This is a genomic window from Neorhizobium sp. NCHU2750 (assembly GCF_003597675.1).
GTDB lineage: Bacteria > Pseudomonadota > Alphaproteobacteria > Rhizobiales > Rhizobiaceae > Neorhizobium.
In genome coordinates this window covers 113,767-229,109 of the sequence record NZ_CP030829.1, presented here as the reverse complement: position 1 = coordinate 229,109, position 115,343 = coordinate 113,767, and the positions used below count along the sequence as shown (strand labels likewise).

Below are 115,343 nucleotides of genomic sequence, written 5' to 3'. Positions count from 1 at the left end.
TGGGTCAAGCAGCGGATAGAGAAGATCGGCGATCAGGTTGACGAGTACGAAGACCACGGCGCCCAGCGAGACCACGGCCTGCAGCACAGGCAGGTCCTGTGTGCTGACCGAGCGCTGCACGAGACTGCCGACGCCCGTTCGTCCGAAAACGGTTTCGGTGATCAGCGAGCCGCCGAGAAGCTCGCCAATGGTAAGTGCCACCACTGTGACGACGGGCAGCGATGCCGGCTTCAATAGATGCGTTGCAAAGAGCCTTGCCGGACCGATACCGCGGCTACGGGCAACCGCGGCATATTCCTGTTCCGCCTCGCGATCGAGATTGGCGATCAGAACCTCGGCAATCTGGGCCGATACGGGAATGCCGAGCGCAATCGCTGCGAATAACGTCGCCCAGAAACTGTCCGGATTGATGACGCGAAACAGGCCGATCTGGAAACCGAAGACATGGATCAGAACGAGGCCGATGACAAAATTCGGTACGGAGAGGAACAGGGACGGGAAGCCGCGCAGCAATCCCTGGCCGTAACGCTTCGGCACGAAGCGCGTGCCATAGGCGACGACCATGGCGAGCACGAGGGCAACGGCAAGGCCCGCCGAGGCGAGGATGAGTGTCGAGGGCAGGACCTCGGCAATCAGGGTCACCACCGGTCGGCCTGAGCGCATCGAGATTCCGAGATCACCGGTCAGAAATCCGGACAGCGCATTCCACAATTGCACCACGATCGGCTTGTCCAGCCCCTGGGCGGCAATGATTTCGGCGATCTCTTGCTCGGAAAAGCCGTTCTGCGGATTGCGCAGAACGCTGGTTATCGGGTCGCCGGGCAGAATGCTGACGACCACGAAGGTGAAGACATAGGCCAGCAGTATCACGACGACCGCTTGGCCGAGCCGCTTGGCGGCATAGGTCAGGTAGGCATTGTTCACGCCGATACCCCTCTCACGTTGAACGGTTGCGATGGGTCTCAATCGACGATGTGGGCCGTGTAATAGCTTGCGTAGGCAACGCCGTTGTAGACTTCGCCCCTGAGCGTCGGTGATTGCACATAGATGCGCTGGACGATCTGGGTGCGGGGGATGAAATAGCCCTGCTCGAGAACGTAATGCTGCAACTCGTCCAGAAGCGGGTTTCGCTCATCGAAGGACGCCGCGCCGGCAATCCGGTCACGCAGGCCGTTCAGGGTCGCATCGCGATCGTCAAGGGCAAACCAGTTCTCGCCATTGTTGGCATTGGTGAGAATGCTCGCGACGGTTCCCGCGTCGATGAAACTGCGGGTCACTTCGTAAGCCGGAACGGCCGCGCCGCCGAACCTGACCTTTTCGCCGAAGGTCACGACGTCATAGGCCCGAATGGTGACCTTCCAGCCGATCTTGCCGAGTTGCTGGGCAATGAGTTCGTCGACAGACTTGGAGGTCGCCAGATAGGGATTGGAGTGAATGGTGAGAGACAGCTGCTTGCCATCCTTGGTGCGGATGCCATCCGCACCCTTTGCCCAGCCCGCTTCGTCGAGCAGCTTTTCCGCCTTTTGCGGGTCGTAGGCCAGAAGGCCGCTCTGGTCGGTGGCGCCGGGGACGTTGCTCTGGATGAAAGACGTCGCGAGTTTCCAGTCCGGTGTGTAGACCGTATCGATGATTTCCTGGCGATTGATGCCGGCCTGCAGGGCCTGGCGAACCTTCACGTCGTCATAGGGGGCAAGCTTGGTATTCACCGCCCAGCCGTTGACGAAACCGAGATAGCGCGGTGTCGCGATCGTAAAGCCCTCATCCTTCAGCGATTTCAGCTCCTGGGGTGAGGCGTTGTAGGCAATGTCCGCCTGATTTGACTGGACTGACGCCACGCGCAGCGAGGGCTCTGAAACCAGCTTGTAGGTGATGGAATCGAGGAAAGCGGGGCCGGTATGGCCGACGGCGGCCGGGCCCCACTTATAATCCTTGCGTTTCACCAGCTTGACGAAGTCGCCTTCCTTCCAGCTGTCGACGACATAAGGCCCGCTGCCGGAGGTCTTGCTGAGGTCTGCCTGCTGCGAAGCGGGCTGGGCGATGCTTTTCGGCGAGATCAGGATCGAGCCGTGATAGCCGAGCGTCGGGATGAAACCGAGTGTCGGCTTCTTGAAGTGAACCTTCACCGTCGAAGCGTCGATCGCTTCTGCATGATCATAGGTCTTGGGGAAAAGGCCGATGGGGTTGATACCCTCGTTCTTGCGGCCGGCATACCAGATGTCGAGATTGGCAACGACGGCTGAGGCATCGAGGGGGGAACCGTCGGAGAAGGTCACGCCGTTCTTCAGGTAGAGGGTGAATTCGGTGGCCTGGTCATTCTGCTCCCAGCGTTCCGCCAGCCATGGGCTGACCTTGCCGTCGGCATCGACATAGAGCAGCTTGTCGGTGACGTGGCCCCAGATATGCCCCTGGAAGCTTGAGATCGCGCTGTTGTTCGGGATCCATGTATCGCCGAGCGAGTCGATCAGAAAGGTAATATCGCCACCGTCTCGCGGCGTGTCGGCTGCGAGGGCAGGATTGAATCCGGTTGCCGTCGCAATGGCGCCCGCTGCTGCAGCCACGGATGTGGTGATGAGCAGGCGGCGACGGGAGAGGGAAAATAGGGAGGAGCGTTCGGTCATGATTTTTCCTGAAAAAATGGGATTGTTGTGCCTGAAACCCGATTTTCAGCCGTCGCTTTCCGGCTTGGTCCAACGGGGATCTCCGGGAATTGCGCGCACAGGGCCTCGTCGTCCGCAGCGGTCCGCCGTGCGGTCGAAGCGATTGTCCGATAATCGAGGTTTTGTTGGCTTAGGCGGTTCGCTTGGGCAGGCGCCGCATACAGCGGCCGATTAACGGCATGCGTTGAGGCGCGCGCTTGCCAGAGCGCTTTCCGCTACACTTTCCGGTCATGACGCGACCCTCCCTTTCTTGATAAATATCACGGCGACCAGCCTAGCAGCTGAGCGCGTCGGAGAAAGATCGAGTGTTCTTTTTCTATAGAATTTATGGATTATTTTACTGCGATCCACGGCGGGCGGTAGCACTCGCTTTCCGCCGAGCCCTTCTCCCGGTGCGGCCTATTGCCGGAAGGTCATCTGTTCGAAGATCCGTACCGGCGGAAGTTCGCCTTCAAATCGCTCGACCTCGACTCTGGTGATCTGGCCGGTGCAGCCCTGCGCCAGCTTGGATGTGCCCAGATCGCGGGTAAGGATGTTGGGGTTGCCGTGAATGCACATGGCCGTCTCCGCCACGGGATCCTGTGGCTCGAACCATGCGCCGGTGGAAAGCTGCATTACGCCCTGCCGGACATCGTGGCTCAGCACTGCTGCGGCAAGGCAGCTGCCGCGACTGTTGAACAGGCGGACGATCTCGCCATCGCAAATGCCGCGGGCGTGCGCGTCTGCCGGGTTGATACGGACCGGTTCGCGATCCTTGATCTTCGTCGATCTGCTGAAATCGCCGTAGTCGAGCTGGCTGTGAAGCCGCTGATGAGGCTGGTTACAAACGAGATGCAGAGGGTAGGCGTTGCTGTCAGGCGCGGCTTCGGCGCGTGGCGGATACCACTGCGGATGGCCGCCGCAGTCGTCGTAATCGAAGGCAGCGATCGTCTCGGAAAAGATCTCGATCTTGCCGGATGGCGTCGGCAGCGTCGATACGGCCGGATCCTGACGAAATGCGCGTGCCGGCCCGCCTTCGTCCGGCCTGAGCGGCAGGCGCAATTCCCCCCGCTGCCAGAAATCGTTGAAATCCGGCGCATCATGCCCGCCCTCGGCCAGCGCCTTGCGCGTCGTCTCGAACAGGAATGCCAGCCATTCGCCACTGGTTCGGTTTTCGGTGAAAGCTTCGAACTTGCCGAGATGGGCGGCGATCTCGGCAAAGATATCGTAATCGTCCTTCGCCTCTCCAACAGGCTCGATCAGCTTCTTCATCGCGATCACGAGATCATCGCGGTCAGCCGCACCGATATCGTCGCGTTCGATTGTCGTCGTCGCGGGCAGCACGATATCGGCGTGGCGGGCTGTCGATGTCCAGGCGGTTTCGTGGACGATGATCGTCTCCGGCTGCCTGAAGGCCGTCCGCAGCCTGTTGAGGTCCTGGTGATGATGAAACGGATTGCCGCCGCCCCAATAGACGAGGCGAATATCGGGATAGTACAGGTTCTCGCCGTTATATTGGAACGCAGCTCCCGGATTGAGCAACATGTCGGCGATGCGCGCGACTGGAATGAAGTTAGAAACCGGGTTTTTGAACTGGTTGAGCGTCGGCAGCGGAACGGCAAGCAGATTCTTGCCGATATTGCCCAGTGCTCCGAGCGAATAGGAATAGCCGCCGCCATCAAGGCCGATCTGGCCGAGCATCGCGGCAAGAACAATCCCCATCCACACCGGCTGTTCGCCAAAGTCGGCGCGTTGCAGCGAATGGCTGACGGTAACGAGCGTGCGTGCCTTGGCCATGGCGCGGGCGAGGTCGCGAATGGTATCGACATCAATGCCGCAGATCGCCGCTGCCCATTCCGCGGTTTTGGAGTGGCCATCGGCCCGACCGAGGAGATAATCCTCGAAACGGTCGTAGCCGACCGTATAGCGCTCGAGAAACTCACGATCGTGCAGATCTTCGCTGACGAGGACATGAGCAAGGCCGAGCATCAGCGCCACGTCGGTGCCGGGCGTGATGGGCAACCATTCGGCTTCGAGGGAGGCCGGAAAATCGTCCTTCAACGGGCTCACCGAAACAAAACGTGCGCCCCGTGCCTTGGCACCGGACAGTTTCGGCAGAACGACATGCTTGCTGATACCGCCGCCGTGGACATCGGCATTCTTGATTGCCATCCCGCCGAAGGCGACGACCAGTTCAGTACTCCGCTCGATCGCATCCCAGGTGACGCTCTTGCGGTCGAACGTATCGTAAGGGCCGAGCACATGGGGGATGATGACCGAAGCAGCACCGGAGCTGTAGGTGTTGACCGACCGTACATAACCGCCCAGCACATTCAGGAACCGGTGGATCTGGCTCTGGGCATGATGGAAGCGCCCGGCGCTCGACCATCCATAGGAACCGCCGAAAACCGCCGTCGGGCCGAAATCTGCGTAGACGCGCTGCAGCTCGTTTGCCACCAGCCGTGTAGCCTCTTCCCAGCTGACTTCCACATAGTCATCGAAGCCGCGCTGCAGCGCGTGACCGGGCGAACGTTCAAGCCAGCCTCGGCGGACCGCCGGACGCCGGATGCGTGCCGGACTGTCGGCGATCGCAGGAATATTTCCAAGCAGGGGTGAAGGATGCGGATCGCCGGGATGTGGCATGACTTCAAGTTTGCCACCTTCAAGGCGGCCCGAAAAAGCACCCCAGTGAGAGCTGTGAGGCTTAAACGAATTCATGCAGCATTCCCCGGCGATTCAACTGTTCGCTATAAGGCTTCATGAAGCCGGATTGGGCAAGACCTTTCCGGGATTCATGATGCCGTTCGGGTCGATAGCGTTCTTGATCACGATCATCAGGTCCACGGCGTCTCCATGTTCCTGGCGCAGATAGGCGATCTTGCCCGTACCGACGCCGTGTTCGCCGGTCGAGGTGCCGCCGACGGAGATCGCATACTGGACCATCTTCTTGTTGATCGCGGCGACCTCATCGAGTTCCGCCTGATTCGACGGATCGACGGCAAAGACGACGTGATAGTTGCCATCGCCGACATGGCCGAGAATGGCCGCCGGCACGCTGCACCCCTTAAGAAGTTCGCGTGTCTTCAAGATGCAGCCGCTCAGTTCTGAAACGGGTACGCAGACATCGGAGGACCAGCCCTTGGCATTCTCGCGCTGGGACACGACGGCGTAGAATGCGCTGTGCCGGGCCTTCCAAAGGCGGTTGCGTTCCTCCGGAGCGTTGGCCCATTCGAAATCCCGGCCGCCGTTTTCTTCCACGATTGCGGCCACCATCTCGACCTGTTCCTGTACGCCGGCGGGAGATCCGTGGAACTCAAAGGCAAGCGTATCCTCGATCTTCAGCGACAGGCCGGAATAGGCGTTGACCGCCTTGATCAGGCCGCGGTCCATCAGTTCCATGCGGGCGACAGGAATGCCGAGTTGAACCACCTGAATGGCTGCGGCCACAGCCTGTTCGACGCTTTCGAACGAGCAGAGTGCAGCGGAAACCGTTTCCGGAATTCCGTAGAGACGCAGCGTGACTTCGGTGATGATCCCGAGCGTGCCCTCGGCGCCGACGAAAAGCCGGGTCAGGTCGTAGCCTGCCGACGACTTGCGTGCCCGACCACCGGTATGGATGATCTGACCGTTCGGCAACACGACCGTCAGCCCCAGCACGTTCTCGCGCATCGTGCCGTAACGCACGGCATTGGTGCCTGACGCGCGGGTGGAGGCCATTCCGCCGATCGATGCATTGGCGCCTGGATCGATCGGGAAGAACAGGCCCATGTCGCGCAGATGGGTGTTGAGCTGTTCGCGCGTCACGCCAGCCTCGACCGTGCAGTCGAGATCCTCGGGGCTGACGCGAGTGACCTGCGCCATGCGCGACAGATCGATGGACACACCGCCGCGCACCGCCGTCAGGTGGCCTTCCAGCGAGGTGCCGGCACCGAAGGCGATGACCGGCACACCTTCAGCCGCGCAAAGGCGCACGATCTCGGACACTTCCTCCGTCGTTTCGGCAAAGACGACCGCATCCGGGATCGCCGGCGTGTGATGGGATTCACCGCGGCCATGTTGCTCGCGAAGGGCCTGGGAGGTGGAAAAACGGTCGCCGAAACGGTTGCTCAACGTGCCGGAAAGAGAGGTCGAAAACCCGTTCATTTCGGTTCTCCATGAAAGGCCGGGCCTGTATCGACGGGGGTGTCACCCGGCTGGCCCCATTCGGTCCAGGCTCCGTCATAGATGGCGACGTCATCCTTGCCGGCGAGATGGAGTCCGAAGGCCAGTGCAGCAGCCGTGACACCCGAGCCGCAACTGGCGATCACGGGCTTCGACAGGTCGAGGCCGGCTGTTTCGAAGGCAGCACGGATCTTTGCCGTATCGAGGATCTCGCCGGTCTGAGGGTTGGTCAGCGCATTGAACGGCAGGTTCAGGCTGCCGGGAATATGGCCCGAACGAAGGCCGGGCCGGGCTTCCTTCTCTTCCGCGGTGAAGCGGGCAGCCGAACGGGCGTCGATGACCTGTTCGGCCTGTGTACCGATATTGCCGAGGACCTGGGCCTTGGAGCGGACGGATCCGGCATTGAAGCTTGCGTTGAAATGGCCGGGCGATACGGGAGGCAGCGCATCGGTGACGGGGCGTCCCTCCGCCAGCCATTTGCGCAGGCCGCCATCGAGGACGGCAACCTTGTCGTGACCGAAGGTTCGCAGCGTCCACCAGACGCGGCCAGCCGACATCAGGCCGGGCGTGTCGTAGACGACGACGGTACTGTCGTTGGAGATGCCGAGATCCGCCGCATAGCGCTCGAATGCCTCCGCCGATGGCAGCATGTGCGGCAATGTGGTCTCGTGATCGGCGATGGCGTCGATATCGAAGAAACGCGCTCCGGGAATGTGGCGGGCAGCGAAATCGTCCGCGGCAATTGGCGTGACGCCCGGCAATTTGAAGGATCCATCGAGAATGACGAGACCGGCATCATCAAGATGAGTTGCCAGCCATTCGGTGGAAACGAGGGAACCCGGAAGGGAAATAGACATGAAAGAACTCCGGAAATAAAGCGGCTGTTACCGACCGCCCGGCTCAGGCCGTGCGATCGACAGCCCGCGAGTACATCAGGCGACCAGTTTTTCGCCCTTCAGGTGACGTTCAAGGAAGGGCAGGCTGTCCTGGCCCCAATAGAGTTCGTCTTCGTACAGGAAGGTCGGAAGGCCGAAGACGCCGGCCGCCTTGGCCTTCTCGTGGCTCGCCTTGCGGATTGCCTGCACGGCATCGCTCTGGCCTTTTTCGTCCAACGACGCGCTATCGAAACCGGCGGCCGTGGCAATTGCCCGGCGAACATCTTCCTTGCCGATATCCTCGCCGCGGCCCCAGAATGCCTCCTGAAGTGCCTTGGTCAGCCTGAGCCAGTCTTGGCCACTCTCGGCGGCCGCGATTACCATGAAGCCGGCCGGCGAGGGGTCGGACAACGCTGCACGGTTTTCGAAGTTAAGCACCTTGCCCCGCACCGCAGCCCAGCGCTTGAGATCTTTCGTCCAGTAGGCACGGCGGGGCTCCGGGCGATTGCGGGCGTAGATGCCACCATTGTCCTCGATCACCGGGATCACATGAGGATGGATCGTGGCCTGATACTGCGAGGCGAGCGCTTCGAAAGCGTCCAGTCCGATATAGGACCACGGTGAGCCGACGCTGAAGAAGTAGTCGATGATCTTTGTCATGTCATGTCCTCTGGATATGTCTTGGCGGGTCTTCTCCGGCCGATCACTTCGGCAGGGCGAGGCCCGCGTCGCGGATCAGGATGCCGAACTGTTCGTAATCGTCCTGGGCGCGCTTGCGCACCTGCTCCAGTGTCTCGATGCCGGGAATGAGGCCGAAAGTGACGATGCGTTCGCGGACATCCGGTTGTTCGAGAATGCTGTTGAGCAGGCTGTTGAGCTTCGCCTTGACCTCATCTGGGGCTTTCGCCTGGATCGACACGGTATGCCAGCTGCGCGGCGCCCAGCCTGTAATGCCGCCTTCGACGGTCGTCGGCAGATCCGGCAGCTGTTGCCAGCGGGTATCGCCAAGCACCGCGATGCCCTTCAATGCGCCGGCCTTGATATGCTCGGCGGCTTCCGGGCCGATGAAGATCTGTGCTTCGTTGGCAAGTGTGGCCTGAAGGGCGGCGGGGGCGCCGTTATAGGGGATATGCAGGAGGTCGACACCACCCTTGTTGGCCAGCCACAGGCCGCTCAGATGACCGACGGTTCCCTTGCCGGACGTGCCGTATGCAAGAGCGCCCGGATTTGCCTTGGCATAGGCGATCAGTTCCGAGAGATTGCTGGCCGCTACGGACGGATTGACCGCGATGACCATCGGCGCGTCGCCGACGAGAACAAGCGGAACGAGATCCTCGATCGGCTTGTACTGAACCTTGGTCACCTGCGGAATGACGCCGTAGAAGCTGTTGGTCGACTGCAGCAATGTGTAGCCGTCGGCCGGCGTCGTCATGAAGTAGTTCGCGCCGATCGCACCGCCTGCGCCCGGCCGGTAGTCGTTGATCATCTGCTGGCCGGTCAAGGCCGTGAACTTCTCCCCGAGAAGACGGGAAATGTTGTCGCTCATGCCACCGGCATTGTAGGGCACGATATAATCGATCTTCTTCGACGGATAATCCTGGCCGAAGGCCGGCAGGCCGGAAAGCGCCGTGGCCGACAGGAGCGAAGCGGCAGAGAGAAAGCCGCGGCGGGTCATGTTGAAGGTCATTTCGGTGTCCTCTTGGCTCTTACTCGGCGAAGGCTTTCTGCCGCATTTTCTGGATGAACGGGAAGCAGATGCTCGAAAGCAGCAGCAGGGTCATGACAAGCATCGTCAGGCTGATCGGGTGGTTGATGAAGATCATCGGATCGCCGCGAGCAACCAGCATCGACCTGCGGAAATATTCCTCCATCATCGGCCCCAGAACGAAGGCGAGGATGAGTGGCGCGGGCTCGCAACGCCATTTGTGCAGGAAGTAGCCCAGAAGCCCGAAGATCGCGGTGAGATAGACGTCGAACGTGGTGAAGTCGACGCCATAAATGCCGACGATGCTGACGGTGAGGATCGTCGGAAACAGGAACTGGTAGCGAATCTTCAGCAGCTGCACCCAGATGCCGACCAGCGGCAGGTTGATAACCAGCAGCATCAGGTTGCCCACCCACATGCTGGCGATCAAGCCCCAGAAAAGCTCGGGCTGGCTGCTGATGATGCGCGGCCCCGGTACGATGCCGTGGACCATCATCGCGCCCACCATCAATGCCATGATGGCGTTCGAAGGGATGCCCAGCGTAAGCAGTGGCAGGAAGGCGGTCTGGGCCCCGGAATTGTTGGCGGCTTCGGGAGATGCAACACCTTCCACCATGCCGTTGCCGAATTCCTGCGGGGTCTTGGATACGCGCTTTTCCGCCGTATAGGCCATGAAGGAAGACAAGAGTGCGCCGCCGCCGGGAAGCAGGCCGAGGAAGAGCCCGATCAGGGTACCGCGGATGGCTGCGGGCGTTGCCCGGCGCGCTTCCTGTCTGGTCGGCCAAAGGCTGCTGATCGGATTAAGCGTTGGCGGCTTTTCGTCACGAACGGCATTTTCCAGCGTTACGAGAATATCGGCTACACCGAAGAGACCAACGACCAGCGGCACGAAGGGCACGCCGTTCAGCATTTCCATGAAGCCGAAGTCGTAGCGATACTGGCCCGAATTGACGTCCGTCCCGGCAAGGCCCAGCAGCAGGCCAAGGAAGATCATCGCGACGGCCCGCAGCACCGAACCCTGGGCAAGCACGACGGAGGTGATCAGGCCGAGGAACATCAGCATGAAATATTCGGGCGCACCGAATTTCAGGACCGCTGCCGACAGGATCGGCGCGAATGCCGCCATGAAAAAGGTGGCAACCGTCCCTGCGAGGAAGGAGGCGAGGGCCGCGACCGTCAGCGCTGCTCCACCGCGGCCGTTGCGCGTCATCGCGTGGCCATCCAGTGCGGTCACCACCGAGGATGCCTCGCCGGGAAGCCGCAACAGGATGGAGGTGGTCGACCCGCCATATTGCGCGCCGTAATAGATTCCGGCGAGCGTGATCAGGCCGGTTTCGGGCGGAAGCCCGAAAGTCATCGGCAGAAGGATGGCGATGGTAGCCGTCGGGCCGAGGCCGGGGAGTACGCCGACCAGCGTGCCGATCAGGCAGCCCGCAAGGCAGAAGAAAATGTTGGTTGGGGTCAGCGCGACACCGAGGCCGAGCGCAATGCCGCCGAAAACGTCTACGCCACCGATCATTGCAGCGCCTCCGGAAGCACGGGGATCTGCAGCCCAAGCAATGACGCAAATAGGAGCGTGGCGAGAACTGCGAGTATCAGGGCCGTCGCCAGGATCGTCAGCGGGCGCGATGTCTCATGTCCGAAACCGGCAATGACCACCATCAGGAATGTCGCAACCGGCAGGCCGAGCGGAACCAGCGTCGCCGCAAAGACGATATTGGAGGCGGTGATGCAGCCGATGATCCGCAGCCGGGCCGCGGTCTTGATCGGTTCGACATCGCTCGCTTCTGCCGGCGGCAGGTCCCTGCCGCGAAACAGGATGATGAGCGCTCCCAACAAGATCAGGCAGCCGGATACAGTCTTCGGAAAGAAGCCCGGCCCCATGCTGATGAAGGTTCCAGTCTCGTAGCCTCGCGCCACCCAAAGGGCGGCGAGACCTATGACGATCAGGAACGTGCCGAGTGGCACGTTGGTCTTGTCGCCAACGCTGTTATCGTCGATTTGCACGTTTTCCTCCACGCCTGCCGGCTCAGTATCCGCGGCCGGGCACAACCACGTCGATGAGTGGCTCGCCGGCAAGAAAACGATCGAGATTGCCATGCAGCTTTGCGGCGATCCGATCGGCATTGTCCTCCGATGACCATGAAATATGGGGCGTCAACCGGATTTTGGGATCGGTATAAAAGGCATGGCCTTCAGGAAGCGGCTCCGGTGCGGTTACATCGAGCGTTGCCGCCGAGACCTTTCCGCTGGACAGCGCTTCAATCAGGGCCGCGTCATCCAGCACTTCGCCGCGGCAGATGTTGACGACGTGAAGGCCGGGCTTGGCCGCGGCGAAAATTTCGGCATCAACCGACAGCCGGGTAGCCTCGGTCAACGGAACTGCGAGAACGAGATGATCGACCGAGCCCACCATGTCCTTCAGCGATGCGAAGAACTGGACATCGCCGGTATTTTCGCCAGCGGCATCACGCCGGACCGCACTGACCTTCATCCCCAGCGCCTTGAGCTTTTCCGCCGTGCGGCGTCCTATCGCGCCATATCCATAGATGCCGACCGACTTGCCGGACACAAGGCCAAGCGTCCGCTTGACCCACCGGTCGGCGGAATGGACGAGCAGGTCATCGAACATCTGCTTCTCGTGACCGAAAATGGCAGCCACGACATATTCGGCGATCGCTTCTGCCGAAATACCGCGGCCGGTAGTAACGACCGGGGCTTCGAAAACCCAGTCCGGGAACGCGTCGATGCCGGCCGAGGCGATCTGAACCCATTTGAGATTGAACGGCCAGCCGTCAGGCTTCGTTCTGGGGGCCGCCGCCCAGCCTCGGAAAAAGGTGAAGAGGATGTCCGCGTCCCTGGGGACGTCCCAGGCTGGTGAGCCGTCGCTATAGTTCAGGACAGTTGGCCGACTGCTGTGAGCCTCCAGTTTCTCCACCTGTTGGGCATCGAGGTTACAGGCGATGACAGGTGATCTGCTGTCAGTCCAGCCGGTGTGTCTTGACATGATATGGAGCCCCATTTTGAAATTGCCCGGTCGCTCCGCCTATTGGGCGGGATGACCTTTTCCCTTGGGCTACTTAAGGCAGCGGGCGGGGAGAGCCAAAGAAACAGTTTTTCAATTGTTGCAAGCAAATTGGAATATTCGACGGGCAATACCGTGCTTAACTACGACGACTAAGTGGTTGTTTATGCGTCGATTCACCTCATGGGTGTAATTGACTACTCAGGAGAGTTACGAATGCGCCTTGTGGCTGGTGGTGACGCACTGTTTTCCGGCGGGAACCTTGCCGAACGTCTTGACGAGAAATTGCTGGAATACCTGAACGATTGCGATGCGGCATTCGTCAATGCGGAGTTCATCTGCCCGGCAAGGACGACAGCACCTGCGCCCCGGCGCTTCATTACTGCTGTCGGGATCGAGGCCGTTGATGAGCTGACCTCCATAGGGATCAATCTCCTTTCGTTTGCCAATAACCATACGGGCGATTTCGGGCCGCAGGGCGTGATCGATACGATCGAAGGATGCGAAGCACGCGGTGTCATTCATAGCGGCATCGGCCGCAGCCTCGAGGAAGCGCGCCTGCCGCATTTTCTCGACACCGATGACGCCCGCATAGCTTTGATCTCCACGGGGACGACCCGCTCAACGGAATTTGCCGCGAGCACTGCGGGTACCGGCATTCCTGCACGCGCCGGTCTCAATCCCCTTCGCTGGGGCCGCGCCTATGTCCTGCCGGAGGCCGAGTTCCAGCAGCTTCGCCGGATCGACGAGATGCTCGGCATTGCCGCCGGCCGCAAGGAAGTCATGGACATCGAGGTGATGGCGGATCCAGGCGAGAACCGCCTGCCTTTCGGCTCCGTCTTCGAAGGTTCGCTGCAGTTCGAGCGGGGAGAGACGGCTCATATTCGCTACTACGCCAACGAGAAGGACGCGACGGCCATTCTCGAAAATATCCGCGATGCCGCCAACCGGGCTGAGATCGTACTCCTGAGCCTGCATGCGCATGAGGGAACGGAAGAGAACTGGTATTCGCCGAGGCCTGCGCCTTTCATCGAGGATTTCGCCCGCCGTGCCATCGATGCCGGAGCGACGGCCGTGATCGGCCACGGGCCGCACATGCTGCGCGGGATCGAGTTCTACAAGGGTAAGCCGATCTTCTATTCGCTCGGCAGCCTGATGATGGAATTCGAGGCGGGCATGCAGAAGATGACACCGGAAATGTATGAGACCTACGGTTTCACCAAGGACTCTCTGCCGTCGCATCTGCATATGTCGCGCGCCAAAGATGCGGCCGGCAAGCCGATCGGCTTTTATGCCGACAACCGGTTCTCAAGATCCTGCATCGCCTTGATCGACATCGAGGATGGCGATCCGAAGGTAAGGCTCGTCGCTCTTGATCTCGATCTCAACCGGCAACGCCCCTCCGAACGTGGCCTTCCCGCCTGCGCAACACCTGAACTCGCCCGAGAGATCGCTGCGGACATGGCAACCATGAGCGAGGCCTATGGCACGACCATCCGCTACAACGAGACCGATGGCCTGATCGATGTCCTGCCGACCTGATATTGTGGCTTGAACCGAGGACGGGGCTGCGATCGCTCTTCGCTGGCAGCCCCGCTCAGATTGCGAGGATTGTTCCAAGGCCAGCCGGGAACTGTGGTTCCATATGCCCAAGGTCGTGGCCTCCGCCGCTACGCCGTCAAAATATCGGCAGGCTGCCGCGCTCGGTGTCATCGCCAATCCTGGAGGCCATTCCGGTTTTGATGACGTTGGCGTCAGACGGTTGCCGTGCCTCGGTTAGCATGCACGCCCCGAACGAAGACCTCTATGCATCGGCGCAGGTGGCGGCGGCGATCCTGTCTGGTTTGCCAGTCACGGTTTGCAGGGCCCATGCCGCCGAACAACATGTCCATCAGCATGCGGGCGCCGCTCATCCTGTCTTCAAGAACGAGCTTCTGTTGCGCCACCTGCAAATCCAGCCAGTCGGCAAGAAGTTGGCGTGACCGTTCCACGCCCTCGCGGCGAAGGACCTCGCCGAGCTCCGGTGCCTGAGAGGATTCTTCGATGACAAAGGAAATGAAGGCCTCGCGTTCTCTCTCATCCGTCTCGTCAATATCGATCATGAAGATGTCTTCAAGTACATCTTCCACCGGCCGATCTTCCCCGGCAGGCCTTGGAAGAGCCAGCATCATCTGCCGATGGGATGCGACAACGGCGAGGAAGAGGTCCGCCTTGCTCGAGAATACGTTGTAGATCGTCTGCTTGGATATACGACATCGGGCAGCAACGATATCCGTCGTGGTGCCACGATAGCCCAACTCGACAAAGGTGCGCCGCGCTTCATCGACGATAGCCTTGCGGCGGTCTTCGTCGCTGAACGTCTTCGGTCGCCCTCTGGGGCGTTTGTCCGCCGAAATATCGCTCACATCGTGTCCCCCTTTCGATGGCGCGTCCGTTGAGGCTAGGCGAGTGCCGCCACTGGATCGAGACGCGAGGCGTTGCGTGCAGGTAGGTAGCCGAAAACGATGCCGATGAGGCAAGACGATACCACCGCGAGCACGATTGGCGCGGCCGTGAACACGAGGCTGAAATTTGACCCGAGCTGGCTGAACGCGACGCCGAAAAGGAGTGCCGCCGCGATACCCAGTACGCCGCCGATCAGGCAGACGAGCACGGCCTCGATCAGAAATTGCTGCAGGATATCCTGGCGCCTTGCACCGACAGCCATGCGTACGCCGATCTCGCTCACGCGCTCCGAAACGGAAACCAGCATGATATTCATCACCCCGATACCGCCCACGATCAGCGAGATCACGGCAATTGCCCCGATGAGCAGGGTCATGGTCTGGGTCGTGCTGGTGATGGTCTGACGGATGTCATCGGTATTGAGGATGAAGAAGTCCTTGGTTCCGTGGCGGCCCGTCAGAAATGTTGTGACTGCCTGTTCGGCTGCATTCGTATCCGCGTCGTCGCTGATCCTCAGGGTGATGCTGCGCAGCGAGCGGTCACCGGTAAAACGGGTCTGGACGCTGGTATAGGGCATATAGATCGAGAGATTGTCGCTGGATCCGAAGCCGCCTTGTTGAGAGGATATGACGCCGATCACCCGCGACGGCACGGTGCCGGCCAAAAAAACCTCGCCGATGGCTCCCCTGATATTATTGCCGAAAAGCGTCTTGGCGGTGTTCTCGTCGATCACCGCATCCTGTTCCATGGCGGAGACGCCAGCATCGTCGAAGAAACGGCCGGCAAGAAGTTTGGAACCCTTCACCTCGAAATATTGGCTTCCGACACCGTTCACCAGAGCCGTTGCTTCCGTGGCTCCGAACCTCGCCGTGGTGCTGGTCGAGACCGTCGGCGTGGCCGCGTCCACATAGGAAAGTTTGGCCAGTGCTTCCGCATCCGAGACAACGAGGGTCTTGACCCGCCCAGACCGCATGTCACCGAAGCCGGTGCCGGGAAAGAGCTCCAGCGTGTTGGTGCCGAGGCTGCTGATATTGGCCAGGACGCGCTGCTGGCTGCCGGTGCCGAGTGCGACGACCGAGATCACGGACGCGATGCCGATGATGATCCCGAGCATGGTAAGAAAGCTGCGCATGCGGTGCGCTTTCAGAGCCTTGCAGGCCATCAGAAACGCTTCGCGAAAACGGTCTATCCCCGCTCCGACCCGATTGGTCGGCAGAGCCTGACGGGCATCCGGCTTTTCAACCGACGTTCTTCTGGCCGCCGGACGCGTATCGGAAATGATCCGACCGTCGGAGATCTCGATAATGCGTTCTGCCCGCGCCGCGACGTTCGCATCATGGGTAACGATGATGATGGTTCGGCCTTCGGAATGCAGTTCGTCGAGGATGCGGAGAACTTCTTCACCGCTCGCCTTGTCGAGCGCGCCGGTCGGTTCGTCGGCGAGAATCACGTCGGCGTTGTTCATCAGCGCGCGCGCGATCGAGACGCGCTGCTGCTGGCCACCGGAAAGATGTCCTGGGCGGTGGTCGGTACGGTCCGCCATGCCGAGGCGCCCCAGCAGTGCGGCTGCCCGCTCGCGCCTCTGGTTGCGGTCACGGCCGGCATAGACTGCCGGAATTTCCACATTCGAAAGTGCCGAGATTTCTTCAAGCAGATGATAGCGCTGGAAGATGAAGCCGAAATGTTCGCGCCTCAATGCGGAGCGCGCATCGTTGTCAAGCGCCGACGTCTCGCGGCCGGAGATCTTGTAGGTGCCTGCAGTCGGCCGGTCGAGCAGGCCGAGAATATTCATCAGCGTCGACTTGCCCGAGCCGGATGCGCCGATGATGGCAACCATTTCTCCGCGCTCGATCGTCAGGTCGACATCCTTAAGCACCGTGATCGTCCCATCACCGGAGGCATAGTCACGTCGCAGGCCCGTCAATGAAATAAGCGGTTCGCTCATGGGTGCCCCTCAGAAGCCCATCGGCCCGCGACGGCCCGGGCCTTGGGGTGTTTTTGCTGAAGCTTCGCTGATGACGACCCTTTCTCCCTCGCTCAACCCCGACTTCACCTCTGCGGTGATCTTGTTGTTGAGACCGATCTCCACCTTGCGTGTTTCGATCTTGCCGTCTTTTTCGACACGCACCCGTGATGGTCCGGTTGCCGCCATTTCCGGCAAGGCGGAGGAGGGAATGGTCAGGGCATCCTTGGCTGCGCCGAGGATGATGTTGACCTCGGCGGTCATATAGGTGCGGAAACGGCCATCGTCATTGGCGACGTCGAAGACGCCGATATAATAGATCGCTGAGGAGGAGGAGGACGACGACGAGGACGACGAGGAGGTCGTGGTGGATGTTGTCACACTGCTGTCGCTGGTGATCGATTCCGGTGCCGGCTCGATGGCAGCAAGCGTTGTGTCGTAGGTCTTCGTTCTGTCGCCGATGACATCGAACCGAACCTTCTGCCCGACCTTGACGCGGGTAATATCCGCTTCGGAAATTTCCGCCCGTACCGTCATGCGGGTGAGGTCGCCCAGTATGACGATTGTCGGTGCCGATTGGGTCGCGTTGACCGTCCGTCCTTCCTGGCTGACGACAGCAAGGACGGTGCCGTCCATCGGAGCGTTGATGCGCGTATAGCCGACATCCGCGTTCGCGGTTTCGACAGCCACCTGGGCTTCGGCAATCTGCGCGTCCAGCGCTTCGATCTGGGCTGCATAGACCTTGACCTGTGCGGCCGCCGTTTCGAGATCGGCACGCGAACCGGCCTGTTTGTCATAGATGGCCTGTTGGCGCGCGAGTGTCAGCTTCGCATTTTCCAGGTTGGCGACGCCTTCATTGCGTTGCGCCTGAACATTGGCGAGCGAAGCCTTGGCAGTCTTCAATGCGTTGTCCTGCGTCGTCGAATCGATCAGCGCAATCAGATCGCCGCTTTTCACCGTGTCGCCCACCGCGACTTTCAGTGATGTAATGCGTCCGGAGGCCTGGGAGCCGACCGCGACAAGCCGCGAGGGTTTCAGCGTACCGGTAGCGAGTACGGTGGATTCCACGTCGCCTCTGGTCACCGGGGCAGTCAGCGTGGTCGGGGTGGAGGCCGAAAATGACAGGGTGGAGGCCGCAACGCCGCCAATGGCGACCACAGCCAGGATAAGGAGCGGCAGGGCCGTCTTGAAGCGCATGAAGAAAACCTGAAGTTTATGATACTGTTTGGTACCGATATTGTTCGGTCCGCCTGTCCTGTCAATCAAATGAATGTTAAATTGTGGTTAGGTGGCTCGGCAAGGAATAGGCGAGCAACTCGTTGGCTGATTTGGCAGGGTTTCTACTCGGCTACAAAGGCTGAGCTTTATCGCGGCCGGGCGTCGAGCAGCGATCGCACAGGGGCCTGACGGTGTGCCTGGAATTCACATCTTCGGCAGCGGCTGACGGGCAGCCATCATGCCAATCACTGCACGAAGGCTGCTCGATATGTCTTACAATTTTTGATCTCCAATTGAGGCGGTGCCGCCTCAAAAAACCAGCTGCACCTTGAGCGTCTGTTCGGGATGCTTCTCGATAAGGTCGAATGCCGCACGCGCATCGCGGGCATCGAAACTCTGGGTGATCATCCCCTCCGGCTTGAGCGCGCCCGATTCCAGCCAGCTGACGACTTCGGGGATGAAGCGACGGTTGAGCCGTGAGCCGACGAGCGTCAGTTCCTTGCTGACGATTTTCTGCTGGCTGATGTTGCAGGGGGCGGGCGAGAAGCCGAGCAGGCCGATGCGCCCGGCAGGTGCCGCAACCTGGCATGCCTCTTCGAGCAAGCTTGGAATGCCGGCGCCGTCGATGACGACGGACGGACCAAGGCCATCGAGTTCCGAGGCGACGACCTCGGCAACCGACTGCTCACGGGAGTTGATGACGACATCCGCGCCGAATTCCTTGGCGCGGACCAGCCGGTCGGCATCGATATCGGCGATAATGCAGCGGGCGCCGCGCATCTTGGCAACCTGAAGAACGGTGATGCCGACCGTGCCAGCGCCATAGATCAATACGACATCTTCGCTGGTGCATTCGGTGCGCCACAGGACGTTTGCGGCAACGGCCAGCGGTTCGGCCAGCGCTGCGACGTCCAGTCCGAGCTTGGGTGATACTTTCACCGCATTGGCTTCCGGAACGACGGCTACCGAACGGAAGCCACCCTCGCGATGCACGCCGATCACCTGAAGCTTGGCGCAGACATTCGAGCGCCCGATGCGGCAGGGATAGCAGTGGCCGCAGGAAATGACCGGATCGGCAACCACGTGATCACCGATCGCAAGCCCCGAAACGCCGGCTCCGAGTGCTTCGATGACACCCGCAAATTCGTGACCGATCACACGCGGATATACAACGAAGGGATTGGAACCGTGCAGGATATGCATGTCGGAGCCGCAGATGCCGGCGCGCTGCACGCGGATCGCCACTTCGCCCGGGCCCGGTTTTGGGGCCTCCCGCTCATCGACGACGAGGCTGTGCGGCTCGCGAACGGAAATCGTCACCATGGTTTTTGTCCTTCCAGAAAATTCGGGCCTAGTTGTTTCAAGCGGGGCATAGCCGCCGAAGATGCGCATCGACGAACTGGCGCCAGGTTGCATTGTCCTTCAATTCCGGCGGGAACAGCCCGGGAATACCGAAGAACGGCGCGGAAGATACCGAGGTTGAAGCAAGCGCCGCTGCGACCTTCAATTCTGCGGCCCTCGGGTCGTCGAGATGCTTGGCTGTGATGACATACGCGAGCCAGAACGCCACGACTTCTGCGAAATCCGCCGCATCACCACCGGCTGCCAAACGCTCTGCGGCTGGTGCGAAAATGCGCTGCGGCATCTTCTGCGTTCCGTCCATGGCGATCTGGCCGGTTCGATGCGCGATTGCTGGGTTGGAAAACCGTGCGACGAGTTCCTCACGATAGGCGGAAAGGTCGATCTCAGGCACGGGGTCGAGCGTCGGCAGGACTGCTTCCATGTGCTGGCGCACGCGCCCGGCATGAACCGGAACACCCATTACGTCACGCACATATTCCAGCCCATTGAGCTGGCCGAGATACGCAATCAGCGAATGCGAACCATTGAGAAGCCGAAGCTTCATCTTTTCATAGGCATGCACATCGGAGACGAAGATCGCGCCCCCGGCCTCCCAGGCCGGACGGCCCGCCGCAAAGTCATCCTCGATCACCCATTGGGAAAAGGGCTCCGTTTCCAGCGCAAGGTGGTCTTCTGCACCGATCAGGGAGGCGGCGAGAGTCCGGGTCTGATCCGTTGCAGCCGGCACGATGCGATCGACCATGCTGGAAGGGAAGCGGATCTCGCGTTCGATCCAAGCTGCCAGACCGGCATCTCGTCGATCAGCCATCTCCAAGACCAGACGGCGGACAATATTGCCGTTGCCGGGAAGGTTGTCGCAGCAGAGCACGGTCAGAGGATCGCGGCCAAGGTGCATGCGCCGGGCCAGTGCTTCGACAACCATGCCGATGACGCCGATCGGTGCGGTTGGATGCGCAAGATCATGCGAGATCGCCGGATGCGACAGGTCAAGACCGCCGGAAACAGGATCGATCCCGTAGGCCTTCTCGCTTACCGTCAGCGTTACGACGCGTGTCGGATTGTCTGTGAGCCGCTGGAGCAATCGTTCACGCTCCTCGCTCGCGGCGATGGCGTCGATGATCGAGCCCACAATGCGTGCCTTGTCGCCGCTCCCGCTGCGGGTGACGACGCTGTAGCGATAATCCTGTGCCTTGAGATCGGCCACGATGTCCACCGAACGGAGGCTGGCACTTGCAATGCCCCAGTCACCGGAACGGGCCTCGATGGCCTTGTCGGTATAAATGGCCTGGTGGGCGCGATGAAACGCGCCCAAACCGAGATGCACGATCCCGACCTTCAGATTGCCCGGATCAAAGGACGGGCGTTCGACGCCTTGCGGAAGAGGGGTGCTTCTGCTGAGACGCGTCATGTTTCAGTTCATTCCGAATGCGGGATGCGAGAGGGTTTGCTCAATGCCGCGCAACTCCGCGAGGCCCTTGAGCCGCCCGATCGCAGGGTAGCCGGGCTGGGCACCGCGGGTAATGTCGTCGAGGATTTCCTGGCCGTGATCCGGGCGCATGAAGATCTGCTGGTCGGCGCGTCCTTCCGATTTGCGGCGGCGCTCCTCGCTGACCAGTGCCGCAATAACCGCTACCATGTCGGTGTTGCCGGTGAGGTGCTGGTCTTCGAAGAAGGAGCAGGGGAAACCCTCCGTCTCGCGCCGGACATTGCGCAGATGCGCGAAGTGAATGCGGGGCGCAAGACGCTTGACCATGGCCGGCAGATCGTTGTCCGGGCGGGCGCCGAGAGAGCCTGTGCAGAAGGTTACGCCATTGGCATTGCGATCAACCGCATCGAGAACCTTCACGTAATCCTGTTCCGTCGACAGGATGCGCGGCAGGCCGAGCAGCGGCCACGGCGGATCGTCACCATGAGCGCAGAGGCGCATGTCGAGTTTTTCTGCAGTCGGGACGACTTCCGAGAGGAAATCGATGAGGTTGTCGCGCAGTCTGTCGGCGCCGATGCCGTTGTAGCGGGAAAGGGCGGCGTTGAGTTCGGCTATGCTGTAACCATCTGCAGAGCCTGGAAGGCCTGCCCCGATATTGCGGGAGAGAGCGGCGATCTTCTCATCCGGCATTGTCGCGAAACGCTCCTTCGCGGCCTCGATCAGCTCCGCGGGGTAGTCATCGCTTGCGCCCTGACGCTTCAGGATATGCAGGTCGAAGGCGACGAAATCGACGAGGTCGAAGCGCATGGCGCGCGCGCCGTCGGATGCTTCCCAGCGAAGATCGGTGCGGGTCCAGTCCAACACAGGCATGAAGTTGTAGCAAACCGTCGAAATACCGGCCTTGGCCAGTTGCTCCAGGCTTTCCTTCCAGGCAGCGACATGGGCCTTCCAGTCGCCGGTCATGGTCTTGATGCTTTCGGAGACCGGAATGCTCTCCACCAATTCCCATTCGAGGCCGCCGGTGCGGACCTCGTCCTGCCGTTTGCGGATTTCCTCAATGGTCCATGCGGTTCCCGTCGGAACATGGTGCAAGGCACTGACGATGCCCTGCGCGCCGGCCTGAGCCGCATCGCGCACGCTAACCTTGTCGATCGGGCCAAACCAGCGCCATATATGTCTCATGAAATATTCCTTCTTTGGCGGCGGACTTATGCCTTGGCCGCAATGGTGTTCGACTGGCCGGCGGAAGCAAAGACCGCAACGGCGCGAAGAGGGGAGCCAGAGCCGCCTGCAATCGGCAGCGGTAGCGTGACTAGAAAGGAGAATGCCGGTAGCTCACCGAGACGGGCGAAATTTTCACCGATGAGAACACCGGCGCCGAGCAACAGATTGTGTGCCGGAAAGTCAGAACTTCCAAAACAGTCGAGTGACAGGCAGTCTGAGCCCGCAATGCGTATGCCGCGTTCAAGCAGGTACTCGCATGCCGGTCGCGACAGGCCTGGCCAATCATTCAGGAAACGAGGATGATCCTGCGGGTCATCCCAGAAACGATCCCAGCCGAAATGGAAGAACACCGCATCGCCAGCCTGGATTGGACCGTGTTGTATCTCGAACGCCTTGATCCGCTCGATGCTCACGGCTTCCCCGGATGCGCAGTCTCGGGCATCGATCGTTGCCATGCGGCCGAAGAAGGTTTGGAGACTTATCGCATCGATGCCTGCGGCGCCGCGAATAAAATGCAGCGGCGCGTCGAAATGGGTGCCCGTATGCTCACTCATCCCGAGCGAATGATTACAGGCGCGATCGCCCTGGTCATAGCTCTCGATCACTTCCTGGCAGAAATAGGGATGTGTTGGCCATACCGGCATGTTCGGTGTCAGCGGGTGGGTGAGATCGACCATCACCGCATCACCGCCAAATGTTTTCATCAGTGCCGCGATATCCATGTCACGCAACCTTCGGCCGCGGCACGATCGCAACGATCAGGATGATCAGTGCACCGGTGAGGACAAACCGAACGCCGGCCTGCATCTGGAAGGTGTTGAGCATGGTCGCCATCAGGTTGAAGAACAGGGCCGCTCCCCATATGCCGATGGCATTCGCTTGTCCGCCCGCCACGCTTGTGCCCCCGAGGACCACGACGGCAATGGCTTCCAGGAGATAGGAATCACCCATATTGAGCGCAGCCCCACCGGAAAAGCCAGCAAGCAGGAAGCCGGTCAGTGCTGCCGCCACGCCGCAGAACAGATAGGCGAGCAGCCGCACCCGCGTGGCAGGAACGCCCGCCAGGCGCGCGGCTCTCTCACTTTGCCCCACCGCAAGCAACTGCCGACCCCAGACACTTCTGGCCAGAATGAAGGCGACGCCAATTGTCAGCATGATGACCACGATCGGCATCACGCGTATGCCGCCGACCGACCAGAAGGTGAAAGCCGAAAGCGCGGCAGGTGGCTTCAGCGTTGCCTCGCCCCCGAGATTGAAAGCCAAGGACTGGAAGACAAAGCTCCAGGCGAGCGTCGCGATGATAGGCGGAAGCCGCAGCAGGGTAATCGCCAGGAAGTTCGCAATCCCTGCAAGGGCGCCGACCGCCAGAGCAACGGCGAGGCCGGGGAGGATCATGTCGTTGCTGCCCGCCATGATCGACATCGACAGATAGGCCGCTAATGTCAGCACTGACGGCATAGACAGGTCTATATTGCCGGGGCCGGAGGAAATCACCAGCATCTGCCCGGTGCCGACGACTACGCTGAAAGCTGCAAATACCAGCGCTGAGGAGAGGGTAGGAACCGCGCTCGCAAAGCCGGAATAGGCAATGGTTGCGACCCACATCACAAGTGCGACGATGAAGCCGTAAGTCCATGGCTTGAGAGAAAAGCTGCTCATGATGTCTTCTCCGCAAGCAGGATCCGGCCGGCCAGAACAAGGAAAAGAATGCCGCCCTGGGCGCCGATCTGCCAGGTCGGAGGTACTTGCAGGAAGCTGAGAAGCGATCCGGCAAGCGCGAGTGTGAGTGCGCCAATCACCGTACCGATTGGCGAGACAATACCGCCGGTAAACGCGCCACCGCCGAGAATGACGGCGCCCACGCCGAGCAAGGTATAGGCTGGAGCGACATTGGGATCGCCCGAGGTCGTCAGGCCCGTCAGGGTCAAGCCGGCGATAACACCGAGAGCACCGGCTGCGGCGTAAATTGCAGCACGTATCAACGTTACCGACCATCCAGCACGTTCGATGGCACGAGGATTGCCCCCTGCACCACGCAGGACGGCGCCAAAGGACGAACGGCTGATCACGAAATGGCCGATCAGTGCTGCGACAATGGAAAGCAGGATCGGGAGGGGCAACAGCGGCGGGCGCCAGCCCATGAAGCCTGAAAGCCACGAGGGTGCTGCGCCACCTGGCGCAGGGAGGAGGATGATCGCGACGCCCAGCCAGATGAACGACATGCCGAGCGTGACGATAATCGATGGCAGTTGCCGGATATGGATCAGCAACCCGACCGCAGCATAGACAAGAATGCTGAGAGCGTAGATCGCTACCGCCAGCATCGGCGAACTATCGAGATAGAGGGCCGTCACGCAGGTTATGAAACCGACGAAGGAGCCGACCGACAGGTCGATGTCGCCAAGCATAATGACGAGCATCTGCGCCAACGATGCAAACATCACCGGCACGGCCAGCTTGAAAAGTAGCGTGAAGCCGAAATAGCTCATTGCGGCGGGTCTGATCCAGAAGATCACGGCCAGCATGGCGACGAGCGCGATAGCCGGGAGGCCGAGCTGCAATGTTGGGGCGAGCCGTTTGCCGAGGCCCTGGTTCTGTCGAGCAATGAGGGTGTCAGCCATTGGCGCCTCCAAACGAAGCTTCCAGGATACGGTTGTGATCGATGTCTTGGCCCGCCACTTCGGCGACAGCACGTCCTTCTCGGAAGACGTAGAGCCGATCACAGTTCTTCAGTTCCTCGAACTCCGTCGTGTACCAGATGAATATCCTGCCTCGATCGGCCTCCGCGCGGATAAGCTGGTACACTTCCTGCTTGGTTCCGACATCGACGCCTCGCATCGGATCATCGAGCAGAATAACTTCGCCATCGGAGGCGAGCGCGCGGGCAAACAATACCTTCTGCTGGTTGCCACCGCTGAGCGCCAGGATCGGCGTGTCGATCGAGGGTGCCTTCACCTTCAGGCGTTTCGACCATGTTTCCGCCAACGATCGGGCTGCCGAAAGCGAAACGATGCCACCCTTTTGAAGAGCGTTGAGGCTACGGATCGTCAGATTGTCAGCGATCGACCAGAGCGGCATGACGCCCTCTACCCCACGATCACCCGCCACAAACGCAACAGGCACCTTTCGGGTTGCGGCATAGATGGCTCGCAGCCGTTCGCGCTGCCCGTGCCCGTCAAGCCCGGCAAAGCCAATGATCTCTCCGGCTGCCGCACGTATTGGGTAGTCGGCACCGTCAATGCCTTGATGGTCGACGACAAGGTCTTGTGTGCCTCGGCGCTCGACAACCGCCCTGTGTTCACCGGGTGTTTCGATATTCCCCATCATGCCGACCAGATCTGAGCGCGTCAGTCCGGCGGCAGGGTGGTCTCCCACGATCGCTCCATCCATCATCACCACGATGCGGTCGCAGACGGCGAGAATTTCATTCAGCCGATGCGTGATCAGAATGCAGGCGATACCGCGTTTGGATGCCGTGCGGATGTAGGCAAGTAGTTGTTCCGTCGGTTCATGACCGAGCGCTGATGTCGGCTCGTCGAGGATGACGCAGCGGACCTTGCCATCGGTTTCGGTGAACGCGCGGGCGATTTCGACCATCTGCCGCTCACCGATCGACAGATCGGCGATTTTTGCATCGGCATCAATTCCGTGACCAGGGAATACGTCATCCAGAGCCTGGTTTATCAGCGTGCGCGCCCTGCGTCGCCATCCGAAGCCACGCAGGCTGCGATGGATAATTCGCGTGTTTTCCGCCGCCGAAAGATTGGCGCAAAGCGAAAGCTCCTGAAATACGCAGCGCAGGCCATTCGCCTGAGCTTCCGCGGTACCCCATCGGTCAACGTCCTGGCCATTGTAGATAAAGGTGCCTTCGGTTCTCTGGATGGCACCGGAAAGGACGTTCATGAGCGTCGATTTGCCGGCGCCATTGTGGCCAACAAGTCCGAGTACTTCGCCGGAAGCCAGCTTGAAGTCGACTCCGACGAGCGCATGGACCGCGCCGAAGCTCTTGCGCAGTCCACGGGCCTCGACAAGGAGGCCCGTGGCGGCGCTGGAGGCTGCTTGGGAGGACAGCATGATGGCCCCCTTACTTGGGAGCCGGAACCATGGGCAATGGCTCCTTCTTGACGTTCGCGTCAATTATCTTGGCGACGAGATCCTGAGGATAGTCTGCATTGACAACGCCGCCGTCCGGAACCGTCTTCAACCAGGCATCAAGGTCGGACTGCTGGATCTGCAGGAGGGGCACCTCGACGAATTTAGGCACTTTCTTGCCAGCCAGGATCTGTTGTGCCACCCAGAAGGCGACCTGGGATACCGAAGGTGTGGCGCCAAGCGAAAACGTCTCGTAGCCGTTGGCGTCGTGCTCCTGCTTCCAAAGAGCAAGCTCATCCTGCCTGTTGCCCATGATGATGATCGGCAGCTTGCGACCGGCGGCCTTGAAGGCTTGGGCCGCACCATATCCGTCACCGCCCTGCGTGAGCACGCCATCGACCTGCGGCAGCGATGGCAGCACGCCGGACACTTCCTTCTGGGCTACCGTGGCCGTCCACTGGCCATAAACTTCACCGACCTTCTTGTAGTTCGGGTGCGCGGCGAAAGCCTTCTTGACGCCCTCGTTCAGGCGCTTGTCGAAGCCGTCGCCGGCCATGCCGCGGATTTCCAGGATGTTGGCCGGCTTGTCGCCCAGCTTGCTGGAAATGTAGTCAAGTTCCGCCTTGGCATAAGAATCGAGATTGTAGTCGACGACATAGGCGCAGGGTTCGGTGACGCCGCTGGCAAAGGCCACGACCACGATTCCGGCATCACAGGCGTCCTTGATCGCGCCGTTCAGTGCCGTATCCGAACCGGCCAGAACGATGATGGCGTCATATCCCTGCAGGATGAGGTTCTGGATCTGCGACGCCTGCTCGGTCACCGAATTGTTGGAACTTACGACGGCGGTGTCGCCGATCATCTTGTCGGCCTTTGCCTTCGCGCCCATCGACTCGAAGCTCTTGATCATCACCTGGCGAAATGAATTGCCGGCATAGGAATTGCTGAAGGCGATTTTCTTACTGCTCGTATCGCCGGTGGCGACGCCTTCCTGCGCGGCGGCTGCACTTGCCAGCATCACGCCGGCCATCAGCGACAAGGTGAGTGTTTTGAAAGCTCTGGATCTCATGATTCTTAAATCCTCCTTGAATCAGATCAAATCGCTGTCTGCGCCGGCCGGACACTGCCTCCTACCTAGGTTGACTGCAGCCCTCTCCATCCTCCGTGCGTGGACATCAGATAAATACTACCATGGCAGTGTGTCAATCCGGCTTATAGATTATCGTCGAAATATGTGTCATCCAGATATGACAAGACAGGGAAGGCGAAGTGGAGGGGCCATGACGGAAAGACGACCCATTCAAATGGCAGACGATATGTCGGTTGCTCCGGGACCGGCGCAGCCTCCGCTTCAGATGATCAACCCGCGCCAGCCCATCGCAGCCCAGGTTTACGAAAGGTTGCGTCGAGCTATCACGACCCTGTCCATGATGCCATCAGAAGCGCTGAGCGAGAAAGAGCTCTCCTTGCAGCTGGGTGTCAGCAGGACCCCTGTGCGCGAGGCGCTCATTCGGCTTGCCGACGAGGGGCTGATCGACATCTTCCCGCAACGGGGAAGTTTTGTTGCGCCCATTCGCCTGCGCGATGTCGAGGAGGCCCAGTTTATAAGGGAATCGCTTGAGGTTGCGGTGGCGCGGCGACTGTCGGCGGGCTGTTCGAGGCAATTTCTCACAGAGATCAAGAGCAATCTCTACGATCAGGAAAAGGCTGTAAACGCTGAGGCGCTGGAGGTTTTTCTCGATCTCGATGAAGCTTTCCACAGAAGTTTCTGCGAAGAGGCCGGCCTATCCAAAAGCTGGCGGGTCATTCAAGCGGTCAAGCTTCAGATGGATCGGGTGCGTTATTTGAGCCTCCCGGATCTCAGTCATCTTCGCGTTCTCCTTGCACAGCATCGGGCAATTGTCGACGCGGTGGAGGCTGGTGATGCAGACCGCGCCGGTGCAGCAATGGCCGCTCATCTAAAGGAGGTTCTGCGCACGGCGCAGAAATTGAGCGAACAGCGCAGGGACTTGCTGGAGCGCTGATCATACTTGCGTAATGTACCATGGTGTTGACATTCTACCATGGTAGCATTACGGAGATTGCAATCGAGGTGCCGTGGAGGTCGGTTGCAATGGGCAGGGAAAGCCAGTTTGGCGTTCGTGATGCATGCTTGCCCTGGAGACTTGTTGCTGGGGCTGAAAATGCACAAGGATCGTCCGGCGACATGGCGCGGCTTCAGCATTGAACGTTCGATTGAACCCCAACAATACGACTGACTGTTGAACTCCGGAGACCCGTCCGGTTCTGGCCGTGACCCGTCGAAGTCGCTTTCAATATCGCCATCATTCCAAAGGGAGGAATTCATGAAAATTTCGCGCAGAACATTCGGTGGTCTGGCACTAGGCGCAACTGCCGGCCTGCTCGCGGCGCCTGGCCTGTCATCTGCAGCTCCGAAGGTCAGGCTCAGATATGGTACCGCCTTTCCGTCGAGCCATCCGGGTGTCGTCCGCATAACCGAGGCCGCAAAGGCAATCGCCGAGCGGTCCAACGGCGCGGTCGACTTGCAGGTCTATCCGAACAGCCAGCTTGGTGGCGAAGCCGATATGTTCACCCAGGTTCGCGGCGGCGCGCTCGACCTGATGTCGACCTCGGGTGTCAACCAGACGGTCGTACCCGTCGCCAGCATCAATGCGGTGGCCTTCGCCTTCCCGACCTATGATCATATCTGGAAGGCCATGGACGGCGAGCTCGGCGATTATGTTCGCAAGGCGTTTCTCGACGCCGGCCTGTTCGTCTTCCCGAAAATGCTCGACAACGGCTATCGCAACATCACCACCGGTGCCAAGCCGATCCTCGGTCCGCAGGATCTCAATGGCCTGAAGATCCGCGTTCCGGGCAACCAGCTTTGGGTGACGCTGTTCCAGACGCTGGGCGCTGCCCCGACGCCGCTGAACTTCGGCGAACTCTACGCGGCTTTGCAGACCCATGTCGTCGATGGTCAGGAAAATCCGCTCGCGCTGATCGAGAGCTCCAAGCTCTACGAGGTGCAGAAATACGTCGCCATGACCGGTCACATCTGGGACGGTCACCACATCTTCTGCAACAGCCGGCGCTGGCAGGCCATTCCGGCAGATGCGCGGACGATCATCGAGGAAGAGTTCACCAAGGCAGCGGTCAACGAGCGCGCAGACGTCAAGTCGCTGAATGAAAAGGCGATGGAGACGATCAAGGCCAAGGGCGTAGAATTCAACACCGTCGACCCGGCTCCGTTCCGCGAAGTGCTCGCCAAGGCCGGTTTCTACGCAAAGTGGAAGGAAACATTCGGTGCCGAGGCCTGGGGCCTGCTGGAGAAGGATGTCGGCACACTGTAACGCCGAAATCTAGAGAGGCGCATGCGTTCAGGCAACGCGTGCGCCTTTTGCCAGAAGCAGCAATGTGAACACCGGGTCGATCGCGAATTTGCCGTCGACCAGCGAGCGTCGCCATTCGGGCCGGCGAAGTTTGGGAGCTACATCATGGACATTACGGTCAACCCACAGCCTCTTGCTTCGGGCGGAGTGCTTCAACGTATCGACAGGTTGCTTGGTCACGCGATCGAAGCCTGCGCGGCTGCGCTTGTCCTGGCGGAAGTAATCCTACTCGGTTGGGCGACGACCGCACGATACGCGCTCCATGCTCCTCTCGTCTGGTCCGACGAAGTTGCGACCATCATCTTCGTCTGGTTGTCGATGCTGGGCTCTGTCGTCGCGTTGCGTCGCGGCCAGCATATGCGCCTGACGGCCTTCGTGATGCAATTTTCGCCGGCTTGGCAGGTGCGTGTCAACGCTCTTGCCATGATGATCGTCACCGCGCTGCTGCTGCTTCTGGTCGTGCCGTCATGGCAACATGTCGAAGAGCGCATCATCAGCGTCACGCCGGTACTGCAGATCAGCGAGGCATGGCGCGAGGCGGCGATGCTGGTTGGTGTCGTGCTGATGTTCCTGACTGCACTCGACAGGATGCTGCGGTCCAGCAAGCCTCTCCATATGCTGGCGAGCCTTGTTTTCCTCGCAATCGTCTTCGGCATATTCCAGCTTGCTGCGCCGTGGTTTGACGAGATCGGCAATTACAGCCTGCTGATCTTCTTCCTTGGTATCGTACTCCTGTCGATTATTCTTGGCGTGCCGATCGCGTTCGCCTTCATGCTGGCAACCGCCGCCTACCTGAATTTTGCCAGCTGGGTGCCGCTCTCTATCGTGCCTGGCCGTATGAGCGAAGGCATGTCGCACATCATCCTGCTCGCCGTACCGATGTTCGTGTTTCTCGGAGCGATCATCGAGATGGCCGGTCTGGCACAAGCGATGATCAACTTCCTCGTCTCTTTGATCGGCCATTTGCGTGGTGGTCTGCAATATGTCCTGCTCGGCGCTGTGTATCTGGTTTCCGGCATTTCCGGTGCCAAGGCTGCCGACATGGCGGCCGTCGCACCGGCCCTGTTCCCGGAGATGAAGAAGCGCGGTAACCGCGACAGCGATCTCGTGTCACTGCTTTCAGCATCTGCCGTCATGTCGGAAACCATTCCGCCGTCGATCGTGCTCATCACCGTGGGGTCGGTAACGGGCGTCTCCATCGCGGCACTGTTTACCGCCGGCCTGTTGCCCGCCTTTGTCGGCTTGCTGGCACTCTGCGTCGTGGTCTTCATCCAGACGCGCGGCGAAGACATGAGTACGGCGCGCAAGGTCGGCAACAGGGTCAAGCTCAAGCTGCTTGTAGCTGCAATTCCGGGGCTTGGCCTGCCGATCGTCATCCGCACGGCCGTCGTTGAAGGCGTTGCAACGGCAACCGAAGTGGCAACGATCGGCATCATCTATTCGCTGATCGTCGGCGCCGTCTTCTATCGCAAGATGGAGTGGCGCAGGCTCTATCCCATGCTCGTCGATGCCGCCTCGCTTTCGGGCTCGATCCTGCTCGTCGTCGGTGCGGCAACGGCCATGGGTTGGGCACTGACCCAGTCCGGTTTCTCGCAATATCTGGTCGAGCTGATGCAGGGCGTTCCGGGCGGCAAGATAAGCTTCCTTTTGATCTCGGCGCTCAGCTTCATCATCCTGGGCAGTGTTCTGGAAGGGGTGCCGGCCATCGTTCTCTTCGGCCCGCTGCTTTTCCCTATCGCGAAAATGCTGGGGATTGACGAAGTGCATTATGCCATCGTCGCGGTCTTTGCGATGGGCTTTGGCCTGTTCGCGCCGCCATTCGGTGTAGGCTTCTATCTTGCATGTGCGATTGGCCGCGTTTCTCCGGACGATGTCATCGGCAAGGTCTGGCCGCACCTTCTGGCGCTCTTCTGCGCGCTCCTGCTGATCATCTTTATCCCATGGATCTCGATCGGCTTCCTCTGAGTTTGAAATTAGCAGAACGGATAATGACTGGATGAAGATCGGAGTATTGAAGGAGCTTGCGGCTCGCGAGGCACGCGTTGGGATGACGCCGGACAGTGCTCTGGCCTTGCAGAAGCTTGGCTATGACTGTTTGATCGAGACAGGAGCCGGCAAGGCGGCAGGCTTTGCCGATGAGGCCTATCGTGCCGCAGGCGTCACGGTGGTCGAGACCGCCGATGCGTTGATCGCAGGCTCCGACGTGATCGCCAAGGTGCGGCCGCCGGAAGTTGCCGAAGTCGACAAGCTCGGCCCCGGCAAGACGCTGATTTCCTTCTTCTACCCGGCGCAGAACAAGGACCTGCTGGAACGAGCAAAGGCCAGGGGCGCCAATGTCATCGCCATGGACATGGTGCCGCGCATCTCGCGTGCCCAGAAGATGGACGCGCTGTCGTCGATGGCCAACATCGCCGGCTACCGCGCCGTCATCGAGGCCGGCAACAATTTCGGCCGCTTCTTCACCGGCCAGGTCACGGCTGCAGGCAAGGTGCCGCCGGCCAAGGTCCTGGTCATCGGTGCCGGCGTTGCAGGCCTTGCCGCGATCGGCACCGCCACCTCGCTCGGTGCCATCACCTATGCCTTCGACGTTCGCCCGGAAGTGGCCGAACAGATCGAATCCATGGGCGCCGAATTCGTCTTCCTCGACTTCAAGGAACAGCAGCAGGATGGCGCCGCCACCGGTGGCTATGCCGCTCCTTCCTCTCCCGAGTTCCGCGAGAAGCAGCTGGAAAAATTCCGCGAACTGGCGCCGCAGATCGATATCGTCATCACCACGGCACTGATCCCCGGTCGTGATGCACCAAAGCTCTGGACCGCCGACATGGTGGCCCTGATGAAGCCGGGTTCGGTCATCATCGACCTTGCCGCCGAACGCGGCGGCAATTGCGATCTCACCGTCGCCGACGAACGCGTGGTGTCGGAGAACGGCGTCATCGTTATCGGTTACACCGACTTCCCGAGCCGCATGGCCGCCCAGTCCTCGACGCTCTATTCGACCAATATCCGTCACATGATGACGGACCTGACGCCGGCAAAGGACGGTGTTGTCGTCCACAACATGGAAGACGACGTCATCCGCGGCGCGACCGTGACCAAGGATGGCGAGATTACCTTCCCGCCGCCGCCGCCAAAAATCCAGGCGATTGCCGCCCAGAAGCCGAAGGAGAAGGCCAGGGAGCTGACGCCTGAGGAAAAGCGGGCGAAGGAAGTCACAGCCTTCAAGGCGCAGACCAAGAACCAGGCCATTCTTCTGGCCGTCGCCACCGTGCTTTTGCTCGTCGTTGGCGCCTATGCGCCATCGAGCTTCATGAGCCATTTCGTCGTCTTCGTGCTCTCCTGTTTCATCGGCTTCCAGGTCATCTGGAACGTCTCGCATTCGCTGCATACGCCGCTGATGGCCGTCACCAACGCCATTTCCGGCATCGTCATCCTCGGTGCACTGCTGCAGATCGGCTCGGGCAACTGGCTGGTCGTCATCCTCGGCGCTCTGTCGGTTCTGGTCGCGACGATCAACATCGTCGGCGGTTTTCTCGTGACACGGCGCATGCTCGCCATGTTCCAGAAGTCTTGAGTGCGTAGGGGGTTATTCACATGACGATCGGTATCGTTTCGGCCGCCTATATCTCTTCGGCTGTTCTTTTCATCCTGTCGCTCGGCGGCCTTTCCGGTCAGGAGAGCGCCAAGCGCGCCGTCTGGTACGGCATTATCGGCATGGCGCTCGCCGTCATCGCCACCTTCTTCGGCCCGGGCGTGGCCACCAGTTTCGGTATCGGCCTGATCATCCTGATCATGGTCGCCGCCGGTTCCATCGCCGGCTATTATGTCGCCAACCGCGTGCAGATGACGGAAATGCCGCAGCTTGTCGCTGCCCTCCACTCCTTCGTCGGCCTTGCCGCCGTCTTCATCGGCTACAATGCCCATATCGAAGCCTGGCGTGTCGGCGGGCTGGACGAGGCTGGCCGTGCAGCGCTTGAAGGCTTCTCCGCCATCATCGCCCACAAGGATCCGGTCGAGCTTGCGATCATGAAGGTCGAGGTCTTTCTCGGCGTCTTCATCGGTGCGGTCACCTTCACCGGTTCGGTCGTCGCCTTCGGCAAGCTGGCCGGCAAGGTCGATGGCAAGGCGAAGAAACTGCCCGGCGGCCATGTGCTGAATGCCGGTGCTGCGATCCTCTCCTTCATGCTGCTGCTCTGCTATTTCGGCGGCGGCGGTGCATGGACGCTGATCGCAATGACGTTGCTCGCCTTCTTCATCGGCTATCACCTGATCATGGGCATTGGCGGCGCCGACATGCCGGTCGTCGTCTCGATGCTGAACAGCTATTCCGGCTGGGCCGCGGCAGCGATCGGCTTCACCCTCGGCAACGATCTTCTGATCGTCACCGGCGCATTGGTCGGCTCGTCCGGCGCGATCCTCTCCTACATCATGTGCAAGGCGATGAACCGCTCCTTCGTCTCCGTCATCCTCGGCGGCTTCGGCGGCACGACGGGTCCGGCGATGGAGATCTCGGGCGAGCAGATCGCCATCGATGCCGAAGGTGTGGCCAATGCCTTGAACGATGCCGACAGCGTCATCATCGTCCCGGGCTATGGCATGGCAGTGGCGCAGGCGCAGCAGGCGGTTTCCGAACTGACCCGCAAGCTGCGTGCAGCCGGCAAGGAAGTCCGCTTTGCCATCCACCCGGTCGCCGGCCGTCTGCCGGGCCACATGAACGTGCTGCTCGCAGAAGCCAAGGTGCCCTACGACATCGTCATGGAAATGGACGAGATCAACGACGATTTCCCCAATACCGACGTCGTCATCGTCATCGGCTCCAACGACATCGTCAATCCGGCCGCCCAGGAAGACCCGAACTCGCCGATCGCCGGCATGCCGGTGCTCGAAGTCTGGAAGGCCAAGCAGGTCTTCGTCTCCAAGCGCGGCCAGGGTACGGGCTATTCCGGCATCGAGAACCCGCTCTTCTACAAGGAGAACACCCGCATGTTCTATGGCGACGCCAAGAAGTCGGTCTCCGAACTCCTGCCGATGATCAAGTAAGGCAAGACACCAGAATGCAGAAAGGGCCGGATTTCCGGCCCTTTTTCATGCATGATGTTCTGTTTCAGGCCCCGCATCTATCCAGGATAGCTCTCAGAGCGAAAAACGCGGATCGATGCCCGGATACCGGTCGGCAAGCTCGACAATGCCGGCCCGCACCGCATCCGCCCCGCGACGGGAAAGCACCACGTCGGCAATCAGCACCGCCAGCACCTTGATGCCGTCATCGCGATAGCCCAGCCGGGCGATATCGTTCGCACCGATGCGCAGCGCCGTGCGCGGCTTGCTATTCCAGATCGATTACCACTTGCCCGGGCAGGCACCGGATGTCGTGCGTGGCAATCACCGTGATCCGGTCTTCCAGATGGGTGGCAAGGCGCCGTAGAATTCTGCGGCCCTGTTCAACGCCGAGATGCTCGGTCGGCTCGTCTATCAGGATGATCGGGCTCGGGCTCAGCCATGCTCTCGCCAGGTTCAATCGCTGAGCTTCGCCAAGCGACAGTTGGTCCTGTCTGATCCAGGCATCGAGACCACCGGCCTGCCGGATACGATCATCGAGTTCCACTGCGGAGAGTGCCTTCCAGAGCGTCTCATCTTCGCAGCCGGGGGCAAAGAGATTGGCACGCACTGTGTCTGAAAGTACGGCGGCGTCATGCAGCACGAGCGTCGAAAGTTCGCGACGCGTGGACGCATCGAGTGGACCTGCCGGTACGCGAAAGACGTCGTCACCCAGCCAGCCGGCGATCTGTTTGAGCAGGCTGGTCTTGCCCGTGCCGCTTGCGCCGATCAGCATCACCGGTTTCCCACGACGCAATGCCAGGGATATCGGAGACGCGCCGATGATACGGCCGGCCGGAGACTGGCGTCTCAATCCGTCGATCCGCATCTCCGGCAGGTCGGGGTAGTCTTTTGCGGGTGCTGCCCTCGGAGTAACGGCAAGAGCAAGTGTTGGGTTCGCCGCATCCCGGCGAAACTTCGCAACGATGATCCGCGATGCTGCGCCGAGTGTTTCGCCGAAGGCCAGCCAGCCAAAGGCAAGAAAGACCGGCGGGAAGAGGGCTTCGCCGCGTGAGCCCGCAAACCAGGCCGTGGCAAGAACGAGCGCTCCAGCCCATGGGCCGAGCATCGATACGGCCGCGTCGTAACGGGCCTGTCGACGACGCACTGATGCGGCTCGCGCATCCGCCTCCTGCATTGTGGCAAGCACGTCGTTGCAGGTCGTGTCCCAGCGCCGCTCGGCCTTGAGCGGAACGACTGAACTCATGGCGGCACCGAAGAGCGCACCCGCGTTCAGACGCTGCAGGCGGCCAGCCGACCAGTCCGACGAGCCACCGAAGGCCAGAGCCTTTCCTCGCCAGACAAGCAGCAGGATGCTGGCCACGATCGGCAGGACGGCATAAGGCACGAGCACCAGGCTGGCGCTGATCAGCCCGCAGAGGCCGATCAGCGACGATGCCAGCGGCAGATCGGCGCGCAATTTGGCGAAATCGACATCCTCGACATCATCGAGATAATTCGAGAGCCGGCTTTCGTCGCCCAGTTGCCAACCGGCTTGGCGCGTCTGCGGGGCAGCAGCAACCGAGGCGAAGAGGTGGACACGATGCTCCACCTGGTCGGACAATGCCGCCTTGTGGCCGAAAAGCCGCTCTCCATAACGCGCGGCGGTTCGGCCGATTGCAAACAGGCGGACAAAGGCTGCCGGGACGTGGAAGTTGAATGTTGCGGCGGCCGCGGTGAGCCCGGCTATGGCAACGCTACCGAGGAACCAGGCGGACAGGCCACCAAGCAGGACACCGCAGATCATGGCAACGACGGAGAGACTAAGCGCCCTTCGCCAGTCCTTTGAACGCAGCCCGGTCGCAAGGTCGCTCATGCTGCTTCCTCCTTGTTCTGCTCGGCGAGGTCGATGATCTGTGTTGCGGAGGCCGCCAGCATCGGATCGTGGGTTGCGACCACAACGAGGCGATCATTTGCCATAGCGACAAGCATTGTCCGCACGAGGTCGGCCGAACGGGGATCGAGCTTGGCGGTCGGTTCGTCGGCAACGATCGTATGCCCGGAGATGATTGCCCGCGCCAGGATCAGCCGAAGTCTCTGACCGCCGGAGAGGTTTGTTGCGCCGAGCAGCAAGTGCTCGCTCAGGCCGTTTGGCAAGAGGCTTTCGTCCAGCAGGCCCAGCCGCTTTGCCAAATCCGCTATCGAGCCGTCGGTGTGTCGATCCTGATGGCCGCCGATAACGTCGCGCAAAGTGCCTTCCGGTAGGAATGCGTCGGTCGCGACCCACGCAATCTCGGTCTCGGCCAACGGATTTTGTCGAGCGGCGACGGCGTGTCGGCCATCGGCCCTTTTCCCGTTGGCCGTATCGTCCACCACCTTGCCGGCAGTCCGCTCGATACCGGTCAGTTGTCTCAGCAATGTCGATTTTCCGCAGCCACTCGGACCAGTTATCGCAACGAGCCCATGTTCCGGTAGTGAGATGGCAAGATGGGCAAGTGCCGGCGGCTGTTGTCCAGTCATGTCCTCCTTTTGCAACAGGCCGTCCAGTGCTAGAGCGGCTGCAGCACCTTCGGCCTTGGCGTGATACTGTTCCGAAAAACGGCGGAAGGGTGCGAAATAGTCGGGCGCGACCATCAGGATCAGCAGGCTCTGCCACAGATCAAGATTGGAAAATCCAGGGATTTCAATAAGGTGTAGGTGTCCGAGTCCGAGGAATACGGCAAGCATCGCGATCGACAGCGACGAGAAGAAGTCGATGATGCCGGCGTTGATGAAGGCGATGGACAGGACGCCCATTGTCTTGCGCGCATGGATGGCCAGCCGGTGAGCGAGCTTGGCTTCCTCTGATGCAAGGGCATGGTTGGCGAGGATCGTCGGCAGGGTTCTGATCCGATCGGCGAACTGGCCGGCCAATCGCTGCAAGGCTTCTGCCTGTGCGTCCGCTCTCTCCCGGATTGCTGTTCCCACCAGCACGAAAAAGACGATCATCACCGGCGTCAGACAGAGAACAAGGACTGCTGCCTGCCATGAAACGATGGCCAGCAGCGCGGCGCAGACAAGCGGTCCGAGCCCCATCATCTGCGATGCTGCGCGATGGCCGATCACGAGCGCCGACAGAGCCTCGGGGTACCGTTGCATGGCAACGACCCACGTACCTGTTGCGTCTGAAGTGATTTGTCGGGCCGGGAGATGTCCAAGTCTGTTCAGGAACGCGCTGCGGATGGTGTAAGTGACCTGCGTTTCCGCCCGCGCCTGTTGATCGTCACCGAGCCAGGTTGCCATGCTGGCAGCCAGAAGACAGAGAAGCGTCGAGCCGACGAGCCAGACATCCACGTCCAGCGCCATGACGAGCCGGCCGACGCAGATGGCGGCAAGGACGGAAAATGCCAGTCGAAGACAGAGCCTGACGATCTGCACCGCAATGACCTGCCGCAGCCAGGGTTTTGCGGCGCTCTTTGCTACGTTCAGCGCATCGAAGGCAGGTTCGACACGAGGGGAATTGGGGGTGACTGGCAAATCCGTGCCTTCCATTCTCAATGCGCTGCAATCAGGTGAATGGGTGGACCATCCACGCGACGACAGTGCCGGCGCGTGGATGTCTTATGGGTCAGGAGGCCGTATGGTTTGCCCCTGACGGAACCGATCTCAAGGGGTCGGCAGCTTTGGCGCAGTGTCCGTCGGTTGTTCGCGGACCGTCCGGAGCTCGTACCAGAGGGCGTTCAGAATGCCGACGGTTGCCGCCAGGCCCAGGCCCAATATCCATGCAAAATACCACATGATCCTGTCTCTTTCCTGATCAGTAAACCGAATGGCCGCCCTTCTCGATATCCTTCGCGGATACCTTGCCCCAGAGGACATGGTAGACCCACGCTGTATAGAGAATGATGAGCGGCATGAAGATGACCGTTGCAATCAGCATGGTCCGCAAGGTCGAATGGCTGGACGATGCGTCGAATACGGCAAGCGAGTGGACCGGATGAGTGCTGGACGGCAACAGGATGGGAAACATCGAGAGGCCGACCGTTGCAATGATCATCGCGATTGAAAACTTGGAAGCGATCAGGGTCAGGCCTTCGCTGCGAACCGTGAAGCCAAGGGATACGGCAAGCGGCAGAACCACACCGAGGATCGGCACGATCCAGAGAACCGGGTGAGCGTTGAAATTGGCAAGCCAGGCACCGCTATCGGCAACGACCGTCTTCAATAGCGGATTGGAGGGGCCATCCCAAACGATCGGCGAGGTGACCTTGTAGCCCCCAAATAGGCCGGCCCAGATCAGCAGGCCGCCGCCGGCGAACAGGATGGCAACGACAAGTGCCACCTTTGCGCCAATTGCCCTTGCCCTGTCGGCGACAATGCCTTCAGCCTTGAAGGTCAGCCAGGCGGCACCATGCATAACGAGCATGGCTAGCGAAACAATGCCGCAATAGAGACCCAGTGGATTGAGAAGTCCGATCAGCGTTCCTTCATAGATCGGCCGCAGGTCGGGCGTCAGGTGGTAGGGCACACCCTGCAGAGTATTGCCGATGGCGACGCCGAAGATGAGCGCTGGAACGGCACCACCGATGAACAGTGCCCAATCCCAACGGTTGCGCCATGCCTGATCCGGCCGCTTCGACCGGTATTTGAAACCTACAGGCCGTAGGATCAGCGAGAACAGCACCAGCAGCATGGCGAGATAGAAGCCTGAGAAGCTCAGGGCATAAAGAGCAGGCCAAGCGGCGAAGATGGCGCCGCCTCCGAGGATGAACCAGACCTGGTTGCCTTCCCAGACCGGGCCGATCGTGTTGATGGCCACGCGGCGTTCTATATCCTCCTTGGCGACGAAGGGCAGAAGTGCGCCTACGCCCATGTCGAAACCGTCCATGACGGCAAATCCGATCAGCAGCACACCCAGCAAGATCCACCAGATGATGCGCAGCGTCTCATAGCTGAACAAAAAATCGATCATTGGATTTATCCCGTTTATGGTTTCACTCGCCGGCCTGCGGCATGGAGCTGCGAGCCGCTGGCGGCGTCGGAGCCCAGTCATCGACGACGTCGGCGATTTCCGGCCCCTTGCGGATCGCGGCCAGCATGAGGCGGACCTCGATCACGGCGAGCGTACTGTAGAGGGCGACAAAGCCGGCGATGGAGATGATGAGATTGTAGATACCGAGTTCGGATGTCGCGAGGGCGGTTGGAAGCACGCCATCGATGATCCAGGGCTGCCGGCCGAATTCTGCGACGAACCAGCCGAGTTCGATAGCCACCCATGGCAAAGGAAGGGCCAGAACCGCGATCCTGAACAGCCAGCGGGGAGCAGTCTCTTCCCGCGCCGTGTGCCAGAGCGAGACGGCAAAGACGATGAGGAGCGCGAAACCGCAGGCGACCATGATGCGGAAGCCGAAAAATAGGGCCGGGACTTCCGGAACCGACGACCAGGCGGCTTGCTTGATCTGATCGTCCGTTGCCTGGCGGGGGTCGGCAATGAACTGCTTGAGGAGGAGGGCGTAACCAAGATCCTTGGACTTGGCCTCGAAATCAGCGCGTGCGGCGCTGTCATTGTGGTCGACCTTCAGCTTCTCGAGCGCATCATATGCGCCGATACCATTGCGGATACGAACTTCCGCCTTCTCGACCAGTTGATCAATACCATCGATCTGCTTGTCGACCGAACGGGTCCCGATCAAACCCATCACCCACGGAATGTGGACGCCGAAATAGGTCTTGCGATCCGTCAGGCTCGGAATGCCGATGGCGGTGAAGGACGCCGGAGCAGGCTCCGTCTCCCACATCGCCTCGATGGCTGCGAGCTTCATCTTCTGGTTATCGGTCAGCGCATAGCCGCTTTCGTCGCCCAGCACGATTACCGACAGTGCCGACGCGAGGCCGAAGGCAGCGGCGATGACGAACGAGCGCCGGGCAAGGGCCACGTGACGGTCACGCAGCAGATACCAACCCGAGATACCGAGCACGAAGGTCGCGGCACAGAGATAACCGGCAGAGACGGTATGAACGAACTTGGCCTGGGCCACCGGATTGAAGAGCACGGCCATGAAGTCCGTCACTTCCATGCGCATCGTATCGGGATTGAACGCAGCACCGACCGGGTTCTGCATCCAGCCATTGGCGATCAGGATCCAGAGCGCGGAGAAATTGGTGCCGAGTGCCATCAGCCATGTCACGATCATGTGCGCGCGGGGCGAAAGGCGATCCCAACCGAAGAAGAACAGGCCGACAAAAGTCGCTTCGAGAAAGAAGGCCATCAGGCCCTCGATTGCCAGCGGCGCGCCGAAAATGTCACCGACATAGTGGGAATAGAAAGCCCAGTTCATGCCGAACTGAAATTCCATCGTAATGCCTGTGGCCACACCGAGCGCGAAGTTGATGCCGAACAGGACGCCCCAGAACTTCGTCATGTCGCGCCAGATGGTTCGGCGAGTCATGACAAAAACCGTTTCCATCATGGCAATCATGATGGCGAGGCCGAGCGTCAAGGGAACGAAAAGAAAATGGTATAGCGCCGTAAGGGCAAATTGAAGTCGCGAGAGGTCGACTAGCAACGGGTCGAACATGCAACGTCCTTTCTGGATTGTAAGACGTGTTGGCTGGCGAGCCTTGGAAATGGTCTTGGACTCGTCGCTTTTCGGATGCTGGCAAGTTCTATAATCGCTCTAAGGAAGCGGCTATTTGCGTTTAATCAATCGGTTTTCACAAAAACCGTTTTTTTGAATTTGCCATCCGTCAGCCCCATCGACTTCGCCATGTTGTGGCAAGCGCAGGATGTGGATGCGCCGCCTTGATAAGCGGCGGATACGTTGGTGGTTCGCATGTCAACGCAGGTCGGCGCGATCTGGAAATGGCCCCGAAAATATTGATGGCATTCGAACACAAATAATTGTGATCGCCAATAGATGTATGTCTTCGACGATGACCTTGAGATTGGCGATGTGCTCGCGAATGAAGTTGGCGCCTCAGGTTCGGCCGCTACTATCGAAGCGGCAACCATGGTTGCCGCGCCTTCGACGGCCGCAAAGAGTATTGGGATGCAGCGTGCCGTGCATGACTCGGCACGTTGAAGCCGGTGTGACTACCGGCGCCTTGTAGTGAAGACGCCCGAGCTAACGATCGTCACCGCCAATATTTCGTTCATCCGTGGTTGATCATGACGTGCCGGACGGCCGTGTAATCCTCCAGCGCATAGACGGACATGTCCTTGCCATAGCCGGACTGTTTAAGCCCGCCATGCGGCATCTCGTTGACCAGCATGAAATGGGTGTTGATCCAGGTGCAGCCATAGCGCAGCTGGGCGGCGGTCTTCATCCCGCGGCCGATATCTTTGGTCCAGACGGAGGAGGCGAGGCCGTAATCGCTGTCATTCGCCCAGGTGACGGCATCCTCGACGTTGGAAAAGCGCGTGACCGAAACGACCGGACCGAAGACTTCGCGGCGGACGATCTCGTCCTCCTGGGTGGCACCGGCAATCACCGTCGGGGCGAAGAAGAAACCCTTGTCTCCGGCCTTCTGGCCACCGGTGGTGATCTCCATGTGCTTGTGTTCCGACGCGCGTGCGACAAAGCTTTCGACACGATCACGCTGGCGCTTGGAGATCAGCGGCCCGATCTCGTTTTCCGTATCGTCGCTCAGGTTGAACTTGATGCTGGAGACCGCCGACGTGAGATCGGCGACGAAATTGTCATAGACCTTGGCATGGGCGTAGATGCGGCAAGCAGCGGTGCAGTCCTGCCCGGCATTATAGTAGCCGAAGGTCCGGATGCCGGCCACGACCGCCTCGATATCGGCATCGTCGAAGACGATCACCGGTGCCTTGCCGCCGAGTTCCAGATGCGTGCGCTTCACCGTCTTGGCCGCTGCGGCAAGCACCTTCTTGCCGGTCGCGACATCGCCGGTGATCGACACCATGGAAACCTTCGGGTGGTTGATCAGCGCATTGCCGACAGTTTCGCCCCGCCCGAGCACGATGTTGACGACGCCCTCGGGCAAGATGCCGGCAAGCAGCTTCGCCATCTTCAGCGCCGTCAGCGGCGTCTGTTCGGAGGGTTTGAAGACGATGGCATTGCCGCCGGCGATCGCCGGAGCAAGCTTCCAGGCCATCATCATCATCGGATAGTTCCAGGGCGCGATCGAGCCGACGATGCCGATCGGATCGCGGCGGATCATCGATGTGTGGTTCGGCATGTATTCGCCGGCCACCGGACCGTGGAGATTGCGCACCGCGCCGGCAAAGAAGCGGTAGCAATCGACGATCGCAGGGATTTCGTCATTAAGCACAGAGTTGATCGGCTTGCCGCAATTCAGCGCCTCGAGCGTCGCGAAGCCTTCGGCGTCCCTTTCAATCGCGTCTGCAATCTTCAAAAGATAGGCCGAGCGCTCTCCCGGTGTCGTATGCGCCCATGAAGTGAAAGCCTTCTCCGCCGCGTCGACAGCGGCGTCGATCTGGGACAGCGAGGCCTCCGGCAAATCAAGAACGGTCTCACCGGTTTTCGGGTTGAGAATATGCTCTTCATTCTCCGTGCCGGCTTCAAAGCGCGCGCCGATCAGCATCTCGGTATCCATCGGTATCTCCCTTGTCATTTGCTGGAACCGGCGATCTGGTCGCCGTCACGGGTGAGGTAATAGGCGGCCAGGATCGGCAGGAAGGTGACGAGCACCACGATCATGGCAACGACATTGGTGACCGGCCGCTGGCGTGGCCGGATCAGTTCCTCGAGCATCCAGATCGGCAGCGTCGATTGCTGACCTCCGGTAAAGGTCGTGACGATCACCTCGTCGAAAGAAAGCGCGAAGGCGAGCATTCCACCGGCAAGCAGCGCCGTGCCGATATTGGGCAGGATCACATGGCGAAAAGTCTGGAAGCCATCGGCGCCGAGATCCATCGACGCCTCGATCAGCGAGCCGGAGGTGCGGCGGAAGCGGGCAACCGCATTGTTGTAGACGACTACGACGCAGAAGGTCGCGTGTCCCAGCACGATCGTCCAGACCGAAAAAGGAATATCCATCAGGCTGAAGGCGGAGCGGAGAGCAATACCGGTTATGACGCCCGGCAGCGCAATCGGCAGGATGACGAGAAGCGAGATTGCCTCGCGGCCGAAAAACCGCGTCTGGCTGACGGCAGCCGCACAGAGCGTGCCGAGGATGAGCGCAATTGCCGTTGCGATACAGGCAACCTGGACGGAAAGCCCCAGCGCTGCCCAGACATCCGGCCGGTTCCAGGCAATGCCGAACCATTTCAGCGTGAGGCCCGGCGGCGGCCATTGATAACTCTTCTCCTCCGTCGTGAAGGCGTAGACGAAAATCAGCAGGATCGGCAGATGCAGAAAGAGCAGGCCAAGCCCGGCGCCAATCTTCAGTGTCAACGGCGAGCGGGAGCCGCGGTCAGAGCGCATCGAAAGCCCCCATGCGTTTGGCAAGCCAGAGATAGATCCCCATGATAACGATCGGCACGACGGAGAAGGCGGCTGCCAGCGGCACGTTGCCGGCCGTGCCCTGCTGAGTATAGACGGCCTGGCCGATGAAAAGCCGCGACGAGCCGATGATCTGCGGGATGATGTAATCACCGAGCGTCAGCGAGAAGGTGAAGATCGAGCCGGCGATGATGCCCGGAAGGGCGAGCGGGAAAAGCACGGTGCGAAAGGTCTGGCGCGGTGTGGCGCCGAGATCGGCGGAAGCCTCGACGAGATTGCCGGCAACCCGCTCAAGCGCCGCCTGCGTCGGCAGGATCATATAGGGCAGCCAGATATAGACGAAGACGATAAAGGTGCCGAGATAGCTCACCGACAGCGAGTTGCCGCCGATTACCGGAAGCCCCAGCACCCCGTCGAGTATCCACGCCAGGTGAAACTTGGCGAAGAACCAGGTTACGATGCCTTCCTTGGCAAGGATCAGTTTCCAAGCATAGACCTTGACGAGATAGCTCGACCAGAGCGGCAGCATGACGCCGAGGTAAAAAAGCGCCTTCCATTTTCCCTGTGCATAGCGGGCGGCGTAATAGGCGATCGGAAAAGCAACGAAAGCCGAGGCGATCGTGACCAGTGCTGCCATCAGGACGGTACGGATGATGATGTCGAAATTGGCGGGGTTCAGAAGCTCGGCATAGGTCGCCAGCGTGAACTCGTAGCTGACCATGCCGGAAAAGTCGTCGATCGAGAAGAAGCTCTGCAAAAGCAGCGCGATCAGCGAGCCGATATAGATGATGCCGAGCCAGAGCAGCGGCGGGGTGAGCATCAGCAAGAGCAGGAGTTTCGGATGCCGCCAGAACGTGTCGGAGAGCGCGCCGGCAAATCCGCTGCGCCGTGGCAGGATCGATGTAGCAGTCTCCGCCGTGTTGAGGACCGTCATGCCGCGTCATCCAGGTAATGCAGATCACCCGCCTGCCAGGCGAGCCTGACCCTGGTGCCGAGAGCAGGAACGGTCAGGCCGGCCGGCTGCATGACATGCAGCTTCAACCCGCTCAGGTCGACCGCGAGCCGTGTGGCGGCGCCGAGGAAGCTGGTATTCTCTATGGTCGCTTCAGTGCCGCTGTCGGAAAGTCGGATCGCCTCCGGCCTGAGGCTCGCCCAACGGCCTTCGCCGCCGAGTGCCGCCATTCTGTCCGGCGGGATGACGTTGGACGAGCCGACGAAATCGGCGATAAACCGCGTCTTCGGCCGATTGTAGATATCCTGCGGCGTGCCGTGTTGGACGATGCCACCATTGTTGAAGACGGCCACACGATCGGCCATCGACAGCGCCTCACCCTGATCGTGGGTGACGAAGACGAAAGTGATGCCGAGTGCCCGCTGCAGGGTCTTCAATTCCTCCTGCATCTGTTCGCGCAGCTTGAGGTCCAGCGCGCCGAGCGGTTCGTCGAGCAGCAGGACCTTGGGCCGGTTGACCAGCGCGCGGGCAAGCGCCACGCGCTGCCGTTGGCCGCCCGAAAGCTGGGCGGGGCGGCGAGTGCCATAGCCCGGCAATTTGACCAGTTCCAACGCCTTTTCCGCCTCGCGCAACCGTTCGGCTTTGGCCACCCCCTTGACCATCAACCCGTAGGCAACGTTGTCGAGGATGGAGAGATGCGGGAAGAGGGCATAATCCTGAAAGACGGTGTTGACGTTGCGGCGATAGGGCGGAACGCCATCGGCCCGCTCGCCAAAAATCTCCACATGGCCGGATGTCGGCTGTTCGAAGCCGGCAATCAGTCTCAGGCAGGTCGTCTTGCCGGAGCCGGAAGGCCCCAGCATGGCGAAGAATTCACCGGGCGCGATCTCCAGATCCACTCCGTCGACGGCGCGTACCGGCCCGAAATGGCGGGCAACCTTGGAGAATGAGACGGCGGGGGTCATGACGGCTCCGAGTTTCTGAGATCAATGCACGGGGGCTTACTGAAAGCCCTCCCAACCATGCCTGGGTTGAGACACCGGTCTCAACCCGTCCTGACGGACCCCACAAGGGGAGGGCTTAACCCGGCCGTTCCGCCTTGCCTCAATCGAGGCAAAGTGGGTGCCGCAGCTCTTCTCCCCCTTTGTGGTGGGCTCGAAGGACGCCGGCACGCCGGAGGGGGAGGGGGCGTGCTTTCTGCAGTGCGTGGAGAGAGGATTTCCTCTCCCCTTTGTAACCGACTACCGCCCGCCTATGACGCCGATATAATCGGAGACCCAGCGGTGATAGGGTACGCATTCGCTTTGCGAGCTGCATTTGGCAACCGGCGTGCGCCAGAACTTGATCTTCTCGAAATGATCGTAGCCGTTGGTGTTGCAACCCTCGTCTGTCAGAAGCGCATTGCCCTTGCAGGCTGCCGGAACGGACGGGACCGCGCCGAACCAGGCGGCGGCATCGCCCTGAACCTTGGCCTTCAGCGAATGTTCCATCCACATATAGGCGCAGTTCGGGTGCTTGCTTTCGGCATGCAGCATGGTCGTGTCGGCCCAGCCGGTCACGCCCTCCTCGGGGAAGGTGGAGGCGATCTTCTGCTTGTCCGCCTGCATCAGATTGACCTGGAACGGCCAGGAACCGGAAGCCACGACGCCTTCATTCTTGAAGTCATCGATCTGGATCATGGCGTCGTGCCAGTAGCGGGAGACGAGCTGGCGCTGGCCGCGCAGCAGATCGAGCGCCGCCTTGTACTGGTCTTCGTTCAGTTCGTAAGGGTCCTTGATGCCGAGTTCGGGCTTGTGCGCCATCAGATAGAGGGCTGCATCGGCGATATAGATCGGCCCGTCATAGGCCTGAACGCGGCCCTTGTTGGATTTGCCGTCGGGAAGCGTTTCTTCTTCAAAGACTACCTTCCAGCTCTTCGGCGCCTGATCCTTGAAGACATCGGTATTGTACATCAGCACGTTCGGCCCCCAGAGATAGGGCACACCGTAATGTACACCGTTGACCGTGTGCCAGGGCGCATCCTGCAGGCGCTTGTCGATTGTCTTGAAGCTCGGGATCAGGGCGGTGTTGATCGGCTGTACGCGCTTGCCGGCGACGAGGCGGAGCGACGCGTCGCCTGAGGCGGTGACAAGGTCGAAGCCTCCTTCGTTCATCAGTGCCACCATTTCATCTGATGTGGCGGCGGTTTTGACGGAAACCTTGCAGCCGGTTTCCTTTTCGAAATCGGTGACCCAGTCATAGGCCTTGTCGGTCTCACCGCGCTCGATATAGCCGGCCCATGCGACGATGCTGACTTCGCCTTCGCCCTTTCCGAGTTTCTTCAATGGTTCTGCGGCGACGACTTGTGTGGCAAGGCTGAGGCTCGCCAAAGTAACGGTGCATGCTTTCAGAAGATGCTTCATCGTCCGTCTCCCGGTTCGGTGCCGCTTCGCGGCGTTTTGTTCCCGGACGAAAAGGTGACTTCCAATCTGCGTTTTCGCAAATTCATTTATCAGAAACACGGTATCGGTTTTTCCGATATCAATGATATTGTTTAGGTTGCAAATGTCAGCGAATTCGGCCGGAGCGCATGTTTTCGGCAACCGCGACGAAATCCCTCGCGGATTGCGGCAGGCTGGAGCCTTTCCTCCAGACCATGCCGACCTGTACGACGGGAAGAGCCCCAGACACATCCCGGCTTTCGATCCGGTCGCCTTCCAGCGACCAGGGGCGATAGACGAGATCGGGCAAGAGAGCGATGCCGGCGCCGGTGGCGACGAGACTGCGGACGGCCTCCACGGAACGTGTGCGGAATGCGACATGGGGACGGGCGCCAAGTGCACTCAATAGCTTGCCGGTGTTCTCCTCGATTTCATCGACCGTCAGCATGATCAACGGTTCGCGGGCGACGTCCGACACCGAAATGATGTCAGCCGATACCAGCGGATGCCCGAGCGGCAGCCAAAGGCGATAGGGCGAGGTTTCCAGGATTTCCGCCTGCAGCGCCATGCGGTCGCGCAGGTTGGAGATCACCATGACCGCGACATCCAGTTCGCCGCCGACCAGCAGATGTTCCAGATAACTGCCGTTATCCTCTATCGCGGTGACCTCGATATTCGGGCAGGCGCGGCGATAGCGGGCCAGGAGATCGGAGAGAACATAACCGGCGACGAGGGAGGTAACGCCGATGTTCAGCGTTCCCGGTGCTGCATCGCGCTGATTGCCGAAGCTGGTGCGCGCATCGGAGACGGCAGACAGAATGTTTGTCGCGTGGCGTAGGAATTGGTGGCCGTTATGGGTGATCGATAGGCCACGCGGATGTCGCTCGAACAAGGTGACGCCGAGATCCGTCTCCAGCTCCTTCAGGGCTTCCGTGACGGAGGATTGGGAAATCGACAGGTTCTGAGCGGCACGCGTGACCGAGCCTTGCTCGGCCACGGCCACGAAATATTGCAGCTGACGAAGTGTGAAGGCCATGATCGGGTTAGATCATGGCGCGGCGCAGACCTGCAATAGAGATCTGGCCGAGTGCCAAAGTGAATGGCAGGACGGCATGAAAATGCCTGCGATGTCCTACCTCAGGATGGCAGCGCCCCGTTCGGGCTTGCCTGATCAACGGTTTCCGGCAGATGCTTCGCCAGCAATTCCGGCACTTGGCTGATATCCACGCCGAATTTTGCCGCAAGGCTCTGCACCTGCTCCGACGACAATGCTGCGCGGATCTGGTCTGCCGAGATCGGAAGGTTGTCACCAGTGCCGATCCAGGAAGAGACCTGATGGCCAAGCCCGCTCTGATTGAGTTGCGCCAGAATGCCATCGAGGCCGCCCGCATTTTCGAACACGTCCTCGGCGACCGACATCAGGTTGATCGGCTTGCCGCTGAGAGCATCACCAATAACGCTGCTCAAACTGTCAAACAATGACATCCGCTTACTCCATCTTTCTGTATAGTTCGATCAACCTCATATGATAGCCGAACTTGCCATTCATCAAGTGAACGCAATGTGAACTGCGGATATTCTCCACCACCTCGGGCAGAACGCAGAGGCCACTTTTGCAAGAAGGCCTTCTTCCGAAATGCCGGGCTCTTTCGGCAGCCGAGTGGCTGCGACCTGCTTGAATGGCGAAACGGCGTTAGTCGCCTTCGCCAAGCGCCTTCCAGATCGTCGCGCTGATGACGGCACCGGCCAGAGGGGCGACCCAGAAAACCATAACTGGCCCAGTGCTCCGCTCTGGGCGAAGAATGCAACTGCAGTCGATCATGCGGGATCGGCCGATGTGTTCGTCACCGGGATCGAGACGAGATGGATCAGAGTGAGAGCAAGGCCGATTGCGATCCGTGAGAAACCCGCCAGCGCACGGCCGTGGGTCGCCCCGAGAATAATGAAGATGAATGCACCCGTCATGACGATTTCGGTAACGAGTGTCGACATCATGCCATAGCCGCCCGACGAATTCGCGCCGTAGCCGTTGGAAGCAAGGCTGCCCACGACAAAATCGGCCTTGCCGGCGGCGATCAGGTAAAGGATCGCCGCCGCGATGAGCCCGCCGGCGAACTGCGCGATCCAGTAGGGGAGCAACGGTTTCCACTCAAAGCTGCCAGCAACCGCCGTTCAGGAATGGCGATACTTCAATCCCGTCTACAAAATGACCTCCGCTTCTGTTTCGGCAAATCAGTTCCATAAGCTATCTTATGCGATCTGCCTATGTAGTCGGGGTAAGTTCAAGAATGAAGTGTGACATGCCAGTAATTTCAATGGCTTCACTTTGGGGATTTTGGCATGTCCCGATGCTATACGCAGATCACCCTCGCCGATCGCCGGTGTCTTCATCATCTGGTGGCGGCAAAGGTTCCGGTCAACGAGATGGCACGTCAGCTTGGCCGCCATCGTTCGACCATCTATCGCGAGATCAAGCTCAACACGTTTCGTGGTCGCGAACTGCCGGACTATGACGGCTATTACAGCACCGTCGCCGATGACATCTCCAAGGAGCGCCGCAGGCGGCTGAGAAAGCTCAGACGGCATCCGCAGTTGCACTGCTCTAATCATTGAACGATTGAAAGCCTACTGGTCACCTGAGCAGATTGCCGGTCGTCTGCTGGCCGATGGCATCAGCCTCGTGCGCATCTGCGCCGAAACCATCTATCACTTCATTTATTGCAAGGAAGACTAAAGCCTCGGGCTCTATCGCTACCTACCAGAGGCACGTCGCAAACGCCGATCGCGAGGCTCCAGAAAGCCCCGAAACAGCGTCTTTCCGTCCACGCACAGAATATCTCAACGGCCTGATTACATTAAAGATCGCTCGCAGTTCGGCCATTGGGAAGGCGACCTTCAGATCTTCGAACGTGAACTCGGTCATGCCAACATTACCTCGATCGTTGAGCGCACAAGCCGCTATGTCGTGCTGCTGAAGAACCAGAGCCGGCATTCACGTCCGATTATGGACAGGATCATCAGAGCGTTTTCGCCTTTGCCGGCCTTCGCGCGTCAGCGGATCGCGATTTTCAGCGAAGGTGACGCGTCGGGAGGGCTGTTGTATACTTCACCTGATCGAGAGCGAAGCTGGAACGAATGTTCGATACGCCTGGAATGCGGGTCAGGCAGTCCACCATCAGCTCCTGGTATTTGATAAGGTCTTCAATCACGACCCGCAGAAGAAAGTCAGCCTCCCCGGTCATCAGGTAGCACTCCATGACCTCCGGACGATTGCGAACCGTATTGGTAAACCCTTCAAGGGTTTGCTTGTCCTGCTTGGACAGGGTCACATGGATGAACACGTTGACGGCAAGGCCCAGCTTCAACGGATCAACGATGGCCACGGAACCGCGGATCACGCCTTGTGCCTTGAGATCCGACACTCTGCGCCAGCAAGGCGAAGCCGATAGCCCGACCTTTTCAGCAAGCTCGGAATTGCTCAATTCAGCGTTCAGCTGAAGCGCATCGAGGATTCTCAGGCTCGCTTCATCGAGGATATCAGAAGTCTTCGGCATAAATTACCCGCGAAATGCGCCTTCCTGGTTATGTTTTTCTAACTTCGCGCAAAGACCGCCCCAATAGGTCAGAAATTCGCGGGCTGTTCGCTTAGCTTGCCGATCAATGTCGCCCAGCTGAGAAGACGAGATGAGCCTGAAGCAGGATTGCACACCGAGCATCGGCACTGTGCCAGCGTTGAAGCCAAGCCAAGTCCCAACATTCATCTGGCTGACCGTGATGGTCCTGCTCTGGGGCTTGAGCTGGCCGGCGACGAAGCTTGCACTTGTCGAGGTCCCACCGCTTTGGCTGGCGGCAATCCGCTTTGGCAGCGCCTCGGTCTGCCTTTTTGTGTTCGTGGCCCTTCGCGGCGACCTTCGCCTGCCGGGCAAGCAGGATTTGCCGATCGTTGCCAGCATGGGCCTGTTGCAGATGATGGCCTTTACCGGGCTCGGCATGATCGCCATGACCCAGACCGATACGAGCAAGGCGGTGCTTCTTGCATACACGACCCCCATCTGGGCGGTATTCATGGGATGGCTTTTGTTCCGGCAGTCACCGACCCGCATGCAACTCGGGGCGCTGGCCATTGGGCTTGCCGGCGTCGCCCTGATATGCTCGCCGCTCGAAATGGACTGGCGCAAGGCCGGCACGATCACCGGATGCGTATTCCTGCTGCTTGCAGCCATCTGCTGGTCTGTCGTAATCCTGCACATTCGCCGCCACCGCTGGGCTTCAACGCCGTTGTCTCTCGCACCCTGGCAGATGCTCCTGGCGACCATCCCGCTTGCCGTAATCGCCTATGGCGTCGAGGGTGTGCCATCGGCCCTTCCACATGACAGCCATATTCTTGCATTGCTCTTCTTCATCGGGCCGGTTGCAACTTCGGCCTGCTTCGTAATCTCCGCCGAATTCGGACGCCGCATCTCGGTCTTCGCAATGTCGAACTTCACCCTCGGCGTTCCGCTGATTGGTATTGCAGCCTCGGTTGCCTTCCTGGGGAACAAGGTTGTCGACCCTCTTCGTCATTAGCCTTGTTCTGATCGTCACAGGAATACTGTTTGCCGCCGCGGCAGCACGCGCTCATAGCCAAACCTGAGACAGTCGCGACACACGGCCAGTTGCGGAGGCGGCCGGCGAGATTCGCAAGAAAGGCGGGCATCGCGCATGCGGCGCCCGCCCCTTCTGTCGGTGATGTCATTCAGTTGCAGGAAAATCGACTGGACAAATGGTGGATATGCTCGGTACCGATACCGCAACATCCGCCGATGATGGATGCGCCCTTTTCCATCCAGGTCTTTGCCCACTTGCCATAGGATTGCGGATCCAGGTCTGCGCGGATGTCGGAGATGACCTCGTTGGCAGCGCCGTCATCGTCCTGCGATGCAAAGGCATTTGCGTATACGCCGAGCCTCAGCTCGGGAGCCACGCTGTGGGCTGCCGATAGCGCGGCGGCCATGACTTCCGGCATGGAGCAGTTGAAGAGCATGGCCTCGGCGCCCAGCGAGACGGCCAGGCGCGTGGCATCCGCAACAGTCTGTCCGGAACGCAGCTGCGGCTCCGGCATTTCTTCGGGGCCAACGTCGTCGCGCAATGTGAAGGAGATCCAAAGCGGTTTGTCGGTAGCCTTGACCGCCTGCGCTGCAGCCGATGCTTCCTCGATAGAACTTTGGGTTTCGGCAAGCCAAAAATCGACATGCGGCGCCAGCCCACCCACCAGCACACCGAGATATTGCTGTGCCAGATCCGACCGGAACAGATGTGGCTGATAGGAACCGAAAACGGGCGGCAGAGAACCAGCAACCTTGACGTCGGATGACAGGGCCGCAGCCTCACGCGCCATCCGGCCGGCAAGCTCCGCGAGGCGGGCGCCATCCGCCTTGAAACGCTCGTCGCCTATATGGAACGGCACAAGCGCATAGCTGTTTGTCGTGATGATCCGGGCGCCGGCGCGGATATAGCCCTCATGCACTTGCCGGACCATATCCGGCGCTTCCATCAAGGCAAGCGCCGACCATTCCGGTTGCCGGAAGGGAGCTCCGACGCGTTCAAGTTCGCGGCCCATGCCGCCGTCGAGGATAGTTATGTCACTCATTGATCTGCTCAGCTCTTGTTTCAGGGCTTCTTGGTGTCGCGAGCTTCCAGCTCGTGGAAGCCTTCGATGTCGGCGGTGATGGATTGTGAAATATGGTCGCGCACGGCCTGTTCAGCGTCGTCCGGCGACCCGTTGAAAAGCGCATCTCTGAGTTTCTGATGCTCTTCGACAAGATCCCTGCGACGAGGCCAATGAAGCTCCGACCAGCGATAGAGCCATTCCATCTTGTCTGCCAGTTGGGCATGCCGCCGGGCTAGAAGACGATGGCCCGTCTGAACAACAGTGCTGGCATGAAAGCCCAGATCTGCCCTCAGCCGTTGATCGGAGTTTGCAGCATCGATTGTTTCAAGAGCATGGAAGGCGGCGTCGATAGGCGCCATGTCGATCTGCTCACGCTTCTGCGCCACGATCCTGGCAGCCAAGCCTTCGAGCGCCGCACGCAACGTATAGATCTCTTCTATCTCGCGTGCGTCCAGTGTCGCCACATGCCAACTCGAATAGGGTGTGCGAACGACCAGTTCCTGCGCCTCGAGCGCGAAAAGGGCCGAGCGAACCGTACTGCGCCCGACCCCGATCTGTTCGGTAAGCGCGAGCTCCGTCAGGGTCGCGCCTGAAGCAAAGGCTCCCCGCACGATAGCTTCCCTCAACCAGTCGACGGCGCTGTCCTGCAAGCTTTTCCGATCAATGGGATCGCGCATTGTCTCACCCTAGCGGTTACGGTCGAAATGACCGCTGATGAACGAGCGGCAACGTTCAGACGTTGGCGAACCAAATACCTTTTCAGGCGTGCCGTCCTCTTCGATGACCCCCTTGTTGAGGAAGATCGTACGGCTCGACACCTCTCGGGCAAAGCCCATCTCGTGGGTGACAATCAGCATCGTGCGCCCCTCCTCTGCCAGTCCACGGATGACCTTCAGAACTTCGCCGACCAGTTCGGGATCGAGCGCCGATGTAGGCTCGTCGAACAGTATCGCACGCGGGCGCTGTGCAAGGGCTCGCGCAATGGCAACGCGCTGTTGTTGACCGCCGGAGAGATGTGCCGGCCAGGCATCGCGCTTTTCCGCCAGTCCGACCTTCTGCAGAAGCGCCATTGCCTCATCGATACATTCGGCCCTGGGACGGCCCTGTACATGGATCGGGGCTTCGATGACGTTTTCCAGGACGGAACGATGCGGCCAGAGATTGAAGTTCTGGAAGACGAAGCCGAGATGGCCACGGATGCGACGGGCCATCGCATCTTCCCGGCGTGTCATGTGACCATTGACCGGCGACACGCTGTCTTCGCCGACCGCAATCGTGCCCTTATCGGGAATTTCAAGAAGAGGGATCGAGCGCAGGAGTGTGCTCTTGCCGGAGCCGCTGGCACCGATGATGGAGATCACCTCGCCGTCGGTCGCCGTCAGATCTATGCCGCGCAGGACTTCGTTATCGCCGAAACGCTTGTGAAGGTTGCGAACCGTGATTACGGGTTGGGTTGTCATCGGCTCACTTTGAATTGCCAGGGTGAAAGACGGTGCTCAAGCCAGGTGAACGTTCGTGACACGATCAACGAAAGCACCAGGTATATGGCTGCGGCACAGAGGAAAATCTCGACAGCGCGCCATGTCTCGGAGACGAGTGCACGAGCGATACCTGTGACTTCCATCAACGTTACGGTACTTACCAGCGCAGTTGCCTTGATCATCGAGATCACTTCGCTGGAATAAGCCGGCATCGCCTGACGGAATGCCAACGGCAGCACAACGCGACGAAACACCGTTGGCCAGCTCATTCCGGAGACGCGCGCAGCTTCGACTGCTCCCTTTGGAACCGCACGCAGGCCGCCACGCAGGATCTCCGAAGTATAGGCAGCATCGTTGAGAATGAGTGCCAGGAGGCCGCACCAGTAGGGTTCGCGGAAGAACGGCCAGAGGAAGCTGTGGCGGATGAAACCGAAGCTGGCCAGACCGTAGTAGATCATGAAGATCTGGACGAGAAGCGGCGAGCCGCGAAACAGGAATACAAAGGCCGATCCGATGGCGTTGCCGATCTTCGTCACGCGCATCAGGTTCAGCAGAAGCGCCAGACACCCGCCCCCCAGAAGCGAGAAGAAGCTGAGATTGAGCGTCAACGGAAGGCCCACCAGAAGCTTTTCCAGAACCTCGATCGTGAAGGAATTGGTCATCGGCGTGCCCCCGAAGGATGGCCACGCAGGCTTCTGCGCTCGATGAGCATGAATACCTGCCCTGAAATCGTTGTGATCACCAGATACAGGACGGCACCTGCGCCGTAGAACAGGAAGTGCTCTTGGGTAGATCCGGCCGCGACCGTCACCTGGCGCATGATTTCGACGAGACCGGTGACCGAAACGAGTGCCGATTCCTTGATGACCGACTGCCACTGATTGCCGAGGCCTGGGATGGCGGTCACCATGGCCTGCGGCGCGATAACCCGGCGAAAGAGCGTCCATCGCGACATGCCAACGACAAGGCCGGCCTCCAGCGTGCCCTTCGGCAGGGCTTGGTATGCCCCGCGCAGGACTTCGCCCTGATAGGCGCCGGAAATCAGTCCGATGGCCAGCATGCCGGCCACGAAGCCGCTAATGTCGAACGGGCCGGCAAAGCCGAGCGTTGTTCCGATGACCGTCACGACCTGACGCCCACCGAAATAGAACAGATAGATCACCAGAATGTCCGGGACGCCACGCAGAACGACGGAATAGACCTCCGCTACTACTCGCAGCAGCCGACTGCGTCCAACGCGAGCCCAGGCCAGAAAAGTGCCCAGAATGATGCCGCAAATGAATGCGGCAACAGAGACGGCGACGGTCAGGAGGCCCGCCCGCAGCAATGCGAGCCCCCAGCCATCCGGCCCAAATCCCAAAAGTACGAAGTCCGGTGACATTGGTGGATCAGAGCTTCGGAGTCACGTCGAGGCCAAACCATTTCTTGGACATGGTCGAAAGGGTGCCGTCGTCCGACATGGACTTCAGTGCCTTATCGATGGCTGGCTTGAGTTCACTATCGCCCTTGCGCACGGCGACCGCCGAACCATTGCCCATTACACCGCCCTTGAACGAAGGTCCGGTTGCCATGACGTCATCCTTGTGCTTCTGCAGGAAGGCGGCAATGTTGGTAACGGCAGCCATGGCAGCGTCGATGCGGCCGTTCGTCAGGTCCTGGTAGACGTCCTGGCCGTTCTGGTAAGTGCGGATCGTCACGCCCTTGTCGGCAAGATACTGGGTGAGGAAGCTTGACTGGATGGTCGAGACCTGCACGCCGACGGTCTTGCCGGAGAGGGCTTTGGCGAGATCTGCGACGGCGGCATCGCTTGCCGCCTTGTCGGAGAGGTCGACGCTTGTGCCATTGCCAGCAAGCGTGATGCCGCTGTCCTTGGTGACGGCGAAGGTGGATCCGCCGGTCGTGTAAGGCAGCGAGAAGTCGACGACTTCCTTGCGCTTGTCGGTGATCGTGACGGCATCGATGACGCCGTTGTATTTGCCGTCCACGAGGCCCTGGATCATCCCGTCCCAAGCCTGTGAGATGACCTTGTAGTCAAAGCCGCCGCGCTTGGCGACTTCGGCAATCAGATCTATCTCGAAGCCCTGCAGTTCGCCGCTCGGCGAAGTCATGTTGAAGGGAGGATAGGCGCCTTCGGTGGCGAAGACGTATGTCTTCTTGTCCTGCGCGAAGGAAGCTTGCGGCAGGGCAACGGCAAGGGCCAGCGTGGCGAGGCCGATGCGCAGAAAGTGACTGCGGTTCACGTTCAATGTATTATCCCCTTTTATGTGCGAATGACGATGTGTGTTGTCAGGACATCAGCTCGACGGCCATGCGCGTAAGTGCAATGGCACTCTGGGCAATGCAAGCCTCGTCGGGCTGGTAATCGGAGTTGTGGACGCGATCGTCGCGGCCGGGCTGGCCCGATCCAACGAAAATCTGGATCGAGGGTAGGCGTTCCGAGAAATACGAAAAGTCCTCGGCACCGAAGCTCTTGCCCTGCTCGACAACAATGGTATCGCCGAACTGCAGGCCGAAAGCGGCGGCAGCACGGTCGACCAGACCGTCGTCGTTCATTAATGGAGGCGCGCCCCGGACATATTCGATCTCAACCTCGGCATTCATGGCCGCGGCAGCCCCGAGGCAGATTCGCTTGAATGAAGTTTCAGCGAGGTCTCGGGATTCCGGCGAGCGGCACCGCACCGTGCCCTCGAACATGCAGCTGTCGGGAATGATATTTTGCGTCGCCCCACCCTGGATGTGGCCGATGGTCAGTACCGCGGAGAGCGCCGGATCCATTTCCCGGGAAATGACGGTCTGAAGCTGGGTAATGATGTAGGCGGACGAGACGATCGGGTCGATTGCCGCATGCGGGCGGGCCGCATGACCCGACTTGCCACGCACGATAACCTGAAACTCGTCACTGGAAGCAGTGCTGGCTCCGCGGTTGAGAAACACGGCGCCCGCCGGCGCTTCAGGGCGATTGTGGAATGCGATCGCATAATCGGCGCCATCGGCGGCACCATCGGCGACCATGGCCGCAGCACCACTTTCCTGGGTTTCTTCGGCAGGCTGGAATATGAGACGCACCGAGCCGCTCAGACGCGGGGCAATCTTGACCAAGGCATTTGCGGCTCCGAGGAGGGAAGCCGTGTGCATATCGTGGCCGCAGGCATGCATCTTGCCGGGGATAGTCGAAGCAAAGGGAAGTCCAGTCTTTTCCTCGATCGGCAAAGCATCCATGTCGGCGCGCAGAATGACGCAGGGACCGGGGCGGCCACCCGTGATCGTTGCGACGACGCCGGTGCGGCCAACGCCGGTCTGCGGCTCCAGGCCAAGGGTGCGCAACTCGTCAGCAACCAGGGCGGCCGTGCGCACGGTGTCGAAGCCCGTCTCTGGATGGGCGTGGATATCCCGGCGGATTTCTACGATCCGAGGCTCGACCTCACGCACGAGTGTTTCGATTTCCTGTCCGGGATCGTTTGGAAGATGGGCCATGTGTCTTTGCCTACGATTTAGCCATCGATTAATAAGGCAGCATTGCAAAACCGCGACAACAATGTCAAGGATCGACAATCGACAATTTTGTACGTGAGCATGAGTCCGATGGACAAGAATATCGATACCTTCGTGGCCAGCCTCGGAGGCGTCACCGATAGCCACACGGGCGGTCTGGTGCCCGCGGTCCATATGGGTGTTACGCATGTACTGATACCCGGCGAAGCCGCGATCGGGTATGCCCGCGGCGGAGCGGTTGAAGGCAGTCTGTTCGAACGCATGATGGTCGGTCTGGATGGCGGGGCGGCCGCGCTCGGCTTTGTCTCGGGGGCATCCGCCGCACAGGCCCTGCTCGCCACATTTGCCAAGGGCAGCCACATTGTGCTTGAAGAAAGAGGCTATTACGAGTTTCGAGGCATTCTTATGCGCGCGGCGGAAGCGCGCGGGCTGGCGGTCGAGACGGTCGATCTCTGCGATACAGAAGCCGTAGCCAAGGCGCTCCGCCCCGGACAGACGGCCCTGATTTGGTCGGAACTCCCGACCAACCCGGAATGGCGGATGCCGGATATTCGCCGACTTTCCGAACTGGGCCGCAATGCAGGCACCCGGTTGCTCGTGGACGCGACGGCAGCCACGCCCTATCATTGCCGACCAATCGAGCATGGTGCCGATATTGTGCTCCACTCAGCGACAAAATATCTCAACGGCCATGGAGATTTAACCGCGGGCGCCTTGGTTGTTGCCGATCCGAACTTGCGGGAAAAGCTAATCGCTATTCGCACCGAGAATGGAACGGTATTGAGCCCGATGCAGGAATGGCTGCTTTTGCGCGGCTTGCGCACATTGGCTGTTCGCATGCAGCGTGCCTCGGCGTCGGCCATGGCGATCGCAGAGTGGCTCGCCGCTCACCAGCGTGTCCACACGGTTCACTATCCGGGGCTGCCGGGCCATCCTCAGTTTGAGCTTGCCTCACGCCAGTATGGACGCGGTTTCGGTGCGATGCTTTCGTTTCGCGTGTCGGACAGCACCTGTGCCGCCAAGATAACGAACGCTACGACCGTCTTCCGGCAATCGACCTCGCTCGGCTCCACCGAGAGCCTTATCGAGCATCGCGCCATGACCGAGGGCGAAGGCACGCTCTGCCCCGATGACCTTATTCGCCTGTCCATCGGTCTGGAGGATCCCAGGGATCTCATAGAAGACCTTCGCCGTGCGATGTCTTGAGCGCATCTCTTGGGCCTTGGGTCCGATCAGGTATCGTCAATATCCATCGGGGCTTTCACGATCTCGTCGCAACAGGCGATGTAGCTTCGTCGTGCTGCCCGGAAGCCGTCGGGTTGACAATGTTGCCTTTCTATTTTGCGCGTCCCGCTCTCCACACTCGTTTATCCAAAGGCGTCGGTACCGCTCGCTTTGATCGGTGTCGTGCTTCTCTTCGGGTCGCCCACGTTGCTACGACGATGCTATGCGCCGATCTGGCCGCGATACTGGCTCGGCAACACGCCCTTTTCTTCGCGGAAAGCCTTGCTGAAGTGGCTGAGATTTTCGAAGCCCACGGCATAGGCAGCATCTGTCACGCTGGAACCCGATGCCAGTAGCGTTGCAGCTGCGTCGATCCGGGTGGCGCGCAGATAACCATGCACCGTGTTGCCGATCACCAGTCGGAAACCCTCCTTCAACCTGCGCTCGTTCAGTCCCACCTCGCGGGCCAGGCGAGGGATGGTCCAGTCGGAGCTATAGCGGTTTTCGATCAGCGCGATGGCTTGGTTGAGGCGCCGCGCTTCCTCTTCGTTGAGGCGCTTGATGGGCTTGCCGTCCGCCTGTCTGGTCACCGCGTCCAGCCCGATTCCCAGTGCTTCTATTGCCTTGCTGTAGAGATAGGCACGTCGTGCCATTCCCTCGGTAAAGCTGCATTGAAGAAGGCTGCGGGCAACGGCGATGAGTTCCGGCGGTGCCTTGAAGCCGAGCAGGAAGACGTGCTGCTCCGGCAGGCTGTGCTCGGTGATCACCGCCCCGCCAAGCCGCGACAGCGATATGCCGCCCAGTTTCTCAAGCAATGGCTTTTCTACCCGAATATCGACCACGCAGAGCCGGCGTCCGCCGCGAATGTGGTTCTCACCCCTTGTCATGCGATCGCAGGCGAAGAAAACGGCGGTTGCCGGCTGTACCGGAAATGGTTTGGCACCATCGACGGACAGCGTCCCGGCCCCGTCGATGAAGATCGACAGTGAAAAGGTCGCCGGCCCCTCCGGATGAAACACCTGGTCCTCGATGGGCATCGTGTCTATCAGGTAGATCGACACGTCGTCGCCGGGCTGTTCTATCCGTGTCGCATCCCGCCAGCCGAGTTGGTCTATCTCCGCATCAACGGTCTCCCGCCAGGTCTGTTCGGGCTGCGGCATATCGCCGTCATGGTCTTCATGCGGCGCGGTCTTGGGCAGGTCCATGAATTTCGTCTTTCGAGCATTTTAGTCCGATTTCCGTCAATCCCGGTCCCGAAAACATTAGCCGCTGCGACAATAAACTGGAATAGGATGCTCAAGTTTAATTTGGCGATGCGAGGGGATCAATATGGTGAGCGGCAGGAAGATGGCTTTGGCGGCATCGGCATGCATTTGGACGATCGGCGTTCCGGGCGCATGGGCGCAGGACGGTGAAGGCACGGGAGAACTCAAGCCGATCGTCATCACCGCCGGCAAGCGTGATCAGGACGCAGGCAAGATAGATGCGTCCGTATCCGTCGTGACCCGCGAGGAACTGGATGCACGCGGCATACACACGGTGGAAGATCTGCAGAAGGTCTTTCCGGGTGTCAGCATCGGCAATCGCGGCAACCGCGTCTATTCGAACGTCACCGTGCGCGGCATGTCATCTCCGGACTACTTCAACCCAACGGTGCAGGTCTATGTCGACGGCGTTCCGCAACTGCCCTCGACATTCTCCCAGATGCTGACGGATGTTGAGCGAGTAGAACTGCTGCGCGGCCCCCAGGGCACGCTCTATGGCGCCAACGCCTATGGCGGCGTCATCAACATCATCACAAGAAAGAAAGACGCCAATCGCTTCTATATCCAGACCAATATTTCCAACAGCGAACCGTCGGTCGAGGTCGGCGGTACGGCCGTTATAATCCCGAACACCCTGTATTTCGATTATGCTGGCAACTTCCAGCATTTTTCCGGCGATATCGACGACGCATCGACCGGCCGCAACAATATCAACCAATCGAACGATGGATACGGGAGGGCCGCATTGCGCTATGCACCGACCGGAGGCGACTTCGATGCTTCGCTCAGCTATTCGAAGGAAAAGCTGCTCTCACGCGAAGAACTCTACTCCTTCGCGTCCGATGTCGATGATCGCATCTATCGCAGCAGCATCTACGGGGACATTCCAAGGCTCGAGCGCGATGTGACCAGCATTTCGGGCCAGTTCAACTATCACCTCGGTGACTACACTCTCTCCAGCATCACCAGCTATCAAAAGAGCGATGTCCTGCGGGATTTCTCCGCCGGCGCCGGTTCTCGATATCAGTGGCCGCAGAATGACGAGACGATTTCGCAGGAACTGCGCCTAAGCCATGACGGCGACATGTTCAGCGGTGTGGCAGGCCTGTGGTACAGCCACAATGATTTCGACGGGTGGAAGAGTGCGGTTGCCCCTTATTATGGCCCTTCGACCAACAATGTCGTCACCGACAGCGCCGCCGTATTCGGCGAACTGACATGGCACGCGACCGACAGGCTCGACCTTACCAGCGGCTTGCGCGCCACCTACGACCATTCCAGCATCGATGCCTATCGGGCGGACAGCTACGGAATGGGCATGGGCTTTGATTTCGAGCGCAAAGCCAGCTTTGCCAGCGTTCAGCCCAAATGGGCAATCGGCTACCAATTGACCCCTGACACGCGCCTGTTCGGTGTCATTTCCCGCGGATACAAGCCGGGCGGTTTCAACCACAGCATCTCGTCCTCGGTGGATTCGGCATCCTACGATCCCGAAAGCGCCTGGAATTTCGAGATGGGCGTGAAGTCGACGCTGCTTGACGGCGCGCTGGATATATCCACGTCCATCTACCATATCCGCTCGTCAGACAAGCAGATCTATGTTGGCTTGATCGGCTCGCAATTCCTGCGCAATGCCGGCAAGGCGACCAGCACCGGCATCGAGATGGAGGCCACGTGGCGGGCAACCGAACGCCTGACGCTGAGCGGCAACGCCGCCTATGGCCGCTCCGAATTTACCGATTCCACCGACCCCTATACCGGGACATCGTATGACGGCAATCGCCTGCCCTATGCACCGGATGTCACGGCTCACCTTAACCTCGGCTACCTGCTGGCCGATGATCTGCTCGAAGGTACGTTGACAGCCAACGCAGCAGTCAACGCGTTTTCGAAGACCTATTTCGACGAAGCCAATGCCGCGAGCCAGTCGGGGTTTGCGACCTTCGACGCCAGCCTCGACTTTGCCAGGACCGACGGTTTTTCGGCGCGGCTCTATGTCCAGAACATTGCCGACAAATCCTACGAGACCTCCGGCTATGTCAGTGGCACATCGGAACTCGGCACGCTTGGCAAGGGTCGCACCTTCGGCCTGACGCTGCGCAAGGAATTTTGATAGGCAATGTCCCTGTCCCGTTCGTCGGCCCCGTCCGTTGCCTCTCGTTCTAGTGCGTCGCCACGACCGCCTTCGCTGCCGCAACTCCTCGCAGCGGCAGGCGGCATCTACACGGCCCAGAGCCTTGTCGGCGGACTGACCTTTCTCGGCCTGCCGGCCATCTTGCGGGCAGAGAATGTTGCGCTGGACCAGATCGGGCTGGTCTCGCTCGCCATGCTGGTCTGGGCATTGAAGTTTCTCTGGGCGGCCCCGGTCGAGCGGCTACGGCTGCGCCCGGATGGCTATCGCCGGTCGCGCCGGCTGGTACTGTTGGGCGAAGCCCTGGTGGTCGCGGCCCTCCTCGTCTTCGGCTTGAATGGCGGGGCGGAATTTCCAACGCTTCTAGCCTTGCTGATCGTGATGGCGATTGCTTCCGCCACAGTGGACATCGTGTGTGATGCTTTCGTCATCGAGCAGTTTTCCGAAAGCCGACGGGGCCTCGGCAATATTGCCCAAGTGGGTGGCGGCTATTTCGGCATGATCTTCGGCAGCGGGCTCTTTGTCGCCGCCTATTCCGCGCTTGGCTGGATGGCCGCCTCGCTCATTCTGGCTGTGCTGGTGGCGCTCCTTTCGATCCCGATGACAACGATACGCGAGCCGAGAGGTGAGGTGTTCTCGCCGATCCTCGCACCAAGCCTAAAGAACGGGTTACGGCGACGAGAAGTGCGTATCGGCATCGCGATGACGATCGTGCTGGAACTGGGCGGGCGCGTGGCTCAGGCGCTTGCCGGTCCGGTCCTGGTCGATGCTGATCTGCCGCTTGCGACGCTCGGCATTCTAAACGGTATCGGTGGCGTGGCAGCCGGGCTTGCGGGGACTGCTCTCGGCGGGTTGGTTTCTCATCGGCTGGGAGGACGGCGAGCGATGTTTGCGGTCGCCTCTACCCATGTGGTCACGCTGGCGCTGCTGGCGATTGCGATTGCCGCCGGGCTTGCCAACCTGCCCCTTCTGGCAGGCCTGTTCGTGATCGAAAGCGCCATGATGGCAGCGGGTTTCGTCACCAGTTATGCCCGCCTCATGGGGCTTGCCTCACCATCTCAACCGGGCGTCGATTTCACGCTGTTCCAGTCTGCCAGCGCAATCACCGCAGCGCTTTGTGGCATGACGGCCGGCATCCTCGCCACCCACGCGGGATATGCTGCCACATTCGGGCTGGCTGCGGCCTTAGCGGCTATGGCACCTCCCCTGCTCATCGTCTTTGAAACGCGCCTCGCGAAAGGGCCACTCCCATGACGAAACCTCTTGCAGTTACTGTCGGAGCGGGTGTCGCCGGCCTGGCAGCGGCATGGTGGCTGGACAAGGCCGGCTGGCGCAGTGTCATCATCGAACGTGCCGAGAGCCTTAGGGAGAACGGCTATATGCTCGGCCTGTCCGGTCTTGGCTTTGAAACGGCCTGCAGGATGGGATTGCGTGATCGCCTGGAAGCCGGCGCATTCCGCATCGACGAAAATGTCTACAAGGACAGCAAGGGCCGCGAATTGCTGCGCCTGCGCTATCGTGACTTCATTCGCGACCTTCCCTATCTCGCCGTCCGGCGCACAGATCTGGTCCGGGCGCTTGCAGAAATATTGCCCGACACGGCAGCTATCCGTTTCTGTGAGACGATCGACGATTTCGTTCAGACGGAAGACAAGGTCGATGTCACCTTATCCAGCGGAGAGACGATCGTGGCGGATATGCTGATCGGCGCCGATGGATTCCGCTCGAGCTTGCGACAAAAGCTTTTCGGACCCGACGATACCTGTCTCCAGCCGCTCGGCTACTACTTCTCCGTCTATGATGTCGGCGCGCCGAAGCAGTTCGATACCGACTTCGTTTCCTATGCCGAGCCCGGCCATCTTGCTGAATATTATGCGTTGCATGATGGACGTCTCGCAGCTATGCATGTGTGGCGAGACGACCGCCCAAATCTCGAACAGCGGGGGGGCAGGATCGATCTGCTGCAGGCCGTCAGCGCCCATAGTCATCCACATGTCCGCCAGCTCCTGAAACAGACGCAGCACGAGGAAAGCCCGGTGCTGATCGACAGCCTCACGATGATCGACCTGCCGAAATGGTCGCAGAATCGGGTTTTGCTCATCGGCGATGCCGCGCATTGCCTGACGCTTGTTTCCGGGCAGGGAGCAGGCATGGCCCTCGCCTCGGCCGAAATGCTCGGCGAGGCCATGAAGGTGGCGCAAGATCCCGGCACGGCCTTCGAGCGCCATGAATTCCTGCTGAGGCCGATCATAACGCGGCTGCAGTCACGCAGCCGCAAGATGGCCGCCGTCTTCATTCCCCAGAGCGCCTTTGCGTTCAGACTGCGCAATCTTCTCATGCGCTACATGCCGCGGTCCTGGCTCGGGCGTTATTTCAGCAATTCCATACGGGCCGAGATTGCACTTGCTGCCAATATGAAACAAGAAACCATGCCCGTTTCGGGCCCGTGAGATTTCCATTTGAGCTGTTGGCGACGGGAAGCAATCGGCGACACCTACTCGCCCGGTGCGGTTTCGACGACCTCCTCTGCAATCCTTGCCGACGGCGCAGCTTGACAGTCGCATGCGCTGCCATAGCATTTCTCGCGCGACGTCTTGCCGATACCTGGGTTGAAGCTGTTGGTCGGATCGAGAGCGCGGTAGTGCTCGGCGAGCGCGGGCTTGGCCCTGTAGATGTGGCCGACATTGTGCTCGGCGGGATATTCCGCGCCTCGCTCGTCGAGGATTTCCAGCATCCGGGCCTTGATCGCCGCGGCGTCCGTGCCCTTCTTCAAGGCGTAGTCCTGATGCAGAACATGGCAGAGAAAATGGCCGTAGTAGATTTTTCGGCCGATCTGAGCGTCGACATCCGGCGGCAGCGTCTCGAACCAGTCGCGGTCATCGCGGCGAAGGGCGATATCCAGCGCCAGGATATCCTCGACCTCCTCGGGCCTGACTGCGGCATAGCGAACCGTCGCGCCAGCCGCGGCGAACCGATTGAGCATCGCCTTCTTGGCTTCCATCGCGTCGCAGGCGAACCAGCCACCCGGTCCGACGGTCACGTCCAGCATTGCCCTCGTCTCCTGTGCGACGGATCCGGGAACGTTGAGGATCAGATGATGTTCGAACTTCTCGCGGAAATCGAGAAGGCGTTTGGGCAGGGCTTCCGGCAGCAGATCGGCAATGGTCTGCAGCAGTCTGTCTGTGAGATTCTTCGGGAAAAACCGCTTGCCGCCCAGCCATGCGTCGATCGAGCCCTTGGCTGCGAAGAACATCGGCAGTCGCGCCGTTCCCAGCCAGTGGATCATCAGGAGCACGTCCTTGCCGAAACGACGGGCAATGTCGAAGCAGTCGCGATGCATGTATTCGCCGCTGATCGGAAGCTCGGAGAGCTCCGTCAGCAAACGCCGGCGCAAGGTGGTGAGTTCTGCCGTATCATTGGTGCCGATATAGAAAACGGTCGGCTCCGCCACGACCGGGAACGTGTCGAGGCGCACCGCAAAGACCGCAACCTTGCCGGCCGATCCGGAGCTTTCGAATAGCCCGCGCGGATCCGCATTGAAGCGGGCGGGCGTCGCGGCATCGACGTCGCGTACGCGTTTCGCATAGCCATCATCCGACGCCCTGCCGGTTCCCGACCGCACCGTCGACGGGTCGATGGCGCCGCGATCGAGCCGGCCGAGCATCTCCTCCGCTGTTTCGCCGAGATCGATGCCGAGATGGTTAACGAGGCGCAGCTCGCCCGATGCCGTCCGTTCTGCATAGAGCGAAAGTTCGCTATAGACCGGTCCGTGCCGCACCAGCGCACCACCGGAATTGTTGCAGACGCCGCCGATGATCGAGGCGCCGATGCAGGACGAGCCGATGACCGAATGCGGCTGCCGTCCGAGAGGCTTCAGCAGCGTTTCGAGGGCGAAAAGCGTCCCTCCCGGTTGCGAGAGGATCTGGCGGCCGCCGTCGAGGATATCGATGCGGTCGAGCCGGAGCGTGCTGATGATGACCACATCACGATCATAAGCGCCATAGGGGGTGGAGCCGCCGGTCAGGCCGGTATTGGCTGCCTGCATGATGACGATGCAGTCTGCTTCGATGGCAAGCTTCAGCACCTTCCACATCTCCACGAGCGTCCCGGGAATGGCAACCAGGGCAGCCTCCCCCTCGCCCGCCCTAAATCCCTTCCTGAACCGTTCGGTCTGGCGTGCATCGACAAGGCAATGTGCGCCGCCAACGATGGCTTTCACGCCTGCTACCAGTTCCTTGCGCGTCATCATGTCTCCTCTCGCAGCCCCGCCTCATGTCAAGGCAATGTCCCAGCATCACGACACTATCCTGTAGCAAAATCGTGCAGGTAGTATCCAAATAATACCCGCAACGTTTTTCCATCCCTATAGTTTGCCTCGAGGAGCAGCAACGAGGGAGGAATATGGCTAAGTTCGTTCACAGCATGATCCGGGTTCTGGAAGAGGCGCGCTCTGTCGACTTCTACGGCCGCGCCTTTGGCCTGAAAGTGGCCGACAGGCTCGATTTCGAGACATTTACGCTGGTTTATCTGTCAAATGCCGAAAACACGTTCGAGCTCGAACTGACTGTCAACAAGGACAGGTCCGAGCCCTACGATCTTGGCAATGGCTACGGCCATGCCGCTTTCGTCGTCGACGACCTGGAGGCGGAGCATTCACGTTTCGTTGAAGCGGGTTTTGCACCACGCAAACTGGTCGACTTCAAGAACGGCGATGAACTCGTCGCACGCTTTTTCTTTGTCCAGGATCCCGACGGTTACCAGATCGAGGTCATCCAGAAACAGGGGCGCTATCTCTGACCACGCATTGAAATACCAAGTCCATTAGGGAGGAAATAATGGAGACTACCAAAAGACGACTTCTCATCGGCAGCGCCACGGCGACGGTGATGGCTTCCAGCTTCGCCAAGGTCGCCATGGCCGGGCTGCCCTTGGACCTCAAAGAGGACAGTTCGGCCAAGAAGATCCTTGTCCGCATGATCCGGGTGATGTTCCCCCACAAAAATTTTGCCGATGGCCCCTACGCGCGCACCGCCGATGCGGTGTTCAAGGCTGCGGCCAAGACGCCCGCCGACAAGATCGCCTTCCTGGCATCGCTGCGTGAACTGCAGGATGATGGCTTCATGGATCTCGATGACAAGGCTGCCTATGCCAAGCTCAAGTCGATCGACACGACCGATTTCTTCAAGCTGGTGAAGGGAACCACCGTCACCACTCTCTACGACGACCCGGAAGTCTGGAAGGTGCTCGGCTACGAAGGTCCGAGCTTCGACAAGGGCGGTTATATCCACCGCGGTTTCAACGACCTCGACTGGCTGCCCGACCCACGGATCGACGAATATGCAGGAGCAGGCCAATGAAGAAGATCGCCAACGATGAAAAGGCAGTCGTCATTATCGGATCGGGTGCGGGCGGCGGTACGCTGGCCTATGAACTGACAAAGGCCGGCATTCCCTGTGTCGTGCTGGAAGCCGGTCCCTATCTGAAGAACGAGGACTATCACAACAACGAGTGGGAGGCCTTCCGCCAGATGGCCTGGCTCGATCCGCGCACGACGAGCGGCTCCTGGCGGGTTGCCACCGACTTCCCGAGCCTGCCTGCCTGGATCGTCAAGGCCGTCGGCGGTACGACGACCCACTGGTCGGGTGCCACGCCACGTTTCAAGGAATACGAGTTCAAGGCCCGCACCACCTACGGCGATGTCGCCGGGGCAAGCCTTCTCGACTGGCCGATCACGCTGGAGGAAATGGCGCCCTATTACGACAAGGCAGAGATGGCGATGGGCTCCACCCATCGGCACGGGCGGCCTGCGCTGCCTGCCAACAACAACTACAAGGTCTTCGCAAACGGTGCCGAACGCGTCGGCTACAAGATGTATGCGACCGGCCCCTATGCGACCAATGCGGAGCCCTATGACGGGCGTCCGGCATCGATCCAGGACGGGTTCAACTTCCAGGGCGACAAGAACAAGTCGAAATGGAGCACGCTGGTGCGCGAAATCCCGCGTGCGCTGGAAACCGGTCTTCTGGACCTGCGCCCCGAAAGCCATGTCGTGCGCATCACTCACGACGCTTCGGGCAAGGTCGATGCGGTCGTCTATGCTGATAAACATGGCAAGCTGCATCAGCAGGCAGCCCGTGTCGTCTGCGTCGCCGGCAACTCGATCGAGACGCCGCGGCTGCTTCTCCTGAGCGAGAGCAACCGCTTCCCGAAGGGGCTCGCCAACAGCTCCGACCAGGTTGGACGCAACTACATGCGGCACATGACCGGCTCGGTCTATGCCCGCTTCGACAAGCCGGTGCACATGTATCGCGGCGAGACCATGGCCGGGATCATTGCCGATGAATCCTCCCACAAGCCGGAACGCGGCTTCGTCGGCGGTTACTACATGGAGACGATCGCGCTCGGACCGTCCTTCCTGGCCGCCTTTGCAGAACCGGGCGCCTGGGGACCGGACTTTGCGGCCCTGATGGACGCCTATGACAATACGGCCGGGATGTGGATCGTCGGCGAGGACATGCCGCAGGCCTCCAACCGGATCACGCTTTCGGATGCTGTGAAGGACAATCTCGGCCTGCCGGTCGCCAATGTCCATTTCGATGATCATCCCAACGATGTGGCCATGCGAAACTATGCCTACGAGCATGCCGAAAAGCTGTATCAGGCCGTCGGCGCCACGGGTTCGCATCGGACACCGCCCTATCCGTCGACACACAATCTCGGCACCTGCCGGATGAGTGCCAAGGCGGAAGATGGCGTGGTCGACAAATGGGGCCGTACTCATGACGTGCCGAACCTGTTCGTCTCGGACGGTTCGCAGATGACGACCGGGGCAGCTGCCAATCCGACACTTACCATCGTGGCGCTGGCAATCCGCCAGGCCGAGTATCTGTCGAGGGAACTCAAGGCCGGTACGATCTGATCCGCCCAAGCCTTGAAGCAATCAAGGGGCCGTGATCGTATGGCCCCTTTCCAAGCATCTCGCATGTCCTACCTTTGGCGAGAGGGAGCGTGGCAGTGGAGGAGACAGCCGTGTGCAGATTATTCATCGGGGCCAACTCGAGCATGTGGGAGAGCCAGACGCGTTCCTTGCGCATGGATGGCATGGTTACCAGCGTTAGGCTGGAGAACATGTTCTGGACCGTTCTCGACGAAATCGCCGCGCGCGACGACATGAACGTGCCGCAACTTCTTCACCAGCTCTATAACGAGTCGATCGACGAGGGGCACGACCTCGGAAACTTTACCTCTTTCCTCAGGGTGTGCTGCCTGCGCTATATCGATCTGCAGCTCAAGGGACTTCTGCCGAACGGCAGAAACGATCTTCTCTCGACCGATGAGATCCTGACCGCCGAGACCAAGTTGCGCGGCGAGCAGGTGAGCAGAAGAGTATCGATGCCCCGTCAGCATTGACGGGCCATCTGCAATCCGGTTATCCCATGTCATCTAAACATGTGCGGCGGAGCATTCGGCAAGATCGTCGGAGCTGTTGCCATCGTCCTTGCGCAGAAACAGCATGACAAAGATTGCGGTCACGATGGTCACGGAACCCAGGATTAGCAGCAGCGCGGAAAAAGCCTCGCCGTAGCGCTGGGTGATCGCGGCCTCCGACATGAGCCGGAGAGCGGTTGCCGCGCCGGCAAGGTCGCCGGTGACCAGGCGCTGTGCGGCCATGGCCGTGTGCATGCCCGAACCTTCCGGCAGGCTGTGCTGTGTCAGGGCAGAGAGGATTGCGGTAACGATTGCCAGTGCCACGCCCTCGCCGGCCACGCGCGTGGTGCTGAATATGCCCGTCGCCATGCCCGCGCGCTCCTTTGGAACGACGCTGACGGCGAGGCCGTCCATAAGCCCCCAAGGCAGGCTGATACCGATGCCGATCAGAAGAAGCGGCCAGCTGATGTCCCATGCCCGCGTGCCGATAGGCATACGGCTCAGCCAGAAAAGACCCATGGCCGAGATCAACAGGCCGATGCTGCAGATCGCGGCAGCCGAAAGCCAGCGGGTGAGCATGCCCGCAAGGATGGGAAGCAGAAGAAGGGGTCCGGACAGCGCAATCATCAGCTTGCCGGCGGCCACTTCATCCATGCCCTCGATACCGACGAAGCGGACGGGGAGAAGCACCAGAAGAACGACGAAAGCATAGGCCGGCGCCGCAGCCAGAAGCTGGACGCCGACGAAGCGCGGATACCGGAACAAGGTCGGATCAAGCATAGGCTGCTTCACCGATCGCTCGACACGATAAAAGGCGAGCATCAGCAATGCGGCGCCAAGAAGCGCAAGGATGACGACAGGATCCGACCAGCCTTGTCCGGGGGCTCGCAGCACGGCGTAGGTAAACAGCGTCAGGGCAAGCGTGAATGAAACCGCCCCCATCCAGTCGAGTGACGAGGCTTCCGGATTACGGGTTTCATGGAGAAAGAGCGCGGCAAGCGGCAGCGCGATACCCGCCAATCCGACAACCAGAGCAAAGATGGCGGGCCAACCGAGTGCTTGGATCATCATGCCTGAAGCGATGGGGCCAAAAGCCAATCCTACGCCGAAGCTCGCGCCGACCAGACTGAAGGCCCGCATGCGGGCCGTCCCGCTGAATTCCTGAGCGAGCGAAGCCATGCCGCTTGCAAAGGCCGCCGCCGCGCCGAAGCCCTGAAGCGCGCGCAGGACATCGAACAGTGCGATCGTCGGGGTGAAGGCAAGCGCGGCGGAGAACAACCCGAAGGCTCCGAGGCCCAGCAGATAGACGCGCTTGCGGCCATAGGTGTCGGCAAGCGCGCCAAACACCATCAGCGTGCTGCCGAAGGTGAGCATGAATGCATTGGTAACCCAGGCAAGCGCGGAGGGGTCTCCGCCGAGCGTGCGACTGATGGCCGGGAGCGCGACTGCAGGTCCCGTGAAGGTAAGCGGCATGGCCGCCGAAGAGCAGCAGATCGCGAAGAGGATGACGAGACGCGTCGCCAGAGGCCGAGGCTTTTCGAGAGCAATTTTATCCATGATATCCGCCGATAAGGATTGAGGAACTGGCGTGGGTTGCCGCAGGCTGTCGGTGGACAACGCGCCGTCATTGCAGATATATTTTTTGGATCAGAAAGATTATTGCCCTGATGTTCCGGGTATTCCGGATCAAAACGATCGAATGAGATTGTGATGGATCAATGGAATGGCCTGACGGCCTTCGTTCGAACGGCCGATCGCGGCAGCTTCGCAGCATCTGCAAGGCTGTTGGGCATATCGGCATCGGCGGTTGGAAAATCCGTTTCCGGTCTGGAAAAGCAGCTTGGCGTCAGGCTGTTTCAGCGGTCGACGCGCAGCCTGCGACTGACAGAAGAAGGCAAGGATTTCTACGAGCGATGCCGACGCATACTTGATGATCTCGATGATGCCCAGGCTTCCCTTGCCAAGGCCGTCAGCGCTCCGAGAGGGCGACTGAGGGTCAGCATTCCATTGGTCAGCTACCATCTGCTTCTGCCGCTCATTCCGGAATTCGTTGCCCTCTACCCCGAGGTCGAACTGGATCTGGATTTCACCGATCGCATCGTCGATCTCATCGAGGAAGGCGTGGACGTCGCCATCCGCAGTGGCGATCTGGCCGATTCGAGGCTGATGTCGAGATCCATCCGGCCGTTTCAGATGGCGCTATGTGCGGCTCCGTCCTATCTTGAGCGGTTTGGCACTCCCCAGCATCCACGCGAATTGGAGAACCATCTGGCCATTCGCTTCCGCTTCCCCAATAGCGGCAAGGTTCAGGACTGGCCATTTTCGTCACCGGCGGATCAAGGCGAACCGAAGCCACGAACGGTCATCACCTGCAACAACATGGAGGCCCTGCGCGGCGCGACGATCAGCGGTCTCGGAATCGGCTGCATGCCGGATTTCCTGGCAAAATCCCCGATCGCCAATGGCCAGATGGTGGCGATCCTCGGAGATTATCTGGATGGCCCGGCAAGGTTTCATCTGGTCTGGCCGTCCAACCGTCATCTATCTCCCAAGGTGCGGGTCTTCGTCGATTTCGCCAGCGAACGCCTTCTGACCGCGGATCTGACATTTCTCACGCCGAAAGGACGATAGTCCCGACAGGCGGGCCTGTGCCGATCTGTCATGCCGCCGCGCTTCAGCGGGGCTCACCAGATGCGCCCTGTCCTGATCTTCCTCGCGAATTGTGGAGGCCATGCTTGATGCCACGTCGAATAGGGCGCTCGAGGCAATCGTTGAACATGGGCGAAAGAGCTATCTCCGGACAGTCGCCCCGGCATCATGCCGTCCAGCTGCGCTCCAGTACCGAGATCCAGTTCTGGTGGGTGATCTTGGCGAGTTCGGCATCGTTGAAGCCGTGGCGACGCAGTGCATCGACAAGGCGCGGCAGGCCGCTTGCATCCTTCAACTCGGCCGGAATGGTCGTGCCGTCGAAATCCGAGCCCAGTGCCACGTGATCGATGCCGATACGCTCGGCGATATAGGCGACGTGGCGCACCAGAAGGTCGAGGCTGGTATTCGGATCCTTGACCCCGTCGTCGCGCAGGAACAGCACGCCGAAATTGATGCCGGCAAGGCCTCCCGTGTCGCGGATCGCATCAAGCTGGCGATCGGTCAGGTTGCGGCTGTGCTGGCAGAGCGCATGCACGTTGGAATGCGAGGCGACGAGCGGCGCCTTAGAAAGCCTGGCGATATCCCAGAATCCGGCTTCGTTCATGTGCGACAGGTCGATCATGATCTTCAGCTCGTTGCAGGCGCGGATCAGGTCCTTGCCGGTGTCGCTAAGGCCTGGGCCGATATCCGGCGAGGATGGATAGCGGAAGGGCACGCCATAGGCGAAGATGTTCGGACGGCTCCACACCGGACCAAGCGTGCGCAGGCCGGCCTGATGCAGAACGTGTAGCGCATCCAGATCTCCGGCGATGGCTTCGGCGCCCTCGATATGGAAGACGGCGGCAAAACTGCCTGTCTCGATCGACCGGCGAATGTCGCCAGCGCTGCGGCATACCGTCACTGCGCCATCCGATTGTGCCTCGATATCGAACAGTAGCCGCGCCATGGCGAGCGTTTCGTTGAGCGCTGATGGCTGTTCGGGTCTCGGAAAGTCGCCATTGGCATCCTTGGTCATGCTCGGCGAGGGCACGTAGACGGCGCAGAGACCACCGGCCAGACCGCCGGCGCGGGCGCGCGGCAAATCGATATGCCCCACATCCTCGCCTTGAAGAAAACGCTTCGCCGGATCAGGGCTTGCGCTGCGGCGCAGGCGCAGCAACACGTCGTTATGGCCATCGAAGATCGGGAGCGAATTGTTCAGCATTTTCTGATGTGTCCTGCGGATGCCTTCGGGATGTCTGGTATCCGTATGTCCACCACGCCACGGCAGCAAATGCAAACCGCGCATAACGGTTTCGAAAAACGGAATTGGTCGCTCGAATTAGCGACTGATAAGAGGCCTGCATCTTTTTGCGGCAAAATCTTGCCGGATCCGCCTCTGCCGGTCCGGTCGTTCAAGGGGAATATAGCGATGGTATCAAGACGCAACTTTCTGATCGGCGGCGCAGCCCTGCCCTTCCTGTCCTATCTCGATCTGGCCGAAACCGTCTTTGCCGCCACGCCGAAGGATATTCTCGTCGCTGCCCAGCAGCTCGACAACATGACCAGCCTCGATCCGCATGAGGGGTTCGAGGCCGTCGGCGGCGAAATGATCAGCAACATGTATCAGAAGCTGGTGCGCGCCAATAGCGACAATCCCGATCAGGTCCAGCCGGTGCTCGCTGCATCCTGGGAGGCCGATGCCGACAACAAGGTGTTCACCTTCAAGCTCGCCGATGCCAAGTTTTCTTCCGGCGCGGACGTCACGGCTGACGACGTGGCTTTCTCGCTGCAGCGCGCCATCAAGATGAACAAGAGCCCGGCCTTCATCATCAGCCAGTTCGGCTTTACTGCCGACAATGTCGAGGCACGCATCGTCGCAAAGGACGCAAAGACTGTCACGCTTACGACCGAAAAGCCGACCGCGATCTCCTTCCTGCTGTTCTGCTTGTCGGCCAATATCGGCGCGATCGTGGAGAAGAAGACGGTTCTCGCAAACGAAGCCAATGGCGATTTCGGCAATGCCTGGCTGCAGAAGAACAGCGCCGGTTCCGGCCCGTTCAAGCTGCAGGCCTGGAAGGCGTCCGAAAGCATCACCCTGACGCTCAACGAGCATGGCCCCTACAAGGGTAACCTGAAGCGCGTCATCATCCGCCATGTCGTCGATCCGTCGTCGCAGATGCTGATGCTGCAGAAGGGCGATGTCGATATTGCCCGTGACCTGACCTCCGAACAACTGAAGGCGCTGCAGTCCGACGACAACATCGCCATGGTCCGCAAGCAGATTGCCTCGCTGGTGCTGATCTCGCTCAACCAGAACAATGCCAACCTTGCCAAGCCGCAGGTCTGGCAGGCGGTGAAATGGGCGCTCGACTATGAGGGCATGCAGAAGAACATCGTGCCCTTGACCCATGCCGTCCACCAGAGCATGGAACCGGCAGGCTTCCCCGGCACGGTCAGCGATACGCCGTTCCAGAAGAACGTTGCCAAGGCCAAGGCACTGATGGCCGAGGCCGGCCTCGCCGATGGCTTCGACATCACCATGGACCATTATTCGGCGCAGCCCTATCCGGATCTCGCCCAGGCCATCCAGGCGAACCTTGCTGAAATCGGCATCCGCGTGAAGCTGCAGTCGGCTGAAAACAGGCAGGTCCTGACCAAGATGCGTGCCCGCCAGCACGAAATGGCGCTGTCCGCATGGGGCACGGACTATTTCGATCCGAACTCCAATGCCGAAGTCTTCTGCATCAACAAGGACAATTCGGATAACGCCAAGAACAAGTCCTTCGCCTGGCGCTCGAGCTTCAAGAGCGACGAGTTTACTGCCAAGGCGGAAGCTGCCCGCGACGAGAAGGATCCGGCAAAGCGCCTGGAACTCTATGGGGTCCTGCAGCGCGACTTCATGCAGAACAGCCCGTTCGCGGTGATATTCCAGACGACGAAGACGGCTGCCTGCCGCAAGACAGTCAACGGCTTCCAGCTCGGCGTCCTGTCGGAAGGCAATTCCTACCTGGAGACCAGCAAGGCGTGAACAGACGTTTCAAGAGCCTTGCAGCAACGCTGAGCAGCGTCTTCCTGACGCTGTTCGGCCTGACTGTCCTGACATTCCTCATCGGCCGGGTGATGCCGGTCGACCCAGTCATCGCTGCCGTCGGCGACAATGCTCCCGAGGATGTCGTTCGTCGCGTGCGCACTGAAATGGGCCTCGACCAGCCCATTCCGGTGCAGTTCCTGCATTACCTGAACCAGATCGCGCATGGCGATTTCGGCATGTCGGTCCTGACCAAGAACCCGGTTTCGACCGATATCGCCCGTTTCTTCCCGGCAACCTTCGAGCTTGCCACCGCAGCACTGCTGCTGGCGGCCCTGATCGGTATTCCGCTCGGCGTATGGGCCGCTGTCCGCCAAGGCTCGCTGACCGACCAAGCGATCCGCGTCGTCTGCCTTGCCGGCCATTCGGTGCCGGTCTTCATGCTGTCGCTGATCTCGCTGCTGATCTTCTATTCCTGGCTCGGTATCGCCCCCGGCCCCGGCCGCCAGGACATCATCTATGACGGCATGATCGACCCGGTCACCGGCATCCTGACGATCGATACGCTGATTGCCGGTGATGTCGGTGCCTTCTGGGATGCGCTGGCGCATATGGCCCAGCCGGTCATCATCCTTGCCTATTTCTCGATGGCCTATATCGCCCGCATGACGCGCGCCTTCATGATCGATGCGTTGAAGGGCGAATATGTCATCACCGCCCGCGCCAAAGGCCTGTCGCTGACCAAGGTCATCTGGGGGCATGCGTTCCCGACGGTCGCCGTCCAGCTCGTCACCGTCATCGCACTGACCTATGCCGGTCTCCTTGAAGGCGCGGTCGTCACCGAGACCGTGTTCTCCTGGCCGGGCATCGGCCAGTATCTGACCACGTCGCTGATGAATGCGGACATGAACCCGGTCATCGGCACCACACTTCTGATCGGCCTGATCTATGTCGGCCTCAACCTGATTGCGGACATTCTCTACCGCGTCCTCGATCCACGGGTGAAATGATGATCGCCACCTTCCGAAACTGGGCGTTGGATGAAAGCCCGTCCTCGCGCCGACAGGCCGCCTGGGGCAACCGGTATCGCATCTGGCTGAACCTTCGGGGCAACCTGCTCGGCATGGTCGGCCTGACGATCATTCTCGCCTTTATCGCCATTGCCATCCTTGCGCCGCTGCTCGCCACCCATGATCCGGCAGTCCAGGATCTCGGCAACCGCCTTGCTGCGCCAAGCGCGCAGCACTGGTTCGGTACTGACCAACTGGGCCGCGATATCTATTCGCGTCTCGTCTATGGTGGCCGCGTCACGCTCGGCATGGTCATCGCCGTCGTCGTGCTGGTTGCGCCGATCGGTCTCGCCATCGGCTGCATCGCCGGTTATTTCGGCGGCATCGTCGACATGATCCTGATGCGCATCACCGACATTTTCCTCGCCTTCCCGCGCCTCGTTCTGGCGCTGGCCTTCGTCGCTGCGCTGACGCCGGGTATCGAAAGCGCCGTGCTGGCCATCGCGCTTACCGCTTGGCCGCCCTATGCCCGCATGGCGCGCGCCGAAACCCTGACGGTGCGCGGCAGCGACTTCATCGCCGCCTATCGCCTGACCGGTGCATCATCCTGGCGCATCATCTTCCGCCATATCCTGCCGCTTTGCGTGCCGACCCTGATCGTCCGTGTCACGCTCGACATGTCATCGATCATCATCACCGCCGCGTCGCTCGGCTTCCTCGGCATGGGCGCACAGCCGCCCTCGCCGGAATGGGGTGCGATGATCGCCACCGCCAAGCGTTTCATCTTCGAACAATGGTGGGTTGCAGCCATCCCCGGCATTGCCATCTTCCTCGTCTCGCTCGCCTTCAACTTCCTTGGCGATGCGCTGCGCGACGTGCTGGATCCGAAGGGGAACTGACGGATGCTGGTCGATATTCAAAACCTCAAGATCGGCTTCAAGTCGCGCACCGGCTTTAATCAGGCAGTCAAGGGCGTATCGCTGAAGCTCGGCACCGAAAAGCTCGGCATCGTCGGCGAAAGCGGCTCGGGCAAGAGCCTCACCGCACGCGCACTGATGAAGCTTCTACCCACCCAGACCGTCATCGAGGCGGACAAGCTGGAATTCGATGGCATCGACATCCGCTCGGCGTCTGAAAAGCAGATGCGCACGATCCGCGGCAAGCGGGCCGGCTTCATCCTGCAGGACCCGAAATATTCGCTGAACCCGGTCAAGACGATCGGCAGCCAGGTTGCCGAAGCATGGCGCACCCACAAGGGCGGCAGCAAGCGGGCAGCCCTTGAGGCTGCGATCAACCTTCTCGAACAGGTAAAGATCCGCGACCCGAAAAAGGTAGCAGGCTCCTATCCGCACGAAGTCTCCGGCGGCATGGGCCAGCGCGTCATGATCGCCATGATGCTCGCGCCCGATCCGGAACTCTTGATCGCCGACGAACCGACTTCGGCGCTTGATGCCACGGTTCAGGCCGAAATCCTGCGCCTCATCGAGGAACTGGTCTCGGAACGCGGCATGGGTCTGCTTCTCATCAGCCACGACCTGCCGCTCGTCTCGCATTTCTGCGATCGCGTCGCCGTCATGTATGCCGGCCATGTGATGGAAGAACTGAAGGCGTCGGACCTGCTCTCCGCGCAGCATCCCTATACGCGCGGCCTGCTCAACTGCATGCCGTCGCTGATGCACCCCAAGGAGCGCCTGCCCGTCCTTACCCGTGATCCGGAGTGGCTGAAATGACGATCGAGATCGACAACCTGCGCATCTCCTTCGGTGACAAGCAAGTCGTCAAGGGCGTGTCCTTCAATGTTGCCAAGGGCGCAAGCTTCGGCATCGTCGGCGAAAGCGGCTCGGGCAAATCCACCGTCCTGCGCGCCATGGCCGGCCTCAACAACGACTGGTCCGGCCGTATCGCCTTTTCCGGCGAGAACGCCCCGCTGAAGCGCCCGCCGGCCTTCTTCCGCAAGGTGCAGATGGTGTTCCAGGACCCCTACGGCTCGCTGCATCCGCGCCAGACGATCGACCGCATCCTGTCGGAACTGCCGCTCGTTCACGGCATGGACAATATCGACGAGCGGATCGCCAAGGTGCTGTCGGCCGTTGCCCTGCCGCAGACCGCGCGCTTCCGCTATCCGCACCAACTCTCCGGTGGCCAGCGCCAGCGTGTCGCGATTGCCCGCGCGCTGATTGCCGAGCCGGAGGTGCTGCTGCTCGACGAGCCGACCTCGGCGCTCGACGTGTCGGTTCAGGCGGAAATTCTCAACCTTCTGGCCGATCTGCGGGCAGAGCGGAACCTCACCTATGTGATGGTCAGCCACAATCTCAGCGTCATCACCCATCTTTGCACCGAGGTGGGCGTGATGATCGATGGCAACATGGTTGAACAGGTCACCGCCGAGAACCTGAGGCTCGGCAATGTCAATCACGCTCACACTCGCGAGTTGCGCAGTCTGAGTGTGGAACTCGAAGAACCGGCCTGATACTCGCGCGCACTGGCCGGATACCTGCAAGCGGTTCCGGACATGTGCGGCGATGGTTGGCGGACCCGGGTCCGGTTTTCGGGTGCTATTCGGAGAAACGAGATGTCGATCACGACCAATTGGGACAGGGCGCAACAGGCCGTCAAGAAATTTTCTGGCAGCTGGGGGGCCGCAGAGCCCGGTGGTGCCGTGATCGGCTTCGACGCGGGCGGCATCCGTTTTGCCGAAGTCGGCGGCGTCGAGAGCCTCTCGACCATGGCCCCCTTCTCCGCCGATACGGTGGTTCGCTACGCCTCGGTGACCAAGCATGCCTTCTGCGCGATGGTTCTGTTACATCCCGAGGCCATCTCCCTCGACGACAAGCTCGGCCAGCATCTTCCCAAGCTTCAGGAGCCGATGGCAAGCGTCACCGTCGGCCGGGCACTCGATATGAGCGGCGGCCTGCCGGACACGCGCGAATGCCTGTCGCTGCTTGGCCTCTCGGTCTATACCGAGACCAAGGCTGGTCCGCTCCTGGAATTTCTCGCGCGTCAGAGACGCCTGAATTACGAGGCCGGCACCGAGGTTTCCTATTCCAATACGGGTTATCGGCTGGTCGAGGCAGCGCTTGAGCGCAAGGGCCTGTTCTTCCGCGACTTCATCCGCGATGCGGGCGCCAGGGCCGGTGCGGTGCTCGATGCCCCCGATGTCTGGAACGATGCCGTTGCCGGTCTCGTCCCCGGCTATTGGCATGACGGCGAAAAGTGGCAGCTGTCCGCCGCCGGCCTGCATATCTCCGCCTCCGGCAGCATGACGGGCAGCGCCGCAAGCCTTGCCAACTGGCTGCGCCTGCTGCTCTCGGGCAACGCCCCCTTCGACGGCACGCTTGATCGCCTCGCCACACCGCGTGCGCTCTCGGACGGTCGCGAGAGCGGTTACGGGCTTGGCCTGCGCCGCACCATTCTGGGCGGCCGGCAGTTCACCGGTCACGGCGGATCGCATCCCGGCTACAAGACCTATTTCCTGCTCGATCGGGAAAACCGGCTGGGCTTCGTCGTCGTCTCCAACCGCGAGGACACCAATGGCAACAAGATTGCCCAGGAGGGCATGGCAGCGCTCCTCGACCTTCCCCTGCCCGTCCCTTCCTCTGCGCTGACGGATGGCCTTTACGTCACCGAGACCGGCACCTTCTGGGCCGAGGTCAAGGGCTCGACCGTCACCTGGCTCGATGCGGACGAGACTGTCTACGAAGACACAGACGGTTATGTTTCCTCCTTCTCCGCCTCCTCGCCCATGCGCCTGAAAATGGATGGCGAGGCCATTGTCGGCCAGATCGGTCATCCGGCTCGCCGCCTTCGGCCTGCCGTCGATACGGGGGTTCCGGCCACGCTTTCCGGCCGCTGGTTCTCCGATGAAGGAGCCATGTTCGAAATCGATGGCGATACCGTCATCATGGGCGTCGGCCCCGTCCGACACCGCATGCCGCTCAAAGTACTTGGCGGCGGGCGTTTTCTATTCACGCTGAAGGATGGGCCGTGGACGAAGCGGGTTTGCCTGCATGTCCTCACCGATACGCGTGTCGAGCTGGTGTTGTCGCGTGCGCGGATGATCGAATATCACCGCGCCGGATGATTGCATTTTTCCATCAATAGTCCCAAAGGAAGACCGGCTGATGCGGTCGGTCTCGAATTGGAGCTCGTGGTGGAAGTCAAATGGCTTGAGGATTTCCTGGCTTTGGCCGGGACGCTCAATTTTTCCAAGGCGGCGGAAGAGCGTCATGTCACCCAGTCGGCCTTCAGCCGGCGGATCCGGCAGCTGGAAGCCTGGGTCGGCACCAGCCTGATCGATCGCGCCACCTACCCCTCACGCTTGACCGAGGCCGGAGAGCGGTTCGTGCCGGTTGCCGAGCAGACCCTGCAGGGACTCTATCACGCTCGCCGCAACCTGCAGCACGAAGACGGCAACGATGCCCGCAAGGTAACGCTGACCGCGCTGCATACGCTGTCCTTCACATTCTTTCCCGCATGGCTGACGCGGCTCAGCAATGAACTCGGGCCGATCACATCCCACATGCGCCCCGATTCCGGCAGCATGGAGGAAAATCTCAATTCGCTGGTGGATGGCGATTCCGATTTCCTGCTGACCTACCAGAACCTGCACGTACCGATGCTGCTCGATCCCCAGTTCGAACATCACACGCTGGGCGCCGAGACGATCATACCGGTCAGTGCCCCTGCCCCGGAAGGCGGACCGCAACACCGGATCGAACCGGGTTTTGCCCATGTCAGCTATCAGAAGACATCCTTCTTCGGACAATTGGTGGCCGGCGCCCTGTCCGACCGATTGCCCCCCGACGAACGGGTTCATGTCGGCAGCCATTCGGTCGGGCTCAAGGCCATGGTGATGGCGGGCTGGGGAATTGCCTGGATACCGGAAAGCCTCGTCGCTGCCGAGATCGCGGCCGGACGGCTCACCCGTGCCGCCGATCCGGAATGGGATCTGCAGGTCGAGATCAGGCTCTACCGGTCGAAGGAAAACCGCAGGCCGATCGTCAAGCGGATCTGGGATCTCTTGCCCGGCGCATGATCGCGCCGGAACGATTAGGACGAAAGCACACGATCAAGCTTGTCGAATAGGACATCCAGCCGCGCTTCAAGCGGTTGCAGCGCCTGGGCCAGATCGCCGCCTGCCGCCAGTCTGCCGGCAACGCCAATCACGTCCGGTGCCGAAACCGACAGGCGCAGCACCGCGCGTTCGCCGAGGCGTACCGCCTGCCCTATATGGCAAACCGGACCACAATCGGCATCTCTCAGGGCCGCGTGAATGGCCTGCGCTTTTTCGAAGTTCGCTAGTCCGCCGGGGTGATTGCGGATAGAGAAGGGCAGAATGGCACTCCTTGCCAGATGGTCGCCGTCGTCTTCCGGATGCAGGAATATGCTGGTCGATGCATCGACCCTTGCTCGCATCCGACCGAGAATGGCCTCCTTCACCGCTTTCCGCCGCACGTCTTCGATAGCGCTGAGGCCGTCGAGATGCTCCAATGCTGCGACCCAGCGCAGACCAAGCCCGATATTGGCTTCCTGACGGAAGGGAAATTTCATTGCCGTGCGCACCCGTGCCGGCCAGTCCTGCGCGGCCGAATAGGCCTGCAGGCCGGATGGCAGGTCACCGGTCGCCGTCAGTTCGAAACCAAGTGCTGCCGGCAGCAGGAGCGCGCCTGCGAAGGGCGGTCCGGCAAGGAATTTCGAGCCGGTAATCGCCACCATGAAACCGTCCGCGAGATCCTGCCGGATGGTGGCGAAGGAGCAGCGAAACTGACAGGCATCGACGATGACCCACACGCGGCCAGGTGCAAGCCTTGCCACATGCCGCGCGGCATCTCGCGTCAAGCCTGAAAGCCCGGTCTTGGACGTATCGAGCAGATGGACGAGTACATCGCGACCACGTTTGAGCTCTCGCTCGACGATATCGATGACCTCGCCATCGATCTCCTGCGCCGTGCGTGCCCGGCTCATGGCATCCCGGATCGGGACAGACCGGGTTTCGATCCGGGAGACCGGCATGTTCTCGATTGCCGCCCCGGCAAGAACGTCGTCGCCGAGTGCGGTAAGATCAGAGTAATGGCATCCGGTGGCCGCGCGCGGCACGCCGCTGCCGGTCTCGTCGGGTGCTATGACGATATTGGTGATCGGGCGAGCGGAAAGAGCCGTGACCAACGCGATGGCAATGAGCTCGATATCCGTGCCGGATGCGGCCAGCACAATGTCGGTCTGCGACAGGCCAAGACCGCCGGCCATACGGTGTCTGATGTCCTGGAACCATTGGCCTAGTCCGGCGATGCCGGGATGACCGGGCGCAATCAGCCGCGCCAGAGCTTCACCGGCTGCACGGAAGCCGGCTGAGGAAATATTGCTTGCCGTTGTCGACGCGAACGAGACCTCTGCCTCGGCGGGCGTGACGCGCGTTCCATAGCGGTTTCGGCCGGAAACGGGATCGGCAAATATCCGCCGGTCGCCGCCGGTCGCCAAGGCCAGTGCAACCGATGCAAGCGCATTCTCTGTCTTGCTGTCTTCAATGAAACGATCGTCGAACGCCGCGACTGCCTGCATGAAAATATCCCGATCTCAATAGGATCGGCGGCATGAAATCTTATTCGGCATCAAAGGGAAAAAGGTCGCCGCCGACCGGGATCTGGTCTAGGCGGCGGCGCTTGTGCCAATCTGTCCTTTGGCCGTCCAGACCCTGTCACACGGCGGTTCTGCGGGCATTTTCCATGTAGAGTACGCGCAGGCGCTTGAACATCGCGCCGGGGTTGCCGTCGCCAACCGGCTTTCCGTCGATCACAGTGATCGGCACGATGAAGTTGGAAGCGCTGGTCAGGCAGGCTTCGCGCGCGGCCATGGCTTCTGCAACCGTGAAAGGCCGCTCTTCGATGGTCAGGCCTTGTTCGCGGGCAAGATCCAGCACGGCAAGACGCGTGCAGCCCGGCAGCGTGGCATTGCCGTTGGCGCGGGTGATGATCTTGTCGTCATGGGTGATGATATAGGCGGTGGAGGAGGCGCCTTCGGTCACGAACCCGTCTTCGACCATCCATGCCTCGTCGCAGCCTCCTGCCTTGGCGATACGCTTGGCAAGAACCTGCGGCAGCAGGCAGACGGTCTTGATATCGCGGCGTTCCCACCGCTGATCCGGGACGACCTTGACCTTCAGGCCCTTCTCGACGGCGGCGACATGTTCCAGCGTCTTTGCCTGGGTAAAGAGAAGCAGCGTCGGCTGCAGATTTTCCGAATAGAGGAAGTTACGGTCCTCGGCGCCACGAGTGTACTGCAGGTAGACGACGCCTTCGGTCAGCCTGTTGTCTTCGATCAGGCGCTTTTCGATTGCGACGATCTCGTCGGTCGAGATCGGCAAGGTGCCGCCGATTTCGCGCACGCTGCGCTCGAGGCGCGCCATATGGAGCGGGCTGTCGATCAGTTTCCCGTCGAGAACGGCGGTCACTTCATAGATGCCGTCACCAAACAGAAAGCCGCGATCGAAGATCGAGATATGGGCTTCGTTCTCGGGCAGAAAGGTGCCGTTGAGATAGACGGTGCGGGGCGTTGCAGCAGGCATGGAAACTCCAGACTTGTAAAATCAGCGGCGTTTGAGCGCGTCGAGCGAAATGGCGTGGATGGTCGAGGGCTTGCCCGTTGCGGCATTGTAACCGTGCGTGGTGGTCGCCATCGTCAGCGAGTTGAGGATCGCCTCCTCGCTTGCTTCGATACAGGCCTCGAACAGCGGAGAGACGGCGTCATTGGAAAGGACCGGATAGTTGGCGACTGCCTTGCGGCGCTCCGGTGTTCGCCGCACCTCGTCGGCGGTGGAGAATGCCAGGGCGTAGTCGCCGGAACCATTGCTGAGGGCAGCACCCGTGCGCGCCAGGCCACCAAAGCAACGCTCGGCCAGGCGCTTCAGATTGCGGGAGCAGAGCGGCGCGTCGGTGGCGACGATCATCACGATCGAGCCGTCCTTGTCATGGGCGCCGTCCGCCTCGTAAGGCCTGCCGGCGATGGACAGCTTGCCGCCATAGTTGGACTGAACAAGTACGCCGATCACATATTCGCCGCCGCCGGCCTTCACCAGACGCGAACTCGTGCCAATGCCGCCCTTGAGGCCGAAGGCGACCGTGCCGGTACCGGCGCCGATGGCGCCCTCTTCGACCGGTCCCCCCTTTGCCGCCGCAAGTGCACCAGCCATTTCCTCGACGCTCGGGCGGGCGGCGCGGATATCATTGAGGCGGGAATCATTGGTCTCGCCGACAACGGCGTTGAGCGACACGACATGCTCGTTGCCGTCCTGTGCCAGCGTATGTCGGTTGATCGCTTCGATCGCGCGCCCGACGCCGAGCGTGTTGGTGAGCAGGATCGGCGTCTCGATCTCGCCGAGTTCGGCGATCTGTGTCGATCCGGCAAACTTGCCGAAGCCGTTGAAGACGGCAAGTGCTGCCGGCACCTTGTCCTGAAACAGGTTGCCGGCATGCGGCAGGATTGCTGTGGCGCCGGTGCGGGTCCTGTCGCCTTCAACACAGGTGACATGACCGACCGCAACGCCCGCAACATCGGTAATCGCATTCAGTGTGCCAGATTGATAGTGCCCGACAGATATGCCGAGCGAGCGCAGCCGCGCCCGACTTTCGTAAGTCATTGAATTGGTTCCGATATCGAAATCAACCGCAGACTACTTCAGCAAATGCAGAATCGACACGATAAAAACGGAATAGTTTCATACCGGCTTTGCAAGAGCCGTATTCCCGGCGTGGACATCGCAATCCCTGATGTCGCCTGGAAGATGAACGGCGGCTTCGAGGCCGGATGCGGTGTTAGTGAGTTTGATATCGCCGCCGTGCTGCCTGATGATCATTCGGGCAATCGACAGACCCAGGCCAGCGCCGCCGGTCTGGCGACTACGGGAAGCCTCGATACGGAAGAACGGAATGAACACGTCGGAAAGCTTGGAAGGGTCGATCCCGGGGCCTTCGTCCCTTACCATAATGAGGATTTCCCCGCCTCCGCATGCAAGCGAAACCTCGGCATGGCCGGCGTAACGGACGGCATTCTCTATCAGATTGCGGATAGCCCGGCGCAACGCCGCCGGGCGGCAACTGTAATCTATGCGCGGCGCGTCCTCGAAGTTGACGCTCAGGCCGATGTCGCTCAGGTCGTCACAGAGGCTGGCAATCAATGATGCAAGATCTACGGCGCGCGTTGGCTCGCCGTCAGCCCCCTCGCGCGACAAGGTGAGAACAGCATCCGTGATGTCCCGCATCTCGTCGATCGTGTAGATCATCTTTTGCTGGAGGGCTTCGTCCTCGATCTGCTCGGCGCGCAGTTTCAGCGCGGTCAACGGTGTGCGCAGATCATGTCCGACAGCCGCCACAAGCAACGTTCGATCGTCGATGAAGCGCTGAAGTCTGGTCCGCATATTGTCGAAGGCGGAAGTGAGCCGTTGGATTTCATCGGACCTTGAGCGGGGAAGGTCGGTCGAGAAATCCCCCCTTCCGATCGCGTCGGCCGCCGATGCCAGATGCCGGAGAGGCCTTGCAATCCTCAGGGCGATGACAATGCCCATGACGACGACCAATGCCGACGCGATGCCGATCGTCACCGGCAATTGCAGAGAAAAAACCGGGTTTCCGAGAGGGGAGAAGTAGACCGCATTGAGCCAGGCAGCGTTGCTGATCCTGACGGAAACACCAACCCCTGAATCCTGCGGAAAATCGGTTCTCATCACGACGGCAGCGGAGAGTGGCAGGTCGCCGTTACGGGAATGCCAGTCGAGATTCGCCTTGGCCACCATCTGATAGGCGGTATCGTGCATGGGGCCGCTGTTCGACAGCGTCTGGCTCGCGGCCTTGACGAGCTTGCTGCTCCATTGCGTATCCTCAATCGGCGAATGTTCTGAAATCCAGAAGCGCGTGCGCTCGCCCGCGCCGGCAGCCGCCACGCCGTCACGCAGTTCGGGCGGCACGGTGACCAGCAGCTTTGACAGGATCTTCGTCCGGTTGAAGAAATCGCTTTCGGCGTTCTCCTTGTACGACTTGATCCTGTCGTGCCAGATAAGGCCGAAAGCAAGAACCTGCGAAACGAATACCGTCAGGATGAGCGACACGATCAGCTGCCCGACGAGGCTGCGGTACCAGCGTTTCATTCAGTTCACGCGCCCGTTAAAGCGATAGCCGCCGCCCCAGTGTGTCTGGATCAACCTGGGCTTCTTGGGGTCGACTTCAAGCTTCTTGCGAAGCCTGCTGATGTGATTATCGATGCTTCTGTCGATCGGCGATGCGGTTCTTCCCACCGTCATATCGAGAAGCTGGTCGCGCGTGAGCACCCTGCCGGGATATTGAAGGAACGCCTCAAGAAGGCGGTATTCGGCCGTACTCAGGATGATGGCGACACCCGTCTCATCCGTGACTTCACGTTGGCTGCTGTTCAGCGTCCATCGGTCGAACCTGACGAGATCGGACACAGGCGTCTGATCGCTCGCCGCTGGCCGGTCCGTTGTCCTGCGCAGGATCGCTTTGACACGCGCTACCAGTTCCCGCGAGCTGAAGGGTTTTACGATATAGTCATCGGCACCGAGTTCGAGGCCGACGACACGATCCGTCTCGCTTGCCATCGCCGTCAGGAAGAGAATGGGGACCTGATCGGTCTTGCGGATGTTGCGGCATAGCTCGAAGCCATCGGGTCCGGGCATCATCACGTCGAGTATGATGGCATCGAAACGCGTCGAGCGCAGCTGGTCAAGCAGATGATGACCGCTCGGCAATTCCGTGACCTTGAAGCCCTGGCGAGAGAGATTGTCACTGATGAGCTCGCGAATTTCGGGATGATCATCGACGACCAGAATGTGTGGGCTGTGATCCATGGCTTCCTCTGCGAACCTTCTAACACACACAGACCTGCGGGAAATCCGCAGAAATGTAATCTTTTGTACCGATTTGAGCGAGCCGTTCATGCGGTGCGACAATTCATTACAAATTGCAAAAATCCTTGCGACATTTTCCGGCTAGACCCATGAATGAGGTCCGTTGCCTGCTATCGCCGCCTTTTTTGGGGCCTGACCATTCCTTCCGGTTGAACCGGGCGAATGGGAACCCACTACAGGACGATGGCGGGCAGCGTCAAAAGAGAATTGGATTGGACAGAGGCGCGACTCGGGAGGAAGCTGCGCATCAAACCACATCCCCATAGGTGCCTTGCTGCAGCAAAGGCAGAGATGAAGGTAAGTGAAGCGTGAGACATCAATCGAACTCATTCCGGATCGCTCGTGTCCTCCCGGTCTTGTTGGCGACGGGCCTAGTTCTATACGGCTGTCAGGAGAAGAACCAGGCGCCGGCAACTGCGGCCGTAAAGCCGGAGGTCAGCGTCACCGTACTGCATCCGAAGTCGGTGGCGATCACCGCCCAGCTTCCTGGCCGTACATCTGCTTCCTTGATCGCTGAAGTCCGTCCTCAGGTCAGCGGCATCATCCTCAAGAGGAACTTCAAGGAAGGCAGCGAGGTCCACTCGGGCGACATTCTCTACGAAATTGATCCCGCCACTTATCAGGCAACCTACGACAGCGCCGAGGCCGCGTTGCAGAAAGCACAGGGTGCCGTGCCGAGCGCCCAGGCCAAGCTTGATCGATATACCGGACTGAGCGTCAATAGCGCAGTCAGCAAGCAGGATTTCGACGATGCCCGCGCTACGCTGGTTCAGGCCAATGCGGATGTTGCTGCGGCAAAGGCGACACTCGAATCTGCCCGCATCAATCTCGGCTATACCAAGATCCGGGCACCTATCGACGGGCGGGTCGATGCCTCGACAGTGACTGTCGGCGCACTCGTTACCGCTGACCAGACCACAGCGCTGACGACAATTCGCACGCTCGAGCCGATGAACGTCGACGTCACCCAGTCGAGCACCAATCTTCTCGAATTCCGCAAGGCAGTTGCCGAAGGCCGCCTGAAGACGGCGGGCGACAACGTCTCCGTACACCTGACGCTGGAGGATGGATCGTCCTACAATCAGGTCGGCAAGCTGGAATTCCTCGAATCCGCCGTCGCGGAAACGGTTGGCACAGTCACGGTGCGAGTGGTCTTCCCCAATCCGGACCGCATTCTCTTGCCGGGCATGTATGTCCGCGCCTCGATCGAGGAAGGCGTGGCCGAAAACAGCTTCCTGGTGCCGCAGCGGGCCGTGACGCGCAACACCAAGGGCCAGCCGACGGCGATGTTCGTGACTGCTGACGGCAAGGTGCAGCAGCGCGTGCTCACGACGCTTCGCAATGTCGGCAATAGCTGGCTGGTTCGCGACGGCATAAAGGACGGCGACCGCGTGATCGTCGAGGGCGTCCAGCGCGTCCGCGACGGACAGGACGTGACGGCCGACGAGGTTACGATCGATGCCGAGACGGGCGAGATTGCCAAGTCCGGCAGCACCGAACAGGGCATGGCAGACGGTACCGACAAGAGCGCCGTAACCGGCTCCACGAACTGAGGTAGACCGACCATGTCGCGTTTTTTCATCGACAGGCCGATCTTTGCCTGGGTCATTGCCATCATCATCATGCTGGCGGGTGCACTTTCGATCTTCAACCTGTCGATCTCGCAATATCCGCAGATCGCCCCGACGACCGTGCGTATTACCGGTACATATTCCGGTGCCGATGCACAGACGGTCGAAAATTCGGTGACGAAGGTCATCGAGCAGGGCATGACCGGGCTCGATAATCTCGACTATATGACGGCGACCTCGACATCGACCGGCCAGGCATCGATCTCGCTTACCTTCAACAACAAGGCCAATCCCGATACCGCCCAGATGCAGGTGCAGAACAAACTGCAACTCGTCGAAGCCCAGTTGCCGACGGCCATTCAGCAAACCGGGCTAACGGTCTCGAAGTCGACATCGAACTTCCTGATGGTCATCGGCTTCGTCTCGACCGATGGCAAGCTCACGGCCAACGACCTTGCCGACTACGTCAATTCGACATTGAACGACACTCTCAAGCGTGTTCCGGGTGTCGGCGACACGCAACTCTTCGGCGCCGGTTACGCCATGCGCGTGTGGCTCGATCCGGACAAGCTATACAAGTACTCTTTGACGACCGCAGACGTGACATCGGCGATCGAAGCGCAGAATGCCCAGGTTTCAGCAGGCCAGCTCGGCGCGTTGCCGGCTGTCAAAGGTCAGCAGCTCAATGCATCGGTGACGGCCAAAAGCCGCCTTCAGACACCGGAGCAGTTCGAAAATATCATTCTGAAGAGCAACAGCGGCGGCTCGCTGGTTCGATTGAACGATGTCGCCCGTGTGGAGCTGGGCGCAGAAAGCTATACTGCGTCTACCACCTACAACAACACCCCATCCGCCGGCCTGGCGATCATGCTGGCTTCAGGTGCGAATGCTATCGATACAGCCGAAGCGGTGGAGAATTCGATCAATTCTCTCAGATCGACGTTGCCGCCCAATGTCGAAGTGGTTTACCCCTACGACACGACGCCTTTCGTCAAGCTCTCTATCGAGGACGTCGTCAAGACGCTGTTCGAGGCCATTATCCTCGTCTTCGTCGTGATGTTCATTTTCCTCCAGAATATCCGCGCCACCCTGATCCCGACGCTCGCCGTTCCGATCGTGTTGCTGGGGACATTCGGCATTCTTGCGGCCTTCGGATATTCGATCAACACGCTGACAATGTTCGGCATGGTGCTGGCCATCGGCCTTCTCGTCGACGACGCCATCGTCGTGGTGGAGAATGTCGAGCGCGTGATGGAGGAAGAAAACCTGTCGCCGCGCCAGGCGACGATCAAGTCGATGGAGGAAATCACCGGGGCGCTGATCGGCATTGCCACGGTTCTGTCGGCAGTTTTCATCCCGATGGCGTTCTTCTCGGGGTCAGTCGGCGTCATCTACCGGCAATTTTCCGTCACCATCGTGTCGGCCATGATCCTGTCGGTGATCGTTGCCCTTATTCTGACGCCGGCACTCTGCGCGACCATTCTCAAGAAGCACAAGCACGGTGCCAAGCAGCGTGGCATTTCCGGCTGGTTCAACCGCAACTTCGATCGCGGCACGCATCTTTACCAGCGGGGCGTCGGAGCGATTATCAAGCTGTGGCCGATCTTCCTGGTCGTCTTTGTCCTGATCGGCGTTGGCGTCGGGTTTCTGTTCAATCGCCTGCCGAGCTCCTTCCTCCCGGAAGAGGATCAGGGCATCCTGATCGCCAGCGTACAGCTGCCGGTCGGCGCAACGGCCAGCCGGACGAACAAGGTGCTAAGTGAAATTACCAGCTATTTCCGCGACAAGGAAAAGCAGGATGTGGTCGGCGTCATGGCCGTGTCGGGCTTCGGCTTTGGCGGCCAGGGACAGAATGTCGGACTTGCCTTTGTAAAGCTCACCGACTTCGACAAGCGGACCGATCCGCAACTCAAGGCACCGGCGGTGGCTGCGCGTGCGCGTGCTGCGCTGTCCCAGATCAAGGATGCGAGCATCTTCGTTCTGACGCCACCGGCTATCCCGGGCTTCGGTAACAACGCTGGCTTTGACTTCTATATCAAGGACATGAACAATGCCGGCCATGAACAGTTGATGGCGGCCCGCAACATGCTTCTTGGCGCTGCGGGCAAGGATACGAAACTGGTCGGAACCCGGCCGAATGGCCAGGAAGACACACCGCAATATTCGATCGAGATCGACGAGGAGAAGGCGAGCGCGCTGAACCTCAATCTCGCGGATATCGACACAACGCTGTCGACGGCCTGGGGCAGCAGCTACGTCAACGACTTCATCGACCGTGGCCGTGTCAAGAAGGTCTATGTTCAGGGCGACAATCAGTTCCGCATGCAGCCGAGCGATCTCGACAGCTGGTATGTCCGCAACACGGACGGCGACATGGTCCCCTTCTCGGCATTTGCTACAGGCCACTGGACCTTCGGCTCGCCGCGTCTGGAACGCTATAACGGCTCTCCTGCAGTCGAAATTCAGGGTGCCGCTGCCGCCGGCGTGTCATCCGGCGACGCAATGGCGGAGATCGACAAGCTGATGACCCAACTGCCACCGGGCTTTTCACATGAGTGGACGAGCCTCTCGGCACAGGAAAAACTATCGGGCAATCAGGCAACCCAGCTCTACGCGATCTCCATCCTGATCGTATTCCTGGCGCTTGCTGCACTCTACGAAAGCTGGTCGATTCCGTTCGCAGTCATGCTGTCTGTGCCGATCGGTATCTTCGGTGCGCTGCTGGCGGCCACCGTGTTCGGCCAGAGCAACGACGTGTATTTCAAGGTCGGTCTTCTGACGACGATAGGTCTGGCGGCAAAGAACGCCATTCTGATCGTGGAGTTCGCCATCGAACAGCAGAGGAAGGGGCTCAGTCTGGTCGAGGCGACCCTGGAAGCTGCACGTCAGCGCCTGCGCCCGATCCTGATGACGTCGCTCGCCTTCATCCTCGGCGTTCTGCCTCTGGCGATCGCCAACGGTGCCGGTTCGGGCAGCCAGAATTCGATCGGTATCGGCGTCATGGGCGGCATGACCTCGGCCACCGTACTCGGCGTCTTCTTCATCCCTCTTCTGTTCGTGACCGTCAGACGTGTTTTCAAGGGTGCGTCCGCGGCCAAGGATGATGAGGACGGTGGTCCGACTGAAGAGAAGCACGCTTGAGAAAACGGCTTGATGACTATCCCTGCGGCCCGTTAGCGAAAGCGCGGGCCGCAGGTCGTATGGGGAATAGGGAAAGGCCAGCCTTGCCGGATCTCGCATCTGCCAAAGCTTCGGCATAAGCGAATATCGGTGTGTTTCAGGTCCGCCTGACCTGCATGGCAATTTCGGCCGCGCAGGCTTTCATGTGCGACACGATGCTGTCAGCAGGGAGTGTTTCGAAGCGGTAACGCGGAATGCTGCAGCTGATGCAGGCGATAGCCTCACCCTCTCCGGCAACGATCGGCACACCATAGCAGCAGATTTCAGCCTCGTTCTCTTCAAGATCGAGAGAATAGCCGCGCCGGCGAACATCAACCAACTGCGTCGACAATGCGGTCACGCCGGAGACCGTATGCTCGGTCTTCGCCTCGAAGCTCAGCGTCGCGATTATTTTCGTAGCTTCAGTTTCCGGAAGCGTCGACAGCCACGCCTTTCCAACAGAACTCGAATAAAGTGGCACCCGCGTCCCGATGCGCGAGCGCATGCTGACCGGCCTGTTGGATTCCAGCTTGTCGATGTAAACCATCTCGTCGCCGCTATTGACGGCCAGATGGATCGTCTCGTTGACCGTATCACGCAACGTCTCGAGCGGTCCCCGGGCTGTCGTGCGGATATCCGAGCGCTCGAAGCTGCGTGCAGCGAGGCTGATCAGCCTCGGCCCGAGGCCAAGCCGGCCGCTGGTGTTCTCGACCAGCATGCCTTCGGACAGCAGGGCAGCAATGATCCGATACGCGGTCGGGCGCGGCAGATTGGCCAGTTTGGCAATCGCCGCGGTGGTCAGCGGTTCATCGGAATCACTGACGATCTGAAGGATCGTCATGAATTTGGAGAAAGCCGCAGTGCCTTGCACAGCGGCCTTTTCGGTGGTTGCCGTTGTCTTGTCTATTGTCATTCATCGCCCTCAGGCGACTAGATAACCACCATCGACGGGCATGACAACTCCGGTCATGAAGGATGCTGCCGGGCTCAGCAGAAACAGTGTCGCAGCTGCGACATCTGCGGGTGTGCCCCACCGCTTCAACGGGGTTCGGTCGAGGATAGGGCCAGCCCGTGCCGGATCATCCTGAAGTGCCTGGGTCAGCGGGGTTGCAATCCAGCCCGGTGCCACGGCATTGACGCGAATCCCATCCGGCGCATAGGCAATCGCCAGCGATTTGGTCAGCTGCGCGACGCCGCCCTTGCTGGCGCTATAAGCCGGAACAAGACCGCCGCCGAAGAAGGACAGCATCGAGGCCGTATTGACGATTGCGCCGCCGTTTACCTTCAGCTTGTCCCGCGCATGGGTGCAGACCCGCATCGTGCCGGTAAGATTGATTGCCAGTACCTTTTCGAACACGTCGATCTGATGCTCCTCCACGCGTCGGATGACGCCGGCGCAATTGACGACGAGATCGAGCCGGTCGAGGCCGGCGATTGTTTCCTTCACCGCCGTGTCGGAATTTACATCGAGTTCCCGTGCCTCGATATCGAGGCCGGCCGGCGCCTCGAACTTGTCGGCTCCCAGGCCAACGGCGACAACGCGAGCGCCATACTTGGCCAGTTCCGCGGCAATGCCGGCTCCGATGCCCGTGGTGGCGCCGGTTACCAGCGCCACCTTTCCTTTGAACAAGTCTGTCTGATAGGTCATGCCATTACCTTCGATGTGTGCTGGACCCTGATGTCTTTCTGGACCAGCAGGAAGAATGCGAGTGCCGCGACGATCGAGATGACGGCTGCCGCGAGCAGAGCGTTGACGTAGGAATCCGTTCGTTCGACCATGAAGCCGGTGACGATCGGGGCGAAGGATCCGGCGAAGTAGCCACCGAAATTCATGATGCTGCCGAGCGATCCCACCTGCCGCTTCGGAACGACGACGCTGATCATCGTCCAGGATGCGGCGCTTGCCAGGTTGATGAAGAACATGGCCAGGCAGATATAGACGACCGCCATGGTCGCATTCGGGGTATAGGCGGCGGGAATGGTGAAGATCGCCCCACCGAGCAGGCCCGTGCAGACCGGCCATTTGCGGCTGGAGATGACAGGCAGACCACGCTTGACGAGGAAATCTACCACGCCGCCCGCGCAGAGCATTCCGGCGGTGCCGAACAGGTAAGGGATGGCGACGACCCAGCCGGTCTTCTCGACGGTGAAGCCACGGGCATGCTCGAGATAGCTAGGCAACCAGGTCAGATAAAGCCAGACCATGTAGATCACGCCCATGAAGCCAAAGATAATGCCCCAGGTGGTGCGATGGGTGAAAAGCGACTTCCACTCGCTGGCCGTCATCGATTCAGCAGGCTGTTTTTCCTGGCCCTCGTCGATGAACGCTTCCTCAGCAGCGGTAAGCTTTACCTCACTGCGATTGCGATAGATGAGATACCAGCCGACCGCGACGATGATGCCGAGAATACCGGTGCCGATGAACATCCAGCGCCAGCCGAAATTCAGCATCAACACAGTCAGGAGCGGCGGTGCGATGCAGGGGCCGATACAGGACGAAGCGACGATCATACCCGTCGGCTTGCCGCGCTCGCCGACATTGAACCACTCGCTGACCACCTTGGCGCCGGCCGGGAACTGCGGAGCCTCACCGATGCCGAGAACGGCGCGGGCGACGATGAAATGCGAGAAATTTTGCACCGCGCCACAGAAAACCTGGGCGACGGACCAGAAGAACATGCCCGCACCCAGCATGATGCGCGAGCCGAGCTTGTCGAGAAGGGCGCCCGTAGGCAACTGGGCGAAGGCGTAGGCCAGCGAGAAGGCCGACAGAAGAAGCCCCATCTGGCTGGGCGACAGCCCCATCTCTTCGCGAATGGAGCTGTTGGCGATCGAAAGCGCGCTGCGATCGACGTAGTTGATAATGCCTGCTGCGGTCAAAAAGGCCACAGCAATCCACTGCACGCGGCGCAGCCGCGCGCTTTTCACGAGTTCCGTTATCATTGATCCTCCCGAGCTCCTCACTCGTTGTCAGGTTTTGTTGGTCAATAGGTTGCCCGTCCTCCAGACAGGTCGAAGACTGCTCCGGTGCTGAAACTACAGCTTCTCGAGCACAGCCATGATACGAGTTCGGCGACCTCGCTCGGTGCGCCGAGGCGCTTCATCGGCGACTTGTCGATCATCGTCTGCACATGGCTCGGGTTCATCTGCTTCAGGAGTTCAGTCTCCACCGCCGCCGGCGCGACGGCGTTGACGAGCACGCCGGTCTGCGCCAGTTCCTTGCCGAGCGCCTTGGTGAAGGCGATGACGCCGGCCTTCGAGGCACTATAGGCGGCCGAATTCGGCGTGCCTTCCTTGCCGGCAAGCGACGCTATGTTGACCACCCTGCCCCAGCCGGAAGAAACCATCACCGGTGCAACCGCCTTGCTGACAAGGAATGTACCATTGAGATTGACGTCGATAATGCGGCGCCATTCGTCTTCGGCATAGTCGAAGACGGGAACCGTGGAGCCTGCAAAGCCGGCATTGTTGACAAGGATGTCTATGCGCGAAAACCGCGATAGCGTCGTCGCCACAGCCTGGGATACCGACTGCGACTGACTGACGTCGCAGACGACCTGATCGGGGGCCTCGGCAGAGGCCCTCATGTCCCAAAGACAGACCTCTGCGCCCCAAGCCTTCAGGGCGGCTGCGATCTCTGCACCGATACCCGTCAGTCCGCCGGTCACGACGGCCACCAGTCCGCTCATGTCGTAGCGGGCATGGCCCTTCGTTTCCTCAGCGAATGAACTGTTCGACATAGTCACGTCCCAGGCCAACAGACTCGTAATGTGCGCGGCACATGTCGATCTTGGTGAAGACGTCTTCGTAGCCGTTGTGGTTACCCCAGGGATCGACGTAGTACATGCAGCCGTTGACCTGGAAATAGGTGATCATCTCCTCGACGCCTTCATCGACCACGAGCGTATGAATTTCGCCCGGCGGTTCGAATGCGTAGGAGCCTTCCGTGGCAACCCAGTCATGCTCGAGATAGCGCCAGCTACCCTTGAGAACCATGGCATGCACAGGGCCGGGATGGCGGTGACGGCTCAGCACGCCGGACTTGCGAACCTTCAGAAGGTTCATCCAGTAGCCGGCAGAGCGATTGAGACACAGCGGGCGGAACCAGACATTCTCGGATTGCGGTACCCAGATGCGATCGTCGAGCGGAATGGCGTTTGGAACGACGAGGTCGGGAATCATGCCCTCGGGCTGGGGCTTCTGATAGGGCATCCGGCGGATTGTTTCCGCATCGAGTTCCTGATTAGCGGCTGGAGTCGTTGACAAATTCATGATACCTCCCAAAGTGACCATATAGTGGTTAAACGTCCACAATATGGAATACACTAGGGTCAGGTTTGACGAATGTCAATAAACGCATTGCCGGAATTCTGCCCTGAAAAGCTGACGGGCAGTAGCAGATCACCCACGAGCGAGCTGCAATATGGGAGTTGGCAGACGGATCAACGGACCTGAAGAAAGTCAGTGAGGAGAAAAATGCTAAAGCAATTCAATAATTTCGATCGCCACCCCGATCTTCTCTCGCGCTTCGATGCGATGATGAAATTCTACTCTGTTTCGGCTGTGTTCGCCGATTCCCAATATCGAACAGGCGTGATGGACAGCGGTATCAAGCCGGCATTTCGTGCCAAGACCTGCGGTCAGGCACTGACGGTTCAACTCTCCAAGGGTGATCTGGTCGATCCGCTGAAGGCGCTTGAAATCGGCCAGCCCGGCGACGTGATCGTCGTGGATGCCGGTGGCGATCCCAACACATCCGTTTGTGGCGGCCTCATGGGAGGTCTGGCTCAGAATCGCGGTATCAGAGCGATGGTCATTGACGGCGCGGGTCGCGATACCGACGAATTGGAGGACCTCGGATGGCCGATATGGACGCGCGCCATCACGCCGCGCGGCACCCACACGATGTTTTCCGGGCGCAAGGAGGAGTTGTCCCTCAATGTGCCGATTGCCTGCGGCGGTATCGTGGTCAATCCCGGCGATTTTGTCGTCGCCGACCTGATGGGCGTTGTCGTCATCCCCCTCGCCCGAGCAGAGGAAGTGCTGTCTCTCGCCGAAGAGCAGGCCGAACGCGAGGAAAAGACAAGGGCTTGGGTCAAACAGGGCAAGACCGTCGAGGATCTGCTGGCCGAATTCGGGCGTATCTGATCTATCTTTCCACTACTGCCCCGGTGCACATTGCACCGGGGTAAGAGTAGGCAAGCATGCAGGGACTGCCGACGCGACGCCCGACATTTATCCCTCCAGGTTGTGCCTGCGAATTTCTCGATAAAGCTTTACTTATATCGCGTGGGCAAGGGCGATTGCCTCGGCCACCTCCTCGCAGCGCTCATCGAGCATGGATGTGGCCACGCGAATGCTGCTGCTTCCATTCACATGGAACTTGCTGCCGGAATTGACCGCAATATGCCGGGCGGCGAGCGTCACCATCGCGAACGGCTCGGAGGCGACCGGCACCCAGAGCGACAGGCCTGCGCCGGTCTGGATAGCCAGCCCGCGTGCCCTTAGCGCCTCGGCAAGACGGTCGCGACGCTCATTATATATGGTCCGCGCGGCTTCGATATTTTGCCAGGTTTCGGGCTGGCGCAACAGCCAGGCTCCGGCCGCCTGGAGAATGCGGGTGGTCCAGGCCGCGCTGAAGCTTCGATAGGACTGGATCTGTTCGACGATCGCCTTTGTGCCCGACAGCACCGCCAGGCGAAGGTCGGGCCCCAGCGTCTTGGAGTAGGAAAGCACATGGATGACCCGATCGGGGAATTCGTTTCCAAGCGAATGACGCGGACTTGCCGCGATGTCGGCGATCCCATCATCCTCGATGATCAGGATGTCACTACCGCGCAGGACGTCTGCGAGTTCCCCGAGGCGTTCCGGCGTCACCGTCCTGCCGGTTACCGAATGAAGCCGTGGCTGGAACAGGAAAACGACGGGCTTGTAACGCATGGCGTCCTTGAGGGATGACGGCAGCGGGCCGTCTGCATCGCATTTGACCGGCAGAATACGGGCGCCCTGATGCTCCAGGATGTCGAGAAGGCGCATGGCCGTCGGCTCCTCGATTGCGACAGGTGCGCCGGGTGTCACGAGTGCATGGATGGCCGTATAGACGGCATTGTAGCCGCCATTCATCGCCAGAAAGGCCTCGGCCTCGTAGGGCCAGGTCTTGCGGGCCTCGGTCTCAAGTTCGGGCAGGATGCGGCTGCGCTGGTAGCTGTTGAGGTCCTGTGCCGAGGCACCATAGACGAGGGCCTTCTCCAGTGTAGGTAGAAGCACGGGATCGGGCACGGCCATGGTGAGGTCGAGTGCGCCGGCGCCATAATCGCCCGAACTCGCCAGGCGCTCGGGCTTGGCGATGAAGCGATCTCCGCTGACCCAGGTCCCGTTACGCCCCCTCCCCGTGATGATTTTCTGTCGCCGCAGCTCGCTCCAGGCCTCCGAAATGGTCGCCGGGCTTACTCCGAGCGAAAAAGCGAGATCGCGGATCGCAGGCAGCTTGGCACCGACGGGAAGAGCGCCTGCCCGGATCAACGCACTGGTTTCCAATGCGATTCCGCGAATAGTGCGATCGCTTAATTTTTCGGCAAACCAGATCGAGTCGTAGGCATCGCTCATTTCGTCACCATTTTAAATGTTCAATAACGTAATAACATTTGATCATTTCGAAATGAACATTTTAATCTCGGTCTATCAGCATTTTCTGACATGAGTATCTCAAATGACACTGCGCCTTCGAATTGCACTGCGTGACTGGGACTACATGACGCCGCTGGTCCTCGGCGATATTACTTCCGACAAGCTCGACCTACAGGTCGATCGCATCGGTACGCTGGTCTCTCATGTCGGCAAGGATCCCGATCATGATGCCGCCGAAATGTCGTTCAGCCGCTATACTCAGTTGCGCCACGATGGCGACGACAGTGTTGTTGGTATTCCGAACTTCATCATGCGCGGCTTCCGTCATCGCTGCATCATGACCATGGCCGACAGCAAGATCACCACTCTTGCTCAGCTTGCAGGCAAGCGGATCGGTGTTACCGGCTGGCGTGACAGCGGCAACACCTGGACGCGCGCAGCAATCCGCCGCGAGGGTGTCGAGGTCAAGGATGCCATGTGGTATGCTGGCCGCCTGACGGAGGCCCATCCGATCACCAACCGTCTCGACGGCTTCGGACAGCCTGGCCTGATCGAGGCCTGCCCGGGCGAGCGCCCGATGGTCGATCTGCTGCGCGAAGGTGGACTTGATGCTATCTTTACGCCGTTCATGCCGGACGGTTATTTTGAGCCGGGATCGCCGTTCCGCCAGGTTCTGTCGGATTTCCGCTCGGAAGAGCAGCGCTATTTTGATGATGTCGGCTATGTTCCGGGGATGCACATGATCTGCATCAAGGCCGAGATCGTCGCAGAAAACCCGTGGGTCATCGCCGAAGTGAGCAGGCTTGTCGACGAGTCGCAGAAGATGTGGACCGCCAAGCGTCGCAAATATGCCGAAACGACGCCGTGGATGTTCGACGAAGTGCTGCGGACCTCGCGTGACCTGCCCAAGGGCTGGGATGCCAGCGGCTTTGCTGCCAACCGCAAGATGATCGACGATTTTGCCAAGGAATTGCATGCCCAGGGCATCATGAAGCGCCATATGACGCCGGAAGAGCTCTTCGCATACGACACCGATGGCAGCCGCATCGAGCCCGCCAAGGCCTGAAATTAAACCATCGCAACAGACGTCACGTCATCAGACGGAACATCACTTGGTAAGACAAAGGGGAATGAACATGTCGCATAAGAAACTCATCGCTCTTGCGCTCGCTGGCGCTGCCTTTGCCGGCATTGCCAAAGCGCAGGACGCCGCACCGAAGCTCGAAGTCAACAAGGCCCTGCACGACAAGCTGCCCGATGACATCAAGACTGCCGGCAAGATGACCTCCGTCAACAACGGTTCATTCCCCCCTTACGAAATCGTCACCGGCACTGAAATGACCGGCGCCAGCGCAGATCTCACCGAAGCACTCGGCCAGGTTCTCGGCGTCAAGATCGAACATGCAACAGTTGGCGGCCTGCCTGCGCTGTTGGCTGGCGTTAATTCCGGCCGCTATCAGTTCGCCTTCGGCCCGATCGGTGACTACAAGGATCGCGAAACGGCCAACGACTTCGTCGACTGGGTTCAGGAATTCGTGGTCTTCGCGACGCTAAAGGGCAATCCGAAAGGCATCAGCTCGCTCGATACCGCCTGCGGCCAGCGCGTCTCGGTCATGGCCGGCGGTTCCGCCGAGCGGGTGATCAAAGCTCAATCCGACAAGTGCGTGGCGGATGGCAAGGGCGCCGTCGAAGTGCAGTCCTACACCGACCAGCCGGCCTCGATCCTGGCCGTGCGTTCCAAGCGCGCCGATGCCTTCTTCTCTTCGCAGGCTCCGCTGACCTATTTCGTCCAGCAGGCCAATGGTCAGCTTGAACTGACCGGCGTCGGCCAGAAGAACGGTTTCGACGACATCTTCCAGGGCGCCGTCGTGCCGAAGGGTTCGCCGCTCGGACCGATCATGATCGATGCCATCAAGGTGCTGATCGATAACGGTACCTATGCCACGATCATGAAGAAGTGGGGCCTTGAGAACAACATGATCAAGCAGCCCGGACTTAACCTCGGCGGACAGCTTCCCAAATGAGCACCAAAACCACCACCAGCGAAGCGCCTTCGGGCGCTGCCGACTTCCGCGATGTGGCGACGGCCCACACGCCTTTCCGTATCGGCCGCCTCGTTCTTTGGATCGTGATCGCCCTCGTGGTCATCGATTTCGGCTGGGTCATCGCCAACAACGAAAATTTCGGCTGGCCGGTCGTCGCCCATTATTTCTTCGATCCGACCGTCATGCAGGGCCTCTATGTCAGCCTTGGCCTGACGGTTGTCGGCATGATCCTCGGCGTCATGGTCGGTCTTCTCATCGCTATCGCGCGCATGTCGAATGATAGGCTCGCCAGTGGTTTTGCCTCGCTGTTCATCTGGTTCTTCCGTGGCACGCCGCTGCTGGTCCAGCTGATCTTCTGGTACAACATGTCGACGCTGTTCCCGGCCATTTCGATCTCCATCCCCTTCGGCCCGACACTTGTCAGCTGGGATACCAACTCGGTCATTACCCCGATGACGGCCGCAATCGTTGGCCTGGCGCTTAATGAAGCAGCTTATATGGCTGAAATCATCCGTGGCGGCCTGCTTTCGGTCGACCGCGGCCAAGCGGAAACTGCTGAAGCCTTCGGCATGACGAGAGCCCGCGCATTGTGGCGGATCATCATCCCCCAGGCCATGCGTTCCATCGTGCCGCCGACCGGCAACCAGTTGATCAGCATGATCAAGGCGACCTCGCTCGTCAGCGTCATCGCCATGGCCGACCTGCTCTATTCGGTCCAGTCGATCTATAACCGCACGTTCGAAATCATCCCGATGCTGCTGGTGGCTGTCCTCTGGTACCTGCTGATCACCTCGGTGCTGAATATCGGCCAGAGCTACATCGAAGCCTATTATGGCCGCAGTGACCGCCGCAATGCCGGTCTCGCCAAGGCAGCGGCCACGGCCACAGCCGAGGAGGCAAGCCATTGACAATCGTCGAGAACGCAAAGCCTCTCGTCCAGGCCCGCAACGTCCATAAGTCCTTCGATCACCTTGAGGTCCTCAAGGGCATCGACCTCGACGTCATGCCGGGAGAAGTCGTCGTCATCCTCGGGCCGTCCGGTTCGGGTAAGTCGACCTTCCTGCGCTGTATCAACCACCTCGAGGCCATCCATAAGGGCTATATCGAGGTGGATGGGGAGCAGATCGGTTATCGGGTGAAGAATGACCGGCTGGAGAAGCTGTCCACCAATGGTATCGCCAAGCAGCGCCGCAAGATCGGCATGGTGTTCCAGCAGTTCAATCTCTACCCGCATATGACGGTGCTGCAGAACATTATCGAGGCGCCGGTCGGCATTCACGGTCACAGCCGCAAGGACGCGATCGAGACCGCCAGGAACCTTCTTCAGCGCGTCGGTCTGGCGGAAAAAGCCAACGCCTATCCCCGCCAGCTGTCCGGTGGCCAGCAGCAACGTGTGGCAATCGCCCGTGCCTTGGCGATCAAGCCGAAGCTGATGCTGTTCGACGAGCCGACCTCGGCGCTCGATCCCGAACTTGTCGGCGAAGTCCTGGCAACCATGCGAGATCTTGCAAAGCAGGGTCTGACGATGATCGTCGTCACCCACGAGATCGGCTTCGCCAAGGAAGCCGCAGATCGCGTCGTGTTCATGGATGGCGGCGTGATCGTCGAGCAGGGCAAGCCGGAAGATGTGATCGGCAACCCGCAACATCCGCGCACGCAGGCCTTCCTGTCGCGCTTTCTCTAGTCCCCTCCCCAACTCGCCCCGGCCCAAAAGGCCGGGGTCTTTTCTTGTAATTCTGGAAAACCTGGAAATCCGATGCCTAGCCAAGACAATCTCTACGCCCGCGTCTCCGATTTTGATGCCATGGAAGCCGAGTTGAAGGCGACCCGCCATCATCTGCACGCCCATCCCGAACTCTCCTTCGAGGAGGCCGAGACCGCGCGCTATGTCGCCGACAAGCTGGAAGGCTGGGGTTATGAAGTGACCCGCAATGTCGGTGGGCATGGCGTGGTGGCCGTCCTCAAGAATGGCACGGGTAGCAAGAGCATCGGCATCCGTGCCGACATGGATGCGTTGCCGATCGCTGAAGAGACCGGTGTCGCATATGCCAGCACCGTGCCCGGCAAAATGCATGCCTGCGGCCATGACGGCCATACGACCGTACTGCTTGGAGCTGCCGAATATCTCGCCCGCACCAAGCGGTTCAACGGTACCGTGACGCTGATCTTCCAGCCGGCGGAAGAAGCGGGCCAAAATAGCGGCGCCAAGCGAATGATCGACGACGGTCTGTTCGATCGCTTCCCGATCGATGCGATTTTCGGCCTCCACAACCATCCGGGCATGCCTGCCGGCACGTTGCTCACCCGCTCCGGGCCGATCATGGCGGCAGGCGATACCGTGAGGATCACCATCACCGGCAAGGGCGGCCACGCTTCGCGCCCGCACCTGACGGTCGATCCGGTGCTGATCGCCTGCAATCTGGTCACCACCCTGCAGTCGATCGTCTCGCGCAATGTCGATCCGACCCAAACGGCGGTGGTCACCGTCAGCACGATCCATGCCGGCGAAGCCACCAACGTCATTGCCAACACAGCAAAGATCGGCATGAGCGTGCGCTCGTTCGATCCGGCCATCCGCAGCTTCCTTAAGGAGCGGATCCGCAAGCTGACGGCAAGCGTGGCGGAAGGTCATGGCGCGACCGCCGAAATCGACTACGAGCACGGTTATCCGGTTGTCGTGAACTCGGAAAAGGAAACCGCCTTCGCCCGCGAAGTGGCGGAAGAGCTGATCGGCGCGGAGAACGTCGCCACATGCCCGCTCCTGCCCGGCAGCGAGGATTTTGCCTATTTCCTCGAACATCGCCCCGGCAGCTTCCTGCGTCTCGGCAACGGCAAGGACTCCGCCATCCTGCATTCGTCGAAATACGACTTCAACGACGGCAGCCTGACGACGGGTGCAGCCATGTGGGCACGCCTGGCCGAGCGTTATCTCGACGCCTGAAGCATACCCGGAAATCGACAGGCCGCCGAGGTGGCGGCCTGTCCGTTTCCCGACGCTCAGATCAATGCCGCTGGCCTGCCAACGAGGCCGTGGTGGTCAAGGGCTCAAGGGACGCCACTGCCATTGGCAATGTCAATCTGGCCAATAGCCCCTTGGGGATCCGGTCGAGCAGTTCCAGCTTGCCGTTATGCGCCTGGACGATTTCGGCGACGATCGAAAGGCCTAGACCGAAGCCCGCGTTGTTGCCGCCGCGCGCGGCATCCACCTTGAAGAATGGCTCCAGAACCCGGGTTCGATATTCCTTTGGAATACCCGGACCGTCATCCATAACGTCGATGACGGCGAGAGCGCCTGTGACCCGAAGCTCGATCTCGACCCTGCTGCCGAATTTCACCGCGTTCTCGCAGAGATTGGTGACCGCCCGCGTCAATGCCAGAGGCTTGAAGCTCGTGATCGTGCGTGCGGGCCCGCGATAGATGACGTCGTGACCCATGTCGGCAAATTCATCGCAGATCGTCCTCACCGTCGAGGCAAGATCGGCGCGTTGCGCTGCCTCCCGCTGATAGTTATCGCGAAGATAGCCCAGGCTTTCCTTGAGCAGGCGGTCGATCCGCTCGATATCTACAAGCAGCGCATCCCTCACCTCCGTCTCCCCGACCCGCTCCGCCCGTAGCCGTAGCCGCGTCAATGGCGTGCGAAGATCATGGCTGATGCCGCGCAGCATCCGCGTCCGCGCCTCCACCATGGTAGAAATTCGGCGTTGCATGCCGTTGAGCGCACCTGCCAGCGCGATGATCTCGACGCTGCCGCGCTCCTCGAACGGGGCGGCATCCGTCGACAAGTCCGCCCTCATCGCCGCCGCCGCAATACGGCGCAACGGGCGGGTAATGGCCCAGATCGCAAAAATCGAAAACAGCACGATCAACGTCACGGTGGCGACAAGGTAATTCGAACCAAACCGCAAAGCATCGCTGCGCAGAAAATTTGGCGGCAGCGGATCCATGACCAGAAGCGTGTCGTCATCCACCTTGGTCGCCAGCACGCGCTTGCCATCGACAAAGGTTCTCCAGCCACCGAAGGGTTGCGGCCGGCCATCCGGTGGAAGAAGCCTATCGACCAGTATTTCCACAAATGGCTCCTCGGGCGAGGAGGACGTGAAGCGCTGCGCGTAGGCGATAGGCTGAAGAGCCAGATTGTGATCTTCCCGATTGGCAGCCTGCATGATCGCATCCCTTTCCGGGGGAGTGGCCGTGGCAAGCACCGATGCGATCGCCGAAACACGATCTGACATTCCCTCCAGATCGGTTGAGCCATAGCCGTCGCCAACCCACTGCTCCAACGTCGAGCCAATGAGGAAGGCAATGACGAGGCACAACAGGATGACAGCCGTAATCTGCCCCTGAATGGTTGAGATCGACCGTCGCAAGCTAAATCTCAAAATGCCTCCTTATGCCTTATCCTGTGCAAAGCCGGCTGGCGGGCAGAATGGCCCGGTCACCCCGGGCGACAATAGCGCCGTCCAACGCGGTTGGGCATTAAGTTTTGTTTCGCCGGCGTCGAAACCGCGATGCGAAACCGGCCCATACTGCGTCGCAACAAACCGTAACACAAAGACACGCTGCACAGGACCTGTCCGTGGCACGACGGTGGTGTTGCATGCACGGTCCGCTTCCTGGTGAGCGCTGTGCCAAATCACTGGAGCACCCATGTCATTCATCCAAAGGACCGATCGGCGGCGTCTCGCAAGCGCCGTTCTACCCGGCGCCCTCTATATGTCACTCGTGCTCGCCGGCACGGGCTCAAATGCATTTGCCGCTGATATGGGCACGGCGGGGGCCGATCCCGATCCGACCTTCGACCAGACGCGTTTCGACAATGAGAAGCCCGAGCGCAACTGGAGCCTGATCCTCGGCGCCGGAGCAATCTATGAACCGGAATACGAGGGCGGCGACAAGTTCAAGATCAACCCTGTCCCGATCGTCGTGTTCACCTACGGAAACTGGCTGGAGATCGACCCGCGAGGTGTCACGATCACCCCCTTCCACTATGACGGGTTCGCGCTCGGCGCCAAGGTGGGCTACGAGGGCGGCCGGGACCAGGATGATGCCGACCGGCTTCACGGGCTGGGTGACATCGATTTCGCCGCGACGGTGGGTGTCAAGGCTTCCTATTCCTGGAAGGGCTTTGAAGTCTATGCCAGCGTCGACCAGACGATCGACGGCAGTGAAAGCCTGATCGGCACCTTTGGAGCGGAATACCAGGCACCTTTAACGGACCGGCTGATCCTCGGTGGGGGCGTGGAGGCAATCGTTGCCAATGACAAGCACATGCAGGCTTATTTCGGCGTGAACTCCGCCCAGGCCGCACGCTCCGGCCTGCCGGAATACAAGGCCGAGGCGGGGCTCAAGCGCGTCAACATCACTGCCTCGGCAACGTACATGTTGAGCGAGCACTGGCTGGTGCGCGGTGAAGCGGGTGTCGGCATCCTCACTGGTGACGCGGCGGACAGCCCGATCGTTGACAAGAAGGTGCAGCCATCGAGCTCGCTGTTCGTCGGATACAAATTCTGACGTGAGAAGAGCCCTTCTGGACGAGAAAAGCCGGGTTATCGCCCGGCTTCTTTGTGTTCTGTCAGGCCTGTTCGACGCTGGCGGTGAACATGTAGCCACCGAGCCTGACCGTCTGCAGCAGAATAGGATTTCTGGGATCCGGTTCGATCTTCTGACGCAGACGGCTGATATGTACATCGACGCTGCGTTCGATCGGCCCGGCGAGACCGGTATGGGTGAGCGAAAGCAGCTCCTCGCGGGTTATCACGCGGCCCGGATTGCGGCAGAAGGCAAGAAGCAGGTCGAATTCCGTCGTTGTCACGGCGACGCGGGCGTTGCTCGGATCATGCAATTGCCTGCGCATCGGATCGATCTGCCAGCCGTCGAAACGCATTCTGCGCTGCACCGTCGTATGGGCAAGCCCATAGGAGGCCCGCCGCAGCAGGCTACGTATGCGCGCCACGACCTCACGCTGGCTGAAGGGCTTGGTAATATAGTCGTCAGCGCCGACTTCCAGACCGACGACCCGGTCGACCTCCTCGCCGAGCGCGGTCAAAAGAATGATAGGCGTGGTCCTTTCAGACCGGATGCGTCTGCAGATACTCAATCCGTCTTCGCCGGGCAGCATTACGTCGAGGATGATGAGATCGAAATCATTGCTGCGCATGAGGGCGTTCATCACATTCCCGTCTTCGGCAACGGTTGCGGACATGCCGCTTTCCTGCACGGCCAGGGCCAGCAGCTTGCCGATCTCGGGATCATCCTCAACGATTAGGATTTTCGAACTGGTGGAATTCGGTTGCACGTCGGCCTTCCCTACTTGCCGCAAAGCACGCATGTCGCACGCGTTCCGCACCGCATATGTGTCTCTTTATTAAGTTTTGTTGCGAGACTTGGAAAGCTTCGCGACGGCGACAGGCAATCGACGTAGCCTGAAATAAACTGCAACAATGCCGCAAACGCTACGCAAAAAGCGACCGATAGATCGTCCGCAAGTTTCGTGGAGAGTTTCTCCGCGCTCACGATCAAGGCTGTTTCCAATATCCGATAGGCAGGCTTATGCAACTCAATCTCGCCAAGCCCTCGAGCCATGGCATGCACCTTGCGCGTTGCGTTCAGTACACCCTCCTCCTCTACACCTTGCTTGTGATGACAGCATGCAGTGGACAGCAGCGGAGCGAAGGCGCCACGCCACCTCCTAGATCCGTGGCGGTAGTTCAGCCCCAAACGGCGAGCGTTATGCGCTATCTCAACGCAACCGGTACGACGAAAGCGCTGGATAGTGTCGATCTGACTGCTCGTGTCACAGGCTATCTGAGATCCATCGATTACGAGGACGGCAAGGCGGTCAAGAAAGGCCAGCGCCTCTTTCTCATCGAGCCCGACCAATACGAAGCGCAGGAGCAGCAAGCGCAGGCTTCCGTCGAACAGGCCAAAGCCAGTCTGGACAATGCGCAGGTCCAGCTCGATCGGCAGCAAGAGTTGCTGCGCTCCTCGACGACCACGCAGGCGAGCGTCGATAACGCCCGCTCCAGCCGGGATACGTCAAAGGCTCAGCTCGATTCCGCCGCGGCCTCGCTGAAGCAGGCACAGATCAATCTCGCTTATACCAGCGTAACGGCCCCTTTCGATGGTTTTGTGACCGAGCATCAGGCCGATGTCGGCGCACTCGTCGGCAGCGGCGGGCCGACAGTGCTCGCAACCATCGTTCGACTGGACCCCATTCATGTTTCCTTCGCGATCTCCGACACCGATATGTTGCAGATCCGCAGGCAGGTGCGTGAGCGCGGCCTGACGGCCAAGGACATACGGAACATTACCGTCGAGGCCGCGACGAATATCGACACCGATTTCCCTTACAAGGGCAGGATCGACTATGTTTCACCGCAGACCGATGCCGGCAGCGGTACGCTTGCGGTCAGGGCAATCTTCGACAACAAGAACCGCGAGCTCTTGCCCAATCTCTTCGTGCGCCTGCGCATTCCGATGGGGACCGTCGACGACGCTGTGCTCGTTCCTCCGTCTGCAATTGGTACCGACCAGCAGGGGCGTTTCGTCCTTGCCGTCAAGGACGACAACACCGTCGAGCGCCGTTCCATCACCTTGCTCGACCGCAGCGGAAACCTGCAGCAGGTGGAAGGAAGCTTGTCGGCGAAGGACAGGGTCGTCGCCAACGCGCTCGGCGGTGTGCGGGCCGGCGAGAAGATTGACCCGCAAGTCGCTCCCGCAGCAGGAGCCGGAACCGAGGGTGACAAACAGCACGCTTCGGCGACGCCGTCCAACTGATCGGATCACGCCATGCTCTCCCGATTTTTCATCGCGCGGCCGGTGCTCGCCAACGTCATCGCGTTTCTGACGATCCTCATCGGCGCAATCGCCTTCCTTCGGCTGCCGATTGCCCAGTATCCCAACGTCGTGCCTCCGACGATCCAGGTTCAGGCACGTTATCCCGGTGCCAGCGCCAGGACGTTGATGGACACCGTTGCCCTGCCAATCGAACAGCAGGTCAACGGTGTTCCGGGGATGCTTTACATGCAGTCGACCAGCGCCAGCGACGGCACCTATTCGCTGACTGTCACATTCGATATCGGTACCGATGCGGACCAGGCACAGATTCTCGTGCAGAACCGCGTCGATGCGGCGAACGCGCAATTGCCGAGTTCGGTGCAGTCGCAAGGGGTGACGGTTCGCAAGCGCTCCACGTCTATCCTGGCTTTTGTCACGCTCGATGCAAAAGATCCCAAATACGACAGTCTGTTTCTTGCCAATTACGCGACGATCAACCTGAAGGATGCGTTGGCTCGTGTTCCGGGCGTCGGCGACGTGACCGTTTACGGGTCGGGCGACTACGCCATGCGTATCTGGCTCGACGCGGATCGGCTTCAGGCACGCGGGCTCAAACCATCCGATGTGGTGAGCGCCATCCAGTCGCAGAGTCAGACGGTTTCCGGCGGCCAGATCGGCATGCCGCCAGTGGAAAACCGGCAAGGCTTCCAGACGCCGATCGAGATTAACGGCAGGCTGAATCAGGTCGAGCAGTTCGAGGATGTGATCGTCAAATCCAATACGCAGACGGGTGCGATCACGCGGATCCGCGACATCGCACGCGTCGAGCTCGGCTCAAAATCTTACGGACAGATCTTCCGCATCAACGGCAGGGCATCTGCCTCCCTGGCGATCAGCCAGCTTCCGGAGGCCAATGCACTTGATGTTTCCAAGGCGGTTGAAAGCCGCATGCAGGACCTTGCCAAGGCTTTCCCGGCTGGGCTGAGCTATTCGGTGCCGTTCAACACAACCGCCTTCGTCAATGCCGCCGTTGATGAGGTCTACAAGACACTGATCGAGGCCTGTGCCATCGTATTGGTCGTCATCCTTCTGTTCCTACAGGACTGGCGCGCGATGCTCGTGCCGGCGACGACAGTTCCCGTCACGCTGATCGGTGCTTTTGCCGCCATGGCGGCGTTCGGCTTCTCGATCAACATGTCCACCCTCTTTGCCCTGGTACTGGCGATCGGCATCGTGGTCGACGACGCCATTGTCATCGTCGAAGGTGCCGCCCGGCAGATGGCGTCGGGGCTGAAGGGGCCTGAGGCTGCCGCCAAGGCGATGGATGAGCTTTTCGGGCCGATCATCGGCATCACGCTCGTGCTTGTGTCGGTCTTCCTGCCAGCTGCATTCCTGCCGGGCCTGACCGGAAAACTCTATCAGCAGTTCGCGCTGGTCATCGCGGCGACCGCGGTCATCAGCGCCATCAATGCCGTGACGTTGAAGCCGGTCCAGGCTTCGCTGTGGATGAGGCCGATCAAACCGGTTGGCGAGCGAAACTTCGTCTTCCGATGGTTCGATCGCGGCTTCAACAGACTTGAAGGCGGCTATACACGATTGCTGTCGTGGCTGCTGGGGTATCGCTACGTCGTTGCGGTTGTCACGCTGGCCATCGTGGCTCTCGCCTTCCTCGGCCTGTCGAAGGTTCCAACGGGCTTCCTGCCGCTCGAGGACCAGGGGTATCTTGTCGCGGCCATCCAGCTTCCTGCCGGCGCATCGCTTGAACGCACCGACGCATCCCTGCAACAGGTCGAGGAGCGCCTGCGGAACCAGCCCGGCGTTGACAATGTGATCACCGTGGCAGGTGTTTCGCTCCTGGATAATGCTGCGCCACTTCCCAGTGCCGGCATGGCTTATATCGTACTTAAGCCCTGGGATGAACGTGGCAAGGGGTTGAGCCTTCTGCCGATCTATCAGGCGGTATCGAAGAGGCTTGCCAATCTCGATGATGGAATGGCGCTCGTCGTTCCGCCACCATCGATCCAGGGCATCGGTAATACCGGCGGGTTTTCGATGATGGTCGAACTGGCTGACGGCAGCACTGATTTCAACCGTCTGGCCGAGGTCGCCGGCAGCGTCGTGAGCGAGGCGGCGAAGAACCCCTCGCTGCAGGGCGTGCAGGTTAATGCCAACTTCAACACGCCACAGCTTTCGATCGACGTCGATCGCGCCAAGGCGGAAACGCTCGGTGTCTCAATCGGCGATGTCCTCAATGCCCTGTCCGGCTATCTCGGGTCGGCCTATGTCAACCAGTTCACCCGTTTCGGGCATGTCTTCCAGGTCTATGTCCAGGCGGAAGGTTCCTACCGCAGTGTGGCGGAAGGCATTGATCGTCTCAAGGTACCGAATTCCTCCGGTGCCCTTGTTCCGATAGCCAGCATGGTGAATGTCCATGACGTCATCGGGCCATCGCTGATCTCGCTCTACAACCTGCATCCCGCCGCCTCGATTATCGGCCGCCCGCAGGCACAGATGAGTTCTGGCCAGGCCATGCAGATCATGGAGAAGGCTGCTGCAACCGCCCTGCCGACGGGCGTGACGACCGACTGGACGGCCATTTCCTACCAGGAAAAATTGGCGGGCAGCCAGATCTACATTGCTTTCGGACTGGCGCTGGTGCTCGTCTATTTTGTGCTGGCCGGGCAATATGAGAGCTGGTTTGGACCACTGCCGGTGATCTTTTCGGTGCCGCTTGCCCTTGCCGGGACGGTCGCCGTGTTGCTCGCGCTCGGTTTGCAGAACACGCTCTATACCCAGATCGGGCTGGTCCTGCTCGTCGCGCTTGCCGCCAAGAACGCCATTCTGATCGTCGAGTTTGCCCGTGAACTAAGGATCAAGGAGGGCAAGTCGCTGATCGAATCCGCCGTGACAGCCGGTAGGCTTCGGTTCAGGCCGATCCTGATGACCTCGATCGCCTTCATCGTCGGCATGCTGCCGCTTGTGCTGGCGACGGGCGCCGGTGCCAATGCCAGCAAGTCGATCGGTGTCTCTGTCGTTAGCGGCATGCTGATCTCCACGCTCCTGTCCATCTTCGTGGTGCCATCCCTCTATCTGATCGTTCGATCGGTCGAGGAGCGCTGGCAGAACAGAAACCACAAGAGCTGACGAAATCTGCCGCCAAGCCTCCTTCTCCGAACGGGTGCGGCGACTTGTATCAGCGCGAACCGTGTGCTGCCGCTTGAAATTCAAAGGGTGCGGCAGTATCTCAGCGCCACTTCCCGTAAGACGACGTCCTGTCGTGGCAACAGCCACGGTGTTTGATATCGTCCGGATGAAAGAAAAAGGCGCTCCCCTTGCGGTCGAGCGCCTTTTTCTTTTGAGCGAATTCGCGTCGCGGCGGTCAGCGGACTTGGGTCGTGGTCTTATGCTGGGCTGCCGGTTTCTCTGTTTGATGCACGCCACGCTTGGCGTAATAGGCCTTCTTCTGTTCGTACATCAATTGGTCTGCCCGTTTGACGACGGATTCCATTGCTTCGCCGGGCTCGCTTGTCGCTGCCCCGCAGGCCATACTGAGGGGCGCGCTCGAGTAGAACTGGTTGTTGATCTTCAGAAGCTCAAGAATGGTGTCCACCATGGCTGCTGCGGCCTTGGCATCGGCTCCGGGAAGCAGGACGGCGAATTCGTCGCCGCCGATTCGGCAGGCATGGTTTGGTGGCGATACTGCACCGTTGAGGATTTCGCCGAACCGCCGCAACAGACCATCACCTGCGTCGTGGCCAAGCTGGTCGTTCATCTCCTTCAGGCCATTGAGATCGATGACGATGGCGGATACCGGCCTGAGCAGTTTCCGCTCAAGCCTGTTGATCTCCTCGACATAGAAGGCGCGATTGTAAAGTTTGGTCAGTACGTCGTGCTTGCCGAGATATTCCAGATAGGCCTCCGCCTTCTTGCGGGCCGTAATGTCTGCCAGTGCCACCTGCACGCGCGACCAATCTCCCTCATGGCCGGGAAAGACCGAGAAATGCAGCAGGATGTGGCGTTCCGAGCCATCGAGCGCGTAATTGATCACTTCGCGATGATGAAAGAGATTGCCATTCCACAACTCCATCAGCTGTTCGCGGAAAGGTTTTTCCATGTCGTCACGAAAAACCTCGTTCAGTCGCTGCAAAAGGTCAGAACGGTCCTTCGCGCCGAAAAGGTCGAGCGTCGCCTGATTGACGTCGATGACGCGAATCTCGCTCATGCATTGGCGGACAAATTCGGGATGGACGTCCATGAAGGTGCGGAAGTCGGTGATACCGCGGTTGCGGATATCTTCGATCAGCATGCGGATGCGGCTGAAATCCTCCAGCCACAGCGAAACGGGTGAATGCTCGAAGATGCCTTCGGCCTGACGCCGCTGTTCGATTTCGGCCCGCCGGGCCTCTTCCTGCCGGGTGATGTCTTCCGTCGTCAGCAGCAGCCGGCCGAGCGTCTTCTCATATCCGGGAAGCACGGCCCCGCGAAGCTGGATATCCAGTCGCGTGCCGGAAATGGCATAATTGACGGTGGTGCTGGAGAAGGAGAGCTCGCCGTCGAATAATGCGGCCAATTCGTTGATATGCGTGTCGAGCATGTCGTCGCGGAAGACGGAAGCGATGTTGGCACGCAGATGCTCAAGGCTGTCGGCCTCGAAGAGTTCGAGGGTCTTGGCATTCACTTCAAGGACACGGATGCGCCTTGAGCAGGCCAGAACACGGTCCCGATCTTCCCGCAGGAATGTCCTGATATCCGTCACGCCCTGACCGCGCCACGTATCGAACAGGGCCTGTACCTCGCTGAAATCCTCGATCCACATCGCGATTGGCGCAAGGTTGAAAATGCCGGAATCGAATGAATTGGTCATGGGGGGCCTGAAATGAAGCTGCGAATATGCGCTGTGTGCCGTTTTGTCGGGCTGTAACCCTATTAGCAATAGGTAAACCGGTGCTTGCCGGGATTTAAGTTGTTCTGAGTTTTCCGGTATCGAGGCAAGCGGCGAAACTGCGCGCTTCGGCTATCGTTTTAGTCGAAGCGCTGTTCGCAATGGAAGCTTCGAGCCTTGCTTGTCCTGATATATCAACTTTGACGCGCGCCATCAAAATATTGAGAAAAAAAATCAGGTATTGCTGCTCTGCAGCATCGCGCGTATGGAAGCACTGGGGGGCACGCTGCCGCAATGGCAATCCGGGCCTTGGTTTCTGCTCCGGCACTCAGCATGGAGCTCTTCTTGAACGGTGGGGCAGGGACGATTTTTTGTGCCCTGCGGCCGTTCGATGAACAGGCCGTCTGCGGCCTGATTTTCAGGACTGCGAATTGCGACATGATGGGTGAAATCGAGCTTCTGGATGTAGTCAACAATGCGCGGCTGCTGTTGGCTCTTGATACATTGCTGACGGAGGGGAGCGTCTCCGGTGCAGCGGCAGCGCTCGGCATCCACGTCTCGGCGATGAGCCGAATGTTGAGCGAGCTTCGGACACTCTTTTCCGACAGGATACTGGTGAAAACGGGACAGGGCATGGTTCCGACACCCCTGGCGGAGGCGCTACGCTCCAGGGCACGCAGCATGACCGTCATGGCCTCGGAGATGTTCCTTCAGGGGCGTCAGGTCGAAGGCGTTGCTGCGGTTTCGGTTGCCGATCCATGGACCGATCCGACGGGATTGCCACCTGTCCCTTTGCCCGTGACCAATGCAGGGATGATGGATGGCATGCCCTCGAAGTTCGCGGTTGCCCGCAGGCTCAACTCCATCGGCGACCAGTCGCCGGAACAGAGACGTCTGGCAAAATACATCTCTCTGACCTCTCAGGGGCCAGGACAGGCAAGACCGCTGTCGAGAGAGGAGGCGGAGGATGCGCTTTCCGTCGTACTCGATGGTGCGGCAGACCCCATGCAGGTTGGTGGCCTGCTGATGACGCTGCAATATCGGGGCGTGACCGCAACGGAGCTTGCGGGTTTTGTCGCGGCCGCGCGAAAAAGAGTGATGGGCGGCCGGCGTGAAGCAATTCGGCCGGATCTCGACTGGCCGGTCTATATTTCTCCGCGCTGGGGGGATGCCCCGTGGTTCATTTACGCCGCAAAGCTTGTGGCCGGTGCCGGGCATCGCGTCCTTCTGCATGGAAAATCGGTAAGCGGAACGGCGGGTGGAAAGCTGGAATCGGCAGCGAAGGATGCAGGTATTCCGATTTGCAGATCCACGGATGAGATCGAGCAAGCGCTGAATAGGCAGCGTATAGCCTACGCACCACTGACCACATTGCTGCCGGAACTACAGGGTCTTCTCGGTCTGTACCCGCTGTTTGAGTCGCGCACGCCGATCAACGCGCTTGCCAATCTGCTCAATCCCTTTTCGGCCGAGGCGGTGCTGGTGGGGGCCAATCACCTGTCGGAGCGCGATCTCTACGGCGATGTCTGCTCGTTGATCGACGCCACGAACGTCATGATCGTCAACGCCATGAGAGACGTGGCGCAGGTCAATCCTCGCCGGACAACGAGATTGGCGCTGCTGCAGGGGCAGGAGCGACAGGAGATCGTGCTTGGAGGGCGCGACATGACACCACGCTCGGATCATCCTTACCT

Annotated in this window: 96 protein-coding genes and 1 pseudogene (2 of these 97 only partly in view); 36 read left to right on the top strand and 61 right to left on the bottom strand. The window is 60.2% G+C overall.

Annotated features, from left to right (window positions below):
* From NCHU2750_RS25170 to NCHU2750_RS25125, 10 genes are all read right to left on the bottom strand, one after another.
* On the bottom strand, positions 1–924 hold the 5' portion of the coding sequence (locus NCHU2750_RS25170; protein WP_119944532.1) for an ABC transporter permease. Its footprint begins 87 nt before the window's first position; only the first 924 of its 1,011 coding nucleotides appear in the window; it begins with the start codon at positions 922–924; its stop codon lies off the left edge, out of view.
* Between the two features lie 38 nt (positions 925–962).
* Complete coding sequence (locus NCHU2750_RS25165; protein ID WP_119944531.1) at positions 963–2,618, bottom strand: ABC transporter substrate-binding protein; 1,656 nt, start codon at positions 2,616–2,618, stop codon at positions 963–965.
* A gap of 438 nt (positions 2,619–3,056) precedes the next feature.
* The gene (locus NCHU2750_RS25160; protein ID WP_119944530.1) at positions 3,057–5,354 is read right to left on the bottom strand and encodes a molybdopterin guanine dinucleotide-containing S/N-oxide reductase; all 2,298 of its coding nucleotides are present in this window, start codon (positions 5,352–5,354) and stop codon (positions 3,057–3,059) included.
* A 39-nt stretch (positions 5,355–5,393) separates the two neighbouring features.
* A complete protein-coding gene (locus tag NCHU2750_RS25155; protein WP_119944529.1) occupies positions 5,394–6,779 on the bottom strand; it encodes an FAD-binding oxidoreductase in 1,386 nt (461 codons plus the stop codon).
* A complete protein-coding gene (gene sseA / locus NCHU2750_RS25150; RefSeq protein WP_119944528.1) occupies positions 6,776–7,654 on the bottom strand; it encodes a 3-mercaptopyruvate sulfurtransferase in 879 nt (292 codons plus the stop codon). The genes NCHU2750_RS25155 and sseA overlap by 4 nt, the downstream gene beginning before the upstream one ends.
* Positions 7,655–7,729: 75 nt before the next feature.
* The gene (locus tag NCHU2750_RS25145; protein WP_119944527.1) at positions 7,730–8,332 is read right to left on the bottom strand and encodes a 2-hydroxychromene-2-carboxylate isomerase; all 603 of its coding nucleotides are present in this window, start codon (positions 8,330–8,332) and stop codon (positions 7,730–7,732) included.
* Positions 8,333–8,375: 43 nt separating this feature from the next.
* The gene (locus NCHU2750_RS25140; protein ID WP_119944526.1) at positions 8,376–9,359 is read right to left on the bottom strand and encodes a Bug family tripartite tricarboxylate transporter substrate binding protein; all 984 of its coding nucleotides are present in this window, start codon (positions 9,357–9,359) and stop codon (positions 8,376–8,378) included.
* A gap of 19 nt (positions 9,360–9,378) precedes the next feature.
* Positions 9,379–10,896 (bottom strand): tripartite tricarboxylate transporter permease, encoded by a 1,518-nt coding sequence (locus NCHU2750_RS25135; RefSeq protein WP_119944525.1) that lies wholly within the window; start codon positions 10,894–10,896, stop codon positions 9,379–9,381.
* Complete coding sequence (locus NCHU2750_RS25130) at positions 10,893–11,384, bottom strand: tripartite tricarboxylate transporter TctB family protein (RefSeq protein ID WP_162939789.1); 492 nt, start codon at positions 11,382–11,384, stop codon at positions 10,893–10,895. The genes NCHU2750_RS25135 and NCHU2750_RS25130 overlap by 4 nt, the downstream gene beginning before the upstream one ends.
* A 22-nt stretch (positions 11,385–11,406) precedes the next feature.
* Entirely contained in the window at positions 11,407–12,384 is a 978-nt protein-coding gene (locus NCHU2750_RS25125; protein WP_119944726.1) for an NAD(P)-dependent oxidoreductase, read from the bottom strand.
* A gap of 234 nt (positions 12,385–12,618) precedes the next feature.
* Here NCHU2750_RS25125 and NCHU2750_RS25120 point away from each other — a divergent pair, with 234 nt between their 5' ends.
* Positions 12,619–13,944 carry a CapA family protein gene (locus NCHU2750_RS25120; protein WP_119944523.1) on the top strand — a complete coding sequence of 442 codons (1,326 nt, stop codon included), beginning with the start codon at positions 12,619–12,621 and terminating at the stop codon, positions 13,942–13,944.
* Between the two features lie 212 nt (positions 13,945–14,156).
* Here NCHU2750_RS25120 and NCHU2750_RS25115 read toward each other — a convergent pair whose 3' ends face one another.
* The 11 genes from NCHU2750_RS25115 to NCHU2750_RS25065 form a co-directional block, all read right to left on the bottom strand.
* Entirely contained in the window at positions 14,157–14,807 is a 651-nt protein-coding gene (locus NCHU2750_RS25115) for a TetR/AcrR family transcriptional regulator (RefSeq protein WP_119944522.1), read from the bottom strand.
* 35 nt (positions 14,808–14,842) lie between these two features.
* On the bottom strand, positions 14,843–16,792 hold the full coding sequence (locus NCHU2750_RS25110) for a MacB family efflux pump subunit (RefSeq protein WP_119944521.1): 1,950 nt from the start codon (positions 16,790–16,792) through the stop codon (positions 14,843–14,845).
* A 9-nt stretch (positions 16,793–16,801) separates the two neighbouring features.
* Entirely contained in the window at positions 16,802–18,007 is a 1,206-nt protein-coding gene (locus tag NCHU2750_RS25105) for an efflux RND transporter periplasmic adaptor subunit (protein WP_119944520.1), read from the bottom strand.
* Between the two features lie 330 nt (positions 18,008–18,337).
* Positions 18,338–19,351, bottom strand: coding sequence for a Zn-dependent oxidoreductase (locus tag NCHU2750_RS25100; RefSeq protein ID WP_119944519.1), 1,014 nt, complete (start codon positions 19,349–19,351; stop codon positions 18,338–18,340).
* A 37-nt stretch (positions 19,352–19,388) separates the two neighbouring features.
* Positions 19,389–20,798 carry a mannitol dehydrogenase family protein gene (locus NCHU2750_RS25095; protein WP_119944518.1) on the bottom strand — a complete coding sequence of 470 codons (1,410 nt, stop codon included), beginning with the start codon at positions 20,796–20,798 and terminating at the stop codon, positions 19,389–19,391.
* A gap of 3 nt (positions 20,799–20,801) precedes the next feature.
* Positions 20,802–21,998 (bottom strand): mannonate dehydratase, encoded by a 1,197-nt coding sequence (gene uxuA / locus NCHU2750_RS25090; protein ID WP_119944517.1) that lies wholly within the window; start codon positions 21,996–21,998, stop codon positions 20,802–20,804.
* A gap of 26 nt (positions 21,999–22,024) precedes the next feature.
* Entirely contained in the window at positions 22,025–22,762 is a 738-nt protein-coding gene (locus tag NCHU2750_RS25085) for a cyclase family protein (protein ID WP_119944516.1), read from the bottom strand.
* Position 22,763: 1 nt separating this feature from the next.
* Positions 22,764–23,699: an ABC transporter permease gene (locus NCHU2750_RS25080; RefSeq protein WP_119944515.1), complete on the bottom strand. Its 936-nt coding sequence runs from the start codon at positions 23,697–23,699 to the stop codon at positions 22,764–22,766.
* A complete protein-coding gene (locus NCHU2750_RS25075) occupies positions 23,696–24,661 on the bottom strand; it encodes an ABC transporter permease (RefSeq protein ID WP_119944514.1) in 966 nt (321 codons plus the stop codon). Before NCHU2750_RS25075 ends, NCHU2750_RS25080 begins: the two co-directional genes overlap by 4 nt.
* A complete protein-coding gene (locus NCHU2750_RS25070; RefSeq protein ID WP_119944513.1) occupies positions 24,654–26,114 on the bottom strand; it encodes a sugar ABC transporter ATP-binding protein in 1,461 nt (486 codons plus the stop codon). Before NCHU2750_RS25070 ends, NCHU2750_RS25075 begins: the two co-directional genes overlap by 8 nt.
* A 10-nt stretch (positions 26,115–26,124) precedes the next feature.
* On the bottom strand, positions 26,125–27,201 hold the full coding sequence (locus NCHU2750_RS25065) for an ABC transporter substrate-binding protein (protein WP_119944512.1): 1,077 nt from the start codon (positions 27,199–27,201) through the stop codon (positions 26,125–26,127).
* A 211-nt stretch (positions 27,202–27,412) separates the two neighbouring features.
* Here NCHU2750_RS25065 and NCHU2750_RS25060 point away from each other — a divergent pair, with 211 nt between their 5' ends.
* The 5 genes from NCHU2750_RS25060 (at position 27,413) to NCHU2750_RS25040 (ending at position 34,561) form a co-directional block, all read left to right on the top strand.
* Entirely contained in the window at positions 27,413–28,156 is a 744-nt protein-coding gene (locus NCHU2750_RS25060; RefSeq protein WP_245480518.1) for a GntR family transcriptional regulator, read from the top strand.
* Between the two features lie 321 nt (positions 28,157–28,477).
* Positions 28,478–29,485, top strand: a complete 1,008-nt coding sequence (locus NCHU2750_RS25055) for a TRAP transporter substrate-binding protein (RefSeq protein WP_119944511.1) — start codon at positions 28,478–28,480, stop codon at positions 29,483–29,485.
* A 144-nt stretch (positions 29,486–29,629) separates the two neighbouring features.
* The gene (locus tag NCHU2750_RS25050; RefSeq protein ID WP_119944724.1) at positions 29,630–31,489 is read left to right on the top strand and encodes a TRAP transporter large permease; all 1,860 of its coding nucleotides are present in this window, start codon (positions 29,630–29,632) and stop codon (positions 31,487–31,489) included.
* Positions 31,490–31,520: 31 nt separating this feature from the next.
* Entirely contained in the window at positions 31,521–33,095 is a 1,575-nt protein-coding gene (locus NCHU2750_RS25045) for a Re/Si-specific NAD(P)(+) transhydrogenase subunit alpha (RefSeq protein ID WP_119944510.1), read from the top strand.
* Positions 33,096–33,115: 20 nt separating this feature from the next.
* Positions 33,116–34,561 carry an NAD(P)(+) transhydrogenase (Re/Si-specific) subunit beta gene (locus tag NCHU2750_RS25040; RefSeq protein ID WP_119944509.1) on the top strand — a complete coding sequence of 482 codons (1,446 nt, stop codon included), beginning with the start codon at positions 33,116–33,118 and terminating at the stop codon, positions 34,559–34,561.
* A 286-nt stretch (positions 34,562–34,847) separates the two neighbouring features.
* Here NCHU2750_RS25040 and NCHU2750_RS25035 read toward each other — a convergent pair whose 3' ends face one another.
* The 13 genes from NCHU2750_RS25035 to NCHU2750_RS24970 form a co-directional block, all read right to left on the bottom strand.
* The gene (locus NCHU2750_RS25035; protein WP_119944508.1) at positions 34,848–36,434 is read right to left on the bottom strand and encodes an ATP-binding cassette domain-containing protein; all 1,587 of its coding nucleotides are present in this window, start codon (positions 36,432–36,434) and stop codon (positions 34,848–34,850) included.
* On the bottom strand, positions 36,431–38,074 hold the full coding sequence (locus tag NCHU2750_RS25030) for an ATP-binding cassette domain-containing protein (protein WP_245480517.1): 1,644 nt from the start codon (positions 38,072–38,074) through the stop codon (positions 36,431–36,433). The genes NCHU2750_RS25035 and NCHU2750_RS25030 overlap by 4 nt, the downstream gene beginning before the upstream one ends.
* A gap of 129 nt (positions 38,075–38,203) precedes the next feature.
* Positions 38,204–38,335, bottom strand: a complete 132-nt coding sequence (gene cydX / locus NCHU2750_RS25025; protein ID WP_119944506.1) for a cytochrome bd-I oxidase subunit CydX — start codon at positions 38,333–38,335, stop codon at positions 38,204–38,206.
* Between the two features lie 19 nt (positions 38,336–38,354).
* Positions 38,355–39,509, bottom strand: coding sequence for a cytochrome d ubiquinol oxidase subunit II (cydB, locus tag NCHU2750_RS25020; protein ID WP_119944505.1), 1,155 nt, complete (start codon positions 39,507–39,509; stop codon positions 38,355–38,357).
* 22 nt (positions 39,510–39,531) lie between these two features.
* Positions 39,532–41,115 (bottom strand): cytochrome ubiquinol oxidase subunit I, encoded by a 1,584-nt coding sequence (locus NCHU2750_RS25015; RefSeq protein WP_119944504.1) that lies wholly within the window; start codon positions 41,113–41,115, stop codon positions 39,532–39,534.
* A 574-nt stretch (positions 41,116–41,689) separates the two neighbouring features.
* A complete protein-coding gene (locus tag NCHU2750_RS25005; protein ID WP_119944502.1) occupies positions 41,690–43,117 on the bottom strand; it encodes a gamma-aminobutyraldehyde dehydrogenase in 1,428 nt (475 codons plus the stop codon).
* 14 nt (positions 43,118–43,131) lie between these two features.
* Entirely contained in the window at positions 43,132–43,947 is an 816-nt protein-coding gene (locus NCHU2750_RS25000) for an ABC transporter permease (protein ID WP_119944501.1), read from the bottom strand.
* The gene (locus NCHU2750_RS24995; protein ID WP_119944500.1) at positions 43,937–44,899 is read right to left on the bottom strand and encodes an ABC transporter permease; all 963 of its coding nucleotides are present in this window, start codon (positions 44,897–44,899) and stop codon (positions 43,937–43,939) included. The genes NCHU2750_RS25000 and NCHU2750_RS24995 overlap by 11 nt, the downstream gene beginning before the upstream one ends.
* A complete protein-coding gene (locus NCHU2750_RS24990; RefSeq protein ID WP_119944499.1) occupies positions 44,896–45,882 on the bottom strand; it encodes an ABC transporter ATP-binding protein in 987 nt (328 codons plus the stop codon). The genes NCHU2750_RS24995 and NCHU2750_RS24990 overlap by 4 nt, the downstream gene beginning before the upstream one ends.
* Positions 45,883–46,158: 276 nt before the next feature.
* Positions 46,159–47,319, bottom strand: a complete 1,161-nt coding sequence (locus tag NCHU2750_RS24985) for an ABC transporter substrate-binding protein (RefSeq protein WP_119944498.1) — start codon at positions 47,317–47,319, stop codon at positions 46,159–46,161.
* Positions 47,320–47,464: 145 nt separating this feature from the next.
* The gene (locus NCHU2750_RS24980) at positions 47,465–48,373 is read right to left on the bottom strand and encodes a LysR family transcriptional regulator (RefSeq protein WP_119944497.1); all 909 of its coding nucleotides are present in this window, start codon (positions 48,371–48,373) and stop codon (positions 47,465–47,467) included.
* A gap of 101 nt (positions 48,374–48,474) precedes the next feature.
* Positions 48,475–48,822, bottom strand: a complete 348-nt coding sequence (locus NCHU2750_RS24975) for a YidB family protein (RefSeq protein ID WP_119944496.1) — start codon at positions 48,820–48,822, stop codon at positions 48,475–48,477.
* 333 nt (positions 48,823–49,155) lie between these two features.
* Positions 49,156–49,476, bottom strand: a complete 321-nt coding sequence (locus NCHU2750_RS24970; protein WP_245480516.1) for an aquaporin — start codon at positions 49,474–49,476, stop codon at positions 49,156–49,158.
* Positions 49,477–49,677: 201 nt separating this feature from the next.
* On the opposite strand from NCHU2750_RS24970, the pseudogene NCHU2750_RS24965 reads away from it, so the two are divergent.
* A pseudogene (locus tag NCHU2750_RS24965) lies at positions 49,678–50,404 on the top strand (IS30 family transposase); the annotation flags it as partial.
* Between the two features lies 1 nt (position 50,405).
* On the opposite strand, the gene NCHU2750_RS24960 reads toward NCHU2750_RS24965, so the two are convergent.
* Positions 50,406–50,891: an Lrp/AsnC family transcriptional regulator gene (locus NCHU2750_RS24960; RefSeq protein ID WP_119944495.1), complete on the bottom strand. Its 486-nt coding sequence runs from the start codon at positions 50,889–50,891 to the stop codon at positions 50,406–50,408.
* Between the two features lie 130 nt (positions 50,892–51,021).
* Between NCHU2750_RS24960 and NCHU2750_RS24955 the strand changes: the two genes are divergently transcribed.
* Positions 51,022–51,903, top strand: a complete 882-nt coding sequence (locus tag NCHU2750_RS24955) for a DMT family transporter (RefSeq protein ID WP_245480515.1) — start codon at positions 51,022–51,024, stop codon at positions 51,901–51,903.
* A 169-nt stretch (positions 51,904–52,072) separates the two neighbouring features.
* Here NCHU2750_RS24955 and NCHU2750_RS24950 read toward each other — a convergent pair whose 3' ends face one another.
* From NCHU2750_RS24950 to NCHU2750_RS24920, 7 genes are read right to left on the bottom strand one after another with little or no spacing between them, the layout of a single operon-like run.
* The gene (locus NCHU2750_RS24950; RefSeq protein WP_119944494.1) at positions 52,073–52,966 is read right to left on the bottom strand and encodes a homocysteine S-methyltransferase family protein; all 894 of its coding nucleotides are present in this window, start codon (positions 52,964–52,966) and stop codon (positions 52,073–52,075) included.
* A 20-nt stretch (positions 52,967–52,986) separates the two neighbouring features.
* Positions 52,987–53,664 carry a GntR family transcriptional regulator gene (locus tag NCHU2750_RS24945; protein WP_119944493.1) on the bottom strand — a complete coding sequence of 226 codons (678 nt, stop codon included), beginning with the start codon at positions 53,662–53,664 and terminating at the stop codon, positions 52,987–52,989.
* Between the two features lie 9 nt (positions 53,665–53,673).
* Complete coding sequence (locus NCHU2750_RS24940) at positions 53,674–54,447, bottom strand: ABC transporter ATP-binding protein (RefSeq protein ID WP_119944492.1); 774 nt, start codon at positions 54,445–54,447, stop codon at positions 53,674–53,676.
* Positions 54,444–55,130 carry an ABC transporter permease gene (locus NCHU2750_RS24935; protein ID WP_119944491.1) on the bottom strand — a complete coding sequence of 229 codons (687 nt, stop codon included), beginning with the start codon at positions 55,128–55,130 and terminating at the stop codon, positions 54,444–54,446. The genes NCHU2750_RS24940 and NCHU2750_RS24935 overlap by 4 nt, the downstream gene beginning before the upstream one ends.
* Positions 55,127–55,849, bottom strand: a complete 723-nt coding sequence (locus NCHU2750_RS24930; protein ID WP_119944490.1) for an ABC transporter permease — start codon at positions 55,847–55,849, stop codon at positions 55,127–55,129. The genes NCHU2750_RS24935 and NCHU2750_RS24930 overlap by 4 nt, the downstream gene beginning before the upstream one ends.
* Positions 55,850–55,856: 7 nt before the next feature.
* A complete protein-coding gene (locus NCHU2750_RS24925; protein ID WP_245480523.1) occupies positions 55,857–56,708 on the bottom strand; it encodes a transporter substrate-binding domain-containing protein in 852 nt (283 codons plus the stop codon).
* A gap of 46 nt (positions 56,709–56,754) precedes the next feature.
* Positions 56,755–57,942, bottom strand: a complete 1,188-nt coding sequence (locus NCHU2750_RS24920) for a M20 metallopeptidase family protein (protein WP_119944489.1) — start codon at positions 57,940–57,942, stop codon at positions 56,755–56,757.
* A gap of 42 nt (positions 57,943–57,984) precedes the next feature.
* Here NCHU2750_RS24920 and NCHU2750_RS24915 point away from each other — a divergent pair, with 42 nt between their 5' ends.
* Entirely contained in the window at positions 57,985–59,166 is a 1,182-nt protein-coding gene (locus NCHU2750_RS24915; protein WP_162939788.1) for a trans-sulfuration enzyme family protein, read from the top strand.
* Between the two features lie 239 nt (positions 59,167–59,405).
* Here NCHU2750_RS24915 and NCHU2750_RS24910 read toward each other — a convergent pair whose 3' ends face one another.
* Positions 59,406–60,389, bottom strand: coding sequence for a helix-turn-helix transcriptional regulator (locus NCHU2750_RS24910; RefSeq protein WP_245480514.1), 984 nt, complete (start codon positions 60,387–60,389; stop codon positions 59,406–59,408).
* A 124-nt stretch (positions 60,390–60,513) separates the two neighbouring features.
* On the opposite strand from NCHU2750_RS24910, the gene NCHU2750_RS24905 reads away from it, so the two are divergent.
* Genes NCHU2750_RS24905 through NCHU2750_RS24895 form a run of 3 tightly spaced genes read left to right on the top strand, consistent with a single transcriptional unit; the run spans position 60,514 to position 65,030 of the window.
* The gene (locus NCHU2750_RS24905; RefSeq protein WP_245480513.1) at positions 60,514–62,562 is read left to right on the top strand and encodes a TonB-dependent receptor; all 2,049 of its coding nucleotides are present in this window, start codon (positions 60,514–60,516) and stop codon (positions 62,560–62,562) included.
* Between the two features lie 6 nt (positions 62,563–62,568).
* Complete coding sequence (locus tag NCHU2750_RS24900) at positions 62,569–63,834, top strand: MFS transporter (protein ID WP_119944487.1); 1,266 nt, start codon at positions 62,569–62,571, stop codon at positions 63,832–63,834.
* Positions 63,831–65,030, top strand: a complete 1,200-nt coding sequence (locus NCHU2750_RS24895; protein WP_119944486.1) for an FAD-dependent monooxygenase — start codon at positions 63,831–63,833, stop codon at positions 65,028–65,030. Before NCHU2750_RS24900 ends, NCHU2750_RS24895 begins: the two co-directional genes overlap by 4 nt.
* A gap of 44 nt (positions 65,031–65,074) precedes the next feature.
* Here NCHU2750_RS24895 and dld read toward each other — a convergent pair whose 3' ends face one another.
* Positions 65,075–66,826 (bottom strand): D-lactate dehydrogenase, encoded by a 1,752-nt coding sequence (dld, locus tag NCHU2750_RS24890; RefSeq protein WP_119944720.1) that lies wholly within the window; start codon positions 66,824–66,826, stop codon positions 65,075–65,077.
* 155 nt (positions 66,827–66,981) lie between these two features.
* Between dld and NCHU2750_RS24885 the strand changes: the two genes are divergently transcribed.
* The 4 genes from NCHU2750_RS24885 to NCHU2750_RS24870 all read left to right on the top strand — a co-directional run bounded on the left by NCHU2750_RS24885 (position 66,982) and on the right by NCHU2750_RS24870 (position 69,990).
* A complete protein-coding gene (locus tag NCHU2750_RS24885) occupies positions 66,982–67,377 on the top strand; it encodes a VOC family protein (RefSeq protein ID WP_119944485.1) in 396 nt (131 codons plus the stop codon).
* 38 nt (positions 67,378–67,415) lie between these two features.
* Positions 67,416–67,937: a hypothetical protein gene (locus NCHU2750_RS24880; protein WP_245480512.1), complete on the top strand. Its 522-nt coding sequence runs from the start codon at positions 67,416–67,418 to the stop codon at positions 67,935–67,937.
* On the top strand, positions 67,934–69,499 hold the full coding sequence (locus NCHU2750_RS24875; protein ID WP_119944484.1) for a GMC family oxidoreductase: 1,566 nt from the start codon (positions 67,934–67,936) through the stop codon (positions 69,497–69,499). Before NCHU2750_RS24880 ends, NCHU2750_RS24875 begins: the two co-directional genes overlap by 4 nt.
* A 110-nt stretch (positions 69,500–69,609) precedes the next feature.
* Positions 69,610–69,990, top strand: a complete 381-nt coding sequence (locus NCHU2750_RS24870; RefSeq protein ID WP_119944718.1) for a ribbon-helix-helix domain-containing protein — start codon at positions 69,610–69,612, stop codon at positions 69,988–69,990.
* Positions 69,991–70,023: 33 nt separating this feature from the next.
* Here the strand turns inward: NCHU2750_RS24870 and NCHU2750_RS24865 are convergent, their stop codons facing one another.
* Positions 70,024–71,565 (bottom strand): MFS transporter, encoded by a 1,542-nt coding sequence (locus tag NCHU2750_RS24865; RefSeq protein WP_119944483.1) that lies wholly within the window; start codon positions 71,563–71,565, stop codon positions 70,024–70,026.
* Between the two features lie 153 nt (positions 71,566–71,718).
* On the opposite strand from NCHU2750_RS24865, the gene NCHU2750_RS24860 reads away from it, so the two are divergent.
* Positions 71,719–72,639 carry a LysR family transcriptional regulator gene (locus tag NCHU2750_RS24860; RefSeq protein ID WP_119944482.1) on the top strand — a complete coding sequence of 307 codons (921 nt, stop codon included), beginning with the start codon at positions 71,719–71,721 and terminating at the stop codon, positions 72,637–72,639.
* Positions 72,640–72,823: 184 nt separating this feature from the next.
* On the opposite strand, the gene NCHU2750_RS24855 is transcribed toward NCHU2750_RS24860, so the two are convergent.
* Complete coding sequence (locus tag NCHU2750_RS24855) at positions 72,824–73,861, bottom strand: dipeptidase (protein ID WP_119944717.1); 1,038 nt, start codon at positions 73,859–73,861, stop codon at positions 72,824–72,826.
* Positions 73,862–74,068: 207 nt separating this feature from the next.
* Here NCHU2750_RS24855 and NCHU2750_RS24850 point away from each other — a divergent pair, with 207 nt between their 5' ends.
* From NCHU2750_RS24850 to NCHU2750_RS24820, 7 genes are all read left to right on the top strand, one after another.
* A complete protein-coding gene (locus tag NCHU2750_RS24850) occupies positions 74,069–75,667 on the top strand; it encodes an ABC transporter substrate-binding protein (RefSeq protein WP_119944481.1) in 1,599 nt (532 codons plus the stop codon).
* Positions 75,664–76,677 (top strand): ABC transporter permease, encoded by a 1,014-nt coding sequence (locus NCHU2750_RS24845; protein WP_119944480.1) that lies wholly within the window; start codon positions 75,664–75,666, stop codon positions 76,675–76,677. The genes NCHU2750_RS24850 and NCHU2750_RS24845 overlap by 4 nt, the downstream gene beginning before the upstream one ends.
* Entirely contained in the window at positions 76,674–77,576 is a 903-nt protein-coding gene (nikC, locus tag NCHU2750_RS24840; protein ID WP_119944479.1) for a nickel transporter permease, read from the top strand. Before NCHU2750_RS24845 ends, nikC begins: the two co-directional genes overlap by 4 nt.
* Before the next feature lie 3 nt (positions 77,577–77,579).
* Positions 77,580–78,407 carry an ABC transporter ATP-binding protein gene (locus NCHU2750_RS24835; protein ID WP_119944478.1) on the top strand — a complete coding sequence of 276 codons (828 nt, stop codon included), beginning with the start codon at positions 77,580–77,582 and terminating at the stop codon, positions 78,405–78,407.
* Positions 78,404–79,147 (top strand): ABC transporter ATP-binding protein, encoded by a 744-nt coding sequence (locus NCHU2750_RS24830; RefSeq protein ID WP_119944477.1) that lies wholly within the window; start codon positions 78,404–78,406, stop codon positions 79,145–79,147. The genes NCHU2750_RS24835 and NCHU2750_RS24830 overlap by 4 nt, the downstream gene beginning before the upstream one ends.
* Positions 79,148–79,249: 102 nt before the next feature.
* Entirely contained in the window at positions 79,250–80,758 is a 1,509-nt protein-coding gene (locus NCHU2750_RS24825; RefSeq protein ID WP_119944476.1) for a serine hydrolase domain-containing protein, read from the top strand.
* Positions 80,759–80,827: 69 nt separating this feature from the next.
* On the top strand, positions 80,828–81,712 hold the full coding sequence (locus tag NCHU2750_RS24820) for a LysR family transcriptional regulator (RefSeq protein WP_119944716.1): 885 nt from the start codon (positions 80,828–80,830) through the stop codon (positions 81,710–81,712).
* Between the two features lie 14 nt (positions 81,713–81,726).
* Here the strand turns inward: NCHU2750_RS24820 and NCHU2750_RS24815 are convergent, their stop codons facing one another.
* From NCHU2750_RS24815 to NCHU2750_RS24795, 5 genes are all read right to left on the bottom strand, one after another.
* Positions 81,727–83,235: a hypothetical protein gene (locus tag NCHU2750_RS24815; RefSeq protein WP_119944475.1), complete on the bottom strand. Its 1,509-nt coding sequence runs from the start codon at positions 83,233–83,235 to the stop codon at positions 81,727–81,729.
* Between the two features lie 136 nt (positions 83,236–83,371).
* Positions 83,372–84,238, bottom strand: a complete 867-nt coding sequence (locus NCHU2750_RS24810; RefSeq protein WP_119944474.1) for a D-amino-acid transaminase — start codon at positions 84,236–84,238, stop codon at positions 83,372–83,374.
* 21 nt (positions 84,239–84,259) lie between these two features.
* On the bottom strand, positions 84,260–85,309 hold the full coding sequence (locus tag NCHU2750_RS24805; protein WP_119944473.1) for a DmpA family aminopeptidase: 1,050 nt from the start codon (positions 85,307–85,309) through the stop codon (positions 84,260–84,262).
* A 78-nt stretch (positions 85,310–85,387) separates the two neighbouring features.
* Positions 85,388–86,812, bottom strand: a complete 1,425-nt coding sequence (locus NCHU2750_RS24800) for an ATP-binding protein (protein ID WP_119944472.1) — start codon at positions 86,810–86,812, stop codon at positions 85,388–85,390.
* Complete coding sequence (locus NCHU2750_RS24795; RefSeq protein WP_119944471.1) at positions 86,813–87,529, bottom strand: response regulator transcription factor; 717 nt, start codon at positions 87,527–87,529, stop codon at positions 86,813–86,815.
* Between the two features lie 419 nt (positions 87,530–87,948).
* On the opposite strand from NCHU2750_RS24795, the gene NCHU2750_RS24790 reads away from it, so the two are divergent.
* Both NCHU2750_RS24790 and NCHU2750_RS24785 read left to right on the top strand, forming a co-directional pair.
* Positions 87,949–89,142 carry an efflux RND transporter periplasmic adaptor subunit gene (locus NCHU2750_RS24790; protein ID WP_349509038.1) on the top strand — a complete coding sequence of 398 codons (1,194 nt, stop codon included), beginning with the start codon at positions 87,949–87,951 and terminating at the stop codon, positions 89,140–89,142.
* Between the two features lie 12 nt (positions 89,143–89,154).
* Positions 89,155–92,301, top strand: a complete 3,147-nt coding sequence (locus NCHU2750_RS24785; protein ID WP_119944470.1) for an efflux RND transporter permease subunit — start codon at positions 89,155–89,157, stop codon at positions 92,299–92,301.
* A gap of 136 nt (positions 92,302–92,437) precedes the next feature.
* Here NCHU2750_RS24785 and NCHU2750_RS24780 read toward each other — a convergent pair whose 3' ends face one another.
* From NCHU2750_RS24780 to NCHU2750_RS24760, 5 genes are read right to left on the bottom strand one after another with little or no spacing between them, the layout of a single operon-like run.
* Positions 92,438–93,232, bottom strand: a complete 795-nt coding sequence (locus tag NCHU2750_RS24780) for an IclR family transcriptional regulator (RefSeq protein ID WP_119944469.1) — start codon at positions 93,230–93,232, stop codon at positions 92,438–92,440.
* A 9-nt stretch (positions 93,233–93,241) separates the two neighbouring features.
* Positions 93,242–93,967, bottom strand: a complete 726-nt coding sequence (locus tag NCHU2750_RS24775; RefSeq protein ID WP_119944468.1) for an SDR family NAD(P)-dependent oxidoreductase — start codon at positions 93,965–93,967, stop codon at positions 93,242–93,244.
* On the bottom strand, positions 93,964–95,262 hold the full coding sequence (locus NCHU2750_RS24770; RefSeq protein WP_119944467.1) for an MFS transporter: 1,299 nt from the start codon (positions 95,260–95,262) through the stop codon (positions 93,964–93,966). Before NCHU2750_RS24770 ends, NCHU2750_RS24775 begins: the two co-directional genes overlap by 4 nt.
* A 41-nt stretch (positions 95,263–95,303) precedes the next feature.
* Entirely contained in the window at positions 95,304–96,059 is a 756-nt protein-coding gene (locus NCHU2750_RS24765) for an SDR family NAD(P)-dependent oxidoreductase (RefSeq protein WP_119944466.1), read from the bottom strand.
* Positions 96,037–96,531, bottom strand: coding sequence for a 2,4'-dihydroxyacetophenone dioxygenase family protein (locus NCHU2750_RS24760; RefSeq protein ID WP_502703880.1), 495 nt, complete (start codon positions 96,529–96,531; stop codon positions 96,037–96,039). Before NCHU2750_RS24760 ends, NCHU2750_RS24765 begins: the two co-directional genes overlap by 23 nt.
* A gap of 264 nt (positions 96,532–96,795) precedes the next feature.
* Here NCHU2750_RS24760 and NCHU2750_RS24755 point away from each other — a divergent pair, with 264 nt between their 5' ends.
* A complete protein-coding gene (locus NCHU2750_RS24755; RefSeq protein WP_119944464.1) occupies positions 96,796–97,467 on the top strand; it encodes an RraA family protein in 672 nt (223 codons plus the stop codon).
* 132 nt (positions 97,468–97,599) lie between these two features.
* On the opposite strand, the gene NCHU2750_RS24750 is transcribed toward NCHU2750_RS24755, so the two are convergent.
* Positions 97,600–98,925, bottom strand: a complete 1,326-nt coding sequence (locus tag NCHU2750_RS24750; RefSeq protein ID WP_119944463.1) for an aminotransferase-like domain-containing protein — start codon at positions 98,923–98,925, stop codon at positions 97,600–97,602.
* Positions 98,926–99,028: 103 nt separating this feature from the next.
* Here NCHU2750_RS24750 and NCHU2750_RS24745 point away from each other — a divergent pair, with 103 nt between their 5' ends.
* From NCHU2750_RS24745 to NCHU2750_RS24725, 5 genes are all read left to right on the top strand, one after another.
* A complete protein-coding gene (locus NCHU2750_RS24745) occupies positions 99,029–100,012 on the top strand; it encodes a substrate-binding domain-containing protein (RefSeq protein ID WP_119944462.1) in 984 nt (327 codons plus the stop codon).
* Positions 100,013–100,082: 70 nt separating this feature from the next.
* Positions 100,083–100,970, top strand: a complete 888-nt coding sequence (locus NCHU2750_RS24740; protein WP_119944714.1) for an ABC transporter substrate-binding protein — start codon at positions 100,083–100,085, stop codon at positions 100,968–100,970.
* Positions 100,967–101,899, top strand: a complete 933-nt coding sequence (locus tag NCHU2750_RS24735; protein ID WP_119944461.1) for an amino acid ABC transporter permease — start codon at positions 100,967–100,969, stop codon at positions 101,897–101,899. Before NCHU2750_RS24740 ends, NCHU2750_RS24735 begins: the two co-directional genes overlap by 4 nt.
* A complete protein-coding gene (locus tag NCHU2750_RS24730; RefSeq protein ID WP_119944460.1) occupies positions 101,896–102,675 on the top strand; it encodes an amino acid ABC transporter ATP-binding protein in 780 nt (259 codons plus the stop codon). Before NCHU2750_RS24735 ends, NCHU2750_RS24730 begins: the two co-directional genes overlap by 4 nt.
* A gap of 72 nt (positions 102,676–102,747) precedes the next feature.
* A complete protein-coding gene (locus NCHU2750_RS24725; protein ID WP_119944459.1) occupies positions 102,748–103,932 on the top strand; it encodes a M20 aminoacylase family protein in 1,185 nt (394 codons plus the stop codon).
* A gap of 61 nt (positions 103,933–103,993) precedes the next feature.
* Here NCHU2750_RS24725 and NCHU2750_RS24720 read toward each other — a convergent pair whose 3' ends face one another.
* Positions 103,994–105,358, bottom strand: a complete 1,365-nt coding sequence (locus NCHU2750_RS24720; RefSeq protein ID WP_119944458.1) for an ATP-binding protein — start codon at positions 105,356–105,358, stop codon at positions 103,994–103,996.
* A 280-nt stretch (positions 105,359–105,638) separates the two neighbouring features.
* Between NCHU2750_RS24720 and NCHU2750_RS24715 the strand changes: the two genes are divergently transcribed.
* Positions 105,639–106,502 carry a MipA/OmpV family protein gene (locus tag NCHU2750_RS24715; RefSeq protein ID WP_245480511.1) on the top strand — a complete coding sequence of 288 codons (864 nt, stop codon included), beginning with the start codon at positions 105,639–105,641 and terminating at the stop codon, positions 106,500–106,502.
* Between the two features lie 61 nt (positions 106,503–106,563).
* On the opposite strand, the gene NCHU2750_RS24710 is transcribed toward NCHU2750_RS24715, so the two are convergent.
* Positions 106,564–107,319 (bottom strand): response regulator transcription factor, encoded by a 756-nt coding sequence (locus NCHU2750_RS24710; protein WP_119944457.1) that lies wholly within the window; start codon positions 107,317–107,319, stop codon positions 106,564–106,566.
* 221 nt (positions 107,320–107,540) lie between these two features.
* Here NCHU2750_RS24710 and NCHU2750_RS24705 point away from each other — a divergent pair, with 221 nt between their 5' ends.
* Positions 107,541–108,767, top strand: coding sequence for an efflux RND transporter periplasmic adaptor subunit (locus tag NCHU2750_RS24705; protein ID WP_119944456.1), 1,227 nt, complete (start codon positions 107,541–107,543; stop codon positions 108,765–108,767).
* 12 nt (positions 108,768–108,779) lie between these two features.
* Positions 108,780–111,911 (top strand): efflux RND transporter permease subunit, encoded by a 3,132-nt coding sequence (locus NCHU2750_RS24700; RefSeq protein ID WP_119944455.1) that lies wholly within the window; start codon positions 108,780–108,782, stop codon positions 111,909–111,911.
* 235 nt (positions 111,912–112,146) lie between these two features.
* Here the strand turns inward: NCHU2750_RS24700 and NCHU2750_RS24695 are convergent, their stop codons facing one another.
* Together NCHU2750_RS24695 and NCHU2750_RS30675 are read right to left on the bottom strand one after the other, a co-directional pair.
* Positions 112,147–113,631, bottom strand: coding sequence for a sensor domain-containing diguanylate cyclase (locus NCHU2750_RS24695; RefSeq protein WP_119944454.1), 1,485 nt, complete (start codon positions 113,629–113,631; stop codon positions 112,147–112,149).
* 94 nt (positions 113,632–113,725) lie between these two features.
* Complete coding sequence (locus tag NCHU2750_RS30675; protein ID WP_162939787.1) at positions 113,726–113,977, bottom strand: hypothetical protein; 252 nt, start codon at positions 113,975–113,977, stop codon at positions 113,726–113,728.
* A gap of 110 nt (positions 113,978–114,087) precedes the next feature.
* Between NCHU2750_RS30675 and NCHU2750_RS24690 the strand changes: the two genes are divergently transcribed.
* Positions 114,088–115,343, top strand: the 5' portion of a protein-coding gene (locus tag NCHU2750_RS24690) for a glycosyl transferase family protein (protein ID WP_162939786.1). The gene runs 184 nt beyond the window's last position; only the first 1,256 of its 1,440 coding nucleotides appear in the window; its start codon is at positions 114,088–114,090; its stop codon lies off the right edge, out of view.

Coding starts and splice junctions, on each gene's coding strand:
- NCHU2750_RS24810 (WP_119944474.1), bottom strand. CDS start 84,238: ATGCCTGCTGCAACGCCCCGCACCGTCTATCTCAACGGCACCTTTCTG.
- NCHU2750_RS24710 (WP_119944457.1), bottom strand. CDS start 107,319: ATGCGTGCTTTGCGGCAAGTAGGGAAGGCCGACGTGCAACCGAATTCC.
- NCHU2750_RS25040 (WP_119944509.1), top strand. CDS start 33,116: ATGACGATCGGTATCGTTTCGGCCGCCTATATCTCTTCGGCTGTTCTT.
- NCHU2750_RS25125 (WP_119944726.1), bottom strand. CDS start 12,384: ATGTCAAGACACACCGGCTGGACTGACAGCAGATCACCTGTCATCGCC.
- NCHU2750_RS25085 (WP_119944516.1), bottom strand. CDS start 22,762: ATGGATATCGCGGCACTGATGAAAACATTTGGCGGTGATGCGGTGATG.
- NCHU2750_RS24930 (WP_119944490.1), bottom strand. CDS start 55,849: ATGTCACCGGACTTCGTACTTTTGGGATTTGGGCCGGATGGCTGGGGG.
- NCHU2750_RS25075 (WP_119944514.1), bottom strand. CDS start 24,661: ATGGCTGACACCCTCATTGCTCGACAGAACCAGGGCCTCGGCAAACGG.
- NCHU2750_RS24950 (WP_119944494.1), bottom strand. CDS start 52,966: ATGAGTGACATAACTATCCTCGACGGCGGCATGGGCCGCGAACTTGAA.
- NCHU2750_RS25050 (WP_119944724.1), top strand. CDS start 29,630: ATGGACATTACGGTCAACCCACAGCCTCTTGCTTCGGGCGGAGTGCTT.
- NCHU2750_RS25120 (WP_119944523.1), top strand. CDS start 12,619: ATGCGCCTTGTGGCTGGTGGTGACGCACTGTTTTCCGGCGGGAACCTT.
- NCHU2750_RS24960 (WP_119944495.1), bottom strand. CDS start 50,891: ATGCCGAAGACTTCTGATATCCTCGATGAAGCGAGCCTGAGAATCCTC.
- NCHU2750_RS25135 (WP_119944525.1), bottom strand. CDS start 10,896: ATGATCGGTGGCGTAGACGTTTTCGGCGGCATTGCGCTCGGCCTCGGT.
- NCHU2750_RS24760 (WP_502703880.1), bottom strand. CDS start 96,531: ATGCCCTATCAGAAGCCCCAGCCCGAGGGCATGATTCCCGACCTCGTC.
- NCHU2750_RS25005 (WP_119944502.1), bottom strand. CDS start 43,117: ATGGATACCGAGATGCTGATCGGCGCGCGCTTTGAAGCCGGCACGGAG.
- NCHU2750_RS24725 (WP_119944459.1), top strand. CDS start 102,748: ATGCCTAGCCAAGACAATCTCTACGCCCGCGTCTCCGATTTTGATGCC.
- NCHU2750_RS24935 (WP_119944491.1), bottom strand. CDS start 55,130: ATGACCAATTCCTTCACGATCGAGGTTCTGGAAAAGCTTCTGGTGGGC.
- NCHU2750_RS24800 (WP_119944472.1), bottom strand. CDS start 86,812: ATGAAACGCTGGTACCGCAGCCTCGTCGGGCAGCTGATCGTGTCGCTC.
- NCHU2750_RS24765 (WP_119944466.1), bottom strand. CDS start 96,059: ATGTCGAACAGTTCATTCGCTGAGGAAACGAAGGGCCATGCCCGCTAC.
- NCHU2750_RS24735 (WP_119944461.1), top strand. CDS start 100,967: ATGAGCACCAAAACCACCACCAGCGAAGCGCCTTCGGGCGCTGCCGAC.
- NCHU2750_RS24945 (WP_119944493.1), bottom strand. CDS start 53,664: ATGCGCGATCCCATTGATCGGAAAAGCTTGCAGGACAGCGCCGTCGAC.
- NCHU2750_RS25165 (WP_119944531.1), bottom strand. CDS start 2,618: ATGACCGAACGCTCCTCCCTATTTTCCCTCTCCCGTCGCCGCCTGCTC.
- cydX (WP_119944506.1), bottom strand. CDS start 38,335: ATGTGGTATTTTGCATGGATATTGGGCCTGGGCCTGGCGGCAACCGTC.
- NCHU2750_RS24855 (WP_119944717.1), bottom strand. CDS start 73,861: ATGCTGAACAATTCGCTCCCGATCTTCGATGGCCATAACGACGTGTTG.
- NCHU2750_RS24745 (WP_119944462.1), top strand. CDS start 99,029: ATGACACTGCGCCTTCGAATTGCACTGCGTGACTGGGACTACATGACG.
- NCHU2750_RS25155 (WP_119944529.1), bottom strand. CDS start 6,779: ATGAACGGGTTTTCGACCTCTCTTTCCGGCACGTTGAGCAACCGTTTC.
- NCHU2750_RS24955 (WP_245480515.1), top strand. CDS start 51,022: ATGAGCCTGAAGCAGGATTGCACACCGAGCATCGGCACTGTGCCAGCG.
- NCHU2750_RS25140 (WP_119944526.1), bottom strand. CDS start 9,359: ATGACCTTCAACATGACCCGCCGCGGCTTTCTCTCTGCCGCTTCGCTC.
- NCHU2750_RS24880 (WP_245480512.1), top strand. CDS start 67,416: ATGGAGACTACCAAAAGACGACTTCTCATCGGCAGCGCCACGGCGACG.
- NCHU2750_RS24770 (WP_119944467.1), bottom strand. CDS start 95,262: ATGATAACGGAACTCGTGAAAAGCGCGCGGCTGCGCCGCGTGCAGTGG.
- NCHU2750_RS24695 (WP_119944454.1), bottom strand. CDS start 113,631: ATGACCAATTCATTCGATTCCGGCATTTTCAACCTTGCGCCAATCGCG.
- cydB (WP_119944505.1), bottom strand. CDS start 39,509: ATGATCGATTTTTTGTTCAGCTATGAGACGCTGCGCATCATCTGGTGG.
- NCHU2750_RS25055 (WP_119944511.1), top strand. CDS start 28,478: ATGAAAATTTCGCGCAGAACATTCGGTGGTCTGGCACTAGGCGCAACT.
- NCHU2750_RS24985 (WP_119944498.1), bottom strand. CDS start 47,319: ATGAAGCATCTTCTGAAAGCATGCACCGTTACTTTGGCGAGCCTCAGC.
- NCHU2750_RS25145 (WP_119944527.1), bottom strand. CDS start 8,332: ATGACAAAGATCATCGACTACTTCTTCAGCGTCGGCTCACCGTGGTCC.
- NCHU2750_RS25015 (WP_119944504.1), bottom strand. CDS start 41,115: ATGTTCGACCCGTTGCTAGTCGACCTCTCGCGACTTCAATTTGCCCTT.
- NCHU2750_RS24775 (WP_119944468.1), bottom strand. CDS start 93,967: ATGACCTATCAGACAGACTTGTTCAAAGGAAAGGTGGCGCTGGTAACC.
- NCHU2750_RS24755 (WP_119944464.1), top strand. CDS start 96,796: ATGCTAAAGCAATTCAATAATTTCGATCGCCACCCCGATCTTCTCTCG.
- NCHU2750_RS25095 (WP_119944518.1), bottom strand. CDS start 20,798: ATGACGCGTCTCAGCAGAAGCACCCCTCTTCCGCAAGGCGTCGAACGC.
- NCHU2750_RS24815 (WP_119944475.1), bottom strand. CDS start 83,235: ATGCAGGCAGTCGCGGCGTTCGACGATCGTTTCATTGAAGACAGCAAG.
- NCHU2750_RS24975 (WP_119944496.1), bottom strand. CDS start 48,822: ATGTCATTGTTTGACAGTTTGAGCAGCGTTATTGGTGATGCTCTCAGC.
- NCHU2750_RS24830 (WP_119944477.1), top strand. CDS start 78,404: ATGACGATCGAGATCGACAACCTGCGCATCTCCTTCGGTGACAAGCAA.
- NCHU2750_RS24910 (WP_245480514.1), bottom strand. CDS start 60,389: ATGGACCTGCCCAAGACCGCGCCGCATGAAGACCATGACGGCGATATG.
- NCHU2750_RS25000 (WP_119944501.1), bottom strand. CDS start 43,947: ATGCGCTCTGACCGCGGCTCCCGCTCGCCGTTGACACTGAAGATTGGC.
- NCHU2750_RS24905 (WP_245480513.1), top strand. CDS start 60,514: ATGGTGAGCGGCAGGAAGATGGCTTTGGCGGCATCGGCATGCATTTGG.
- NCHU2750_RS24715 (WP_245480511.1), top strand. CDS start 105,639: ATGTCATTCATCCAAAGGACCGATCGGCGGCGTCTCGCAAGCGCCGTT.
- NCHU2750_RS25100 (WP_119944519.1), bottom strand. CDS start 19,351: ATGGTGACGATTTCCGTTCGCGAGCCGCACAGCCTCGTCGTCGATGAG.
- NCHU2750_RS24920 (WP_119944489.1), bottom strand. CDS start 57,942: ATGGCCCATCTTCCAAACGATCCCGGACAGGAAATCGAAACACTCGTG.
- sseA (WP_119944528.1), bottom strand. CDS start 7,654: ATGTCTATTTCCCTTCCGGGTTCCCTCGTTTCCACCGAATGGCTGGCA.
- NCHU2750_RS24850 (WP_119944481.1), top strand. CDS start 74,069: ATGGTATCAAGACGCAACTTTCTGATCGGCGGCGCAGCCCTGCCCTTC.
- NCHU2750_RS24990 (WP_119944499.1), bottom strand. CDS start 45,882: ATGACCCCCGCCGTCTCATTCTCCAAGGTTGCCCGCCATTTCGGGCCG.
- NCHU2750_RS25060 (WP_245480518.1), top strand. CDS start 27,413: ATGACGGAAAGACGACCCATTCAAATGGCAGACGATATGTCGGTTGCT.
- NCHU2750_RS25080 (WP_119944515.1), bottom strand. CDS start 23,699: ATGAGCAGCTTTTCTCTCAAGCCATGGACTTACGGCTTCATCGTCGCA.
- NCHU2750_RS24750 (WP_119944463.1), bottom strand. CDS start 98,925: ATGAGCGATGCCTACGACTCGATCTGGTTTGCCGAAAAATTAAGCGAT.
- nikC (WP_119944479.1), top strand. CDS start 76,674: ATGATGATCGCCACCTTCCGAAACTGGGCGTTGGATGAAAGCCCGTCC.
- NCHU2750_RS24940 (WP_119944492.1), bottom strand. CDS start 54,447: ATGACAACCCAACCCGTAATCACGGTTCGCAACCTTCACAAGCGTTTC.
- NCHU2750_RS24705 (WP_119944456.1), top strand. CDS start 107,541: ATGCAACTCAATCTCGCCAAGCCCTCGAGCCATGGCATGCACCTTGCG.
- NCHU2750_RS24900 (WP_119944487.1), top strand. CDS start 62,569: ATGTCCCTGTCCCGTTCGTCGGCCCCGTCCGTTGCCTCTCGTTCTAGT.
- NCHU2750_RS24785 (WP_119944470.1), top strand. CDS start 89,155: ATGTCGCGTTTTTTCATCGACAGGCCGATCTTTGCCTGGGTCATTGCC.
- uxuA (WP_119944517.1), bottom strand. CDS start 21,998: ATGAGACATATATGGCGCTGGTTTGGCCCGATCGACAAGGTTAGCGTG.
- NCHU2750_RS24700 (WP_119944455.1), top strand. CDS start 108,780: ATGCTCTCCCGATTTTTCATCGCGCGGCCGGTGCTCGCCAACGTCATC.
- NCHU2750_RS25110 (WP_119944521.1), bottom strand. CDS start 16,792: ATGAGCGAACCGCTTATTTCATTGACGGGCCTGCGACGTGACTATGCC.
- NCHU2750_RS24885 (WP_119944485.1), top strand. CDS start 66,982: ATGGCTAAGTTCGTTCACAGCATGATCCGGGTTCTGGAAGAGGCGCGC.
- NCHU2750_RS25105 (WP_119944520.1), bottom strand. CDS start 18,007: ATGCGCTTCAAGACGGCCCTGCCGCTCCTTATCCTGGCTGTGGTCGCC.
- NCHU2750_RS24795 (WP_119944471.1), bottom strand. CDS start 87,529: ATGGATCACAGCCCACACATTCTGGTCGTCGATGATCATCCCGAAATT.
- NCHU2750_RS24875 (WP_119944484.1), top strand. CDS start 67,934: ATGAAGAAGATCGCCAACGATGAAAAGGCAGTCGTCATTATCGGATCG.
- NCHU2750_RS25065 (WP_119944512.1), bottom strand. CDS start 27,201: ATGAGATCCAGAGCTTTCAAAACACTCACCTTGTCGCTGATGGCCGGC.
- NCHU2750_RS25160 (WP_119944530.1), bottom strand. CDS start 5,354: ATGAATTCGTTTAAGCCTCACAGCTCTCACTGGGGTGCTTTTTCGGGC.
- NCHU2750_RS25070 (WP_119944513.1), bottom strand. CDS start 26,114: ATGCTGTCCTCCCAAGCAGCCTCCAGCGCCGCCACGGGCCTCCTTGTC.
- NCHU2750_RS24805 (WP_119944473.1), bottom strand. CDS start 85,309: ATGACTTACGAAAGTCGGGCGCGGCTGCGCTCGCTCGGCATATCTGTC.
- NCHU2750_RS24865 (WP_119944483.1), bottom strand. CDS start 71,565: ATGGATAAAATTGCTCTCGAAAAGCCTCGGCCTCTGGCGACGCGTCTC.
- NCHU2750_RS24895 (WP_119944486.1), top strand. CDS start 63,831: ATGACGAAACCTCTTGCAGTTACTGTCGGAGCGGGTGTCGCCGGCCTG.
- NCHU2750_RS24980 (WP_119944497.1), bottom strand. CDS start 48,373: ATGGCCTTCACACTTCGTCAGCTGCAATATTTCGTGGCCGTGGCCGAG.
- NCHU2750_RS24995 (WP_119944500.1), bottom strand. CDS start 44,899: ATGACGGTCCTCAACACGGCGGAGACTGCTACATCGATCCTGCCACGG.
- NCHU2750_RS24740 (WP_119944714.1), top strand. CDS start 100,083: ATGTCGCATAAGAAACTCATCGCTCTTGCGCTCGCTGGCGCTGCCTTT.
- NCHU2750_RS25045 (WP_119944510.1), top strand. CDS start 31,521: ATGAAGATCGGAGTATTGAAGGAGCTTGCGGCTCGCGAGGCACGCGTT.
- dld (WP_119944720.1), bottom strand. CDS start 66,826: ATGACGCGCAAGGAACTGGTAGCAGGCGTGAAAGCCATCGTTGGCGGC.
- NCHU2750_RS24860 (WP_119944482.1), top strand. CDS start 71,719: ATGGATCAATGGAATGGCCTGACGGCCTTCGTTCGAACGGCCGATCGC.
- NCHU2750_RS25035 (WP_119944508.1), bottom strand. CDS start 36,434: ATGAGCGACCTTGCGACCGGGCTGCGTTCAAAGGACTGGCGAAGGGCG.
- NCHU2750_RS24780 (WP_119944469.1), bottom strand. CDS start 93,232: ATGACAATAGACAAGACAACGGCAACCACCGAAAAGGCCGCTGTGCAA.
- NCHU2750_RS24835 (WP_119944478.1), top strand. CDS start 77,580: ATGCTGGTCGATATTCAAAACCTCAAGATCGGCTTCAAGTCGCGCACC.
- NCHU2750_RS24825 (WP_119944476.1), top strand. CDS start 79,250: ATGTCGATCACGACCAATTGGGACAGGGCGCAACAGGCCGTCAAGAAA.